Annotated in this window: 92 protein-coding genes and 2 tRNA genes (2 of these 94 running past the window's edge); 38 read left to right on the top strand and 56 right to left on the bottom strand. The window is 34.3% G+C overall.

All coding sequences use genetic code 11. The features are described 5' to 3' along the window. From FLP_RS22095 to FLP_RS22065, 7 genes are all read left to right on the top strand, one after another. Window positions 1–623: the final stretch of a DUF1254 domain-containing protein gene (locus tag FLP_RS22095; RefSeq protein ID WP_083195926.1), read on the top strand. 850 nt of this gene lie to the left of the window's left edge; the window shows 623 of its 1,473 coding nt (coding positions 851–1,473); its start codon lies off the left edge, out of view; the stop codon is at window positions 621–623. An 11-nt stretch (window positions 624–634) separates the two neighbouring features. Then, on the top strand, window positions 635–2,035 hold the full coding sequence (locus FLP_RS22090) for a DUF2252 domain-containing protein (RefSeq protein ID WP_065451660.1): 1,401 nt from the start codon (window positions 635–637) through the stop codon (window positions 2,033–2,035). A gap of 263 nt (window positions 2,036–2,298) precedes the next feature. Further along, entirely contained in the window at window positions 2,299–2,880 is a 582-nt protein-coding gene (locus FLP_RS22085; protein ID WP_065451659.1) for a DUF4136 domain-containing protein, read from the top strand. A gap of 134 nt (window positions 2,881–3,014) precedes the next feature. Further along, window positions 3,015–4,202 carry a helix-turn-helix domain-containing protein gene (locus FLP_RS22080; protein WP_065451658.1) on the top strand — a complete coding sequence of 396 codons (1,188 nt, stop codon included), beginning with the start codon at window positions 3,015–3,017 and terminating at the stop codon, window positions 4,200–4,202. A 56-nt stretch (window positions 4,203–4,258) separates the two neighbouring features. Continuing rightward, on the top strand, window positions 4,259–5,230 hold the full coding sequence (locus FLP_RS22075) for a SphA family protein (RefSeq protein WP_065451657.1): 972 nt from the start codon (window positions 4,259–4,261) through the stop codon (window positions 5,228–5,230). An 84-nt stretch (window positions 5,231–5,314) separates the two neighbouring features. Beyond that, window positions 5,315–6,499, top strand: a complete 1,185-nt coding sequence (locus FLP_RS22070) for a BamA/TamA family outer membrane protein (RefSeq protein ID WP_065451656.1) — start codon at window positions 5,315–5,317, stop codon at window positions 6,497–6,499. Between the two features lie 172 nt (window positions 6,500–6,671). Next, window positions 6,672–7,736 carry a glycoside hydrolase family 130 protein gene (locus FLP_RS22065; protein ID WP_065451655.1) on the top strand — a complete coding sequence of 355 codons (1,065 nt, stop codon included), beginning with the start codon at window positions 6,672–6,674 and terminating at the stop codon, window positions 7,734–7,736. 103 nt (window positions 7,737–7,839) lie between these two features. Here FLP_RS22065 and FLP_RS22060 read toward each other — a convergent pair whose 3' ends face one another. Continuing rightward, complete coding sequence (locus tag FLP_RS22060) at window positions 7,840–8,082, bottom strand: hypothetical protein (protein WP_123921695.1); 243 nt, start codon at window positions 8,080–8,082, stop codon at window positions 7,840–7,842. A 174-nt stretch (window positions 8,083–8,256) separates the two neighbouring features. Here FLP_RS22060 and FLP_RS22055 point away from each other — a divergent pair, with 174 nt between their 5' ends. The 3 genes from FLP_RS22055 to FLP_RS22045 all read left to right on the top strand — a co-directional run bounded on the left by FLP_RS22055 (window position 8,257) and on the right by FLP_RS22045 (window position 10,359). Next, window positions 8,257–9,453, top strand: a complete 1,197-nt coding sequence (locus FLP_RS22055; RefSeq protein WP_065451653.1) for a C1 family peptidase — start codon at window positions 8,257–8,259, stop codon at window positions 9,451–9,453. 199 nt (window positions 9,454–9,652) lie between these two features. Then, window positions 9,653–10,006 carry a hypothetical protein gene (locus FLP_RS22050; RefSeq protein WP_123921694.1) on the top strand — a complete coding sequence of 118 codons (354 nt, stop codon included), beginning with the start codon at window positions 9,653–9,655 and terminating at the stop codon, window positions 10,004–10,006. A 116-nt stretch (window positions 10,007–10,122) separates the two neighbouring features. Continuing rightward, window positions 10,123–10,359 (top strand): hypothetical protein, encoded by a 237-nt coding sequence (locus FLP_RS22045; RefSeq protein WP_065451651.1) that lies wholly within the window; start codon window positions 10,123–10,125, stop codon window positions 10,357–10,359. A gap of 170 nt (window positions 10,360–10,529) precedes the next feature. Here the strand turns inward: FLP_RS22045 and FLP_RS22040 are convergent. The 3 genes from FLP_RS22040 to rseP form a co-directional block, all read right to left on the bottom strand. Next, a tRNA-Asn gene (locus FLP_RS22040) sits at window positions 10,530–10,603 on the bottom strand. A gap of 38 nt (window positions 10,604–10,641) precedes the next feature. Continuing rightward, window positions 10,642–10,715, bottom strand: a tRNA-Asn gene (locus FLP_RS22035). Window positions 10,716–10,800: 85 nt separating this feature from the next. Then, on the bottom strand, window positions 10,801–12,141 hold the full coding sequence (rseP, locus tag FLP_RS22030; RefSeq protein ID WP_065451650.1) for an RIP metalloprotease RseP: 1,341 nt from the start codon (window positions 12,139–12,141) through the stop codon (window positions 10,801–10,803). Between the two features lie 200 nt (window positions 12,142–12,341). Here rseP and FLP_RS22025 point away from each other — a divergent pair, with 200 nt between their 5' ends. The 7 genes from FLP_RS22025 to hflX all read left to right on the top strand — a co-directional run bounded on the left by FLP_RS22025 (window position 12,342) and on the right by hflX (window position 23,054). Then, a complete protein-coding gene (locus tag FLP_RS22025; protein WP_065451649.1) occupies window positions 12,342–13,415 on the top strand; it encodes an NADH:flavin oxidoreductase/NADH oxidase in 1,074 nt (357 codons plus the stop codon). Between the two features lie 182 nt (window positions 13,416–13,597). Next, window positions 13,598–14,638, top strand: a complete 1,041-nt coding sequence (locus FLP_RS22020) for a Gfo/Idh/MocA family oxidoreductase (protein WP_065451648.1) — start codon at window positions 13,598–13,600, stop codon at window positions 14,636–14,638. Window positions 14,639–14,909: 271 nt separating this feature from the next. Next, window positions 14,910–16,130: an MFS transporter gene (locus tag FLP_RS22015; RefSeq protein WP_243397604.1), complete on the top strand. Its 1,221-nt coding sequence runs from the start codon at window positions 14,910–14,912 to the stop codon at window positions 16,128–16,130. Between the two features lie 292 nt (window positions 16,131–16,422). Further along, window positions 16,423–19,260 (top strand): carboxypeptidase-like regulatory domain-containing protein, encoded by a 2,838-nt coding sequence (locus FLP_RS22010; protein WP_065451647.1) that lies wholly within the window; start codon window positions 16,423–16,425, stop codon window positions 19,258–19,260. A 20-nt stretch (window positions 19,261–19,280) separates the two neighbouring features. Beyond that, entirely contained in the window at window positions 19,281–20,630 is a 1,350-nt protein-coding gene (locus FLP_RS22005) for a DUF5689 domain-containing protein (protein ID WP_065451646.1), read from the top strand. A gap of 138 nt (window positions 20,631–20,768) precedes the next feature. After that, window positions 20,769–21,635, top strand: a complete 867-nt coding sequence (locus tag FLP_RS22000; protein ID WP_065451645.1) for a hypothetical protein — start codon at window positions 20,769–20,771, stop codon at window positions 21,633–21,635. A gap of 186 nt (window positions 21,636–21,821) precedes the next feature. Next, window positions 21,822–23,054 (top strand): GTPase HflX, encoded by a 1,233-nt coding sequence (gene hflX / locus FLP_RS21995; protein ID WP_065451644.1) that lies wholly within the window; start codon window positions 21,822–21,824, stop codon window positions 23,052–23,054. A gap of 155 nt (window positions 23,055–23,209) precedes the next feature. Here hflX and FLP_RS21990 read toward each other — a convergent pair whose 3' ends face one another. The 6 genes from FLP_RS21990 to FLP_RS21965 all read right to left on the bottom strand — a co-directional run bounded on the left by FLP_RS21990 (window position 23,210) and on the right by FLP_RS21965 (window position 27,384). Then, window positions 23,210–24,160 carry a DUF3078 domain-containing protein gene (locus FLP_RS21990; protein ID WP_065449321.1) on the bottom strand — a complete coding sequence of 317 codons (951 nt, stop codon included), beginning with the start codon at window positions 24,158–24,160 and terminating at the stop codon, window positions 23,210–23,212. A 78-nt stretch (window positions 24,161–24,238) separates the two neighbouring features. Beyond that, window positions 24,239–24,748, bottom strand: coding sequence for a DUF2480 family protein (locus tag FLP_RS21985; protein WP_065449320.1), 510 nt, complete (start codon window positions 24,746–24,748; stop codon window positions 24,239–24,241). Between the two features lie 73 nt (window positions 24,749–24,821). Further along, the gene (locus FLP_RS21980; RefSeq protein ID WP_055097577.1) at window positions 24,822–25,145 is read right to left on the bottom strand and encodes an SUF system Fe-S cluster assembly protein; all 324 of its coding nucleotides are present in this window, start codon (window positions 25,143–25,145) and stop codon (window positions 24,822–24,824) included. A 163-nt stretch (window positions 25,146–25,308) separates the two neighbouring features. Beyond that, window positions 25,309–25,734, bottom strand: coding sequence for a SufE family protein (locus FLP_RS21975; RefSeq protein WP_065451643.1), 426 nt, complete (start codon window positions 25,732–25,734; stop codon window positions 25,309–25,311). A gap of 2 nt (window positions 25,735–25,736) precedes the next feature. Further along, window positions 25,737–26,090: a hypothetical protein gene (locus FLP_RS21970; RefSeq protein WP_243397603.1), complete on the bottom strand. Its 354-nt coding sequence runs from the start codon at window positions 26,088–26,090 to the stop codon at window positions 25,737–25,739. Window positions 26,091–26,169: 79 nt separating this feature from the next. Next, window positions 26,170–27,384: an aminotransferase class V-fold PLP-dependent enzyme gene (locus FLP_RS21965; protein ID WP_065451641.1), complete on the bottom strand. Its 1,215-nt coding sequence runs from the start codon at window positions 27,382–27,384 to the stop codon at window positions 26,170–26,172. A gap of 221 nt (window positions 27,385–27,605) precedes the next feature. On the opposite strand from FLP_RS21965, the gene FLP_RS21960 reads away from it, so the two are divergent. Then, entirely contained in the window at window positions 27,606–28,955 is a 1,350-nt protein-coding gene (locus FLP_RS21960) for a serine hydrolase domain-containing protein (protein WP_065451640.1), read from the top strand. Window positions 28,956–29,074: 119 nt separating this feature from the next. Here FLP_RS21960 and sufD read toward each other — a convergent pair whose 3' ends face one another. The 6 genes from sufD to FLP_RS21930 form a co-directional block, all read right to left on the bottom strand. Next, the gene (sufD, locus tag FLP_RS21955; RefSeq protein WP_065451639.1) at window positions 29,075–30,391 is read right to left on the bottom strand and encodes a Fe-S cluster assembly protein SufD; all 1,317 of its coding nucleotides are present in this window, start codon (window positions 30,389–30,391) and stop codon (window positions 29,075–29,077) included. Window positions 30,392–30,507: 116 nt separating this feature from the next. Continuing rightward, window positions 30,508–30,876: a four helix bundle protein gene (locus FLP_RS21950; RefSeq protein WP_065451638.1), complete on the bottom strand. Its 369-nt coding sequence runs from the start codon at window positions 30,874–30,876 to the stop codon at window positions 30,508–30,510. Between the two features lie 40 nt (window positions 30,877–30,916). Further along, entirely contained in the window at window positions 30,917–31,663 is a 747-nt protein-coding gene (gene sufC, locus FLP_RS21945; protein WP_065451637.1) for a Fe-S cluster assembly ATPase SufC, read from the bottom strand. A 13-nt stretch (window positions 31,664–31,676) separates the two neighbouring features. Next, window positions 31,677–32,165, bottom strand: coding sequence for a flavodoxin family protein (locus tag FLP_RS21940; protein WP_065451636.1), 489 nt, complete (start codon window positions 32,163–32,165; stop codon window positions 31,677–31,679). Window positions 32,166–32,172: 7 nt separating this feature from the next. Next, window positions 32,173–33,621: a Fe-S cluster assembly protein SufB gene (sufB, locus tag FLP_RS21935; RefSeq protein WP_065451635.1), complete on the bottom strand. Its 1,449-nt coding sequence runs from the start codon at window positions 33,619–33,621 to the stop codon at window positions 32,173–32,175. A gap of 68 nt (window positions 33,622–33,689) precedes the next feature. Continuing rightward, window positions 33,690–34,019 carry a HesB/IscA family protein gene (locus tag FLP_RS21930; protein WP_065451634.1) on the bottom strand — a complete coding sequence of 110 codons (330 nt, stop codon included), beginning with the start codon at window positions 34,017–34,019 and terminating at the stop codon, window positions 33,690–33,692. A 372-nt stretch (window positions 34,020–34,391) separates the two neighbouring features. On the opposite strand from FLP_RS21930, the gene FLP_RS21925 reads away from it, so the two are divergent. Next, complete coding sequence (locus FLP_RS21925; RefSeq protein WP_065451633.1) at window positions 34,392–35,318, top strand: hypothetical protein; 927 nt, start codon at window positions 34,392–34,394, stop codon at window positions 35,316–35,318. A 221-nt stretch (window positions 35,319–35,539) separates the two neighbouring features. Next, window positions 35,540–36,397: an MBL fold metallo-hydrolase gene (locus FLP_RS21920; protein WP_065451632.1), complete on the top strand. Its 858-nt coding sequence runs from the start codon at window positions 35,540–35,542 to the stop codon at window positions 36,395–36,397. 75 nt (window positions 36,398–36,472) lie between these two features. Here FLP_RS21920 and FLP_RS21915 read toward each other — a convergent pair whose 3' ends face one another. Next, window positions 36,473–39,979, bottom strand: a complete 3,507-nt coding sequence (locus tag FLP_RS21915; protein WP_065451631.1) for a T9SS type A sorting domain-containing protein — start codon at window positions 39,977–39,979, stop codon at window positions 36,473–36,475. 288 nt (window positions 39,980–40,267) lie between these two features. Here FLP_RS21915 and FLP_RS21910 point away from each other — a divergent pair, with 288 nt between their 5' ends. The 4 genes from FLP_RS21910 (at window position 40,268) to FLP_RS21895 (ending at window position 48,072) form a co-directional block, all read left to right on the top strand. Continuing rightward, window positions 40,268–41,902, top strand: coding sequence for a S8 family peptidase (locus FLP_RS21910; protein ID WP_065451630.1), 1,635 nt, complete (start codon window positions 40,268–40,270; stop codon window positions 41,900–41,902). A gap of 61 nt (window positions 41,903–41,963) precedes the next feature. Further along, window positions 41,964–43,844, top strand: a complete 1,881-nt coding sequence (locus tag FLP_RS21905) for a M1 family metallopeptidase (protein WP_065451629.1) — start codon at window positions 41,964–41,966, stop codon at window positions 43,842–43,844. Window positions 43,845–44,065: 221 nt separating this feature from the next. Continuing rightward, window positions 44,066–45,199: a S1 family peptidase gene (locus FLP_RS21900; protein ID WP_065451628.1), complete on the top strand. Its 1,134-nt coding sequence runs from the start codon at window positions 44,066–44,068 to the stop codon at window positions 45,197–45,199. Between the two features lie 68 nt (window positions 45,200–45,267). Then, window positions 45,268–48,072, top strand: a complete 2,805-nt coding sequence (locus FLP_RS21895) for a VIT domain-containing protein (protein ID WP_065451627.1) — start codon at window positions 45,268–45,270, stop codon at window positions 48,070–48,072. A gap of 107 nt (window positions 48,073–48,179) precedes the next feature. Here the strand turns inward: FLP_RS21895 and FLP_RS21890 are convergent, their stop codons facing one another. Beyond that, a complete protein-coding gene (locus FLP_RS21890) occupies window positions 48,180–49,118 on the bottom strand; it encodes an L-threonine 3-dehydrogenase (protein WP_065451626.1) in 939 nt (312 codons plus the stop codon). Between the two features lie 407 nt (window positions 49,119–49,525). On the opposite strand from FLP_RS21890, the gene FLP_RS21885 reads away from it, so the two are divergent. The 3 genes from FLP_RS21885 (at window position 49,526) to FLP_RS21875 (ending at window position 54,179) form a co-directional block, all read left to right on the top strand. Next, window positions 49,526–50,158, top strand: a complete 633-nt coding sequence (locus FLP_RS21885) for a hypothetical protein (protein ID WP_065451625.1) — start codon at window positions 49,526–49,528, stop codon at window positions 50,156–50,158. Next, on the top strand, window positions 50,151–53,516 hold the full coding sequence (mfd, locus tag FLP_RS21880; protein WP_065451624.1) for a transcription-repair coupling factor: 3,366 nt from the start codon (window positions 50,151–50,153) through the stop codon (window positions 53,514–53,516). The genes FLP_RS21885 and mfd overlap by 8 nt, the downstream gene beginning before the upstream one ends. Before the next feature lie 108 nt (window positions 53,517–53,624). Beyond that, complete coding sequence (locus FLP_RS21875) at window positions 53,625–54,179, top strand: DUF5683 domain-containing protein (RefSeq protein WP_065451623.1); 555 nt, start codon at window positions 53,625–53,627, stop codon at window positions 54,177–54,179. A gap of 174 nt (window positions 54,180–54,353) precedes the next feature. Here the strand turns inward: FLP_RS21875 and FLP_RS21870 are convergent, their stop codons facing one another. The 10 genes from FLP_RS21870 to FLP_RS21825 all read right to left on the bottom strand — a co-directional run bounded on the left by FLP_RS21870 (window position 54,354) and on the right by FLP_RS21825 (window position 68,804). Continuing rightward, complete coding sequence (locus FLP_RS21870; RefSeq protein ID WP_065451622.1) at window positions 54,354–56,534, bottom strand: glycoside hydrolase family 97 protein; 2,181 nt, start codon at window positions 56,532–56,534, stop codon at window positions 54,354–54,356. A gap of 46 nt (window positions 56,535–56,580) precedes the next feature. Next, on the bottom strand, window positions 56,581–57,966 hold the full coding sequence (locus tag FLP_RS21865; protein ID WP_065451621.1) for an alpha-amylase family glycosyl hydrolase: 1,386 nt from the start codon (window positions 57,964–57,966) through the stop codon (window positions 56,581–56,583). Window positions 57,967–58,072: 106 nt separating this feature from the next. Beyond that, window positions 58,073–59,152 carry a SusE domain-containing protein gene (locus FLP_RS21860; RefSeq protein WP_065452005.1) on the bottom strand — a complete coding sequence of 360 codons (1,080 nt, stop codon included), beginning with the start codon at window positions 59,150–59,152 and terminating at the stop codon, window positions 58,073–58,075. A gap of 13 nt (window positions 59,153–59,165) precedes the next feature. Continuing rightward, window positions 59,166–60,674, bottom strand: coding sequence for a RagB/SusD family nutrient uptake outer membrane protein (locus FLP_RS21855; protein ID WP_065451620.1), 1,509 nt, complete (start codon window positions 60,672–60,674; stop codon window positions 59,166–59,168). 8 nt (window positions 60,675–60,682) lie between these two features. Beyond that, window positions 60,683–63,895 (bottom strand): TonB-dependent receptor, encoded by a 3,213-nt coding sequence (locus FLP_RS21850; RefSeq protein WP_243397602.1) that lies wholly within the window; start codon window positions 63,893–63,895, stop codon window positions 60,683–60,685. Window positions 63,896–64,083: 188 nt separating this feature from the next. Further along, on the bottom strand, window positions 64,084–65,262 hold the full coding sequence (locus tag FLP_RS21845) for a FecR family protein (RefSeq protein ID WP_065451618.1): 1,179 nt from the start codon (window positions 65,260–65,262) through the stop codon (window positions 64,084–64,086). A 381-nt stretch (window positions 65,263–65,643) separates the two neighbouring features. Further along, window positions 65,644–66,207 (bottom strand): RNA polymerase sigma factor, encoded by a 564-nt coding sequence (locus FLP_RS21840; protein WP_065451617.1) that lies wholly within the window; start codon window positions 66,205–66,207, stop codon window positions 65,644–65,646. A gap of 390 nt (window positions 66,208–66,597) precedes the next feature. After that, on the bottom strand, window positions 66,598–67,254 hold the full coding sequence (locus tag FLP_RS21835) for a hypothetical protein (protein WP_008466087.1): 657 nt from the start codon (window positions 67,252–67,254) through the stop codon (window positions 66,598–66,600). A gap of 121 nt (window positions 67,255–67,375) precedes the next feature. Continuing rightward, window positions 67,376–67,747 (bottom strand): YraN family protein, encoded by a 372-nt coding sequence (locus FLP_RS21830; RefSeq protein ID WP_065451616.1) that lies wholly within the window; start codon window positions 67,745–67,747, stop codon window positions 67,376–67,378. Between the two features lie 157 nt (window positions 67,748–67,904). Beyond that, window positions 67,905–68,804, bottom strand: a complete 900-nt coding sequence (locus FLP_RS21825; protein WP_078006478.1) for a S66 peptidase family protein — start codon at window positions 68,802–68,804, stop codon at window positions 67,905–67,907. A 228-nt stretch (window positions 68,805–69,032) separates the two neighbouring features. On the opposite strand from FLP_RS21825, the gene FLP_RS21820 reads away from it, so the two are divergent. After that, a complete protein-coding gene (locus tag FLP_RS21820) occupies window positions 69,033–70,130 on the top strand; it encodes an endonuclease/exonuclease/phosphatase family protein (RefSeq protein ID WP_065451615.1) in 1,098 nt (365 codons plus the stop codon). Between the two features lie 117 nt (window positions 70,131–70,247). Further along, window positions 70,248–70,787, top strand: coding sequence for a 3-hydroxyanthranilate 3,4-dioxygenase (locus tag FLP_RS21815; RefSeq protein ID WP_065451614.1), 540 nt, complete (start codon window positions 70,248–70,250; stop codon window positions 70,785–70,787). A gap of 365 nt (window positions 70,788–71,152) precedes the next feature. On the opposite strand, the gene FLP_RS21810 is transcribed toward FLP_RS21815, so the two are convergent. After that, complete coding sequence (locus tag FLP_RS21810) at window positions 71,153–72,112, bottom strand: MBL fold metallo-hydrolase (RefSeq protein WP_065451613.1); 960 nt, start codon at window positions 72,110–72,112, stop codon at window positions 71,153–71,155. Window positions 72,113–72,293: 181 nt separating this feature from the next. Here FLP_RS21810 and amaB point away from each other — a divergent pair, with 181 nt between their 5' ends. Further along, on the top strand, window positions 72,294–73,847 hold the full coding sequence (gene amaB / locus FLP_RS21805) for an L-piperidine-6-carboxylate dehydrogenase (protein WP_065451612.1): 1,554 nt from the start codon (window positions 72,294–72,296) through the stop codon (window positions 73,845–73,847). 189 nt (window positions 73,848–74,036) lie between these two features. Here the strand turns inward: amaB and FLP_RS21800 are convergent, their stop codons facing one another. From FLP_RS21800 to aspS, 18 genes are all read right to left on the bottom strand, one after another. After that, entirely contained in the window at window positions 74,037–76,586 is a 2,550-nt protein-coding gene (locus tag FLP_RS21800) for a pectate lyase family protein (RefSeq protein WP_065451611.1), read from the bottom strand. Window positions 76,587–77,082: 496 nt separating this feature from the next. Next, a complete protein-coding gene (locus FLP_RS21795; protein ID WP_065451610.1) occupies window positions 77,083–77,856 on the bottom strand; it encodes a Bax inhibitor-1/YccA family protein in 774 nt (257 codons plus the stop codon). A 165-nt stretch (window positions 77,857–78,021) separates the two neighbouring features. Then, the gene (locus FLP_RS21790; RefSeq protein WP_065451609.1) at window positions 78,022–79,413 is read right to left on the bottom strand and encodes an NADH-quinone oxidoreductase subunit N; all 1,392 of its coding nucleotides are present in this window, start codon (window positions 79,411–79,413) and stop codon (window positions 78,022–78,024) included. Window positions 79,414–79,477: 64 nt separating this feature from the next. Continuing rightward, window positions 79,478–80,917, bottom strand: coding sequence for a complex I subunit 4 family protein (locus FLP_RS21785; protein ID WP_065451608.1), 1,440 nt, complete (start codon window positions 80,915–80,917; stop codon window positions 79,478–79,480). A 10-nt stretch (window positions 80,918–80,927) separates the two neighbouring features. Then, the gene (gene nuoL, locus FLP_RS21780; protein ID WP_065451607.1) at window positions 80,928–82,811 is read right to left on the bottom strand and encodes an NADH-quinone oxidoreductase subunit L; all 1,884 of its coding nucleotides are present in this window, start codon (window positions 82,809–82,811) and stop codon (window positions 80,928–80,930) included. Window positions 82,812–82,817: 6 nt separating this feature from the next. Further along, a complete protein-coding gene (gene nuoK / locus FLP_RS21775; RefSeq protein WP_017494599.1) occupies window positions 82,818–83,138 on the bottom strand; it encodes an NADH-quinone oxidoreductase subunit NuoK in 321 nt (106 codons plus the stop codon). Further along, window positions 83,138–83,677, bottom strand: coding sequence for an NADH-quinone oxidoreductase subunit J family protein (locus tag FLP_RS21770; RefSeq protein WP_065451606.1), 540 nt, complete (start codon window positions 83,675–83,677; stop codon window positions 83,138–83,140). Before FLP_RS21770 ends, nuoK begins: the two co-directional genes overlap by 1 nt. Continuing rightward, the gene (locus FLP_RS21765) at window positions 83,678–84,223 is read right to left on the bottom strand and encodes a NuoI/complex I 23 kDa subunit family protein (RefSeq protein WP_065451605.1); all 546 of its coding nucleotides are present in this window, start codon (window positions 84,221–84,223) and stop codon (window positions 83,678–83,680) included. It lies immediately after the preceding gene. 154 nt (window positions 84,224–84,377) lie between these two features. Then, window positions 84,378–85,433, bottom strand: coding sequence for an NADH-quinone oxidoreductase subunit NuoH (gene nuoH, locus FLP_RS21760; protein ID WP_065451604.1), 1,056 nt, complete (start codon window positions 85,431–85,433; stop codon window positions 84,378–84,380). A gap of 2 nt (window positions 85,434–85,435) precedes the next feature. Continuing rightward, on the bottom strand, window positions 85,436–86,467 hold the full coding sequence (locus FLP_RS21755; protein ID WP_065451603.1) for an NADH-quinone oxidoreductase subunit G: 1,032 nt from the start codon (window positions 86,465–86,467) through the stop codon (window positions 85,436–85,438). Window positions 86,468–86,550: 83 nt separating this feature from the next. Then, window positions 86,551–87,918 (bottom strand): NADH-quinone oxidoreductase subunit NuoF, encoded by a 1,368-nt coding sequence (nuoF, locus tag FLP_RS21750; protein WP_065451602.1) that lies wholly within the window; start codon window positions 87,916–87,918, stop codon window positions 86,551–86,553. Between the two features lies 1 nt (window position 87,919). Further along, the gene (locus tag FLP_RS21745) at window positions 87,920–88,450 is read right to left on the bottom strand and encodes a complex I 24 kDa subunit family protein (protein WP_065451601.1); all 531 of its coding nucleotides are present in this window, start codon (window positions 88,448–88,450) and stop codon (window positions 87,920–87,922) included. A 147-nt stretch (window positions 88,451–88,597) separates the two neighbouring features. Continuing rightward, window positions 88,598–89,836 carry an NADH-quinone oxidoreductase subunit D gene (locus tag FLP_RS21740; protein WP_065451600.1) on the bottom strand — a complete coding sequence of 413 codons (1,239 nt, stop codon included), beginning with the start codon at window positions 89,834–89,836 and terminating at the stop codon, window positions 88,598–88,600. Window positions 89,837–89,860: 24 nt separating this feature from the next. Further along, a complete protein-coding gene (locus tag FLP_RS21735) occupies window positions 89,861–90,382 on the bottom strand; it encodes an NADH-quinone oxidoreductase subunit C (RefSeq protein WP_065451599.1) in 522 nt (173 codons plus the stop codon). Window position 90,383: 1 nt separating this feature from the next. Then, entirely contained in the window at window positions 90,384–90,932 is a 549-nt protein-coding gene (locus FLP_RS21730) for an NADH-quinone oxidoreductase subunit B (RefSeq protein WP_065451598.1), read from the bottom strand. 157 nt (window positions 90,933–91,089) lie between these two features. Further along, window positions 91,090–91,455 (bottom strand): NADH-quinone oxidoreductase subunit A, encoded by a 366-nt coding sequence (locus FLP_RS21725; protein WP_065451597.1) that lies wholly within the window; start codon window positions 91,453–91,455, stop codon window positions 91,090–91,092. A gap of 242 nt (window positions 91,456–91,697) precedes the next feature. Next, entirely contained in the window at window positions 91,698–91,892 is a 195-nt protein-coding gene (locus tag FLP_RS21720) for a cold-shock protein (protein ID WP_007137066.1), read from the bottom strand. A gap of 383 nt (window positions 91,893–92,275) precedes the next feature. Beyond that, window positions 92,276–94,027: an aspartate--tRNA ligase gene (gene aspS / locus FLP_RS21715; RefSeq protein ID WP_065451596.1), complete on the bottom strand. Its 1,752-nt coding sequence runs from the start codon at window positions 94,025–94,027 to the stop codon at window positions 92,276–92,278. 157 nt (window positions 94,028–94,184) lie between these two features. Here aspS and FLP_RS21710 point away from each other — a divergent pair, with 157 nt between their 5' ends. Both FLP_RS21710 and FLP_RS21705 read left to right on the top strand, forming a co-directional pair. After that, window positions 94,185–95,177, top strand: a complete 993-nt coding sequence (locus tag FLP_RS21710; protein WP_065451595.1) for a TlpA family protein disulfide reductase — start codon at window positions 94,185–94,187, stop codon at window positions 95,175–95,177. A 210-nt stretch (window positions 95,178–95,387) separates the two neighbouring features. Then, a complete protein-coding gene (locus FLP_RS21705; protein WP_065451594.1) occupies window positions 95,388–95,735 on the top strand; it encodes a toxin-antitoxin system YwqK family antitoxin in 348 nt (115 codons plus the stop codon). Between the two features lie 232 nt (window positions 95,736–95,967). On the opposite strand, the gene FLP_RS21700 is transcribed toward FLP_RS21705, so the two are convergent. The 7 genes from FLP_RS21700 to FLP_RS21670 form a co-directional block, all read right to left on the bottom strand. After that, window positions 95,968–97,083, bottom strand: a complete 1,116-nt coding sequence (locus FLP_RS21700; protein WP_065451593.1) for a PepSY-associated TM helix domain-containing protein — start codon at window positions 97,081–97,083, stop codon at window positions 95,968–95,970. Window positions 97,084–97,147: 64 nt separating this feature from the next. Then, the gene (locus FLP_RS21695; protein ID WP_065451592.1) at window positions 97,148–98,698 is read right to left on the bottom strand and encodes a PepSY-associated TM helix domain-containing protein; all 1,551 of its coding nucleotides are present in this window, start codon (window positions 98,696–98,698) and stop codon (window positions 97,148–97,150) included. 3 nt (window positions 98,699–98,701) lie between these two features. Beyond that, window positions 98,702–99,004 carry a hypothetical protein gene (locus tag FLP_RS21690; RefSeq protein WP_065451591.1) on the bottom strand — a complete coding sequence of 101 codons (303 nt, stop codon included), beginning with the start codon at window positions 99,002–99,004 and terminating at the stop codon, window positions 98,702–98,704. An 18-nt stretch (window positions 99,005–99,022) separates the two neighbouring features. Next, entirely contained in the window at window positions 99,023–99,355 is a 333-nt protein-coding gene (locus FLP_RS21685) for a hypothetical protein (RefSeq protein WP_065451590.1), read from the bottom strand. Between the two features lie 62 nt (window positions 99,356–99,417). Then, window positions 99,418–101,901, bottom strand: coding sequence for a TonB-dependent receptor (locus FLP_RS21680; protein WP_065451589.1), 2,484 nt, complete (start codon window positions 101,899–101,901; stop codon window positions 99,418–99,420). Between the two features lie 215 nt (window positions 101,902–102,116). Further along, entirely contained in the window at window positions 102,117–103,382 is a 1,266-nt protein-coding gene (odhB, locus tag FLP_RS21675) for a 2-oxoglutarate dehydrogenase complex dihydrolipoyllysine-residue succinyltransferase (RefSeq protein WP_065451588.1), read from the bottom strand. 78 nt (window positions 103,383–103,460) lie between these two features. Continuing rightward, entirely contained in the window at window positions 103,461–106,235 is a 2,775-nt protein-coding gene (locus tag FLP_RS21670) for a 2-oxoglutarate dehydrogenase E1 component (protein ID WP_065451587.1), read from the bottom strand. Between the two features lie 116 nt (window positions 106,236–106,351). Between FLP_RS21670 and FLP_RS21665 the strand changes: the two genes are divergently transcribed. From FLP_RS21665 to FLP_RS21655, 3 genes are all read left to right on the top strand, one after another. Then, window positions 106,352–106,903: a hypothetical protein gene (locus FLP_RS21665; protein WP_065451586.1), complete on the top strand. Its 552-nt coding sequence runs from the start codon at window positions 106,352–106,354 to the stop codon at window positions 106,901–106,903. 64 nt (window positions 106,904–106,967) lie between these two features. After that, complete coding sequence (locus tag FLP_RS21660) at window positions 106,968–107,642, top strand: hypothetical protein (RefSeq protein WP_065451585.1); 675 nt, start codon at window positions 106,968–106,970, stop codon at window positions 107,640–107,642. A gap of 40 nt (window positions 107,643–107,682) precedes the next feature. Beyond that, window positions 107,683–108,279, top strand: a complete 597-nt coding sequence (locus FLP_RS21655; protein WP_065451584.1) for a hypothetical protein — start codon at window positions 107,683–107,685, stop codon at window positions 108,277–108,279. Here FLP_RS21655 and FLP_RS21650 read toward each other — a convergent pair. Further along, on the bottom strand, window positions 108,270–108,623 hold the full coding sequence (locus FLP_RS21650) for a hypothetical protein (RefSeq protein WP_065451583.1): 354 nt from the start codon (window positions 108,621–108,623) through the stop codon (window positions 108,270–108,272). The two genes, FLP_RS21655 and FLP_RS21650, sit on opposite strands and share 10 nt — an antisense overlap. A 40-nt stretch (window positions 108,624–108,663) precedes the next feature. Beyond that, complete coding sequence (locus tag FLP_RS21645) at window positions 108,664–109,689, bottom strand: LacI family DNA-binding transcriptional regulator (protein WP_065451582.1); 1,026 nt, start codon at window positions 109,687–109,689, stop codon at window positions 108,664–108,666. Between the two features lie 164 nt (window positions 109,690–109,853). Between FLP_RS21645 and FLP_RS21640 the strand changes: the two genes are divergently transcribed. The 3 genes from FLP_RS21640 to FLP_RS21630 form a co-directional block, all read left to right on the top strand. After that, a complete protein-coding gene (locus tag FLP_RS21640; RefSeq protein ID WP_065451581.1) occupies window positions 109,854–112,493 on the top strand; it encodes a TonB-dependent receptor in 2,640 nt (879 codons plus the stop codon). Window positions 112,494–112,774: 281 nt separating this feature from the next. After that, window positions 112,775–113,995, top strand: a complete 1,221-nt coding sequence (locus FLP_RS21635) for an MFS transporter (RefSeq protein ID WP_065451580.1) — start codon at window positions 112,775–112,777, stop codon at window positions 113,993–113,995. Then, window positions 113,985–115,343: the 5' portion of an alpha,alpha-trehalase gene (locus FLP_RS21630; RefSeq protein WP_065451579.1), read on the top strand. 507 nt of this gene lie beyond the right edge of the window; the window shows 1,359 of its 1,866 coding nt (coding positions 1–1,359); its start codon is at window positions 113,985–113,987; the stop codon falls past the right edge of the window. Before FLP_RS21635 ends, FLP_RS21630 begins: the two co-directional genes overlap by 11 nt.

The following is a 115,343-nucleotide window of genomic DNA, read 5'->3' as shown; positions in this document are numbered from 1 at the left end:
CGGATGAGCGTCAGAAGAAAATTTTAATTGCTGCTGCCGAAAAAGGACAGCAAATGGCAATGGCAAATTCATTCGAAAAACGTTTTAAAGACGTAAAACACTGGCCGGATAAAAAATGGGATTATGTAATGATTATCAAAGATCCGTCACAACATGCTGATAATTATGATGAATTTTTTGAAAGAACGTCCTATTTCTATGAAGCGGTAACGTATTCAAAAGCTATGATTACTAAAATTCCAAATGTGGGTCAGGCCTATTTAGGTTCTTATTTTGATAATACAGGAAACTGGCTCGATGGAGGGAAAAATTATACATTGAATGTGCCGGCAAACCCTCCGGCTGTAAATTTCTGGTCGATTACGATTTACGATGTGGCGACACGCTGTCTGATTGATAATCCTCAAAAAAATGCTGATTTATCTTCCCGTAAGGATTTAATAAAAAATGCTGATGGTTCTGTCGATTTGTATTTTGGACCAAAGGCACCAGCCGGAAAAGAGAAAAACTGGGTACAGACTTTACCAGGAAAACACTGGTTTACCTACATGCGTTTTTACGGACCAACTCAGGCTTATTTTGATAAAAGCTGGAAAATGGATGATATTAAGGAAGTGAAGTAATAATTATTCTAATGGCTGAAAAATTGGAAAATATCGAAATTTCATTTGATGCATTATCTTCAAAAGCAGAGCGTTACGATAAAGGTACGGCAATTAGAAAAGTCGTTCCACGTTCTTCTCATGAGAAGTATTCGCCTGCAGAAAACCGTGAAGATCCGGTAGAAATTTTAATTAAAACCAGCATTGGAAGAATAGAAAGTTTACTGCCCATTCGATACAGCAGAATGATGGAAAGTCCCTTTGCCTTTTTTAGAGGATCTGCTGCTATTATGGCTGCAGATTTAAGAACAACAGTAAATACTGGAATAGATTTACAGCTTTGCGGTGATTGCCATTTGATGAATTTTGGAGGTTTTGCAACCCCGGAACGTAAATTGGTCTTTGATATAAATGATTTTGATGAAACATTTCCGGGTCCGTGGGAATGGGATTTAAAAAGACTTGCAGCAAGTTTTGTAATTGCAGGACGATGGAGAAAATTTAGCAATAAAACCTGTAAAGAATTTGCATGGAATGTTGCCGATAGTTATAAGAGACATATGCTGGAATACAGTAAATTATCGGCACTTCAAATTTGGTACGCTGACATTGATCTGGCTGAACTTATTGACAGAAACGAAGATGAGGAACTGAAAGAATTTCAGCAAAAAAGACTAAAAAAAGCAGCAGAATATACTGCGCACGAAAAAGAATTTGCAAAAATGACGTATCAGGAAGGACCACGGGCCAGAATAAAAGACGACCCGCCTTTAATTTATCATCCATCAGGAGAAGAGGGAAAACGGATTTTGTTAGAAGCAGAAACCATTCATAATAAATATTTAGAAACATTGTCTGATGAAAAAAAAGTATTGCTTAGCAGGTATACTTTGCATGATTTGGCCATAAAAGTAGTAGGTGTGGGAAGTGTGGGAACACTTTGCGGTATTAGTTTATTAATGTCCGCCACTGGAGAACCTATTTTTTTACAATTTAAAGAAGCCAGAAAAAGTGTTTTAGAAGAAAATGTAAAAGCAAAAAGCAAATACACACATCAGGGCGAACGAATAGTGAGAGGACAAAAGTTGATGCAAGCGGCATCGGATCTGTTTTTAGGATGGACAAATAATACCGATAATAGTAAATTTTTCTATATCCGACAGCTTCGTGATGCAAAAGTAAAACCAGTACTTGAAATTATGAAAGCTAAAAACATGAGCGATTATGCCAAAGCTTGCGGATGGGCACTTGCAAGAGCACATGCCCGTACTGGAGATCCGTCGGTGCTGTCAGGTTATATAGGAAAAAGTGATGAATTTGCCAATGCCATTTCGAGATTCTCTATTTCCTATGCCAATCAAAACGAATTAGATTATAATAAAATGTTAGAAGCAATAAAAGAAGGAAAATTACCCATTTCGGCAGAAATCTAGCTTTATTAATAAAATAGAATATACGGGTAAGAGATTTTTGAGACAAAAATTATTGTGATAGAATAAGTAAGAATTTTAGTGATAGTACTATGCTAATTAAATAAAATAATTTATCTTTGAGTATGAACTAAGGTATTGGTTAGTAGTTGTTTGTGAAAAAATTAAGCAATTATTTAACATGACTTCCCCCATATTCAGGATTTAATCAAGATTTAAGAATTTTAGTTAAAAACGAATTTAATCATTAATTTAAATACCACAACATGAATATTAAAAGAAAGAATCTTCGTATAATCCCAATGTTACTTTTGGGTTTGTTTTACAGCTGTTCTCCATCTGTAAAAGTTACAACTGATTACGACCATGCCGCTAATTTTAGCGAATATAAAACGTTTGCATTTTATGATTTAAAAGCGCAGGAAGGTCAGATAAATCAATTAAATGTGGATCGTATTACAAAGGCGATCCGTTCAGAATTAATTAGCAAAGGCTTTACAGAAACCAGTGCTGATCCTGATTTAAAAGTAAATGCAGTTACCATCTTAAAAAATAAAACACAGGTTACTGCTAACTCAGATTTTTATGGCTATGGCGGAATGTACCGTCCTTACGGATATTGGGGCGGAGGAGCGATGATGGGTGGTGCCAATACAACATTTAATACTTACGATTATGTTGATGGTTCACTTATAATCGATATCGTGTCTTCAAAAACTCAAAAACTAATTTGGCAAGGAGTAGGTAATGCACAAATTGACAGCAAACCAGACAATCCTGACGAATTTGTTGCCAGTTCTATCAAAAAAATTCTGGAAGGTTTTCCTCCGGGATTAGCAAAAAAATAGTTTAAAACTTATTATTTAAGAATACTGTACTTATCTCCCCGGTGAGTACAGTGTTTTATAAGTTGAAGACTGCTTCTTTTTAAATTTATTTTAAAAAGAAAAAGGAATATTTCAAACAAATCAAGAGTTAGAGTATGGTAGATATTGTACTTTCGCTATTCTTTTTTATAGCGACAATAGTTGGTTTTGCAACTTCGTTTATGGTTCTTTTTTCAAAAAAAAACTATTCAAAAAGTTTTTTTCTGGGCCTGTTTTTGTTCAGTCTTGCAGTTGTCAGCGTTTATAACTTTTACTTATCGGTAACTGGTTTTAAAAACTTTCCTGATTTATTTATGATTGCAAAATCGTTTATTTTTCTGGTGGCTCCTTGCGCTTTTTTGTATGTAAGAAGTATATTGTTTTCAGGCAGATTATTTAAAAAATACGATTGGCTGCATTTTTTACCTTTTCTAATCTATTTTAGTTTAACCCTTTTGGTATGGTTAGGGAATTTTATCAATCTTCCTATACTTGATTATATTTCTGTGAAAATAAACAGTCCGTTTTCGACATTAAGTCTTACTGTTTGGCTCTTTTACGCTTTTTGCCAGACCATGATGATTTTGAATTATGATTTGAAAACATTTAAAGAAAATCATTTTAGCAGAATAAAAATTTTAAGATGGATAAGAGTATATAATTTGATGATATTGTTTATGTTTTCAGCTCTTTTTGTGCATTATTTTTTAATTGCACGAGTTGATAAGGTTGATTTTTCCTGTTACATATTAATATCCTCCGTTTTGGTTTTTACAGTAGGCTGGCTATATTTTAAACCACAATTTTTTTATGACTCGAATGAAACTATCGAGATTGCTGAAACAAGATCAAAACCCCTAAAAACCGCCGAAAGTAAAACTGCTTTACCACTGGTTAAAGAATTAACTGCCGAAAAAAAATTACTATACCTAAACAAACTAGAAAGCATTTTTGCATCAAAAGAACTCTTTTTGAAAAAAGATTTAGTAATTCGCGATATAGCTGATGAAACCGAAATATCAGTACATCACATTTCCAATTTAATCAATTCAGAATTTAATCTTCATTTTCAGGATTATGTCAACTTAAAAAGGATTGAGTATTTTAAAGAAAAAATTAATGATCCTGAATGGAAAGATCTATCACTCGAAGGTATGGCCTGGGGATCTGGTTTTAAATCCAGAACAACTTGTTTTAGAGCCTTTATAAAACATACCGGAAAATCACCTTCTGAATATTTTAAAATAATTAGAATTAATCCTGAGAAAACGAATGGTTACTATTTTAAAGAAGCTTCGAATTAAAAAGGGATAGTTTGTAAAAAGAAGCTTTGGAGTCTATTAATTTTTAAATATCAATTATGAAAACAAAATTTAATACCAAGAGACAAACCATAAAATCATTTTTTACAATACTACTTTTCTTTGTTTGTTTCCTTGGTCATAGTCAGCTTAAGGGAGGGCATATTCTTGGTGCAATGGGACTGCAGTCCGGAACACAAACTCCTGAAAATACGTTAAGTGTTTATGTACCGGGATATTTTTACAGTGCTTCATCTTTACGAAATGCCAATGGCGATAAAGCTATTGTAAATCCTGATATTAACATGTTTATTACAGGTGTTGGGGCATCCTATGTAAGTGATTTCAAAATTTTAGGTGCCAATTACGGAGCAACTGTTTTAGTTGCATTTGCATCCAATAGAATTCAGGGAAATACTTTAGACTCCAAAACTTCTATTGCTTTAACAGATACTTATATCGTACCGGTTCAATTGGGCTGGCACAATAAAAGGGCCGATTTTGTTTTTAGTTATCAAATCTACTTGCCAACAGGAAAATTTGATATGGGAGCTTCTGATAATAGCGGTTTAGGAATGTTTATGAATGAATTTTCAGCCGGAACCACTTTATTTTTTAATGATAAAAAAACGGTTCATTTTTCGGCTTTGGCCTCTTATGAAATAAATGGTAAAAAGAAAGATACCGATATTAAAACCGGAGATCTTTTAAGTATTGAAGGAGGTTTGGGAAAAACATTTTATATGATGAATCCTGAAAAAACAGCTCCTAAAGGAATCCTTAACGCAGGATTAATTTATTATTTGCAATACAAAGTGACAAACGATCAAATACCGGTTCCTGTATTTGGTACTATTGAAACAGATAAAGATCGTGTTGGCGGTATTGGAGCCGAGATAAACTATTTTCATATTGGCTCTAGTACCTCTGCCGGATTCCGTTGGATTGCTGAGGTCGAAGCCATAAATAGATTTCAGGGAAATACATTTTTTCTAACGCTTGCACATGTGTTTAGTTTAAAGAAAAAATAGTTGCAAGTAGCGTAATGTGACTGCTTTTTTTAATTGAAGAGTGTTTTTTTTTTTAATGAATTCGATAATCTTAAATTATTTTTAATGAGAAATAAATATTCAGATTCTACCAGGAAAAGCACGAAACTCTTTCAGAAAATTATTCTCGCAACACTTTTCTTTCTCTTATCATCCACTGCATTGCTAGGACAAAAAACTCATATTAGTGTAAAAGATTCTCTGGACGGAGCATTCGATTTAAGCGATTATATTATTTACGCACATGGTTTTATTGTTGTTCCCACATTAATTACAGAACCGGCTTTAGGCGGAATTGGGGGTGCAGTTGTACCTATTTTTCTAAAAAAACATGATCCCATAATTGATGAAAACGGAAAAAAACGCTTTATAGACCCCGATATTACGGGAGCGATGGGTATGTATACAGGTAATAAGAGCTGGGTTGCGGGCGCGTTTAGAGCCGGAAGTTTTATAAAATCAAAGATAATGTACCGTGTGGGAGCAGGTTATGGAAATGTAAACATGTCTTTTTATGAAAATTTGCCCAGCGGAAAAGATCAGGAAATTGATCTTAATTTTAAATCATTTGTTTTTTACGCACGAGTAATGAAACAGTTTCGAAATGCAAAATGGAGTGCGGGGCCACAATATCTTTTGTTAGACTCTAAAATTAATTTTCCGGATTTAAACAATCTTCCCTCATTTGCTAAATTAAATGATATAAAAAGTGTGGTAAGTCAATTAGGAGGAGCCATTCAGTTTGACGGACGGGATAATATTTTTACTCCGGATAAAGGAGTTCGATTACAGGCAGACTTTTTTTGGTCAGATAATACATTAGGCAGTGATTATGATGCCTGGCGGGTAAATTTATCAGCAATTGGATATTACCCCATAGCTAAAAAAATAATTGGAGGACTCAGGATCGAGGGCGAGCAGGCTTTTGGGAGTCCGCCTTTTTATCTTCGGCCAGGAATTAACTTAAGAGGCATTCCGGCGGCCAGGTACCAGGGTAAAACCAGTATCGTTACCGAAGGAGAGTTGAGGTGGGATGTATACAGAAGATGGAGCCTTATGGGTTATGGCGGTGTTGCAAGTGCTTTTAATGATTGGGATAAAGCTTTTTCTAAACCGGTAGTCTACAGTTACGGAACAGGTTTTAGATATTTACTGGCTCGAAAATTCAAACTCCGTATGGGAGTCGACGTTGCAAAAGGTAATGAAGACTGGGCTTATTACATCGTGTTTGGTAGCAATTGGTTACGATAATAATATTACAATTAGTTAGTTTATAGCTAAAGTCTCAATAGTTACTATCTATTGAGACTTTTTTTTTGTTTTTTTATGTAAAAATTTAAGCATGGCAGGTTTTTAAATAAAAATAGATCTTAAATAAAAAAATAGAGTTATCTTTTAGCTACAATAATCTAGAGACATAGATATGAAAGATATAGCAAAACGTTTTAAAGAAAATCCTTTACTATCGCCATCTGATCTACCTGCAAGCAGAGAAGGACTAGAAATTACCTGCCTTCTGAATCCCGGAGTATTTTGGTTTGAAAATAAAACATGGCTAATTGTACGAGTTGCAGAAAGACCACAACAAAAAGAAAACATGATTTCTTTTCCGATATTAACAGCAACAGGCACTATTGAAATAATTGAGATTGTAAAAGATCATCCTGATTTAATAGCAAGGGATGCCAGAGTAATTAATTATAACGGAGTCGATTACTTAACGACGTTATCGCATCTGAGATTATTGTGCAGCGAAGACGGACATCGGTTTTATGAGCCTGAAAATTATCCTCATCTTGTTGGTGAAGGAGCGCTGGAAACTTTTGGAATCGAGGATTGTCGTGTTGCTCTGATCGAAGGAACTTATTATTTAACCTTCACTTCGGTATCAGACAACGGCGTTGGAGTTGGTTTAAGAACCACCAAAGATTGGAAAAATTTTAAAAAACACGGCATGATATTACCGGCACACAATAAAGATTGTGCCATTTTTGAAGAAAAAATAAATGGAATTTTTTATGCTTTGCACCGTCCAAGCAGCGTAGATATTGGCGGTAATTATATCTGGTTAGCCTCATCTCCCGATGGTATTCATTGGGGAAATCACAAATGCATTATTAAAACCAGAAAAGGATTGTGGGATAGTAAAAGAGTTGGGGCAGGAGCTGCTCCTATAAAAACAGACAAAGGCTGGTTAGAAATTTATCATGGCGCCAATGAAAATCATCAATATTGTTTAGGAGCTTTTTTAATGGATCTCGAAGATCCTTCACAAATAATTGCAAGAACGCATGAGCCCATCATGGTGCCTACTACACATTATGAATTATGCGGATTCTTTGGCAATGTAGTATTTACAAATGGGCATATCGTTGAACCTGATGGCGATACTGTGACTGTTTATTACGGAGCTTCTGATGAATTTGTTTGTGGTGCACAATTTTCGATTAAAGATATTTTCTCACTTCTACAATCTAATGCTTTATAAAAAAGAAGCTGTTGATTGGATTATAATTCCAATCAGCAGCTTATAGTAAACATTACTAGCAAGTTTTTCAGGATGCTTATTACTTCCAGTAAGGTTTTATGATTTAGTTTGCTTTGCGGCTCAAAATCAATACTACAATAGTTCCAAGTACACAAAAAATAATGGCCTGTATGGAGCCTTCAGGACCAAATGCTCTACCGGTAATAAATTCCGGACCCTGGATTTTGGCTTCTAATAAACTATTTGTTTTTTTCGTTTCCGGAAGTGATCGCTCCAAAAATCCCTGATTGGGTAAAATTCCAGCAAAATGTAAAGCAAGTGGCATTTTATAAAAGTAAAAAAACATTCTTTTCGATTTAGTTAGAGTTTCTTTTCTGCATATTTTGTAAGAGATTATAGCTTAATGAAAATATTTTGTAATTATTAACGGTTGAAACTTAGCTTTTATGTATAAAATTTAATTGTTTTGTAACAAAAATAAATTGTAACAACTAATTTATTAAATCATTAAATAAATATTATGAATACATTTTCATTCAAATCAGTGCTTGCTGCTTCGGTTTTTTTTCTTGGAGCAACTGGCTGTTTTGCACAAGACATTTTAGTGAATTCACTAAAACTCAATGCAAGCGAAAAAAGTAAAGAAAACTTTAAATTCACCGACGTAATCAATTTAGGAACTACATCTGTAAAACTTCAGGGTTCATCAGGAACATGTTGGAGTTATTCTACTAACTCTTTCTTAGAGTCAGAAATGATTCGTTTAGGAAAACAACCAGTAGAATTGTCTCAGATTTACTCTGCAAGAAACGTTTATGTAGAAAAAGGAGTAAATTATGTACGCATGCACGGAGCAGTTACTTTAGGTGATGGTGGAGCTTTGCATGATGTAATAAATATGTATAAAAAATACGGAACCGTACCAAGAGAAGTTTACACAGGATTGAACTACGGAACTGATAAAAATAAATTTGGAGAAATGGCAGCGCTTATAGAAGGTGTTCTAGCGGCTGTGGTTAAAAACCCGAACGGCGAATTAACGCCAAACTGGAAAAAAGCTTACACTGCAGTTATCGATTCGTATTTAGGAACCGTGCCGGAAAACTTTACTTACAAAGGGAAAAACTATACGCCACAAACTTTTGCTAAAGAAGTAGTAGGAATTAATCCTGATGAGTATGTAGAAATTTCATCGTTTACAACCTCTCCGTATTACGAAAAAACAACCATGATGGTACCGGACAACTGGTCATTTGATCAGGTTTACAACGTAAAAGTAAACGACATGACAGATGTTATCGACAATGCTCTTAAAAAAGGTTACACAGTAGCATGGGCAACAGATGTAAGCGAGAAAAGCTTTAGCTGGAAAAATGGAGTAGCCTATGTACCAACAAAGAAATTTGACGATATGACTGCCGAAGAAAAAGCAGACATGTTCAACGGCCCAAAAGCGGAACCTGAAATCACACCTGAAATGCGTCAGGCTGCGTTTGACAATTACACCACAACAGACGACCACGGAATGCACATTATTGGTCTTACAAAAGATCAAACCGGAAAAGAATATTATATTGTAAAAAATTCATGGGGAGCAACAAACGACTACAAAGGATATTTGTTTGTAACTAAAAACTTTGTGAAATATAAAACAACTGCTTTGTTACTAAACAAAGGAGGAATACCTACTGAAATTGCGAAGAAGTTAGGGGTTTAAGAGTATAGCAAATTATCTAAATAAAAAGCAGCGTTACTGAAAAGTAACGCTGCTTTTTTATAATAATATGAGAATCCATATTATTAGTTACGTTTAAACGTTTTTTATGGCTGTTTATAGGTTTTATTAAATAAAGAAATAAAATAATAACTATCTTTATATCAGTGTTTTGTATTTATTTTAGGAATAATGCCAAACTATGATGAAAATTTATGAGGTACTTTTTGTAGCAATTTTATTAAATTTTTCTTTTAGCTGTTTTGGGCAAAGCAAAGACAATGCTTCTGCCATTACAGCAATCGAGAATGCAACCGTGCGTTCTGATAATTCCTCTAAAGAAAATCTGGTAATTGTAGGGTATTATGTAGAGGAAACCATTAATATGACTTTCGGAAAAAGAATTACCAAATACGAAGTTTCAAAACTCAATATGGTCAACACCTATGACCTCGGTCCTAATAATACCAGAGTAGTAACGCCAATATACAGAAAACCGAAAGTAAAACGCTTTGATGTTGCATTAAAGTCAAAAACTGTCGTTGATAGTCCGTAAAAATCGATCCGATTATAGTCGATGTAATCGCTCCCGCCGAAGCCCCAAAATATTTAACGATAGATGTAGTCGACACATATTCAAAAGTTTTGGACAAAGGATATAAATCCATAGATATGCTCACTAAAGTGGCAGACAGGGCTTATTTTGATGGTGATTTGGCTAAAGCAGCTAAATACTACGAAGAACTTTTTATTCTGAAAACAGATTTAGATGCCATGTATTATTATCGTTATGCAGAATCCTTAAAAGGTATCAACCAAATGGGCAAAGCAAATGAAGCAATGCTTTTATTTGAAAGTAAAAATATAGGCAATAATGTGTTGAAGCACAATAAATTGGTGAGGAACTAGAGATTAATTTTTGAAAAGAATTTATGACTACTGGTATTTAAATATAGCCAACGGTTTCAACCGTTGGAACGCAATACATCTCTTGATGCAATATTACTGTTGAATTTGGGGGTCAATACAAACATTATAAACAAAAAAAAGACTATCATTTGATAGTCTTTTTTTTTAAGCTCCCTCTCTTGGGCTCGAACCAAGGACCCTCTGATTAACAGTCAGATGCTCTAACCAACTGAGCTAAGAAGGAATCACCTTAAAGGTAAATATGTTTGCTAAAAAAAGTTGCTCCCCCTCTTGGGCTCGAACCAAGGACCCTCTGATTAACAGTCAGATGCTCTAACCAACTGAGCTAAGGAGGAAGTTGTTGCTCTTTTTAGCGAGTGCAAATATAGAGGATTTTTTAGTTTCTCAAAAATATTTTTGCACTTTTTTTAAAATATTTTACTACTTGACAATTGCCTTATAAATATCATTTCCGTTAGCGAACAAAAGTAGCGTTATAAGTAGAACGAAACCAACTATTTGAGCATTTTCAAGGAATTTGTCACTCGGTTTTCGGCCGCTAATTATTTCGTATAATAAAAACATCACATGACCACCATCAAGCGCCGGAATTGGCAATAAATTCATAACTCCAAGCATAATCGACAATAAAGCGGTAATCGACCAGAAAGTTTCCCAACTCCAGGTACTCGGAAAAATATTAAAAATCGCTGCAAAACCACCTACTTGTTTGTAAGCTTTTGTTTCAGGATTAAAAATCATTTTAAGTTGTTTTCCGTAGCCTACTAATTGATCTTTCCCTTTTGTTAGTCCAACCGGAATAGATTCAAAGAAACTGTAGTTTTTAGTGCTTACCTTATAGTAACCTAGTTTTGCCAAAGATTCGATATTTAAACCGCCAACATTAACACCTAATACACCAGCTTCAGAAACTTTAACGGTAACAGGTACTTGTTTTAGATCACGTAAAACAACAGCAGGAATTGTTTTTCCTTTATTTTTTTCTAAAATTGTTTTAACCTGATCAAAATATCTTGCATCTTGTCCGTTAAGACTAATAATTAAATCTTTTGGTTTTAAAGCAGTGTTTCCAGATTCTGGCGTAACAGCAGCAATAGCAAACGGAATTCTCATGTCTACAAGATGCGCTTTTTTCTGTTTAGAAAGCTGATCTACAAAATCAGTAGGCATTTTAACGGTTTGTTGTTGTCCGTTTCTTTCAATCAAAATTTCTTTAGCCATGATAATTTTCATGTTGATGTCGTTATCGAAATTTTCGATTTTTTGTCCATCAACAGCCAGAAATTTATCACCAGTTTTAAAACCAGCTTTTAGCATTGCAGGATTTTCCACTAAAACCCCGTCTTTTAAGTCAGAGTTAGCCACATAAATATCGCCATATGCAAACGCCATTCCTATATATATGATGAATGCCAGGATAAAGTTTACAGTAACTCCGCCCAACATAATAATCAAACGCTGCCAGGCTGGCTTAGAACGAAATTCCCACGGTTGAGGTGGCAAAGACATTTGTTCTTTGTCCATACTTTCGTCGATCATTCCGGAGATTTTTACATAACCTCCAAGTGGTAACCAACCAATTCCGTATTCGGTTTCGCCAATTTTCTTTTTTAACAGGGAATATTTAACATCAAAAAATAAGTAAAATTTTTCGACTCTTGTTTTAAATAATTTTGCAGGGATAAAATGCCCTAATTCGTGAAGAATAATAAGTAAAGATAAACTCAATAGAAATTGAGAGAGTTTGATAACTATATCCATTTTGTATTTTTAGTTCGTAATTTAACGCACAAAAGTAACGTTTCTATTTTAATTTGATAGTGCAATATAATACTTAAGGTTTTAAATGTTTGTTAATTAATAAACATTTAGATTTCTCCTTTTACGAAGAAGCTTTAACTTTACTTTTTTAAACACTATCATACTCAATAGGTAGCGCAAAACCCTTAAAAGTTACAAACATGGCTTCATTATTATTTTCTCCACTTACTATAAAAAAAATTACTTTAAAAAATAGAATTGTTATTTCGCCCATGTGCCAATATTCTTCTGTTGACGGGTTTGCAAATGATTGGCATTTGGTTCACTTAGGTAGCCGTGCCAGTGGCGGAGCAGCTTTAATTATTCAGGAGGCAACAGCAGTTTCTCCCGAAGCCAGAATTTCTCCATCTGATTTAGGAATCTGGAAAGATGAGCACATCGAAAAACTCAAAACAATCAACGAATTTATCGTGTCACAAAAAGGGATTCCGGGAATTCAGCTGGCGCATGCAGGACGAAAAGCAAGTGTTTCGGCTCCTTGGGAAGGTAATAAAAAATTAGATTTCGCTCAGGGCGGATGGCAAACGGTTGGCGCGAGTAACATTCCGTATCATGATGGCGAACCATTTCTTCCGGAAGCTTTAGATCAAAACGGAATCCAAAAAGTTATTTCAGATTTTAAGGCAGCGACAAAAAGAGCGGTTCAGGCGGGTTATCAGGTGATGGAACTTCACGGAGCACACGGCTATTTGTTGCATCAGTTTTTATCTCCGCTAACTAATGTACGAACCGATGAATACGGCGGAAGTTTTGAAAATAGAATTCGTTTTACTCTGGAAATTGTAGCAGCGGTTCAGTCAGAATGGCCTTCTGATTTGCCTTTATTCGTAAGGATTTCCGCCACAGATTGGGCAGAAGGCGGATGGAATCCGGAAGAATCTGTACAACTTTCGAAAATCTTAAAAGAAAAAGGAGTAGATTTAATAGATGTTTCATCAGGCGGATTGGTTTCACATCAAAAAATTGAATTAAAAGCGGGTTATCAGGTTCGGTTTGCAGAGAAAGTTAAAAAAGAAGCATCAATTTTAACCGGTGCCGTAGGTTTAATTACCGAAGCCAAACAAGCCGAAGAAATTCTGGAAAACAATCAGGCCGATTTAGTTTTATTCGCCAGAGAATCTCTTAGAAATCCGAATTTACCTTTAGATTTTGCCAAAGAATTACACGACGATATTCAATGGCCAAAACAATACGAACGCGCTAAAATTAAATAATTTTTTTGCCACAGATTTCACAGATTAAAATGATTTAAAAAAATGTCGCCACGAATTACACTAATTTGCACAAATGATATTAATTCAAACTGCGAAAAAAATTAGCGAAAATTGGTGTAATTAGTGGCGAAAGAAAAATCATTTTAATCTGTGAAATCTGTGGCAAAACTAAACTAGACAAAATGCAAAAAATAAAAACAGCACTATTATCATACGGAATGTCAGGGAAAGTTTTTCATGCACCGTTTTTAGATATTCACCCCGGATTTGAACTTTTAGGATCTTGGGAAAGAAGCAAAAAACTCATTCAGGAAGATTATCCAAGTGTAAAAAGTTATCCAACAATTGATGATTTACTAGCAGATGATGTAGATTTGGTAATTGTAAACACGCCAGTTGGCACTCATTATGATTATGCTAAAAAAGTTCTTTTGGCAGGAAAACATGCTGTTGTCGAAAAAGCATTTACTACAACCGTGGCAGAGGCAGAAGAATTAGCCTCAATTGCAAAAGAAAAAGGATTAAAATTAGCTGTTTTCCAGAACAGAAGATGGGACAGCGATTTTAAAACCGTTCAAAAAGTAATCAAAGAAGGAACTTTAGGAGATTTGGTCGAAGCCGAATTTCACTTTGACAGATACAATCCTTTATTGAGTGCAAAAGCACATAAAGAAACTGTAAACGATGGCGCCGGAATCCTGAAAGATTTAGGTCCGCATTTAATCGACCAGGCCGTTTGTTTGTTTGGTTCACCAAAGTCAGTTTTTGGAGATATTCGTTTTACAAGAGAAAACTCTTTGGTAGATGACTGGATCGATTTATTGTTGATTTATGAAGATTTCAGAGTGCGTTTAAAAGCCAGTTTTTTTGTTCGCGAAGCCAATCCGGCATATACCATTCACGGAAAAAAAGGTTCGTTTTTAAAACCTCGCGGTGATGTCCAGGAAGATGAATTAAAACTGGGTAAAAAACCAAACCTGGAAACTTGGGGAACAGAATCAGAAACCCTGCAAGGACTTTTACATACCGAAATTGACGGAAAAGAAATACGTGAAAAAATCCCAACGCTTCAGGGAAATTATTTTTCGTTTTTTGATGGAGTTTATGAATCAATTGCGAATAATAAAACAGAACCTGTTACAGCACAAGATGGGGTAAAAGTGATGCAAATTATAGAAGCTGCAATCGCAAGTAATGCACAACAAAAAGTAATTGATTTGTAGATAAATTAGCCCACGGGTTTTACGGATGAAACGGATTAACGCAGATTTATTCTAATTATATCTTTAAATAATACCTTCAAGACGCACAACTGTGCGTCTTTTTTATGCGTAGGAATAGAAAATCTTAGCCCCTTAGTTTCTCAGAACCTTAGTCCCTTAAAAAATAAATTTATAAACATATAACGTTATAAATTTAGGAACTAGTAGGGTTTTATAGTCTATAAAGTGGCTTTTTAGTACTTTTATGCTAGAAATCCAAAAATACATTACTTTGATCAGTTTCAATCCATTATCGCTATTCCAAACAAAAGGAAAAATCAAGAAAGTTTATAGAGAAGCAAAAGTCTCTTACTTAAACCGAATTCGTTTTGCTGTGGGAATGTTTTATTTTGGTATGGGATTAAGTTTTGCAACCTGGGCGAGTAGAATTCCGGACATTAAAACCGCACTACATTTAACCGAAGGCGATTTGGGTTCGATTCTTTTTGCCTTGCCAATGGGGCAATTGATTATAATGCCTTTTTCAGGTAAAATGGTAACCAAGTTTGGGAGTCATCGTATTCTTATTTTCTCTTTAATAATGTATGTTTTATGTCTGGCTAATTTAGGATTGGCAACATCAGCGTTGCAATTATCGTTAGGATTATTTCTATTTGGAGTTTTTGGAAATTTAGCCAACATTGCCGTAAATACTCAAGGCGTTTATACCGAGGTGCTTTTCAAAAAAACAATCATGTCCTCTTTTCACGGTATGTGGAGTTTTGCCGGCTTTACAGGAGCTTTGGTTGGTCTGGGAATGTTGACTTTAAAACTAACACCATTTCATCATTTTTTAGTTGTGGGCGCAATTGTACTTTTAATGGTCGCTTTCAATTTTAAATTTTTGGTCAAAGCCAAAGAAAAAATAAAAAACAAAACATCCGAAAAGAAAAAACTATTTGTAAAACCCGACAGCTCTTTGCTTTGGCTTGGCGTCATTGGTTTTTGCAGTATGGCGAGCGAAGGGGTAATGTTCGATTGGAGCGGAGTCTACTTTAAAGATATTGTACAAGCTCCCGGACCTTTAGTAATTTTAGGCTATACATCCTTCATGATCATGATGGCCAGCGGACGATTTTTAGGCGATGGGCTTATCAATAAATTTGGACGTGAACGCGTGATGCAAATTAGCGGCGTTATGATTTCTGTCGGACTTTTTACGGCAGTTTTTCTCCCTTATATTATTCCTTGTACCATTGCTTTTATGCTTGTTGGTTTAGGAGTCGCTACCATTGTGCCTACTGTTTATAGTATGGCAGGAAAAAATCCTACGGTTCCTCCCGGAGAAGCTTTAACAATTGTTTCAAGTGTAAGTTTCTTAGGTTTCTTAATGGGGCCTCCGGTTATTGGTCATATTGCGGAAGCTTTTGGACTTCAGTTTTCCTTTGCCTTTATCGGAATCTTTGGCGTTTTGATCGCCTTTATGGTTTCTAAAATTAGAACTACTGAATAGAAAAAATCTCTGCAAAGTGGCGAAGTCGCAAAATTTTTATTTTAAAATTTTCATAATTTAAGCATGTAGAACTGCAATTTTGAAAATAATTGAAATAGACATTACTGCAAAAATTTGTAAGAAATTACTTTGTTGTTGTTTTTTGTTTATATTTGAGGTTGAAAATTAAGTTTCGTATTCAACGAAAGTCTTTTCCAAAAACCAATTTTATCTTTTGACGTAAGGATTGAAAGTTTTGAGAATCAAAACGATTCAATCTGAAAACTATTTATCAAAGTAAATTGGGTTTTTCATGGGAAAGAAATACATGTTGTTTTTTATTTTATTGTCTTTTGGAGTTGCTTTTGCACAACAAGAAACTACTTTCTCGGGAATAGTAATCGATGCAAAAACGCAAAATCCTCTTGAAAGTGTTGTGGTAAGTATTCAAAATTCTTCGATCACACAGCTTACCAATACAAACGGAACATTCGAATTGCATTCTGCTATAAAAGGAGAGCAATTATTGCTGCTGAGAAGTCAGGGATATAAAGATTTACTTTTAAAAATAAATTCAAATCCGGAACAAACAGTCAATCTCGGAATATTACAATTAGAAGACAATTTTTCAGATGATGTTCCTGCAACGTTAATCACATTATTAGACAGTGATCTTTCAGATGATAATAGTTCATCAGAAATGACTTCAGGACTTTTACAGTCGTCAAAAGATGCTTTTATGCAAGCTTCAGCTTTCAATTGGGGTCAGGCCCGATTTAGAATTCGGGGTCTGGACAGCGAAAACGGAACTATGATGCTCAATGGTATGGTTATGAATAAAATTTATGACGGAAGGCCGCAATGGAGCAACTGGGGAGGTTTGAATGATGTACTACGAAATCAGGAATTTTCTGTTGGAGCCGCAGCTTCGAACTTTACATTTGGAGGAATACTGGGTACGCAACAAATATCGACCCGCGCTTCGACTTACAGAAAAGGGGCAAGGCTTACTTTTTCAGGAAGTAATACCACTTATAACTGGCGTGCCAATGGTACTTATGCTTCCGGAATGAATTCTTCGGGTTGGGCTTATGTAGTATCAGCCGGAAAACGTATTGGTAATGAAGGTTATTTTGAAGGAACAAATTTTGATGCTGAGTCGTTTTTTATAAGTATAGAGAAAAAGTTAAGCAACAAACATTCGCTGAATTTTACAGGTTTTTACACGCCAAATTCCAGAGGGAAAAATTCAGCAAATACCAATGAAGTGGTTGAATTAACCAACGAAAAATACAATTCGTATTGGGGTTTTCAGGATGGTGAAAAACGAAATGCAAGGATAAAAAAAGTCGAAGAACCCTTATTGATGCTCAACCATTATTATAAAATAAATGAAAAAGCAAACCTCAATTCGAGTGTAATGTATCAATTTGGAAAAGTAGGAAACAGCACGATTGATTATCAAAATGCAAATAGTCCTGATCCTGTTTATTATCGAAAATTACCCAGCTATTATACTTCACTTTACGGAAAAGATATCGGAGAATTTTCAGGAGCGTTTACTCCTGATTATGAAAATGCGGAACTCAATAAAAAACTATTTCTAGAGAATTCACAAATCAATTGGGATGAAATGTATTACGCCAATCAAAAGCCAATATTAAATTCAGATGGAAAAATTACAGGTTATCAGCCTTCACAAAGTCATTTTGTTGTATATGAAGACCGAACAGATGATAAAACGTTTGCTGCCAATTCGAATTTAAATATCCAAATTACCGAAAATAGTTTTTTTGATGGAGGAATAACTTTTCGAAATTTAAAATCTTATCAATTTCAATATCTTTTAGATTTGCTCGGAGGTGAATATTTTGAAGATATCGATGCATTTTACAGCGGAGATCAGTCACAATCAGATTTACAGCATCCAAATCGTCAGGTAAAAAAAGGAGATACTTACGGTTACAATTTTAATCTTCTCGCTACGACAATTGATGCTTTTACGCAGTTTAAGTTTAGTTATAATAAGATCGATTTTTATCTGGGGCAATCGTATTCAGTTTCAAATTATCAAAGAGAAGGTCTTTATCAAAACGGAATTTACCCTACAACTTCTTTGGGTAAAAGTGTAAAAGTGAATTTTGAAAACTTCGGCTTTAAAGGCGGATTCACTTATAAAATCTCTGGAAAACAATGGTTTTTTTTTAACGGAATGCATCTTACCAGAGCGCCATCACTTCGAAATACTTTTGCCAATTCACGCCTGAATAATTCAGTTGTTGACGGCATCGAAAATGAAAATATAAGCAGTGCAGAAGCCAATTATGTTTTCCGTTCGCCCAAACTTAAAATTCGAACAACCGTTTATTATACTTTGATAAAAAATACCGCAAAAACTTCTTTTTTTTATGCCGAAGGTATTTTTGACAGAGGAGCAAGTTATAACAATACAGATGCATTTGTAAGCCAGACTTTAACGCATCTCGACAAGAAAAACATTGGAGCAGAGCTGAGTTTCGAATATCAAATTTCATCAACACTAAAAAGTACATTATCAGTTGCGTATGGTAACTATACTTATAATAGTAATCCAAATGTTTCCATAACAAACGATGCAAATGCAGCAAAGGGAGATACCCAAACTACTTTTGATTTTGGCCAATCATATCTCAAAAACTATAAACAACCGGGTATGCCGCAACAAGCTTACTCTGTTGGGTTAGAATATCGGGACCCAAAATATTGGTGGTTGGGAGCCAACATCAATTATATGACCGAAAGTTATATTGATGTTTCGCCAATTGCCAGAACAGCCCGTTTTTATAAAAATCCAATAAGCGGTTTGGTTTTTCCTGAAGCCACCGAAGAACGTGCAACTGCTTTGCTAAAACAAGAAAAATTCGATCCAATTTCGTTACTAAATGTTAGTGGAGGTAAATCCTGGCGTATTTCCGGTAAATATGTTGGTCTTTTTGCAAGTATAAATAATGTTCTTGATGCGACTTATAAAACAGGTGGTTTTGAGCAGGCGAGGAATGCTAATTTCAGAGCATTAAATCAGGATGTTTCAAGCGGAACGCCATCATTTGGACCTAAATATTATTATGGATACGGAAGAACTTATTTCGTAAATCTAACTATTAGTTTATAAATTCTAAAAACACATTCAAAATGAAAAATAGATATTTAATCCCTTTTTTAGCGTTTTCAATTTCCTTTTTTTATGGTTGTAATAATGAAGTTGAAATTCCAAAGCTAGAATGTACACAGCCTGATTTAGCAGTTAATCAATCGGTTCTAAAAGTTAAGGATCTTTCAGGTTCAGTTCCAAAACAATATAATTACAATGATATCATTGAGGCTTATGTAGTATCGAGTGATGAAGGAGGCAATTTTTTTAAAGCCATTTCTTTTCAAACATTAGCAACAGATAAAGGGCCTGCAATTGGATTTAGCATACCTGTTGATGTTTCGAACACATACATTGATTTTCGCATTGGAAATAAAGTGTATGTAAAACTTAAAAACCAGTTTACAGATTTATATTTTGGAGGAATGCGAATTGGAAGTCTGTACGTCAGTAATGCTGGCGATCCCACTATTGGCAGGGTTTCACAAAATGATTATAAAAATGTTCTGAATGCTTCCTGCACAGTAATTGATGAAAGCCAACTGGTTCAGTCAATTTCTATTGAAGAAGCACTAAATGATGATAAACTCAATACTTTGGTTGAGCTAAAAGATGTGCAATTTACTGAAGAAGCAATTGGTCGCCATTATTTTGAAGAATCCAATAATGTAGGAGGTTCAACCAATTGGAATTTACGGGATAAAACAGGTAATCAGATTATTTTCAGAACAAGCAGTTACGCCAGTTTTGCAGATCATGTCGTGCCCGAAGGAAGCGGAAAAGTGAAAGGAATATTGACAAAATTTGGATCGGATTATCAATTAATGATCAGGTCAGAAAAAGATTTAGTAATGAATGGAAAAAGAACTGTTCCGTTTTTTGCAGAAGATTTTCAATCGGTAAAAAACAATGTAAATTTTACACTGCCGGGTTGGAGCAATATTGTTGAAAAAGCTTCAAAAATATGGAAAAGTATGTTGTATGCCGGAAATGGGTATGCAGAATTTAACACCACCAGTACAACCGCTGCAGAGAATGTTGCCTGGTTGGTCACTCCCAAAATAAACATGACGGGGTATAAAAATGCCGTATTATCTTTTAGAAGTGCCCAACACGATCTTAAAGTCGATTCACCCTTAAATGCATTAGAAGTTTATATCTCCACTAATTTTGACGGATCAAGTGTCACAAAGGCAAAATGGACAAAATTAGAAGCAAATTTACCTTCGTTGTCAACGCCAACAAGACAATTTATAAGTTCCGGCGGAATAGATTTATCTGCTTATTCAGGAAATATTCATATTGCGTTTCGATATGTAGGTTCAGGAAAGGATAAAACATTGAATGGCGCTTTTATGGTTGATGATGTTAAAATTTTTGGAGAAAAATAAGATGCTCAATTTTAAAAACTGAAATTAAAGTGCTGATTTTTAAATGATAATTTAATTGTGTGTTGTTTTTAAGTTTTAAACTGTTAAAATTTAATTGAATTTTGTATTTTGGTCATCCCAAATCAATACAAATACTACATGAAAACCTACTTTATCGCCATCATGATGATGGTTTTTCCATGCTTGTTGCACAGTCAGGATCAAAATGCCCCTGTTAGATTAAAGCAAATCAATATTGTAAAAACAAATTACCAAAATTCTAAAGACGGTGAAATTGTCAACAAAACAGTTGTTTTTAAAGACGGAAAAATAGAAACTATCACCACTTCAGATGTTGTTCAGCACTTTTTTTACAATACAAAAGGATTGCTTGATAAGACTGTAAAAGATAAGATTGGAAGCGAATGGAAAGAAGTCGTAAACTACTCTTACGATGCGGATAATAATATTACAAAATTCGTTAAAAAATACCAGGAAGGTAATGACTATATTACCAAAACAGTAACTTTTGGCTACGAAGGAGCACGAGTAAAAGTAATTACCAAAAAGAGTACGAATCACCAGAATGTTGTTGATGATAACGAATATATCGTAGAAAACGGTATTATTGTACGACGTACTACAAGAGACAGAAACAAGGCTATTATTGGTAAAATTGAATATGTTTACGTAAATGATAATGTTGTAAAACACAAAGGATTGGTAGGCGATAAAATTTCTAAAACCTATACTTTTGATGATAAAAAATCGGTAGATCAATTAATTGTTCAGAGCTTGTTTGGTGACAATTATAAAGTAATTGTACCCATGATTTCGTATCATGAAGAAGAGTTTAGTTTTGAAGCAATATCGTATAATAACGAAATGAACTTTAGTCCGTCATCTACCGTTTTAGTGGGTGTGAGCAGAAAATACAAATACAATAAACTAAACTTTCCAATCTCTTGTTCGCAGATTGAAGAAAACGGAATTGTAAAAACAGAAAAAACTTTTATTTACGAATAAAACGTACTTCTTTAAAAAAAGGCCATTTAAAAATTAAGTTTTGCTAAGATTAAATTCTTAGAATTCTGAATTTTTAAATGGTTTGCTTTTTTATAGAAACACTAATTTCTCAAATAGAACTTAAAAACGGAATTCTATAAGCATTAGTACCTTACAAATCATTAAATTTGCACCTTATTCAAAGCTATGTTAGAAAAAGAAATTATAAATTTTGAGAAAACTGCCATTGTTGGTATCGTGACTCAAAATCAAAGTGAAGAAAAACTTAACGAATATCTCGATGAATTGGAGTTTTTGACCTTTACCGCAGGAGGTGAAGTTATTAAACGCTTTTCTCAAAAAATGGAACGTCCCAATCCTAAGACTTTTGTTGGAACAGGGAAAATTGAAGAAATCAATCTTTTTGTAAAAGAAAACGACATATCGACTTTAATTTTTGATGATGAATTATCGCCATCTCAACAAAAAAATATCTCTAAAATTATAGATTGTAAAATCTTAGACAGAACCCACCTTATTCTTGATATTTTTGCTCAAAGAGCCGAAACTTCGTATGCAAGAACGCAGGTAGAACTGGCGCAATGTCAGTATTTATTGCCTAGACTTTCTGGTATGTGGACACACCTTGAGCGTCAAAAAGGAGGAATTGGAATGCGTGGACCCGGAGAAACCGAGATTGAAACAGACAGACGTATTGTTCGTGATCGTATTGCTCTTTTAAAAGACAAAATAAAAACGATCGATAAACAAATGGGTGTTCAACGCAGTAACCGTGGTGCAATGGTTCGTGTGGCTCTCGTAGGATATACCAATGTTGGGAAGTCGACATTGATGAATGCAGTAGGTAAAAGTGATGTTTTTGTTGAGAATAAATTATTTGCAACTCTTGATACAACAGTTCGAAAAGTAGTGATTAAAAACTTACCTTTTCTATTGTCAGACACAGTAGGTTTTATCAGAAAGCTGCCGACTCAATTGGTAGATTCTTTTAAGAGTACACTGGATGAGGTTCGCGAGGCAGATTTGTTATTGCACATTGTAGACATTTCACATCCTGATTTTGAAGATCATATTGCATCCGTAAATCAGACTTTGCAGGATATTAAAGCAAATGAAAAACCGGTTATTATGGTTTTTAATAAAATTGATGCCTACAAACACTTGACAATCGATGAGGATGATTTAATGACTGAAAAAACGCCAAGACATTACACACTTGAAGAGTGGAAAAGTACCTGGATGCATCGTTTAGGCGAAGATAATGCACTGTTTATTTCGGCAACCAATAAAGAAAATTTTGAAGAATTTAGAGAAAGAGTTTACGAAGCTGTAAGACAAATTCATATTACGAGATTTCCATATAATAAATTCTTGTATCCGGATTATAAAGATGCAATCGAGAAGGAAGAAGAAGAATAAAATTTTTACCGCAAAGAGCGCAAAGGTTTTTTTACAAAGCTTATTTATAAATGTAAGGTTCGCAAAGCTGGATGTTGATTTAGCTTTGCGAACTTTGCAATTTTATGATAATGTAATATAAAAATCTTTGCGCTCTTTGCGGTAAAATTTACAGATTAGAATCCGAAATTAACTCCTAAACCAAATACTTCTCTGGTTTGAAAACCCTGAAAAGCATTATCATCATAAATGGCCTGGAAGGATAAATTAGCAGATAAAAATTTGTTTACTTTCATGATAATATTCAGAGAGTAATTGATATCTACATTTTGTGGATCTTCTAAATAATTAGAATATAAATTCAAAGTATTCTCTGCAGTTACATTGGTCATGATCGCCAATTTGTAATAAACCGATGCATAGAAACCTAATTCGTAACGCATGGTTTTATTAGCATCTACACCAAAATAATCACCACTTACATAAGGTAATCCCGTTGCTCTGTCGATTCCTGCAGTATAAGCGCCATCTACGAATGTAAATTTCGAGGTTAAAGGCGCAAAGTTAATTTTTAGATTATCATCCTTTGTCCAGTAAATACCCGGACCTGTAGTAAGATAACCAGGAGACATAAATTGGGTATTTTCTGTTCTAATCTCCTTTCCGTTCTCATCCTTGCCATATAAGTAACCGGTTGTAAACTGAGTTCTGAAATTCACGAAATAAGAGTAATACCATTCACCAAAAGCTCTTTTTCCAAGGATTGAGTTGAATTCAAGACGGTCATCAGTCTTTTTTTCGTAGTCGGCATTTTTAGTTTGTAAAAGTCCGTAAGAAGCTAAAACTTTATTATCCCACGTAAGATCGTCCTTTTTGTAATTGAAATCATAGTTGATTCCCAAGGTTCCTGAAAAGCTATCTTCACCTCCTGCAATCCAGTTATTAAAGCTCGATTGATTTAGCAAAAGAGAAACTGTTCCTTTTGCTTTCCAGCCTTCTCCCTCGATAGTATCATTAATTTTCTTTACTGCTTTTTCAGTGTTTTGGATTAATTCTTTTTCAGAATTTTGGGCTTGAACAAAAGTTAAGTTCGCTAAAATAAAAAGTAATAATGTTAGCTTTCTCATGGTATATAGTTTAAATGTATAAGAACAAATATACTAAAAAACCGTTAAAAGCTTTGGGATTATCGACCGTAAAGAAAGTTATTTCTTAGATTCTTTGTATAAAGGTACTGCTGAGCAAGCTTCGCCATACATAATACTTCTTGCAAAAGGTTGCAGGTAAGTTGCGGCTAAAATATACGCGCGAGTTGGAACCGGTTTTTTCGAACAGCCTTTTACAATAACAGGTTTGTTTTTGTAGTCAGAATAATCAAGTTTGCTTAGAATCTCTTCATATAAGCTTGCATCTAAATCTTCGATAGTTCCGTTGACTACTTTTTTAGCATAAGGCGCTAATTGAATCGCTACCAGAATAGACGACCAGGCAGGAACAATAGCATCTGTACTGCAGTTTATAGCCACATATTGATCTTGATATTGCGACCAATCGTGATTTTTTAAGTGCTCTCTAAAGTCTTTTTCTTTCAATAAAAATCCTTCTAAAAGCCATTGCGAAATGTCAATTTGCACACGCGCTCCTTTTGGATAATAATCCTCAAGATCAAAAACTTCTAAGGCACTATTGGCAACTTTATTGATAATTTCTTCCATATGAAAAAGTTAGTTTCAAGTTTCAGGTTTCAAGTTGTTGAAACCTGAAACCTTAAACTTGAAACAAATTTTATTAAAGCATTCCTAATTCTAATTTTGCTTCTTCGCTCATTAAATCTTTACTCCATGGCGGATCGAAAGTAATTTCAACATCAACATCTTTAATGTTTTCGATTGTTTTTACTTTTTCTTCTACTTCTCTTGGTAAACTTTCCGCAACCGGACAGTTAGGTGATGTTAATGTCATCAGGATTTTTACTTCGTAATCTGTATTTACCATTACGTCATAAATTAATCCTAACTCATATATGTCTACAGGAATCTCAGGATCGTAAATGCTTTTTAAAACCTTTACAATTGATTCTCCTAATTCGTTTGTGTCTATTTCTTGTTCCATTTTCTTTGTTTTTATTTTTTTTCCACCATGTAAGTGATGTAAGTTCATTTAAACAGCAAGTGTTTTTTTTATACCATTAAGATATTAAGAAAATTAAGCTTCTACTTCTTTATGAAACTTAATAACTTAATGGTTCATATTAAAAACATTATGTTTAAAAATTTTAATTTCTATTTTTAGAATCAAAAGCCAAAGCGTACATTTTGATGTTTTTAATCATCGAAACCAATCCGTTTGCGCGAGTGGCAGATAAATGCTCTTTTAAACCAATTTCGTCAATAAACTGAGTATCTGCATTTATAATGTCTTCTGCTTTTTGATTCGAAAACGCACGAATTAAAATGGCGATAATTCCTTTGGTTAAAATCGCGTCACTATCAGCAGTAAAAACAATTTTATCGTCTTTTTGTTCTCCTTGCAGCCAAACTTTCGATTGACAGCCTTTGATTAAATTCTCTTCTGTTTTGTATTCTTCTTGAATCAAAGGAAGACTTTTTCCTAATTCGATGATGTATTCGTAGCGTTGCATCCAATCGTCGAACATCGAGAATTCATCTATTATTTCGTTTTGTATTTCTTTTATTGTCATAATTATTCTTTCGTGAAACCTACGAGCAAATTTACCAATTTTTCTATTTCCTTAGGAGGATAGCCATTGTCAAAACCTGGCGTTTCGTAGATCTTCTGATTCTGAACTATTTTTAAATTTCCAATCGCGGCACCATCATAAAAACGTTTTTCAGTAGGTCCTTTTAATGTTGGAATACTTTCTAAATTAATTTTCGAAAATTCCGCTACAATCTCTTTCCATTGAGCGTCACTTAAGTTAGTTACTACTGGCTGCGTATTTTTACCATTGGTAACCGAAACTGTTTTATTTTGAACAATTACCAATTTATACAGGCCTCTTGAAACAGCCGAATATTCCATTTGTGTTGATGTCATATCGCTCGTTTTTTGGCTAGAGCAGCTTGTTCCGATGAAAATCGTTAAAAGCAATAAAGATAGTATTCTCATAATTTTTTTAGCTTAACATGGTTTTTGCTTTCTTCACCGCTTCAACCATTGCATCAATTTCTTCTATTGTATTGTAGAAAGAAAACGAAGCACGGATTGTTCCGGGAATGCAGAAAAAGTTCATGATGGGTTGTGCACAATGATGTCCGGTTCTAACTGCAATTCCTAATTTGTCGATAATTGAACCAATATCGTAAGGATGAATTCCATCTATATTAAACGAAACTACAGAAGCTTTATTTTTTCCGGTTCCGTAAATTTTTAGACCTTCTATTTCTAAAAGACGCTTTGTAGCATGTTCTAGCAATTTTTCTTCTTGTTTTTGAATGTTATGGAAACCAATGTTGTTTAAATAATCAACAGCAGTTCCTAAAACAATTCCGCCGGCAATATTTGGAGTTCCGGCTTCAAATTTATGAGGAAGATCAGCATAAGTCGTTTTCTCAAAAGTAACTTCTTTGATCATTTCTCCGCCACCCTGATAAGGAGGCAATTTGTTTAACCATTCTTCTTTTCCGTATAAAATTCCAGTTCCGGTCGGACCGCACATTTTATGTCCCGAAAAGGCATAAAAATCACAATCTAAATCCTGAACATCCGGTTTTAAATGCGGAACAGCCTGCGCACCATCGATCAAAACTGCAGCGCCAACAGCGTGTGCTTTTTCGATCATATATTTTATAGGATTGATGATTCCTAATGCGTTCGAAATATGATTTACAGTTACAACTTTAGTTTTTTCTGAAAGTAAAGCCTCAAAAGCTTCCATAATCAACTCACCGTCTTCATTCATTGGAATAACTCTAAGAGTTGCTCCGGTTTTCTCACACAACATTTGCCAAGGCACAATATTACTATGATGCTCTAAAGAGGAAACAATTACTTCATCGCCTGGTTTTAAAATTGAAGCAAAACCATTCGTTACTAAATTGATTCCGAATGTTGTTCCTGAGGTAAAAAGTACTTCGTGAGACAACTTAGCATTGATATGATGTTGGATTTTTACTCTTGAAATTTCGTAAGCATCAGTCGCCAATTGACTTAGTGTGTGAACACCACGGTGAATGTTGGCATTTATTTCCTGATAATAGGTCGCAATCGCATCGATCACAATTTGTGGTTTCTGTGAGGTTGCCCCGTTATCGAAATATACTAATGGTTTTCCGTTTACTTTTTCCGAAAGTATCGGAAAATCAGCTCTTATTTTTTGGATATCTAGCATGTCTTATTTAGAAAAATTCTATTTACAAAAGTACTAAAACTAAATTGGTTTATCCATCAAAACTATAATTTCCTTTTATGGCACTATCAATCGAAGTCTTGAATGTTGATTCTGTAAAATTAAGTTGCGTTTTGTAAATTATGTGAATTCAAAATGTAAATTAGATGCTAAAATCGTGACTATAAATTATTTATATTGCAGTAAAAATATCTTTTGTGAATATGAAAAAAATCCTCAGGTTACTGGCACTTGTTTTTCTGATTGTACTTTTTTATTTTGGATTTACTACTTATCCAAAGCTTGAATTAATCTCTGGCTTTTCGGCCAAAAGTATTGCTTCGGGACATTTTTTAGATCATCGGTCGAAAGAATTAATCGAAAAAAGTGATAATGATATTCCTTTAATGGAATTGGCATCAAATACAATTGATGAAGCCGGAAAATTTGCAACATCTTCTGTTTATGGTTTAAAAGAAAGAAAGGCGATTTATCGTGAAGGTTTAGGAGCAACTTTAATTGATGATGATTATGATATTTCGAAACCTTATCTGCTTCCTAAACGAACTAAATTAGTCAATAATTTGCCTTTTCCTTACGGTAATAATGAACCAAAAGATACGCTATTTTCGAATGTAGATTATTCGAAATTAAAAAAAATGGTTGACGATTCTTTCGATAAAAATGGAGGAAAAGCAAAAAGAACACGCGCCGTTGTAGTTTTGTATAAAGACAAATTGATAGCCGAACAATACGATAAGGACTTTAATAAAGACAGTAAAATTTTAGGCTGGTCGATGACAAAAAGTATTACCAATTCGGCTTTTGGAGTTTTAGCCAAACAAGGTAAAATAGATATTTACAAACCTGCACCAATTGCAGAATGGCAAAATGACGAACGTAAAATTATCACTATAAACGATTTGCTGCATATGAATTCCGGTTTAGAATGGGAAGAGAATTACAGCAAAATTTGTGATGCGACAATAATGCTTTTTCAATCTGGAGATATGGCCAAAGTACAGCGCGAAAAACCGGCTCAGTTTAAACCCAATACCCATTGGAATTATTCGTCAGGAACAACCAATTTATTGTCCGGAATTTTGAAAAGTCAGTTTAAAACACAACAGGAATATCTTGATTTTTGGTACAGTGCCGTAATCGATAAAATAGGAATGAATTCGATGATTGTGGAACAAGATATGGCAGGAACATTTGTTGGCTCATCTTATGCCTGGGCAACGGCCAGAGATTGGTCGAAATTTGGATTATTATATCTTCATAAAGGAAACTGGAACGGCGAACAAATCCTTGATGAAAGCTGGGTTAAATACACCGCGACACCAACAAATACTTCTGAAGGAAAATATGGAGCGCAGTTTTGGCTAAACGCTGGAGGAAAATTCCCGGATGTGCCTCGTGATATGTTTTATTGCAGCGGATATCAGGGACAAATGGTGGCAATTATTCCTTCACTAGATATGGTAATCGTGAGAATGGGTTTGAAAGAAGACGATCAGGGATTTGATTTTAATGGTTTTTTGAAAGATGTGATTTCTGCAGTAAAAAAATAAAATTTAACCGCAAAGAGCGCAAAGTATAAAACCGCAAAGTTCGCAAAGCTTATATAAAAACTTTGCGAACCTTGCGTAAACCTTAGCTCCCGATAGCTATCGGGATTGCGGTTAAGTTTTTACAAATCAAATCCTAAATTCACACCTAATTTCACGGCAATGATTTTAGTAATTCTTTGTTTCAATTCCGGTATTTTAATGCTTTCAATAACGGCATTTGAAAATGCGTACATCAATAAAGCTTTTGCTTCTTTTTTAGGAATACCACGTGATTGCATGTAGAACATAGCCGTTTCATCTAATTGTCCAATAGTACAACCGTGAGAACATTTTACGTCATCAGCAAAAATTTCTAATTGCGGTTTTGCATTGATAGTTGCTTTGTCACTCAATAAAATGTTGTTGCTTTTTTGGAAAGCATTTGTTTTTTGAGCTTCTCTTTCTACCAATATTTTTCCGTTGAAAACTCCTGTTGAACGATCAGAAAAAATTCCTTTATAATCCTGGAAACTTTCGCAATTTGGTTGTGAATGTTTTACTAAAGTATAATGATCAACGTGTTGTTTATCGTTAAGAATCGTGATTCCGTTAAGCGTACTTGTCAATCTTTCACCAAAGTGATAAAAATTCAAATTGTTACGCGTTAAATTTCCTCCAAACGAAAAAGTATGTACATAAGCGTGACTTTCCTGCTGTTGCGAAACATAAGTGTTATCAACTAAATTCGCCTCGCTATTATCGTTTTGAATTTTGTAATAGTCAACAATCGCACGTTTTTGAGCAAAAATCTCTGTAACCGAATTGGTTAAAACCGGATTTTCATTCAAACTCTGGTGACGTTCGATAATTTGAACATGCGAATTTTCACCCACAATAACCAAATTTCTTGGCTGAACCAATAAAGCAGCTTCGTTTCCTGTTGAGAAATACATGATCTCGATAGGTTTGTCAGCGACTTTCTTTTGTGGAATATTAATGAAGGCTCCTTCGCTTGCAAAAGCAGTATTCAACGAAGTCAAGCTTTCGTCTTTACTTGCAATTTGGTTGAAATATTTGTCTATAACCATTTTATATTTTGGTTTAGTCAAAGCCGATGACATCAGGCAAACATCAATTCCGTCATGCGTCGTAGAAGACAAATGCGAACTAAAAACGCCATCAATAAACACTAATTTATAAGTGTCGATTTCGTGTAAAAAGTATTTTTTTACCTGATTAAATTCGATTGCATTTTCCTGCTTAGGAAAAACCGTAAAGTCATTTTTTAAGATGGCGTTTAGGGATGTATATTTCCAAGCTTCTTCTTTTTTGGTTGGGAAACCTTTATTTTCGAAGTTTTTTAAGGCATTTGTGCGAATGTCATGCAAATCTGAATGTACATCGACACGCTCTTCAAAAGCCATAAAAGACGATACTAATTTTTCTTTTAAATCCATTTTGTTTATTAGTCTTAAAGTCGAAAGTCGAAAGTCAAAAGACTTTGGATTGTCGACTATTTTTGTGAAAAAATCATAAACTAAGTTGAGTCTAAACAGACTTGCAACTTTTGACTTTATGACTTTTGACTCAAATATTTAATGAAACCGCTTAATAATTTCGATATTTCAGTTACCGAATCTAAAAGCATTTCAAATTCTTCTTTTATAATATATTCTAAATCAAAAGCTAAATATAGTTGAGATCTAACTTCTCCTGCAGATGCTTTGGCTACGTATAAAAAATAAACAAACTCTTTATCTGTATTTCTTTCAAAACCTTCTGCTATATTTGATGATATAGAAAGTGATGCACGTCTTATTTGTCTAACGAAATCAAAGTCTTTTTTGAAATTAGAATTTTCAGTAACTAAATATATTTTCTTATTGAAGATCCTGGATTTCTGCCATGAATTTATTTCTTCAAAAGATCTAAATTTACTCATGCTCTACTTTTGACTTTATGACTTTAGACTTTCAGACTGACTAGTTCTCCGCTTTAATCCAGTCGTATCCTTTTTCTTCCAATTCGTAAGCCAATTCTTTTCCGCCTGATTTTACGATTCTTCCGTTGTAAAGAACGTGAACGAAATCCGGAACGATATAATCTAGCAAACGTTGGTAGTGTGTGATTACGATAATTGCGTTTTTCTCGCTTTTCAATTTGTTAACTCCGTTAGCCACAATTCTTAAAGCATCGATATCAAGACCAGAATCTGTTTCGTCAAGGATAGCTAATTTTGGCTCTAACATGGCCATTTGAAAAATCTCGTTTCTTTTTTTCTCTCCTCCAGAAAAACCTTCGTTTAAAGAACGAGATAAAAATTTACGATCGATTTCTAATAATTCAGATTTCTCACGAATAACTTTCAGCATTTCGTTCGCAGGCATTTCGGCTTGACCGTTTGCTTTACGAGTTTCGTTGATGGCAGTTTTCATAAAGTTAGTTACACTAACTCCAGGAATTTCTACAGGATATTGAAACGAAAGGAAAACGCCTTTGTGTGCTCTTTCTTCAGGGGCAAGATCAGCAAGATCTTCTCCGTCAAGGAAAACCTGTCCGTCAGTAACTTCGTAGTTTTCGTTTCCTGCAATAACTGCAGAAAGTGTACTTTTTCCAGAACCGTTTGGTCCCATGATAGCGTGTACTTCGCCAGCTTTAACTTCTATATTAATTCCCTTAAGGATTTCTTTATCACCAATTCCGGCGTGAAGGTTTTTTATTGATAACATTGTTTTTTTATTTTTATATAAATGTCAATTCTATTTTTGTTGTTTGGTTTAGGATGTTGGCATTAAAATGCGCGTGTCCTAAATATTCCATGCCTAAATAATCGGCTGATTTTTTGAACGGAATGTAAAAACTTTCTTCGATTTCATTATCGTGTGAATTTGATATCACGCCAATTTTCTTTCCTCTTAGTTTTCGTCCGGTTTCTTTCTCAATTCTGATTAAATCCGAAATGCGATCAAAGAAAACCTTCATGATTCCACTCATATTGTACCAATATATGGGAGTTGCAAAAATTAAAGTGTCGTAATTTTCGATAATACCTTTTATTAGAGGCAAAAAATCATCTTCTCTGTTTTTGCTTTCGTAATCATAATAGGAAATGTTAAAATCACTCAAATTAATTACCTCTATTCCGTGTTCTTTAGAAATCTCGTCTACAATTTTTGTTGTATTTCCGTTTTTTCTGGATGAACCTAAAATAATGACTTTCTTTCCTTCCATCTTGCAATTAACCTACAGATCCTTCTAAAGAAATCTCTAATAATTTTTGAGCTTCAACAGCAAATTCCATTGGTAATTTGTTCAATACATCTTTACTGAAACCGTTTACAATTAAGGCAATCGCTTTTTCAGTTGGGATACCTCTTTGGTTGCAATAAAAAACCTGATCTTCTCCAATTTTACTTGTAGTTGCTTCGTGCTCGATTTTAGCCGATGGATTTTTACTTTCAATATAAGGGAAAGTATGCGCTCCACAATTGTTACCCATTAATAAGGAATCACATTGCGAAAAGTTTCTTGCATTCTCAGCTCTAGGGCTAATTTGCACTAATCCACGGTAACTATTTTGTGATTTACCAGCCGAAATACCTTTAGAAATAATAGTCGATTTAGTATTTTTACCTAAATGGATCATTTTAGTTCCGGTATCTGCCTGTTGGTAATTATTGGTAACGGCAATCGAATAAAATTCTCCTACCGAATTGTCTCCTTTAAGTACACAAGAAGGATATTTCCAGGTTACAGCAGAACCTGTTTCAACTTGTGTCCATGAAATTTTAGCGTTTGTTTCGCATAGACCTCTTTTTGTTACGAAGTTATAAACTCCACCTTTTCCTTCTTTGTTTCCAGGAAACCAGTTTTGAACAGTAGAATATTTAATTTCAGCATCATCCAAAGCGATTAATTCAACCACAGCAGCGTGCAATTGATTTTCGTCACGACTTGGAGCAGTACAACCTTCAAGGTAGGATACGTAACTTCCCGCATCTGCAATAACAAGTGTTCTTTCGAATTGTCCTGTTCCTGCCTGATTGATTCTGAAATAAGTTGAAAGTTCCATTGGGCAACGAACGCCTTTTGGAATATAACAGAAACTTCCGTCAGAGAAAACCGCTGAGTTTAATGCTGCGTAGAAGTTGTCTTTTTGAGGTACAACTGTTCCTAAATATTTACGAACTAATTCTGGATGTTCTTTGATAGCTTCAGAAATAGGACAGAAAATAATTCCTTTTTCTCCTAATGTTTTCTTGAAAGTAGTAGCCACAGAAACAGAATCGACCACAATATCCATAGCGACATTGTTCATCATTTTTTGTTCGTCTACAGAGATTCCTAACTTTTTGTACATTTCTAAAAGTTCCGGATCTACATCATCCAAAGTTTTGTTTGGATCTACTTGTTTTGGAGCTGAATAATAAGAAATCGCCTGAAAGTCTGGTTTTACATAATGAACATTTGCCCATTCCGGTTCAATCATTTCTTTCCAGGCACGAAAAGCCTCGATGCGCCATTCGGTCATCCATTCCGGCTCTTCTTTTTTAAGAGAAATAGCTCTTACGATATCTTCGTTTAAGCCAATAGGAAACGTCTCCGATTCTATATCGGTATAAAATCCGTATTCGTATTCTTTCGTTTCGAGTTCGATTTTTAAATCGTCTTCTGTGTATTTTGACATTTTTTAGTTTTTTAAAACGCTTAAAATAAATTTTTTAACCGTTTAAATTTTTGCTTTTAGACTTTAATTTATAGTGAAAAAGATTCTCCGCAACCACAAGTTCTGCTTGCATTTGGATTGTTAAACACAAAACCTTTTCCGTTTAATCCGCCTGAAAATTCAAGAATTGTTCCGGCTAAATATAGAAATGATTTTTTTTCAACTGCAATCGTTATGTCGTTGTCTACAAATATTTTATCGTCGTCGCCTTTGGCTTTGTCAAATTTTAAATCATAAGACAAACCAGAGCATCCGCCACTTTTCACGCCTACTCTTACATAGTCGTGTGCAGCATCAAAACCATCATCTTTCATCAAGTCGATGATTTTCTTTTTGGCTGTATCAGAAACTTTTATCATTGTTTATGGTATTTATTTTTTGCTTTCATTTAAATCTGCATTTCAAAATCGTAATTAATTGATTACATTTTAAAGTGCTGTCTTTCAATGTTGAAATAAAATTATCTGCAAAGATACGACTTAAAAACCTTTTTCCATAACGCTTCACATTATTATAACAAATGTTAAAATAGATATTAGTTATATTGCTAAATCAAATATCATTGTTAATGTGGTTTATTTGTTTATAAGCATTTTTTATCGAAAATTTAAAAAGCTGCCAATTTCATAAGATTTACTTGTCAATAGTTACTACTAAGTGTTAAAAAAGCGTATTTATACGCATTACAGACATTTTTTTATTGTTACTTTTGCGAAAAATTGGGAAGAATTATGAAAAAACAATACATAAATAAGTGGATTAAAGCACTTTTGGCAGTATTTTTTGTTTTTGGAATAGGTGCTGCAGTCTTTATTTTTAGTGAAGAATTACATGATACTGATAAGAAAATCAAGAAGATAGCAACAGATCAGAAATTTAGTGAATCAAGTTCTGAGTCACTTTCTCAAAAAAATATTTTAGATTCTTTAAGTACTTTAAAACTAGCTTATGATGTAGCTATTTTAGAGAAAACTTCTTTGTCTCAACAATTAGAACTTGAAAAAAGAAACATCGAAAACCTGATGGAAATTATAAAAGCTTCTAAAAATCCTTCTGCTGAGCAAATTCAGGTATATCGAAAACAGCTTTCAGACATGAAAATCGCATTAGAATCTAAAGTGATTGAAATTAAAAAATTAAAATCTCAGAATAAAAATTTACTTAGCGAAATAGAAAGTCAGAATGTCGTCATGTACAAACAAAAGACAGAGAATGACACTTTGGTTTCTAAACAAAAAAAATTAGAATCGACCTTAAAAGATGCTTCGAAGCTGGTGACAAATAATTTTAGTGTAATAGCGCTTAAGGAAAAAAAATCGGGACAAGAACTGGAGACACAGAAAGCAAAAAATACTAAAAAGCTAAAAGTAAGTTTTTCTGTTAATGGGAATGCTGTTGCAAAAACAGGAAAAAAAGTTTTTTATATTCAGGTTTTAGATCAGAAAAATAAGGTTCTGGGTGAAAATAAATTAATTGAATTTGGAAATGATAAAGCTCTGGTTTATAGTTTTATTGTGGCCGTAGATTTTCAGGGAAAAGCGGCAAATGTTTACGGGATTTTAAATGCTGATGAAAGTGCATTTAAAAAAGGAACTTATTTTGTCAACTTCTTCGACAAACAGGAAATAATGGGAAGTACTTCGATTACGCTTGAATAATCACTGACTTTTAGCCCACTGATTTTACTGATCTAACAGATTGACACAGATTTTTTTATTTGTGCCAAGGTTTGAAAATTTGATTAAACTAAAAAAATCTGCGTAAATCCGTAAAATCAGTGGACAATCTTTATATATACAAAAAAATATTATTTAAAGAATGCTTAGTATAAAGAGATTGGATTTCCTAGCTTTGTTTTTAATACTAGAAATTTTTTCTCATGAAACTTTACCCAATAGAATCCGGAAATTTTAAGTTAGATGGCGGCGCCATGTTTGGTGTTGTACCAAAAACAATCTGGAACAAAACCAATCCCGCAGATGCCAATAATTTAATTGATATTGCGGCGCGTTGTTTACTGATCGAAGATAGAAACCGACTGATTTTAATTGATACAGGAATGGGCGATAAACAATCTGAGAAGTTTTTTGGTTATTATTCGCTTTGGGGATCTCATTCGATAGATAAATCATTAGCGAAATATGGTTTTAGCCGAGATGATATTACGGATGTTTTTATGACGCATTTGCATTTTGACCATTGTGGAGGAAGCGTTCAGTGGAATTCGGATAAAACATTTTATGAACCGGCTTTTAAAAATGCTAAATTTTGGACGAACGAAAATCATTGGAATTGGGCAACAAAACCCAACGCCCGCGAAAAAGCATCATTTTTAGCGGAGAATATTTTACCCATGCAGGAAAGCGGACAATTGAATTTTATAAAACGTCCTGAATCTGATTTTGGCTTTTCGGAAGAAATGAATTTAGGAATTTATTACGTCGACGGTCATACTGAAAAACAAATGATTCCGCACATTCAATATAATGATAAAACCATTGTTTTTTGTGCCGATTTACTGGCGACAGCCGGACATATTCCGTTGCCCTATGTTATGGGGTACGACACAAGACCTTTATTGACAATGCCGGAAAAATCGAAATTTTTGAATGCGGCAGCGGATAATAATTATTATTTGTTCTTAGAACATGACGCACACAATCAAATTATAACAGTTGAACATACGGAGAAAGGTGTTCGATTGAAAGAGGTTTTTACCTGCGAGGAGATTCTTTAAAACGAACTTTAAAACATAAAAAATCCCGTTTTCAGAATTTTGAAAACGGGATTTTTTAGTTTAACTACATATGATTTATTCTACAATCACTTTTTTAGCCGAAGCTGCGTCTTGATTGATTAAGTATATATAATAAATTCCCTTTGGCAAGCCAGATAAATTAATCGTGTTATCGGTATTACTTGGATTTAATGTAAATGATTTTACAAGCTGTCCCAAAGTGTTATAAACGGTTGCTTTTTCTAATGACACATTATTTATGGTTACTTCCCCTTTTGTTGGATTGGGATATACTACCGCTTTGTCGAAAACAGATTCTTCAATGCCTAAATTTTCACAAGTACTGGAATAGGTAGAGGTAGGTTCTTTTATATTACTCCATTTTGCGTTGGAAAATTCTACATTATCAACCTGAATACAGGAAAGTTTTTTATTGTTTAAAAAACTGCAAGCATCTATTATAGAACTTGTTTTATTTTTAGTACCTGACGAAGGGAGTATAAAATTCTCGTTATTTCCGTTTTGTAAATTCAAAGACGTTAAAGGGTTGAATTCAAGGAAAACAAGTTCTAAAAGTGGATTGTGAGATAAATCTAAAGTTGTTAAAAGATTATTACCAAGATTTAACCTTTTTAAAAGTGGATTCTTACTAAGATCTATGGTTGTTAATTTTGCATCATTAAAATATAACATTTCCAATTTTGGATTCGAAGAAACATCTAAAGCTGAAATTGTGGTATAAATACAATTCAATTGTAAAAGATTAGGTTGATTTGAGACATTTAATATTGTCAAATTATTTTGTCCGCACCAAAGAGATTCAATCTGTGTATTTGATGAAATGTCCAGATTGCTTAATAAATTATTATCGCAGGTTAAGTAATGAAGATCTTTGTTTTGTGATAAATCTATTGTTGAAATCTGATTCTTACTGAACGTTAAGCTAAATAATTCAGTATTTGCAGTAATATTTAGACTTGATAGTGTGTTATCATGTAGATCTAAACCTCTTAATACTTTATTATGCTCTAAATTTATATTTCTTATTGTGTTGTATTTACAATCTAAATAAAGTAAAGCTTGAAAGTCTTCAATCCCAGTAAGGTCACTTATGTTAGAACTTTGTAAGTTTAAAGAAATAACCTGACTAATACTAGCACTTTTAACTTTACCATTTTTTCCATCTTTGTCAATTTCTAAGGCGATTAATTTGTCTTCAAAATTAGAGTCTGGAATTAAGGTATATCTCACACAGTCTACATTGTAGTTTGCAGTGGCATCTTTTAGAGTTGCCCAATTTGCCTCAGAATAATTTACGTCATCAACCTGAATACAAGTTAAGTTGGGGTTATTAGTAAAGTTAGAAGTAAGAGTTAGATTACTGTTGTTTCCGTTTTTTAAATCTAAACCTATTAAGTTATTATTACTACAATTTACAAGTCTTAAAGTTTTGTTTTGTGAAAGATCTAAAGTTGATAAAAGATTTTCGGAACAATTTAAATTGCTTAAACTTATAAAACCTTTAATTCCGGTCAAGTCTTTTATATTGCTTAAAGAAACGTCTAATGAAGTAATTGTTGAAATACTGGTATTTAAAACAGATCCGTTTTTGCCATCAGTATCAATATTCATTGCAATTAATTTTTCTTCAAAAGCTGGATCGGGTATTATTGTAACTTGAGAACAATCAATAGTAGAATAAGATGCAGAAGGATCTTTAAAGCTTTCCCAATTTTTATTAGAAAAAAGCGCATCATCAACTAAAATACAAGTAAGTTGTGGGTTCTTTGTAAAATCAATGTTGTATAAATTTAATACTGCTTTACTATTATTTCCATTTCTTAAATTTATACTTGTAAGAAGTTTATTTTCGGAACATAATATAGAGGTTAAGAGAGTGTTTTTAGAAAGATCTAAACTTGTTAGTTGATTTGAAGGACACCATAATGTTGATAATTTTTTATTATTTGAAACATCAATATTTGTTAGTCTGTTTGAATTACAAGCCAAAAGGATTAACTCATTATTTTGAGAAAGATTTAGACTTGCGATTTCGTTATAAGAGAGTGATAAATATTGTAAATTGGTATTTTTTGAAGTGTTTAAAGCTATTAATTTATTGTAGCCAACATTTAGATTGGTTAAAGCTAAGTTTTTAGAGATGTCAATATTTGTTATTTTATTCGACATGCAGCTTAAATTTGTCAAAGACTCAAAGTCCTCAATTCCTGTTAAATCAGTAATGTTACTGTTGTAAAGGTCTAAACTTGTTATTGAAGAGATTTTAGAAGTCATTATTTTTCCGTCGGGAGTTCCAGAATCTATTCCTAATGAGATTAATTTAGTTTCAAAATTGATATCGGGAATCAAAGTATACAAAGTGCAATCAATATTGTACTTAGCTGTAGCATCTTTAATAGTTAACCAGTTCGCATTAGAATAATCAACATCATCTACTTCAATACAGGTTAGATTTGGGTTGTTGATGAAATTTGAATACGTAAGATCTAAATTTATGTTGTTTCCATTTTTTAAATTCAAATAAGTTAATTGATTGTTCTCGCAAGCCAATTCGGTTATTTTTGGATTTTTAGAAATATCAACACTTTTTATTTGGTTATTTAAACAATCAAACAGATATAATTCTGGATTGAGTGAAACATCAATTGCAGTTAGATTATTATAGTGGCACATCAGTTGCTCAAGAAGTACATTTTTGGATACATCTAAACTTGTAATTTGATTTTCATGACAAACTAAACTGGTTAATAAAGTATTTGCCTTAGTATCCAAAGTCGTTAGTTGATTATAACCAACATCTAGATATGATAGTTTGGTGTTCTTAGATAAATTGATATTTGTTAATTGGTTTTTACGAACATATAAATCTGTCAAAGATGTAAAGTCTTCAATCCCCGTTAAGTCAGATATTGAGCTATTATTTAAAGATAAAATTGTTAATTCTGAGACATTTTTAGTCAGGACCTTTCCGTCAGTATCTCCCAAATCAATTCCTAAAGCGATTAATTTCTTTTCAAAATTAAGATCAGGAATTAATGTGTATTGCACAGCTGTCTCTGTAGGATCTATAACAACAACATCGTCAATTAAAACATCAAAAGTCTCCTCATCAAAACTGAAAACTGAAATAGATAGTTCATATGAAAGATCTAAATCTGGAGTGAAAGTAGTTTCTCTTTGAGTCCAGTTATTATTTATTGCAAAAGTGCTGCTTGATAATGTAGTTCCGCTACCATTTTGGAATATCTTTAAAGCAATTGGGTGCAAGCCGCTATAATTATTGTTAACATACTTATACTTAAATTTCACAGTATAAGTTACTCCGGCTTTTAATAGAACCTGAGAAGTAACTTTGGGAGCTAAAGTTTTATCTGTTAAAGATAATTTTGCACTATATTGCCCTTCGGCTTTATCTGTACTTGATGAAACTGAATTTGTAACTATCCAGTTTTTAGGTGCATTACTAACCCAATTTTCAAAATCTCCATTTGGGACTAAGTTGGTTTGCGCATGAATAGAAAAATTTGCTAGTAATAGCAAGAAGAGTAGTTTTGTTTTCATAGATGGGATTTATAGTTAGGTCGCGCAAGTTTACAAAATACAATTGGCATTACCTTACGGGAAAACGTAAAAGCAGGTGGTTTTTTATATGCGGAAAAAGTTTAAAGATAATTTAAAAGCTTTTTTGATAATCAAAATAGAGATGGATCTTTAATTAATGTTTTTACAACCGTTTTAGAGTTTCTTAAATGTTAAGTCAAAAATCATAACACAGTGTTAATCGTTAGTTTTATGTAACAAAAAATCATAATTTAGGCCCATATTTTAACTTTTATTAAAAATAGATACATGAGTCCTATAAAAATAAATACTTTATCTGCCTTTGCATTGCTTGTATTTGCAGGTTGTAACACTACTTTACAAGCACAAGCTTCTGCTTCGAAAGAGTTGATTACTGCTCCTTTAGCAGTTATTAAAAAAGCACCTCTTAGCGAAAACGAATTAAAAAGATGGAGTCATCTTGATTTAATCAAAGATTCGATTCCGGGAATGAGTGTTGACAGGGCTTACGCCGAATTATTACAAGGGAAAAAAGGCGTGAAAGTAATTGTAGGGATCGTAGATTCTGGTGTAGATATCGAGCACCCTGATTTGCAGGGAATGATCTGGACTAATCCTAAAGAGATTCCGGGTAACGGAATTGATGATGATAAAAATGGTTTTATTGATGATGTTCACGGGTGGAATTTTCTTGGAGATGCCGTTCACGAAAATCTTGAATTGACACGTATTGTCAAAAAGGGAGATGATGGATCAGCACAATACAAAGCAGCTTTAGCACAATACGAAGAAAAATCTAAAAAAGTTTTAGAAGACAAAGAACAAGTAGACTTTTTAATCGATGTGCATAATACAATCAAAAAAGAGTTAAATAAAACAGATTATAAATTAGAAGATCTAAGCAAAGTTACTTCGACTGACCCAAAAGTAGCGAGAAGTAAAATGGTGATGACTCAAATTTTGACCAATGCAGGACCAACTTTTAATCCTGAAGCAGAATTAGAAGATTATAGAGAATCAGTTTACGATCAGTTCAATTATAATTTGAATAAAGAGTACGACGGAAGAAAAATCGTAGGTGATAATCCGGAAGACATCAAAGACAATCATTACGGAAATAATGTTGTTTTTGGCCCAGATAAAGAAAAAGCATTGCACGGAACTCACGTTGCCGGAATTATTGCACAAATTCGTGGTAATGATTTAGGCGGAGACGGAGTTGCAAACAATGTAGAGATATTGACAGTGAGAGCAGTTCCTGACGGAGATGAGTACGATAAAGATATCGCTTTGGCAATTCGTTATGCAGTTGATAACGGAGCAAAAGTAATCAACGGAAGTTTCGGAAAAAGTTTTTCTCCGCACAAAAAATGGGTTTACGATGCTATAAAATATGCAGCTAAAAAAGATGTTTTAATTGTACATGCAGCAGGAAATGACGGATACAATATCGATAAAACAGAAAACATTAACTACCCAAATGACTCTGAAGATAACGTAAAAGAATTTACAAATAACGTAATCACAATTGGCGCAATCAATAAAGCATACGGAGAAAATGTTGTAGCTCCGTTCTCAAACTTCGGAAAAATAAATGTTGATGTTTTTGCTCCGGGCGAAGAAATTTATGCAACTGTTCCTAATAATAAATACAAATATTTGCAAGGAACTTCGATGGCGTCTCCAAATGCGGCAGGAGTTGCAGCATTGATTCGTTCCTATTATCCAAAACTAAAAGCAGTTCAGGTAAAACAAATTTTAATAGATTCAGGAGTAGCACTTCCATCAATGGTGATTTTAGGTGAAAATCCAAATCCCAACGAAAAACCGGTAGCAGTTTCTTCTGCAGAATCATCAAAATCTGCTAAAATGGTAAATGCCTATAATGCTTTGTTGATGGCAGAAAAAATGTCAAAGAAATAAAAAACACAAAATAGTAACCTGATGGAAGAGTGGCAACTCTTCCATTTTTATTGAAAAAATGATGCGAAAAATAATACTACTTTCCTTTTTAAGTTTGGGTTTAAACTCAGCATTTGCACAAAATGCTCCATATTGGCAACAGCATGCTGATTACAAAATGGAGGTTGCCATGGATGTAAAAAACTATCAGTACAAAGGGAAACAAGAATTAGTGTATACCAATAATTCTCCTGATACTTTAAAAAAAGTATTTTATCATTTATTTCCAAATGCATTTCAGCCGGGAAGTGAAATGGATGCACGTTTGCATTTTATAAAAGATCCTGACGGAAGAATGGTAACCAAAATAAAAGGTGCCGACGGAAAGGAAACAAAGCAAAGCCGAATTGAAACTTTAAAACCAAACGAAATAGGGTTTCTAAAAATCAGCAACTTAAAACAAGATGGTGTAACGGCTCAAACCAGAGTTTCAGGAACAATCCTGGAAGTAACTTTGGCGAAACCAATTTTACCTAATTCGAAAACTACTTTTACCTTAGATTTCGACGGACAAGTTCCTGTACAAGTTCGTCGTTCAGGACGTAATAATTCTGAAGGAGTAGCACTTTCAATGTCACAATGGTATCCTAAATTAGCCGAATTTGATTTTGAAGGCTGGCATGCAGATCCATACATTGCGAGAGAATTTCACGGTGTTTGGGGTAATTTCGATGTAAAAATTACAATCGATAAAGATTATACCATTGGAGGTTCAGGATATCTGCAAGACAAAAACACCATTGGTCACGGGTATGAAGATGCTGGTGTAACGGTTGTATATCCAAAGAAAGCAAAAACATTAACATGGCATTTTATCGCACCAAATGTTCACGATTTTACATGGGCAGCAGACAAAGAATATACGCATGATATCGTAAAAGGACCAAACGATGTCGATTTGCATTTCTTCTATAAAAACAACCCGAAAACGACCGAAAATTGGAAACAATTAGAACCGTTAATGGTAAAAGTAATGGAGTATTACAATCAAAGAGTTGGAGCATATCCGTACAAACAATACTCGTTTATTCAGGGTGGAGATGGCGGAATGGAGTACGCAATGTGTACTTTGATGTTAGGAAACGGAACGCTTCAGGGAATTCTGGGAACTGCAACACATGAATTAGGACATTCATGGTTTCAGCATATTTTGGCTTCAAACGAGTCAAAACACCCATGGATGGATGAAGGTTTTACCACTTATATCGAAGATGGTGCTTTGAATGAATTAAAAGGAGATAAAAAAGAAGTAAATCCGTTTAAAGGAAATTACGCCGCTTATTATCAATTGGTAAATTCCGGAAAAGAACAGCCACAAGGAACTCATGGAGATCGTTACGACGAAAACAGGCCTTACAGTATTTCGGCTTATATAAAAGGAAGCATCTTTTTATCACAATTAGAATATGTAATTGGGAAAGAGAATGTAGATGCGACTTTGAAAAGATATTTTAACGATTTCAAATTCAAACATCCAACGCCAAACGATATCAAGAGAACTGCAGAAAGAGTTTCGGGAGCAGAGTTAGACTGGTATTTAATAGATTGGACTGAGACATTAAATACAATAGATTACGGTATCAAAGACGTTGCAGATAATGCAGGAAAAACGACTGTAAGTTTAGAAAGAATTGGAAGAATGCCAATGCCAATAGACCTAACGGTTGAATATACTGACGGCACTTCTGAAAGTTTCTACATTCCGTTAAGAATGATGAATTTCATTAAACCAAATCCAAATACGAAAGTAAAAAGAACAGTTTTAGAAGATTGGGCCTGGGCGCAACAAAACTATAGCTTTACAATAGACAAAAACAAAACAGCGATCAAAAAAATCACTATAGATCCAAGCGGATTAATGGCGGATGTGAAACCTGCCAATAATGTTTTTGAAGTGAAGTAAAGAATTTAAATTTCAATTAAGATAAAATCCAAAGCTGTTATGGCTTTGGATTTTTTTTGTTTTAAAAAGTTATCAAAAATAGTGTCAATGCTAAATATGATGATATTTACTATTAAAATTCAATAATTAAATTACTATCTTCGAGCCGTTAAAAAAGCAAATGTTAATGATTTTGTGAATTGACATCTAGAACCAAACTAATAAAACTTACCTATTTACAAATGAAAATTAGAAAAATCGGACCCAACAATGATTTGCATGAAATTAATAATAAAAAGAGAAAACCTTATAAAATTATCTTCTTTGCTATAATCATTCTTTCAACAGCAGCTTTTTTTGGCTTTAAATATTTAAAAAAGCCACCTGTTGCTATTTGTTTAGATTCAGATACAAAAGTTTATAACGAATACAAAGACGCTGTTGTACTGATAAAACACAGTTATGGTTATTTTGCAAAAATTAAAGGAAAAGAAATTCAGCTTATTAATCAAGATGTAAAAGAAGAAACAGTTTTTGGAACAGGTTTTTTCGTAGACCGAGAGGGTAAAATAATGACCAACAGCCATGTTTTGCAACCATGGAATTCATCAAATGAAGAGCAGGAAAAAGCAAATACCACTATAAGAAATTTAAAATTAAAGATTGCCTCAATTCTTACCACCGATGTTTCAGAAGACGAGTATCAAAGTTTTATTGAAAGAAACTGGAAAATTGCATCTGCTTATGACGAAAGTGAAGGCGATTATGAAGGTGAAGGTGAAGAAACAAGTGAAGAGCCAGCGGGTGAAGAATTTGTCAGTTCGAATGATACAGAAACAGATACAGCCACAACAGATATTGCAGCTGCTATTCCTGTTAAAGAATATGTATCGAGGGAAGATATTGAAGTATATGTAAAAACTGTAAATATTGCGGTGGCACTTCATGACTCAGATGACCAATGGCTTAGTTGCGAGATCGAAAAAGTTTCAGAAGATACCAATATTGATTTAGGTATTGTACGACTAATAGATTATACAACTCCCCAAAGTGTTGCAAATATCATCAATCTTGACAATGCGGTTAAGGATGATGCCTCTTTAAATCCCGGACAAAAAGCAATAATGGTGGGCTATCCTTTGGGAATGGATTTGGCAAAGACAGATTCAGGTATAAAAGTGCAGCTTTATGACGGTAAAATAAGTAAAGAATCCGACGGGAATAAAATTCAGTACAGTATCACTTCTACGCATGGTGCCAGTGGTGCACCGGTATTTAACGAGTGCGGTCAGTTGATCGCAGTCAATTTTAGCGGAGTAGATGAGGTACAGGGTTTTAATTTTGGAATTGTCGCTAAGCATATTAGTACGTTTTAATTATAACCACTTAAAAACTTATTGTTTTTTCTCCTTTATAATCAAACAAAAAAACCAATTTTTTTAATATGAATAAAGTTTTTACCATCTGTGCAATAATGTTTTATAGTGCAGTTTTTTCTCAAATTCCAACTCTGGATGTAGAAAATCAGAAAAAAAATTCAGTAATCCTGCAAGAAGTAAAAATTGAAACCAAAATTTTAGGGAATCTTGCATCAACTACTGCAACTTATGTATTTTACAATCCTGGTGACAGAATTTTAGAAGGAAATTTTACACTTCCGTTACCGGAAGGAGTAAGTATAAGCGGCTATGCGTTAGATATCAACGGAAGTTTAAGAGATGCAGTTCCTGTTCCGAAAGAACGCGCTAAAGAGGTATTTGAAAGTATTGAAAAAAGAAATATAGATCCCGGTATTATTGAAAAAGTAGCGGGAAATAATTTTAGAACCAGAATTTATCCAATTACGGCCAGAGGTACCAGATTCATTAGGATTACATACCATCAGGAACTGAAAAATTTCGACAGCGATTATCAGTATTTTTTAAGTTTTGCCAATGCAGTCAATATTCCAAAATTTAATTTGAAAGTATTGGTGAATGAAAGTCTGGCAACTCCTAAGATTACGGAAAATCCAGATGGAAGTTTTGCTTTTCAAAAACAAGGCAATCAATGGGTTGCTGAGATTAATAAAACGAATTTTACACCAAATGAAAATCTTAAAATAACTATTCCAAAAGTAAACGAATCAAATGTATTGCTTCAAAAAACTTCCGGTGATAAATTTTATTTTGCAGCGAATGTTTCGACTGATTTCCCTGTAAAGGAAAAATCAAAATCTCATAAGATTGCCATTATTTGGGACAATTCATTTAGCGGATCAAAGAGAAATCGTCAAAAAGAGTTTGACTTTCTAAATGCTTATTTTTTAGAGAACAAAGATGTTTCGGTATCTTTTGTCCTTTTAAGTAATGTTCTGGAAAAAACAGAAGAATTTACTGTTTCGGGTGGAAACTGGAGTGCCTTAAAAAATAGAATTGTTGATTTAAAATATGATGGTGGAACCGACTTTGGTGCACTAAAAGAGATTTCAGGAATAGAAGAATATCTTCTATTTTCTGATGGAATTTCAAATTTTGGAGATTTGACTTTAAAATTCAAAAAACCTGTAAATAGTATTGTAAGCACGCCTACTTCTGATTTTAACCTTCTAAAACTTTTAGCATCACAATCAGGTGGAAACTTTATCAACTTGAATGAATTAGATACTCAGTCTGCTCTAAAAACATACAATAAACAGCCTGTTATATTTTTAGGATTTAAAGAAAGTGCTGCTATTCAGGAATTATTTCCAAATGTGGGAACGGTAGTAAATCAACCGGTGAATATATTTGGAATTTCATCTCCAAATTTGGGCAAGCTAACTGCTCTTTTTTCTGTAGGAAATAAAAAATTTGAAGTGCCCGTAGATTTCAATACTGCCGTGCAAGTAACTAATTGGCCAATTGCGCAATTTTGGGCACAAAGAAAAATTAATGATCTTGAACTAAATTCAACTCAAAACCGTGATGAAATCAGAAATTTGAGCGAACAGTTTGGCGTAGTAAGTAAAAACACCAGCCTTATTGTATTGGATGACGTAAATGACTATGTGCGTTACGGAATTAAACCACCTCAGGAATTATTATCTGAATACAACAAAATTGTTTCAAGAAACAAAAAAGAAATTTTAGAGAAAAGAAAAAACCTTCTGTCCAAATCTTTTGACATAACGCGTGAACTGGTAGCCTGGTGGAATACCGAATTTAAACCTGTCGAAAAAAAGCAGTATCCTAAGATTTCTAATCAGTCGCAAAAAATGTCAGGACAAGAAAGTATTGCTAGCGACAATGCTGTATATTCTGCAGAAAGTAACTCCGTTGCCGATAAAACAAAATCTACAGGTAAAATAACTTTGGTAGAAGTAGAAAGCAACGAAGAGTATATGAAAGATTTTCAGAATTTACAGTCTTCTGAATTAATCTACCAAAAATACCTTGAAAATCGTCCTAAATATGAAAAGCTGGTAACGTATTATTTTGATGTATCTAAATTGCTGTTCAAAAAAGGAGACAAAGCGCTTTCTCTAAAGGTTTTAAGTACGTTAGCAGAGCTTGATCTGGAAAATGAGGAATTATACAAAACGATATCTTATCTATTGAAACAGAGAGGTAATTATGAAAAAGAATTATGGATTACCCAGAAAATTCTGGAATGGAGACCTTTCGATTCTCAAAGCCACAGAGATTATGCATTGGCCCTGATTGATAATAAAAAACCTCAGGAAGCCCTGAATGTCTATAAATCGATGCTTTATCAGGAATATACAGATGAAATTTCAGTAAGAGACAACGGTATAGAAGAGATTTTGATTATGGAAATTAATAATATTCTGAGCCAGAATAAAAATGTTGATGCAAGCAAAGTTGATGATCGTCTAAAAGCAAATCTACCGGTAGACATTCGAGTTGTAATTAACTGGAATAAAGACAATACAGATATAGATCTTTGGGTTACAGATCCAAGAGGAGAAGATTGTTCCTATTCGCATAAATCTACAGAAATTGGAGGAAGATTAAGTAATGATTTCACTCAGGGTTTTGGTCCTGAACAGTTTTTACTAAAAAAAGCAATCAAAGGGAAATATAAAATTAAGACCAATTTTTTTGGAGAGAGACAGAATATACTTTCCGGACCAACAACAGTAATGGCAGAAGTATATTTGTACTATTCTGATGGAAGACAAGAACGTAAAATTGCTGTTTTCCAAAGTCAGAAAGAAAATAAACGCGAAAACGACAGCAAAATTCTGATTGGAGAATTTGAATTTTAGAAAAAAGTACAAACAAAAAAATACCGAAGGTTAATTAACGCTTCGGTATTTTTTTTGTTTAAAATTTTCTGCTCGACAAAAAGTTTTTTATGTAAGCTAAGATTCGTTTATCTTAAATGCTCCAACATATCTTTTGTCATCGATTCAAGATCAAAGGTATGATTCCAGCCCCAGTCTTCTCTTGCAGATGAATCATCGATACTTGCCGGCCAGCTGTCCGCAATTTTCTGACGGAAATCAGGCTCATAAGTAATCGTAAATTCAGGAATATGTTTTTTAATTTCAGCAGCAATTTCAGTAGGAGTAAAACTCATTGCAGCCAAATTATAAGATGAATGTATTTTGATATCTTCAGCAGGAGCTTTCATGATATTGATAGTAGCTTCAATTGCATCATCCATATACATCATCGGCATTTTTGTTTCAGAGGATAAAAAGCATTCGTATTTTTTATCGGCAATAGCCTTATAGAAAATATCAACTGCATAATCTGTAGTTCCGCCACCCGGAGGTGTAGACCAGCTAATTAAACCAGGATAACGGATGCTTCGAACATCAACACCATAAATGTTATGGTAATATTCGCACCACCTTTCACCCGCTTGTTTGCTGATTCCGTAAACCGTCGAAGGTTCCATTATTGTGTATTGAGGCGTATTTTCTTTTGGAGTTGTAGGTCCAAAAACGGCAATACTTGATGGCCAGAAAATCTTTTTTATTTTTTTTGCTTTCGCTAAATTCAAAACGTGAAATAACGAATTCATATTCAAATCCCAGGCAAACGCAGGATTTTTTTCGGCTGTAGCCGATAAAAGTGCCGCCATCAAATAAATATCGGTAATTTGATGCACTTCGACAAGATGTTCGATTTGGTTAAAATCTAAAGCATTGACCACTTCAAACGGACCCGAATTAACAACGTCAGTATTTAATTTTCGAATATCAGACGCAATTACATTGTCTGTACCGTATAATTTGCGCAGTTTTTGAGTCAGTTCTGTCCCAATCTGACCGCAAGCGCCAATGATCAATATTTTTGGATTCATTTGTAATGTTTTTTTAGATGTACAAATATAACGTTTTCGCAAATATTTTTACTTTTCATTACAACAAATTATAAATTTAACAATGATGAAGATGCTTTTTTGGATTATTCTCCGTTGAGGTGTTTAATTATTTTTACCGCAAAGCACGCAAAAGGTTTCTACCGCAAAGAGCGCAAAGATTTTTTATCTTACAGTAAGTTTAGAAAGCACAAGTTCGCAAAGCTTTGCGTTGAACCAGCTTTGCGAACTTGTGCTTTTATAAAACGACTTAAATTATAAAACTTTGCGCTCTTTGCGGTTAAATTTTCCAGCCAAAAAAACAACCATGATTTATAGAATCTTTAGCAAAAAACAGCATTCGTAATTGTAAATTTACTTTGTAACTTTGTAGCTTAATGTTTTACCAAATGAAATATAAAATATCTCTTTTTCTGCTTTTTGTTTTTGTATTGAATTCATGCCAAAATGAAGACGAAAAACGTCGTGCTGAAAATGAAAAAGAAGCTAAAAAAAAGGAAGTTATTTTTAATAATATCAATAAAGGATGGGTATTTATTGACGAGCCGATCAATGAAATTTCAGAACAAAAAGTAAGTTCATGGAATGAATGGCGCGAATTTTTAAAAGAAATTGGTGATAAGCCCAGAAAAACAATCGGAGCTTTCCAGAAAAAGTCAAGGGCGATTTCAAAAAAAGCGATGGCATTAAATAGCAATATTCCCGCAGAATTTAATGTACCTGCCATAAAAAGCCGAATTTCTATTTTGATCACCAAAATCAAAATGATGGATTTATTTATTCATTTAAATCAGATTCCGGCTGATAAAGTGACTTTTTTAGTGGGAGACATCAATAAAGAATTAGTGTCTTTACAAAGACAAATGGATAATATTTTTGTAAAAAGTAAAATTCCGAAAGAGCAGGGAGAAGAAGATTTCCTTAAAATGTTAGATACGACACGTGCGATTCCGAACTCTAGTACAGTTCCAGTTCCGGTTCAGGCACAAAATTTAGATAAAAAATTACAGAGAGTTGAGTAAAAACGCCTTATATACAATGTATGATAATCTGCCAAAAAATCAGCAGATTGCCACACAATTATTAGAACAAAATCAGATAAAAATGCATCTTAACGGATTGTTAGGATCTGCAGTTTCATTTGTTTTACGCGCTGTTTTCAAAAAAACCGAGTTGCCTTTTTTAGTTATTTTAGACAATAAAGAAGAAGCTGCTTATTATTTGAACGATCTAGAACAAATGATCGGTGAGCAGGATGTATTGTTTTATCCAGCTTCATTTCGTCGTCCGTATCAAATTGATGAAACAGACAATGCGAATGTTTTGCTTCGCGCTGAGGTTTTAAACCGAATTAATTCTCGCAAAAAACCAGCCATAATTGTTACGTATCCGGAAGCGCTTTTTGAGAAAGTAGTGACGCGCCAGCAATTAGATAAAAACACGTTGAAAGTCGCTTTGAACGATAAAATTTCGATCGATTTTATCAACGAAGTTTTGTTCGAATACGAATTCAAAAGAGTTGATTTTATTACAGAACCGGGAGAATTCTCTGTTCGTGGAGGAATCGTCGATGTCTTTTCTTTTTCAAACGATCATCCGTACAGAATTGAATTCTTCGGAAATGAAGTCGACAGCATCAGAAGCTTTGATGTAGAAACCCAATTATCGGTAGAAACCCATAAAAAAATCACGATTATTCCGAATGTTGAAAATAAGATCTTTCAGGAAAACCGTGAAAGTTTCTTGGATTATATTTCAGAAAAAACCGTTCTTTTTATTCAAAATACCGACGGACTTTTTAGTCAGTTAGACAAACAATTCGCAAGAGCCGAAGAAGCTTTTGGGAAACTTTCGGGCGAAATAAAACACGCTACGCCTGAACAATTATTTTTAAATCAAAGTTCGTTTATCAAACGCGCTTTGGATTTTTCGATAGTAGAATTGGCTTCAAAGTCAATTTTTAAAACCACTAAAAATTTTGAATTTCATTTTCAGCCACAGCCTTCTTTCAACAAACAATTTGATTTGCTGCTAAATAATCTGAGCGACAATCATTTTAACGGCTATAAAAATTATTTGTTTTGTTCGAATGAAACGCAGGCAAAACGTTTTCATGATATTTTTGAAACCTTAGACGAAGCCAATTCAGAGAATATTCGCAAGCAATATCACACTATTGTATTGCCTTTGTACCAGGGTTTTATTGACGAAGAAAATCAAATTACAGCGTATACAGATCATCAGATTTTTGAACGTTATCATAAATTCAACATCAAAAACGGCTATTCTAAAAAGCAGAATATTACGTTGAAGGAATTGACCGCACTTTCGGTTGGTGATTATGTAACGCATATCGACCATGGAATTGGTAAGTTTGGCGGTTTGCAGAAAATTCAGGTGGAAGGCAAAACGCAGGAAGCCATAAAACTGGTTTATGCTGATAATGATATCGTTTATGTGAGCATTCACTCGCTGCATAAAATCTCAAAATACAACGGAAAAGACGGAACGCCTCCAAAAATATACAAATTAGGATCGAACGCCTGGAAAATTTTAAAACAAAAAACCAAAGCGCGCGTTAAACATATTGCTTTCAATTTGATTCAGTTGTATGCAAAACGCCGTTTAGAAAAAGGTTTTCAGTTTGCACCTGACAGTTATCTGCAAAACGAATTAGAAAGTTCGTTTATTTATGAAGATACGCCAGATCAAACCAAATCAACGCAAGAAGTAAAAGCCGACATGGAAAGCGACCGCCCAATGGATCGTTTGGTTTGTGGCGATGTTGGTTTCGGTAAAACCGAGGTTGCCATTCGTGCTGCTTTTAAAGCGGTTGACAATAGCAAACAAGTCGCGATTTTAGTGCCTACCACGATTTTAGCGTACCAGCATTACAGAACTTTTACAGAACGATTGAAAGATATGCCGGTTTCAATTGGTTATTTAAACCGATTCAGAACAGCAAAACAAAAAACACAAACCTTAAAAGATTTAGCCGAAGGAAAACTGGATATCGTCATCGGAACACATCAATTAGTAAACAAAAATGTGGTTTTTAAAGACCTTGGTTTATTGATTGTCGATGAGGAACAAAAATTCGGTGTAAACGTAAAAGACAAATTAAAAACGATCGCTGCAAATGTTGATACACTAACATTGACGGCAACGCCAATTCCGAGAACACTTCAGTTTTCGTTAATGGCCGCGCGCGATTTATCAGTAATTACAACACCTCCGCCAAACCGTTATCCAATTGAAACCAATGTTGTTGGATTTAATGAAGAAATAATTCGTGACGCCATTTCATATGAAATTCAGCGAAACGGACAAGTTTTCTTTATCAATAACCGAATCGAAAACATAAAAGAAGTGGCCGGAATGATTCAGCGTTTGGTACCAAATGCCAGAGTTGGAATTGGCCACGGACAAATGGAAGGAGCCAAACTTGAGGAATTAATGTTAGGCTTCATGAACGGCGATTTTGATGTTTTGGTGGCAACCACGATTATCGAAAGTGGTTTGGATGTACCAAATGCCAACACGATTTTCATCAATAATGCCAATAATTTCGGATTGTCAGATCTGCATCAAATGCGTGGTCGAGTAGGGCGAAGCAACAAAAAAGCATTCTGTTATTTCATCTGTCCGCCGTATTCTTCTATGACTGAAGATGCCAGAAAACGTATTCAGGCTTTGGAACAATTTAGCGAACTCGGAAGCGGTTTCAACATCGCCATGAAGGATCTTGAAATTCGTGGTGCCGGAGATTTATTAGGTGGCGAACAAAGCGGTTTCATCAACGAAATTGGTTTTGATACGTACCAAAAAATAATGAACGAAGCCATCGAAGAATTAAAAGAAAATGAATTCAAAGATTTATATCCTGAAGAGAACGATATTGAAACGAAGGAATATGTAAAAGATTTACAAATTGATACCGATTTTGAGTTGTTATTTTCGGACGAATACATCAATAATGTTACCGAACGTCTGAGTTTATACAACGAGTTGGGTTCTGTAAAAAATGAAGCCGAACTGGTTATTTTTCAAAACAAATTAATTGACCGTTTCGGCCCAATGCCTCCTCGCGCCAATGCCTTGATGAATAGCATTCGTATCAAATGGATTGCAACCAATATCGGAATCGAGAAACTAGTGATGAAGAAAGGAAAAATGATTGGCTATTTTGTTTCAGATCAGCAATCTGATTATTATCAGTCTTCTAAGTTCAGAAAGGTGCTGCAATTTGTACAAAAATATAGTAACCTTTGCACAATGAAAGAAAAACAAACGCCAAATGGTTTGCGACTTTTGTTAACTTTCGAGAATGTAAAATCTACTAAACGGGCTTTGGAATTGATGGAAATGTTGGGCGAGTAATTGTTGAAATTTGTGGCGAAAAAATCTTAAGTTTTATTTATCTTTTATTTAAGAAAAATCTTAGAACTAAAAGTTTTCTTTGATCAAAATTTTCAAAGGAACTTTTATATGCACTATCAATTAATTTTACTGTTTTTATTTTTGGGATTAGCTTCACTCTCAGCTCAGGAAAAGAGCAAAATAATTATAAAGGATACTTTAAAAACAGAAACGATTGATCCGCTTCGCCCTGAAAAAGCAGCTTTTTATTCGGCTATTTTGCCTGGTTTAGGTCAGATTTATAATAAAAAGTATTGGAAAGTCCCTTTGGTTTACGGAGCAATTGGCACTAGTACTTATTTTTATATAGATAGTAATAAAAATTATAATCTTTACAGAGACGAATATAAAAACAGGCTTGCAGGAAATCCAAGTGATTCAGAATATTTGGCTGGTTTAAGTGAGAGTCAATTGCTTGTCGCTCAAAAACAATTTCAAAGAAACAGAGATTTATCTGCTCTATTTTTAGTTGGGTTTTATGTTTTGAATATTATTGATGCTAACATTGATGCTGCTTTATCACAATTTAATGTAAGTGAGAAACTGGTCTTTATGCCAGCAATTAATAGAAATACTATTACATCAAAAAATGATTTTGGTGTTGCTTTAAATTATTCATTTTAAAAAAGGCTGCCACGAATTTTCCGAATTTTCACAAATTTTTATATGAAGCAAACCGAATTTAATTCGTGTAGATTTGTGCCAAAAAATAATAAAAATGCCGGATGAAATTTTTCATCCGGCATTTACTTTTAAAAATTAATTCGTGCTAATTCGTGCAATTCGTGGCGAAAAAAATTATATCTTTTTCAGTCCCTTTAATTCTGATGCATTTCCTTCCTTAACACTAATAGCAACACCTCCGCCCGGAGCTAAATATTGTTTTAAAATTGTTTTTGAGGTTACAACAACTTTAGTGACAGTATATTTCTGTGGATTTTTATCCCAGTTGGCTTCTTTAGCATCTGCATAAATTGTTGCGATGAATTTTTTGCCGGCAGGTAAATAATCAAATGTGATGTTGGCAGTTCTTGCATTTTCGTCTGTGATTCCTCCCACAAACCATGCGTCTTTTCCTTTAGCTTTACGGGCGATTGTGATGTAATCTCCAGGTTCAGCTTCCAGAATATAACTGTTATCCCAATCGACAGCAACATCTTTAATGAACTGAAAAGCATCTGGAAAACGCTCGTAATTCCCCGGAATATCAGCCGCCATTTGCAACGGGCTGTACATTGTAACATAATACGCCAATTGTTTTACCAAAGTGGTATTGACACGCTGCGTACTTCCTGTTCCGTAATACGAAAGATCAGTTTGGAAAATCCCCGGAGTAAAATCCATTGGGCCTCCCATCAATCTTGTAAATGGTAAAATCGTAGTATGATCTGGATTCAATCCTCCCATTGATTCAAACTCCGTTCCTCTGGCTGATTCTTGTGCAATCCAGTTTGGGAAAGTTCGGTGCAAACCTGTTGGACGAACTGCTTCATGACTGTTAATCATGATTTTATAATCGGCGGCACGTTTGGCTACATTGATGTAATGATTCACCATCCATTGCCCGTCATGGTGTTCGCCACGCGGAATAATTTTACCTACATATCCTGTTTTTACTGCGTCGTAACCGTTGTCATTCATAAACTGAAAAGCACGATCTAAACGACGCTCATAATTTGTTGCAGATCCTGAAGTTTCGTGGTGCATGATTATTTTAACTCCTTTTGAAGCCGCATATTCATGAACTGCCTTAACATCAAAATCAGGGTAAGCAGTAACGTAATCAAAAACTTCTTCTTTCCAGTTTCCAATCCAGTCTTCCCATCCAATGTTCCAGCCTTCGATCAAAATTGCATCGAAACCATTTTTAGAAGCAAAATCAATATATTCTTTTGCACGTTCTGTTGTAGCTCCGTGTTTTCCATTCGGCGTAAGCTTCGTAAAATCATCAGTCAATTTTACATTATTTTCTTTTCCGAAAGCCCAGGTACTTTTTCCGGCAACGAAATATTCCCACCAAATTCCGATGTATTTTACCGGTTTGATCCAGGAAACATCTTTGTAACTTGTCGGTTCGTTAAGATTCAGAATTAATTTTGAAGCCAAGATTTCAGTTGCTTTATCGCTAACAACAATAGTTCTCCAAGGCGATTGGGCATCTGTCTGCATATAACCTTTTGCACCCACTGCATCTGGCGCCAAATGACTGCGCATTTTGTTGTTTGCAGCATCAACTTCAAGATACATCGCCGGATAATTGATTAAACCTGCTTCGTGAATGTTGATGTACAAACCGTTATCAGATTTCATCATAGATGGCGTTTGAACAGCAAGTTCTTTAATTGGCCATTGCGAATTGATTTCGATCGTCGCTTTTTTCATTAACGAAGGAATCTCAGAAATTTTTGATGTTGTATAAGCGTATTCGTTGGTGTCATAATCTCCCGGAATCCAGAAAATTTTATGATTTCCGGCCAAATTAAATTCAGAACGTTCTTCTTTAATCACAAAATAACTCAGGTCATTTTGCTTTGGAAATTCATATCTAAAACCTAATCCTTCGTTGAATAAACGGAAACGAATGCGGATGTATCTGTTGTTGTTTTTTGCTTGCGCTAAAGTGACAACCAATTCGTTATAATGATTGCGAATCGTTTTTTCTTCTCCTAAAACCGGATTCCAATTTTCATCAACAGAAGATTGTGCTGTATTGGTAACAGTAAAACCATCCATAAAAGACGGCAGATTTTGAAGTTCTAAACCCAAAGAACTTGCTTTTATAACTGCTTTTTGTTTGTATGATAATTGATAAGACGGGATTCCGCCTTCTTTTAATTCAAATTTTAAGGAAAGATTTTTGTCTGGTGAATTGATTTCCTGTGCGTGAATCCATAAGGAATTTACACAGACAAAAAGTAAAAGCGCTAGTTTTTTGCTCAAACGAATTTGAAGCGGCATTTTGTGGGATTGAAAATTCATTGTTATTTAGTTTTTTGCAAATCTAATTTATAAAGTTGCTTAGGTACTAATTTTTTAATACTAAATATTGAAAAGGTTGTAGCGTTAATTCTGCACCAACGGTTACGGAAGTTTCGGTAAAAGCATCTTTCCATGTTCCTTTTAATGCAGGGGCAACCAAATAGTTAACCGTTGAATTGGTCAAATTAGAAAGTACCAGAACTTTTTCGGTTTCATTTACCATAGTAAAAGCACTAACAGCATCACTACTGTAACCAGTGTAAGTTCCTTTTTTTAGGGCATTGCTTGTGCTTCTGAAAGCAATTATTTTCTTGTATTCTGCTAACATTGCAGCGTCTGCTGTTGTCCAGTCGATAGGAGTTTTTGCAAAATAATTGAGTCTTTTGTCGTATCCAATTTCCTGTCCGTTATAAATCATGGGAACAGATTTCATATAGGCCGCTACAACAAAAGTGGCTACAGATCCTTTTTTACCGCCAAAAAGTTCCAAAGGCGTTCCTTCTGAAAGATTAACGTCGTGATTGCTGGTGTATCTTACAATTCTGTTTTCAGGGTTGTAATTGTTTGCGTATTCAGTTGCATTAGAATCCTGAAGGGTGGTGGCAGGTTTACTTTCTTTGAAAACTTTTTCTAAAGTGCTAAAGAAATTGAACCCAAAAGTATAATCAAAACCGGATGCAAAGTGCGTCACTTTTGTACCTTCAGCTAACATTAATATCTTTTGATTTTTTTTAATACTTCTCAATTTAGTAATTGCATCAGCCCAAAAAGTCTGCGGTACAAAATCTGCATAATCACATCTGAAACCATCAATGTTTGCATTATAAACCCAGTAAGACATGGCATCAATCATAGCGTCTTTCATTTCAGTGTTATTGAAATCTAATTGTGCAACATCATTATAATTTGTTCCAGGCGGAATGATGATTTCGCCTTTATCGTTTTTTTGATACCAATTGGGATGTTGTGTAATCCAGGCATTGTCCCACGCTGTATGATTGGCAACCCAGTCTAAAATTACAGCCATATTTTTTTTGTGCGCTTCTTCAACCAAGACCTGAAGATCTTGTAAGGTACCAAAATCTGGATTTATGGCTTTATAATCTTGTACGGCATATGGCGAACCTAGTGCTCCGGTAGCTTTTACTTTTCCTACCGGATAAACAGGCATTAAATAAATGACATTTGCGCCCAATTCCTGAATTTCAGCCAGTCTGTCCTGAACGCCTTTTAAGGTTCCAGCCTGACTAAAAGCACGAATGTTGACCTGATAGATGATTGCATCTTCTTTCTTTGGCATTTTGTCAAATGAAACTCCATATTGTGTATAAGGCGAAGGGGCAGTAGGAGTGGAATTGTCATCAGAAGAGCTGCACGAAATAAATGCTAAAGCAAGTACTAAGGCATAGACGATGTTTATATTTGATTTCATATTTTTTTTAATTTGATTAAATAAGTCAGCGTTAAGATAGCCTGCCTTTCGCTCAAAAAAGGCAGGTATCACTCAAACTAATCTAGCTTATTTTAATAATGTTAGATTATTTTTTAACGATAGTACAAGTAGCAGTTGCAGGGTAACCTGAAGATGCCGGGTCTACTTCGTTTATTGTAAATGTTACTTCATATGTGCCTGCTTCTCCAATGGTGTAGGCGCCCTGGTCATCACGATTAATAGTGTTAGTGGCTGGATCCTTTGGTCCGTAATTAACAGCCCAATCGTCATTTAGTCTAAACTTTAAGGCACCCGCAACTAAATTAGCAGTAACCTTCCAAGTTTTAGTTTGATGATCATAGTTCATAGGAGTACTTTTATCCCATCCTCCAGATTGAGCCGTACCAACAATTCCCCATGAATAAGGAGCAAAACTCCATTTTAGCGTATTTAAATTGACTTTGATTTGATAAGAACCTGAACCCGGAAGTGCAAAATCTGTATCACTCATGTTTTTTAAATCTGCATTAGTATCTCCGGCTCCATAAAATTGCGCCCAGTTTCTTGCGGTATTCAACTTAAATCCCGGACCTTCACCAACAGGAACAGTCATATATCCCTGATACACTCCTTTTTGAATTGCTGTTAGCGCAGCTGCAGTTTCTATAGCCCAGCCCTGATAACTTCCCGGCATATAAATTTCGCCAAAAACAACACTTTTTTCGTATGGTGTAACGGTTAATGTGATAGGATTTGAAAAGATTTTTCGATCCATCGCAGCTTCTACTCTGACTGCCAGTTTTCCGGCAACATCTGGTTGGAGACCAAGATCTATAGCTATTTTATTTAAGTCTACACCAATGAATGATTTGCTTAAAACATCTTGTCCAACCTCAATTCTTTTAGCTTTTTGCCAGGCATTAGCGCCGCTTGTATCAGCAATTAAATCAAATTGTATTGCATAAGTAACAGGTGCTTCAACAGGAAACGTTACCTCTGGCCAGGAAACAAGCAGAGCAGTATCATCAGCATTATCTTCTTTGAGAGTTAATGTTGTTGACGAAACTTCAATCGCAGAAGGAAAGCTTACTGCCTTTAATGTCGTTAATTGTCCTTCAGTTTCACATGAAGCAGCTAAAAAAAGCAAACTGCCTAATACGAATAATTTATTTATATATTTTTTCATAATAGTTTTGTTTTTAGTAACCCGGATTTTGTTTAAGTCCACGATTGGCATCTAAAGCTGATGTTGGAATTGGGAACAATTTTCTGTAAGCAGGAGAAGCTGGTCTGAATTCGTTTGCCAATAAAAATTTGTCAAATCGAATCATGTCTTGCCTTCTATGACCTTCCCAGTTTAATTCGAATCCTCTTTCGTTATAAATATCTTCAAGAGTTGGGTTTGAAGCCAAAGCATTTAAACCTGCACGCTGTCTGATGGCATCTACAAAAGGTTTTGCAGCGCCAGAATTTCCTAAACGGACATTACATTCAGCCATCATTAAAAGTACATCGGCATATCTGAAAATAGGAAAATCATTTGATGCTCCGCCACCAGTTCTTGGTGTTGCCGGATAGAATTTAACGTTACGAACTCCTGCCTGCGGATCAGCACCAGGGTTGTCTAAAGAAGCCACCTCAAGTGTATAATTAAATCCTCCCGGTTGCTCGCCAAATAAAAATTGTTTTCTTCGAATATCATTTACATCATATTTCAGAAAGAAATCTTTAGGAACTATTGTACCGTTCCAACCGCTAAATCCGAATAAAGCCTGAGCGTGCGGACCGTATAAACTACGTACCGCATATATATTACGTGAGACTACATCAATAGTGGCAGAAATAGGTAAAATAGTTTCATCTTCGGGAAGGACATCTGCAAATAGTTCATAATATTTATTACCTAATGGAGAAGAAGCATTTGAAGCAGCTGAATGAAGGGCAAAGCCACCTTCGCTCACTTTGTTACAGGCTGCTATACATTCGTTCCATTTTGCCTCTCCGGTATAAACCTGCGCATTCAGATACACTTTTGCTAATAAAGTATAACCAGCCCATTTATTGAATCTTCCGTAATAATTTCCGGCTTTTGTACCGGAAAGCAATTCAACGTTCTCTGTTAATTCTTTTACAATAAAAGCAAAAACTTCCTTACGGCTTGATTGTGGAATTTTGTCTACAGTAACATTATTATCAGTAAAAAACGGAACATCTCCAAAATCATCAATCAACAAATAATAAAAGAAAGCACGTAATACTTTTGCTTCGGCAATTTTTGAAGCATCAGCATTTGATTTTTCTAATAAACTAACCGCTAAATTGGCATTGAAAATTGATTTGTACAACCACTTCCATGAATTTTCGATAATGAAATCCGTTGGGAGCCATTCGTGTTTGTGTAAACGGGCAAAATCCTGCTGCCAGTCCCCCGTATTTCTATGCGGAATCACTTGTTCGTCAGATGACATACAGTTCATATCATACCAGCCATTATCGGCTCCAGCATAACCTACACCAGATGCACCTTCTCTTACGAAGTCACCAGGAATTTGGGCATATACACTTGCAAGTGCAATGTCTGCTCCGGCAGGAGTTCCGTAAAATTCGTCGGCCGGATATTTATCGTACACATTTTCGTTAATATCTGTACAGCTAAAAAGTGCTAAGAAACATACGCTTCCTGCGACTACTATATTTTTAAATTTCATTTCTTTTACTATTTAAATTTTACAGTCAAACCAAATGCAACACTTCTGGTACGAGGATAGATTCCTCTATCACCACCAAAGTTATCTGCAGGGTTTCCACTACCACTAATATTCAATTCCGGGTCAAGACCTGTGTAATCAGTAATCAGTAATAAATTGTTTCCTGTGAGAGAAAGACGAATTGAGTCTACATATTTATCAGCAAAGCGAAAAGTATATCCTGCTGTAACGTTTTCCAGACGAACAAATGAGCCATCTTCTAACCATAAATCAGATGCATATGGTGTAGTATAAATTCCTTCATCAAGCGCGCTTTCCAGCACATTTGATTTACCTAAATTTTCTAATCTGCTTAAATTAGAGCGTAATCCGTTGTAAATTTTATTTCCTCCTGAACCTCTTACTAACATAGAAGCATCGAAGTCTTTGTATCGATACGAAGGATTAAAGGCAAAGGTATAAGTTGGCAGAGCAGAGCCGGCATAATAGCGATCCGGACTTTTTACACCCTGGTCAATAATACCGTTTCCATCACGATCCAATACGGTCTCGACATTGTTTTCGTTTTTACCGGTATGTTCTAAAATGTAAAAGGCGCCGACTGGTTTTCCCTGAACTAAGTAAGAGTTGGCCGCACCCCAGCCTACATAATCAGTGTTTAAAGGAACACCGTTGATGCTTCCTGTTAAATTCAATACTTCGTTTTTCATAAACGATACATTTCCGGCTAATGTAAGAGTGCTTTTTTCTGTCTTTATAACGTCATAGGCGAGAGCAACTTCTAGACCTTTGTTTGAAATACTCCCTACGTTTGCCTTAATTTGATTGTAAGGATAAGGTGGTTGAGGTACTGTATAATCAAACAATAAATCATCTGTTTTAGAGTCGTAAACATCTACACTACCTCTTAATCTATTTTCTAAAAGAGCAAAATCAAGTCCGATATTAGTTTGTTTTTTGGTTTCCCATTTCAAATCAGCATTTGCATTTTGAATAATATTGAAGTTGGTAATTTGAGAGCCTCCAAAATAGGTGTTTCCTGCACTGCCGACTAATGATAATGAAGTCTGCGGGTAAAGCCCCTGCTGATTTCCGGTTTCACCGTATCCAACACGTAATTTCAATTCATTAAACAAATTTTGATTGGTCATAAAGGACTCTTTGTTGATTTGCCACGCAACAGAAACGGACGGGAAATTTGCCCATTTATTGTTTACACCAAATACAGATGAACCATCTCGTCTGATACTTGCCGTAAGTAAATAACGGTCTAATAAAGAGTAGTTTAATCTTCCTAAAAAAGAAACTAAACTTCTGTCATTTTTATAAGATGTTATGTCTCCTGCCTGTACTTTAGACATATCCCCAAACTGAAGCGCATTGTAAGTAGTCTGATCATTAATGAACCCTCTCGCACGGGCAAAGTTACCCTGATATGCCTGGTTTTGCCATTCGTATAAAGCCAAAGCATTAAAACTATGGATTCCGAAAGTCTTTTTGTACGTAAGGCTTAAATTGGTTAGTTTTTCGTTTTGTCTGTTATTTTCAATATTAGCAAAACCTTTCTGGTCGATTGCACCAGCATCTGTTGACTCTACTGGTATAAAAAATCCAGCTGTTCTATTTGTTTTTCTCCAGCTTCCAAACCAGTTCGCCGTAAATCCTTTACCGAGTTCTAAATCGGCTTTTAAACTTCCAAATAAATTGTCATTTTGATTTTCATTGACTACAGTTTGTGCTGCTGCATAAGGATTTAAATATTGAAATACAGTTGGATCTGTATAATAAGTTCCGTCAGTATTAAAAACCGGATCTGTTGGTCGGGATAATAATGAATTTGTTATCAGGTTAGATCTGTAAGCAATACTTCCAATATCCCCAATACTATTGGTAATATTGTTAACTCCGGTATTTAAATTAAAGGTCAGCTTTAATTTGTCATTAAGAGCTAATTGGGTTGCCTGAATTCGGCCAATGTATTTTTGATTGCTTGAATTAATTACAACTCCATCCTGCAAAATAGCAGTTATAGAAGCTCTGTAATTGAATTTATCTGTACCGCCGCCAAATGATAATGTATGCGTTTGTGTAATACCGGTTTGCGTCAAAAGACCATACCAATCTGTATTGGATCCGTGGTTTGCAGAGGCAGGAACACCAATACTTTTAGCAGTTTCCCACCATTGGTTGGCATCCAGCATGTCTAATTTTTTTGGAATAAAATCGATAGAGGTGGAACCTACATATTCCATCGTTGTTTTACCGGCTTTATTTTTTTTAGTTGTGACAATGATAACTCCTGGAGCTCCTCTTGATCCATAAACAGCTGTAGCCGAAGCATCTTTTAAAACATCTATAGTTTCAATTTCAGTAGGCGGAACCTGATTTAATAAATCCATATTCCCCTGAATTCCATCTACAACAACTAAAGGATCATTTCCTCCAATTAAGGAAGAGATACCACGAATACGAACACTAGGTCCTGCACCTGGCTCGCTACCCGTTTGCGTGATATTTACACCGGCAGCTTTTCCTGAAATTAATTGTAATGGATTTACAATTGCACCCTGATTCATGTCTTTTGCTGCAATTGAAGAAACGGCTCCTGTAACATCTTTTCGGGCTGTAGAACCGTATCCAACTACAACAATTTCCTGTAAGTCAGTAGCATCCGGAATAAGCTGTATGTTGATCACACTTTGATTAGCAGTTACTCTTTTCTCTTTGTATCCAACAAAACTCACGATAATTACAGCAGAAGTGCTTTCAACAGTAATTTTATATTTTCCGTCAAAATCGGTAACCATACCATTTTTTGTTCCTTCTTCGAGAACAGAAGCTCCTGGTAGAGGCAGACCGTTTTCATCAGTAATAATACCGGAAACAGTTTGTTTTTGATAATTAATGGTTTCCGTCTTAAGCGCCGGCTTTTTTAAGATAATTTGAGTGTCTCTAACTTTAAATTCAGTTGGAGTTCCCTTAAAAAGCTTATCTAAGACAGTATTTATAGGCTGATCTTTTACAGAAATAGAAATGATACGATCTAAATCGATATCATTCAGTTTGTAAATAAATCTGAAATCTGTTTTTTGTTCGATGGTCTCAATAACCTTTTCGATTGTTGAATTGTTTAATTCAAGAGTAACTTTTGTTTTTTGGGCATAAGTATTCCCTCTAATATTAAACATGGCGACCAAAATAAGTAGTGTAGTTAGTTTCAATTTTAGGTCATTTTGGAACACTCGGTATAGAAACCCAGTATTCTTTGATTTTTTTTTCATAATTTTGTTAATTGATTGTAGTTAATTCGTTATATTCAATCACTTAGTTAATCGGAAATTGTTCGCAGCTCTTTCCGATTTTTTTATTTTAGTATTTTCTCATCCTGTTTTTTCATTGGTTTTAGTGGTTATTTAATTAGTATTTGATTGTTTTTTATGGTGTAATGAATGCCATGAATATCATTAAAATAGCTCATCACATTTTCGATAGATTCTTCTTTAAAACTTGCATTGAATTTCTCATTCGACAGTTTTTCATTTTTATTTACAATAGTTACATTGTAGCGTCTTTCTAATTTGGTTATGATGTTTTTGAAAGTCATATTCCTAAAAGTCAGTCCGCCATTGATCCATGAAGTAAAAATGTCAGTGATAACAGGTTTTGTAAAAATCAGGTTACTTTGTTTGTTGAAACTTCCTTTAAATCCTGGTTTTAAAACCGTATTTTTATTAGCATCAAATTCTTCGTTTACATTATACATTCCAACTGAACCTTCTACCAAAACAACATCTGTTGCAACATCTTCCGGATAATTGGAGACATTAAAATGTGTTCCTAACACACGCACATTCAAATTATCTGCATTTACAATGAAAGGATGTTTTTTGTCTTTGGCGACATCAAAAAAAGCTTCTCCTTCTAAAAACACCTGTCTGTTTTCACCAGCAATAAATTTTACAGGATATTTTAAAGTGGTACCTGAGTTCAAATGAACAATCGTTCCGTCAGACAATTGCAATTGAAACCTTTTTCCATACGGAATTTTAATGGTGTTGTAAGCGATTTTTTCTAAATCAGAATTATTGTCGTAAATGATTTTATCTCCATCCTGATTTCCTACTATATTGCCGTCGGCATCTCGAACTTCAACTTTATTATTTTCAGAGATAATCTGGATATTTCCATTTTCTAACTGCAAAACAATATCAGTACTTTTAAAATCAAATTTTGATTCAGCTTTAGTAGTAAATGCTCCTTTTTGATAGGCAAGACCAATTCCTAATAAAACAACTACTGAGGCAGCAATCGAAATGTATTTTCTGAAATTTGATTTTTTAGGATGTAATTCAATTGTAGTTTCATTTTCTTTTGATGCAGATAAAATGTTCATGAAAATGTCATCAGCAGTTTGCTGATTCATTTTTGGCATTTCGTCCAAAAGATTTTGAATATCCTCTACAGTTGGAAAATCTTCTGTAAGTTGGTTTTTTTTGTAATAGGCAATTACTTCATTTGTTTCCTCAGGGGTACATTGGTTTAAAACAAACTTTTGTAAAAGACGTTGCATTTCAGAATTTGAATTCATTAAGAATTATTTTTAGGTCCGGGTTTTATATAATACAGTTGAAAGGAAGTGGAGTACTACTCAAACGTTATAAATTTTTAAATTTTAACATTCTAATGGAAGGGAAAAACTTGTGAAGTATTGATTTTGTTGAGGTTTTTGATTGAAGAATATTTTTAGTTTTTTGGAGAAATCGCGTATAGAAGTAGCGAACTGTATGATTTAACCGCAAGGTTCGCAATGTGTTTTACGCAAGGCTCGCAAAGTTTTCAAAATATGAAAGCTTCAAAATGAATATATTGCTTTGCGAACCTTGCGTAGATCCTCGCGCTCGTTGCGGTTAAGCACAAAAAAAAATCACCCGGAAAGAGTGATTTTAATGGTTAAATGTGGTTTTTTGGTTTAGATAATTTCGTCATGAACTTGAAAAAAGACCCGCATCGATTCTAATGCTTTACTCATTTGGTTCCTGACTGTATTGATTGAGATGCCGAGTTCCTGACTGATTTCTTCGTAACTCATGCCTTTTTTTCTTGACATCTTAAAAATTTTCTTTCGTTTTGGAGGCAATTGCTCCATGGCTTCTTTTCGGAGCTTCTTGCAATCAGCTTCGCGAATCGAATAATCACCATAATCATGAGATTTCTGACTTTCATAAAAAATGGCTTCTTTAAGTAATGCATCATTTGCTGCTTTATTCAAAGAATTAAAAGCCTGATTTCTGGCAATTGTAAAAATATAGGCTTTAAAAGATTGTTCCGGATTTAAGTTTTCGCGATGTTGCCAAACTTTCATAAAAACATCCTGAACATTCTCTTCCGCAGCTTCTTTAGATTTTAAAAGGCTAATACTATAACCATAAATATCCTGATGGTATAAATCAAAAAGCTGACGAAATGCTTTTTCGTTGCCATTTTTGAGTTCACTCACCAATAATTTGTCGCTATGGTTCTTCGCTTCTAACATTAATTTAATTAGTCCTTATTTAAATCTAATTATATTATGATACTATCAAAATTGATACTCTAATTTGCTGATGGGTTAGCAAATATATAAAAATATTATTCGCAACAATTTTTATTAAAAAAAACTTAATTCTATTTTTTTTAATAAAAATTATGCTGAATACCAGTAAAGTCAATGGTAACGCGCTTTTTATCAGTTCAATATGTTTTTGACTTATATTTTTAAAATTAATTATTCAGATCAATATTTATTGCGAATATTCTTATTTGTATCTGTAGATAATGATGATTTCATAATTAAAGTGCAAAAAAAATCCTTTTACCTTTCTGAGGAAGAAAGATAAAAGGATAGTATAACGAATCGTACTGATTTTGTGATTTAAAAAATTTATTAGTTTTTCAGGTCTTTAATTACTTTAAAAGCAACATCAACCTGGTCTTCTCCCACTAAAATGGTGAATTCATTTGAAGTCGAAATTACTTCATTAATAATAATTCCTTCCCATGCCAAACGTTGAAAAATGAAGTAGTAAATACCAGGAACAACAATGTTTTCTTTCGGTAATTTTACTGTTATCGAAGCGAGATTATCTAATTTCTGAATTAGTTTTTCGCGCATAAAATGTTTTTCAACCAAATGATTTACACTGCTGCTAACCACAATATTGGTCTCGTTTACACCACGAGATGAGGTGTAAAAAATATCAGATAAAGCATTAATATCAGAAATTAAATCAGCTTGTTTGTTTAAAACCGTTTCAGAAGCTGCAAAAGTGTAATCCGTCAATTCAGAGCGAACCGTAATTTCACCAATATTCTTAATTACTTTATTGATTTTATGGTTCAGTTTAAAATCTAATTCTTCCGTGAGTCGTTTCAACGACATTACAACAGCACCTTGTTTCACCTCTTTGCCAAATTCACTTTCTAATTCGGTCATAATGTTCCGTGAAAGCGACGTCAGGTTGATGATTCCAAGCGATAGCGCATTTAATAAAAAAGGTTTTGTTTTGATGTAATTTTCGACGATTGAAGAAACGGTTTTCATAATTTTTTTTCTTTTTTTTTTGTAACTTAATTGTGTGGTTTAGTTAATAGGGGATGTTATAAATTCCTGCAAATATAAATAAAAAAACAATTTGTTACAAATATAACAATAAAAAATTATGTTAAAAATGATAAAAAGCATCTGTAAGATGTTCAATTGCAAATGTTTCGCCATTTTTATGGATGGCTATGATGTCAAATCTTATATTTAAATCATCACAAAAATCCTTTTCCCTATCGTTTATGTAGGCATTTACTGCTTTTATCAGAAGTTGAATCTTTTTTGGTTTCACAAAATCTTGTGGAGCACCAAAATCTAAACTCGATCTTGTTTTTACTTCGACGATGGCTAAAATAGATTCTTTTTGTGCTATAATATCAATTTCGGCTTTTTGAAAAGTCCAATTTCGATCTAAAATTTTATACCCTTCTTTCCGAAGAAATTCTACGGCCAGTTCTTCCCCTTTTTTTCCAAGTTCATTGTGTTCAGCCACTTTTAAGTTATGAGTTTTGAGTTAATAGTTATGAGTTTGTTTTGCACGCAAAGACGCAAAGTCGCAAAGAATTAAATAAAACTTTGCGACTTTGCGTCTTTACGAGATTTTTATGTGGTATTTGGATTCTTCTTAATTAGAAGAAAACGAGAAATTATTATTTTTGAAAAGAAACGGTACTACCGGTTTCATTAACATCAATCGAAATTGTATTTCCCATAATAAGCGCTCTGTTGTCCTGAATATGGCCGGCCGGGAAATTGAAGATAACGGGAATATTATATTTTTTGGTTACATCATCAATAATTTCGACTGCATTTTTCCCCCATGGCACTTCGTTGTCTTTCATTTTGGTCATTCCGCCAACGATGATTCCTTTTAGGTTTTCAATGCATCCATTACGCCTTAAATTGATCATCATGCGATCGATATGATATAAATATTCATCTAAATCCTCGATAAATAAAATTTTATCCTTGCAGTCAATAGCCGATGGTGATCCTAACAAACTATATAAGATAGACAAGTTACCGCCTACCAATTCTCCGGTTGCTTTACCAAAACGGTTCATTTTATCCGGAGCGACAGTATAAGATAGCGGTTCGCCAAACAAACTCGCTTTCATTGAGCTAATGGCAGCCGGAGTTGCACGCGGAATCGTAACGGGCATAATACCATGAATAGATTTATAACCCATTGTATTTAAATGATTGTGCAAAACCGTTACGTCGCTAAAACCAATAACCCATTTTGGGTGTTGTTTAAATTTAGTAAAATCTAAAAGATCAATCATTCTCACGGTTCCATATCCGCCGCGAACACACCAAATTGCTTTGATATTGGGATTGTCCAACTGATGTTGGAAATCTGCAGCACGTTGTTCATCAGTTCCCGCCAATTGATTAAAATCGAGTCCAATTGAGGTTCCCACAACCGCTTCTAATCCCCAGCTTTTTAATAAATCTATGGTAGGTTTTAAGTTATCGTCGATATTTTTTCTGGCAGTTGCTAAAATGGCTACGGTATCTCCTTTTTGTAAATAAGGTGGTGTGATCATGTTTTGTTGTGATTGACAAGTGAATGAATGCAAAGTAAAAATAAGGAATATGAATTTACAACAGGCAAAGTGCTTCTTTAAGTATTGGTTTGGGCTCATGTTCATGGTTTCTTTTCTACTTCAGTATTAATGATAAACAAATATAGAAATTTTAAAAAATAAAATAATTAGAAAAATCTTACAAATAGATTAATTTGCCTAAATTGAACTTTTTAAAATACTAAGTTCATGAAGATTTTTAGATTTCAGGTATATATTATTGCGCTGTTTTTTCTTTCGGTTTCACAGGCACAGTCAAAAAAGTATACCATTCATACCGTGGCATTTTATAATTTCGAAAATCTTTTCGACACGATAAATGATCCTGCAACCCATGATGACGAATGGACACCAAACGGAGCACAACACTGGACCAGAGAAAAGTACGAACAGAAACTAAAAAATCTTTCCAGAGTTTTGTCAGCAATAGGAACACCCGAAAATCCTAATGCACCAACAATAATTGGCGGTTCTGAAATCGAAAATCGAGGTGTTCTCGAAGACTTAATCAAGGAACCCAAATTACAGCATCTCGACTACGGAATCATTCACTTTGATTCTCCGGACAAACGTGGAATCGATGTTGCATTACTCTATCAAAAAAAATATTTCAGGCCCACTTCTTATTCGAATATTCCTTTATATATCTATAAAAATAATACCATTGCAGACGAAAAGAAAGAAGAAACAGATGATGAAATCGAAATAAAGACAGCCAACAACAACCGGATTTTTACAAGAGATCAGCTTTTGATAACTGGTTTTCTTGAAGGCGAGGAAATCCATATTATTGTCAATCACTGGCCATCGAGATCGGGCGGAGAAAAGAAAAGCAGTCCGTTTCGCGAAGCAGCAGGAAATTTAAACAGAAAAATTATCGATTCTTTACAACAAATAAATCCCAATGCAAAAGTCATAACAATGGGTGATTTAAACGACGGCCCGTTTAACCGAAGTGTAAAAATAGCTTTAGGGGCAAAGGCTAAAAAAAATGAAGTTCCCGAATTTGGTACATTTAATCCGTTTGAAGAACTGGCAAATAAAGGCATGGGAACGATCGCTTTTAGAGATTCATGGGACATTTTCGACCAGATTATCATTACAGAATCCCTTATAAAATCTGATTTTTCGACCTTTAAATTTTGGAAAGCCGGTATTTTTAGCAAACCCTTTCTTATTACGACTTCCGGACAATACAAGGGATATCCCTTACGACATAGTTTGACCGAGGTTGGTTTTAGCGATCATTTCCCCGTTTATATTTATTTGATAAAAGAGATGAAATAGTCGTACTTATAGTTTTCAGTCGCAGTCTCAGTTTTCAGAATTTTGCGACTGAAAACTGAGACTGCGACTGGAAACTTTTCCTTAACTTAGCTTCATAGAAACTCAGTATCAGTAAATATGTCAATAGCAAAACCTTTCAACCTTACTAAATGGATTGACGAAAACCGTCATTTACTTAAACCGCCAGTAGGGAATAAAAATCTCTATGTTGATTCCGGCGATTATATTGTAATGATTGTAGCGGGGCCAAATGCCCGAAAAGATTACCATTATAACGAAACCGAGGAGCTTTTTTACCAACTCGAAGGAAGCATAAAAGTCGTAATTCAGGAAGATGGCGAACGTAAGGAAATGGAATTAAATGCCGGAGATATGTATCTTCATCCAGCTAAAGTTCCACATTCTCCAGTTCGTTCAGAAGGTTCTATTGGCTTAGTAATCGAACGCAAACGTGCCGGAAAAGGATATACTGACGGATTGCTTTGGCATTGCGATAATTGCAATCATAAACTCTACGAAGTATTTTTTGAATTGCATAATATCGAAAAAGATTTCCTGCCACATTTCGAACATTTCTATAATTCTGAAGAGTTAAGAACCTGCGAAAATTGCGGAACCGTAATGGAATCTGATCCTAGATTTGTCGCGAAGAAATAAACATATCCTAACAGGTTTTTAAAACCTGTTAGGTATTATAATATTAGCAATTAGCAATTAAAGTCTTTGAAATTTTAGTTTTTAGGAGCTATTTCCCGCTATCCGTTTCAATCTTTTCCTGGCTAAAGAAGCCAGAAAAAGGATTTCCACTTCTATCGGGGCTAGGGCATTAGTTTTCAAAATGAAGTTTAAGATTTGACAGTTATTCTAGCTATCTCTTAAAGCGCGTAAAACTTTGTCAAAGTTTTAAACTTTGGCAAAGGTGGCAGACATCATGTAAAGTGCCAATCTTTGGCGAGTAACTTGCGGAGATTCTTCGTTCCTCAGAATGACAAAAATGAGAATATAATATGTGACTTAAAAAACTACAACTCAAACTTTTTTCCTTGTTCCGGATAAATAATTTTCAATCCAAGATCGTTTTGCTTTTGCAATTGTGCTTTCAGTTTGATGATATTTTTAGTTGGTGGTTTCAAATGTGTCACGATAATATTAAAACCTTTCAAAGTTCCTTTTCCTGATAAATCTTCTAAAGTGTGAAGTTCTTTCATTAAATAATTTGGCGTTAAATGTCCAAACAAAAACTGATCCGGTTGTTCATTAGGGAACGAAACTTCGATAAAAATTCCTTTCAGTTGTTTACTTTTTATAAGAGGCGCAATTGCTGTCCAAAGTGATTTCAGTTTATCGCTTTTTTCTACAGCATCCGGTCCCGTATCTCCTAAATAAAGCACATAAGATTCTCCGTTTTTAATCAAAAAAGCAGTACTCTCAAACGGATTTACATGACTTAACGGAAATGCTTTTGCAGTCATCGTAGTATTGGTAATTGGAGTTTCTTCTCCAATATTTAAAGTTTGAAAATGATATTTTTTTAACGGAGTTCCCGGACCTTTATCACCAAAATTGGCCCAGGTTTCATCATTAAAATAATGATTTTCCATCATTTCCATACATTTTTCAGTTGCGTAAACCGTTTTTGAAGAATCGGCAGGGGAGTTGATAATCAATCCTGAAACGTGATCTAAATGTGCGTGAGAAATAAAATATCCTTTAATATACTTTCGTAAAACTTCACTTGTCGAAACTTTAAATACTTTATTTTCGATCGCTTTTTCGATTCCGGCATTTATAGTTCCGGCATCGAGAGCAATAAAATCATTCGTATTTATTGGTGCTACTAAATATGCCGAAAGATTTTTTTCGTCGATTCCGCCTTTTATTCCTAGCGGAACAACCTGAAAAGCAGGTTTTTGTTCTTTTTGAGAAAATGCATTTGCAGAAATTAAAACCAAACAAATCAAAAGACGATTGAAAACAGACATATTTAAATAATTTTGTTGCTGCAAAGTTCCTGAATTAAGACGAATAAATTGTAGCATATTTCTTTATTTGAGTTTTATTAATCCTAAATTTACTTGATTTTAACAATTTGCTTCGGTTGAAATTCAACTCGAAATAATATCTTTACATGAAAATATAACAATTTTAACTAAAAAAGTTACAATGACAACAATAGCATCGCAATTTGGAATGAATGAGGCTCTGGAAAAATTGGGCATCAAATTGATTAATGAAGGAACATCAACAGGAATAGAAAACTTTTCTTCAGGAGAAATTCTAGACAGTTTTTCACCAGTTGACGGGAAACTAATTGCTTCGGTAAAAATGTCATCACCTGAGGATTACGAAAAAGTAATGCAATCAGCGACAGCAGCTTTTAAAACTTTCCGTTTGATTCCTGCGCCACAACGTGGAGAAATTGTTCGTCAGTTTGGGCAAAAGTTGCGTGAAAATAAAGATGCGCTTGGTAAACTGGTTTCTTACGAAATGGGGAAATCATTGCAAGAGGGTTATGGAGAAGTTCAGGAAATGATCGACATCTGTGATTTTGCAGTTGGTTTATCACGTCAATTGCACGGATTAACGATGCATTCAGAAAGACCAGGACATCGCATGTACGAACAATATCATTCATTAGGAATAGTTGGAATTATTTCGGCATTCAACTTTCCGGTGGCAGTTTGGTCGTGGAACACTGCTTTAGCGTGGATTTCGGGAGATGTTTGCGTTTGGAAACCTTCTGAAAAAACACCACTTTGCGGAATTGCATGTCAAAACATTATTGCTCAGGTTATTAAGGAAAATAATCTTCCTGAGGGAATTTCTTGTTTGATAAATGGTGATTATAAAATAGGAGAATTAATGACGGCTGATACTCGTATTCCGTTAGTTTCTGCAACTGGTTCTACTAGAATGGGAAAAATCGTTGCACAAGCTGTTGCGGGACGTTTAGGTAAATCATTATTAGAACTTGGAGGAAATAATGCGATCATTGTTACTCCTGATGCTGACATCAAAATGACTGTTATTGGTGCTGTTTTTGGTGCAGTAGGAACTGCCGGACAACGCTGTACATCTACGCGCCGCTTGATCATTCACGAAAGTATTTATGATAAAGTAAAAGATGCTTTGGTAGCAGCTTACAAACAATTACGAATAGGGAATCCGCTTGATGAAAACAATCACGTTGGACCACTAATTGATACTCACGCGGTCGAAATGTATGCTGTAGCTTTAAACAAAGTTGTTGCCGAAGGAGGGAAAATTTTGGTTGAAGGCGGAGTACTTTCCGGTGAAGGTTATGAAAGTGGCTGTTATGTAAAACCGGCAATTGCCGAAGCTCAAAATTCATACGCCATCGTACAACACGAAACATTTGCTCCGGTTTTATATTTAATTAAATATTCTGGAGATGTTGATAATGCTATCGAGATTCAGAATGGAGTAGGACAAGGGTTATCATCAGCAATTATGACCAACAATTTACGTGAAGCCGAAAGATTTTTATCTGTTGTAGGCTCTGATTGCGGAATTGCAAACGTCAACATCGGAACTTCAGGTGCTGAAATTGGTGGTGCTTTTGGAGGAGAAAAAGAAACAGGAGGCGGACGTGAATCCGGATCTGATGCCTGGAAAATTTATATGCGCCGTCAAACCAATACCATCAATTATACAACGAGTTTACCTTTGGCACAAGGAATCAAATTTGATTTGTAATTGTAAATAAATTCAATATAAAACCGTTAATTTCAAATAAATTAAATTGGCGGTTTTTTATTTGGGTTAATTTATTTTACTATTTTTTGAGTGAAAAAATTTCTGCAGGTTGAGTTAAATTATAAAGCAAAAGTAAAGGCTTCCGATTTTTTGGAAGCCTTTACTTTTGCTTAATAGTTTTGAATGAAATTATTTTTTAATTATTTTTTTCGAAAAAGTACCTGTTTCGGTTGTTATCCTTACAATATAATTTCCTGCCGCAAGCTTGCTTACATCAATAGATTGTGTTTCCTTTTCAGTAGTTTTGAGTAACATTCCTAACAGATTGTAAATTTCCACTTTTTGAACATTTTCTGATACGATATGCAATTGATTTGCTACAGGGTTAGGATATACTGTGAAATTTGAAATCCCGAAGTCCTGATTTAAACCTAATGTAGCATAAGTCGTTTTAATATAGAATAAATTTGCTGCATCTTTTTTTGCAATAGTGTGATTTCCGGCGGCAATAGGCACATTTATAATTCCGTTTGTTGCAGTATAGTTAGTTCCGTCAATTTTGGCAGTACCGGCAGCTTCAGCAAATAGTAGTATTAGTGTACTTGGCTGAGTTGTGGTATAAGTAATTGCGGTCGCAGTTTCCATTTTAAGGCATTGCGTTAATGTTTGTCCATTATAAGTAACGGTTCCTTTATTGGTTGCAAGGTTTCCTGTTATGGTATAAAAATCACTTGTTTTTCCTGATAAAGTAAAATCGTGTATTTCGTCACCGGCAATTGGCGCAACCGCTCCTTCAAGATTTATTGTTCCTGATAATTTTGCAGGAGTTCCTCCTGTACCACTTGTGGTAATAGTAAAAGAAATAGTGGCTGTTGGTGTGCCGCTTATCGTTATCGTTTTGTTTGTATCATCCTTTACGAAAGTTATTCCGGATGCAGGTAATCCTTTTATTGAAACGTCTGTTGCGTCACCTCCCCACACAAAAATCATTGGTTCAATAGCTGTTTCTGATGTAACCGTTTGATTAATGTCACTGTCTGTTGTTAAGCTCTGAGAACTTTCAACAACAGGAATTTCGCCTTGAATAGCAATCATAGTACTTGCGTAATTAGTAAGTGCTGCTTTAAGAGCCGGAATTACAAGTGCTGATTTATCATCGACAGCATTATTAAATGTCCATTTTAAATCTCCACCGGAAACCCTGCCCGCATATTGCATAACCTTAGTTTTGGCTATTGATGGAGCGTCGATAATTTGATTTTTTATGTAAAACGATGCATCATTATCGAAATTATTATAAGTATTTGCACCTAAAAATGATTTTACGCTTGCAGGAATCTGGTCTTCGCGATTGGTTACAACGTAGGCATCGAAATCAGTGGTAGAATTTATTTTTCCTGCAATGTTATACAATGGGTTGGTGTCTCCATAAGCTACAAATCGCATTTTATTTGTAGCGATATCGGCATCAAAGGTATTATTAAATGCTTTGATACTACCGCCAGCTTCACCGGAGAAAGTTCCTACTGTTTTTGCATTGTTTTTCTGAGCCGATTCATCCCAGGCATCCGTGCCCTGCATCGAGATCATCATTGGATTTTTAGTATTTCTAAAATAATTGCCTTCTACAAATAAAGACGATCCCATAGTCGACCCGGCACCATATTTAGAATTACCATCATAATAATTATTGTAGATGTGGGCTGAATAAAAGCGAACACGAGGATGGCGCGAGTCAGAGTGATCGAACCAGTTATGATGATATGTAATATACAAGCCGGTTGTAGTCCCTTCGCTTAAACCTAAAAGACTTGCTTTTCCGCTATCCCAAAAGTGATTGTAAGCTAATGTAATATAAGTGGAATTTTTATTGTCTAATGCTCCGTCGCCTTTTATTTGGTCAGCGTCACTTCCGGCATCTCCATAAAATAAATCATTATTATGTACCCAAATATGGTCATTATCTTGTTGCATTCCGATATTATCACCAGCAGTGCTATTGCAATTCATGAAGCCGAGATTACTAACCTCAATATTCGAAGCCGACTTAAGTCTTATTCCCATTCCGTTTACAACAGCATCATCTCCAACTCCTTCTATGGTAAGATAGCTGTTGGCATTATTTGCATTTTCTATCGTAATATCACCGCCTTCCATTATAGTCATGTCGGTAATGTTTCCAATTAAACGAATAATAAAAGGACGTGTGTCTTTTCCTTTTTTGATACCGTAAAGAATATTTTGTAAACCAACACATGGATTAGCGCTGGCTCCTGTAATATTCATCGAAATAGTATTTTTTGTATTTTGACTAATATAAAGAATTACTGCGTTGTTTTTTGGTGTGCCGTCTGCTTTATATCCTCCCGGAATACGACCACCGTGAAAAGCAAAACCTGATCGATCATGGGATGATACTGTTAAATTTTGTGTCGAAGATCCCGATCCTTCTACTGTTGCTGTAACTGGTTTAATGGTTATAGTATAATTTCCTGCAGCAAGTCCCGGAATATCGGCGCGAAAATACGTTCCATAATCACGGATTAATTCGTTGTCTATTTTTTTATTGGTTTGACCGCCTCCGGTGTAGTAAACATTATAAGTGTCTGCTCCGGAAAGTGGCATCCATTTTACATAAGCTGATTCCAGCCAACCTGATGATTCATTAATTGTTATTTGCTGTGACCATGTTTGTATGGTAGCGAATAAAAATAGTAGATAAAGTAATCCTCTTTTCATGTTGTTTAGTTTTAAAGTTAGTCAAAGCGTGGTTTTTGTGGATTTTATATCTTTAAAATGAATGCAGTAAAATGTAATCGATTACACAAAAATAAGTATTATTTTTAAATTATTAGTATTTATTCTCTAAAAAATATATAATATAAAAAACTGATCTGTTTTTTACCGAATATGTAATAAATTGCACAGATTGTAATTTATTACATGTGTAAAATCAATAGCTATTTTAGAGATTTTATGGGATTTTCTTACTGCTATTTAGATGATGGAGTTTGATTCTAAATTTATATTAAAGCAGTATTTTTTTGAAAAAGTAAAAGACTTCCTGCCATTCATATTACAAAATGATTAATAAGTTTAGTCAAAAAAAGATGCAAAAGGCTGGATATAAAATAGCCTTTTAAAGAAGTAATCGATCCAGTTCTAATTAAAAAAGAGGTATAAAAAAAGCCTTTTTGAGAAATCAAAAAGGCTTTGTATGTATATGAGTAAAGAATTAATCTTTACTTGATAATTTCGATAATAATCTTAAGAATTCGATGTATAACCAAACTAAAGTAATCATTAATCCCATAGCTCCGTACCATTCCATAAATTTTGGCATTCTTTCCTGAACTCCTTTTTCAATTTGATCAAAGTCTAAAAATAAGTTCAAAGCGGCAATAATGATAACAAAAACACTAATTCCAATGCTCATCATTCCATTTCCGTAATGAACAGGAGTAAAATTAAAAATCAACGAAGCGATCCATGAAATCAAATAATAGGTTGCAATTGCTAAAGTTGCAGCAATAACTACTGATTTAAATTGCTCCGTAACTTTTACAATTTTAAATTTATATAATCCCAGGCAAACTAAAAAAGTTACAAGCGTTGCACTAACCGCATTTATTACGATTCCCGGATATTTAGCTTCAAAAATAGCAGAAATTCCTCCAATAAATAAACCTTCAAATAAGGCATAACCCGGAGCCAAATATGGAGAAAGGTGAGGTTTGAATACTGAAACTAAAACCAAAATAAATCCTATTATTGCTCCGCCAATTGCAGGTAATAAAGCGTTCATTCCGTTAAATGCCATCCACCATGTTACCATTGCAGATCCGCATAATATTAAAAATAAAATAGCTGTTTTATTGATAGTACCTGACAAAGTCATTTCCTGATTGTAATCAATAATTTGAGCTTGGTGTACTTCTTCAGCTTTTGAAACAGCATTTGATGAAAAACGCTTGTTGCTTAAAAATGGATTTTTTGAGTTGAAGTTCATATTTCTAATACATTTAAATGAACCCAAATATATGGAGTTTTTTTGAAGCCCGTATTGTTTAAGTTAAATTTTTAACATGAATTTCTCTTCTGAAATAGAATGTCCCTGAAATAAAAAATCCATTCGTTATTGCGAATGGATTTCTTTATATTTTGATTGAAAATTTTAGTTCAATAAATCTAAAACTAATGATGGAAACAAACCTAAAACTATATTTAAAGTGATTGAAATTACAGCAACGGCATAAATAAGGAAAGGTTTTCCTGTACGTTCCTGGTTTGGTTCTTTAGAATACATGGCTAATATTAATTTGAAATAATAACCAACACTAATAATAGAGTTGATAACAGCAACAATTACTAAAGCAATATATCCGGCCTCAATAGTTTGATTGAATAAAAACAATTTAGCGAAGAATCCTGAGAAAATAGGAATACCGGCCATAGATAATAATGAACCTGTAAGGATTGCCGCTAACAATGGATTTGTTTTTCCTAAACCGTGAAAATTCGTAATGTCTTCATTGTCCTGATTTTTACATACATATAATATTACGCTAAAAGCAGCAATTCCGGCCAATGCATAAGCAGCAGTATAATATAATAAAACACCTGCTGATGTGGCAACGGTTAATAAAGTCATCAACATAAAACCTGCATGCGAAATTCCTGAGAATGCCAACATACGTTTTACATTTACCTGACGTAATGCCATTATATTACCAACAGTCATAGAAGCAATTGAAATGATCACTACGATAGTTTCAAATGTTCCTAAAAGATCCTGATTGTCTAAAGAAGGAACAAAATTTAATGCCGAAACCAATTTATAAAGAGTTGCAATCGCTACTACTTTTGCCAAAGTACTCATTAATGCAGTAGTTAAAGCAGGAGATCCCTCGTAAACATCCGGAGCCCAGAAATGAAAAGGAACTGCAGCAACTTTAAACAACATACCAATAATCATCAAAATCATTCCAATTGGAAACCAGATTGGCAATTCGGCAGATAGAGAACTTTCATGAATTTCAGCAACATCAAAAGTTCCCATTGCTCCGTAAATCAGGCAAATTCCGAATAAGATAATTCCTGATGCAAAAGATCCCATCAAAAAGTATTTCATACCTGCTTCGTTACTTTTTAGATTTAATCTTTCGCTTGCTGCCAGTACATAAAGCGCAATTGATAAAATTTCGATGCCTAAGAAAAACATAGCTAAGTTTCCAAAAGAAACCATAGCAACTCCTCCGGCTAATAAAAAGATTTTTATAGCCACAAAATCAGAGATTTTTGTTGGATGATTTTCGTAAAAGTTATGACTTAATGCTACTAAGAAAATAGTCAGAATAATAAATAAAGATGAAAACGTAGTAGAGAACTTGCTCACCGCAATCATATTACTATAGTAACTTGCTGTTGATCCAAATTCGTAATAGTTAATGGCCAAAACACCCAACAAACCAATAATGGTGATAGGAACTATGGCTTTTCTTAAATTAAGAATTTCAAACAATAGGCAGAAAATACCCAATCCTGTTATAGCTATTAATGTATTCATTTTTGTTTTTTTGATTTAGGAAATCTCAAACTAATGATGCCCTAATTTATTTTTATTTAAAATATTAATTTTTATTGATAACGTTTAGAATTGTTTCTAAACTTGGTGTAATCAAGTCTGTAATTGGTTTTGGATAAAATCCGAATAATATTAAAACCGCAATAATTACTACGAATGAAATTCCTTCATTAACAGAAACATCCGCAAAAGTTTTAGAATTCGTTTCTCCTAACATTACATTTTGAAACATTTTAAGCATATAATAAGCTCCTAAAATAATAGTTGTTCCGCCTAAAACAGCAAACCAAATATTAATTTGAGAAAGACTATACAAAACAGTAAACTCTCCAACGAAATTAAAAGTTCCTGGTAAAGCTACAGAAGCCAATACCAAAATTAAAAACATAGAAGTAAATTTTGGAGATTGAGTACGAATACCGCCTAATTCACCAATTTCTCTGGTTTGGAATCTTCTAAAGATAACTTCACCGGCAAAGAACAATCCTACTACAACAAAACCGTGAGCAATCATTTGTAAAACAGCTCCGCGTAAACCATCAATGGTTAATGTGTAAGTTCCTGCAGCAATTAATCCAACGTGTGCAAGAGAAGAATAAGCCAACAATTTCTTTAAATCTCTTTGTCTTAAAGCTACGATCGATCCGTAAATTACTCCGGCAATTCCTAAAGCAATAAAGATATTCATGTATTCTTTTGCAGCCAATGGTGCAATTGGCAATTGCCAACGAATAACACTGTATAATCCCATTTTTAGCATGATACCAGATAAAAGCATTGTTCCAACAGTTGGCGCTTTTTGGTAAACGTTTGCCTGCCATGTATGGAAAGGAATAATTGGAATTTTAATCGCATACGCTAAAAAGAAAGCTAAGAAAATCCAAAGTTGTTCACTAGCCGATAGATTTAATTTGTATAAATCTTCGATCAAGAAAGTTCCTGCTTTTTGATATAAATAAATGAAAGCAATTAACATGAACAATGAACCTGCAAGTGTGTAAATAAAGAATTTAACTACTGCTTTTCTACGTTCTTCAGCATCACCATTACCCCAAATAAGAGCAATAAAGTAAATAGGAATAAGTGCTAATTCCCAAAAGATATAATATAAAAGACCATCTGCTGCAAGGAAAGTTCCTGTCATAGCAAAAGCCATAAATAAAATTAAAGCATAAAAACCTTTTGCATTTTTATATTCATTCCCAAAAGAAGAGAATATAATAATTGGCGTCAAAGCAACAGTCAGTAAAAGCATTGCAATTCCTAATCCATCGGCATTTAAAGCAAATGAAATATTAGGTTTAGTAATCCAGGTGTTGATTAAACTGATATTTTCGCCTGCATAAAAATGATTTAGCAATACAATTGAACAACCTAAAGCCGCCAAACTAAAGAACAAAGCTACTTTAGATGCTAGTTTGTCGCCAGCAAAATAAGTGACAAATGCACCAATTAGAAGAATAATTAATATAAGAGAAACGTTCATAGTTGTAAAATTATTTAGCTAAAAATATATAGGAAACAATGGCGCAAAGCCCCAAAACAAAGGCAAAAAGATATAATCCGATACTTCCGTTTTGTAATTTTTTGCCTTGAAAAGCTAATTCGTTAGTTACTTTTCCTAATCCAAAAACAAGAGCAGATAAACCAGTCTCTATATAGTCTCTGAAAAATCTTGATAATCCGTTAATAGAGCGAACAAATACGGCATCGTAAGCTTCGTCTACATAATATTTGTTGTATAAAACTTTGGTTAAACCTGTAATGTTTTCATCGGCTTCCGGAACATTATCTTGTTTGAAGTATTTAATGTATGCAATTAAAATACCTAACAATCCGCCTAAAACAGCAACTCCCATCAAAGTGTATTCTGTTGTACCTAAATGATGTTCTTCTCCTGCCACTTTCGTGAAAAGCGGAGCCAGATATTCATTCAGCCAGCTATTTCCTGGTAAACTGATTAATCCTCCAAAAGTTGCCAAAATAGCTAAAATGATAAGCGGAATAGTAATTAATGAACCACTTTCATGTAAATGATGTTTTTGTTCTTCAGTTCCTCTAAATTCTTTGAAGAAAGTTAAGAACATCAATCTGAACATATAGAAAGCTGTCATGATTGAAGCTATCGATCCTATAACGTATAATGGAATACTTTTGTGGAAAGCAGTCAGTAAAATTTCATCTTTAGAAAAGAATCCTGAGAAAAATGGAACTCCTGAGATTGCCAATGAAGAAATCAACATCGTCCAGAAAGTGATAGGCATTGCTTTACGCAAACCACCCATCTTACGCATATCCTGTTCTCCGTGTAAACCGTGAATAACAGAACCTGATCCTAAGAACAAACAAGCCTTGAAGAAAGCATGAGTAATTACATGAAAAACAGCTACTTCATAAGCACCAAATCCTAAAGCTAAAAACATTAATCCTAATTGAGAAACGGTGGAGTAGGCCAATACTTTTTTAATATCTGTCTGTACTAAACCAATTGTTGCTGCCACTAATGAAGTCACAGCTCCAATAATTGCAATTACAGTCTGAACGTCTGGTGCTAAATCAAAAACAAAGTTTAATCTCGTTACCATGAAGATACCTGCAGTAACCATTGTCGCCGCGTGAATCAATGCAGAAACCGGAGTTGGTCCAGCCATCGCGTCAGGTAACCAAGTGTATAACGGAATCTGTGCAGATTTACCACAAGCTCCAATAAACAAACATAAAGTTGCTAGTGAAAGCAAGGGTAAGTTTAGGTTTGTTGCTCCAGCGATTGCCGTTTTCAAAGTTGCATAATCTAAAGTTGAGAACATAGAGCCTAAAATGAACATTCCAATTAAAAGACCTAAATCTCCAATTCTGTTCATGATGAACGCTTTTTTTGCAGCATCATTGTAATCCTGGTTTTTATGCCAAAATCCAATTAATAGGTAAGAACAAAGTCCAACACCTTCCCATCCGATGAAAAGTACTAATAAGTTGCTTCCAATTACAAGTGTAATCATAAAGAAAATGAACAAATTCAAGTAAGAGAAGAATTTGTGCAAGTTCTCGTCATCATGCATGTAACTGATAGAGTATAAGTGAATCAAAGATCCAATTCCCGTTACAAAAAGTAACCAAAGAACAGATAATTGATCTAATAAAAACCCAAGATTGATTTTTAAGTTGCTAATTTGAATCCAATCAAATAAAGTCACTTCAATTGCTTTTCCGGTTGAAGTTATTTGATTAAAAAGTAAAAGAGAAACTATAAAAGAAATTACCACGGCAATAGTTCCGATTGCACCAGAAACTGTTTTCCCTAAGTTTTTGCCAAAGAAAACGTTGATTAAAAATCCTAAAAAAGGAGATAAAACTAAAAGTAAAGCTAAATTGGTATCCATTTTTATTTATCCTTTTAAATTTTTTAAATTATCGATACTAATCGAACCTAAATTTCTAAAGATCGAAACTAAAATAGCCAATCCAACTGCAACTTCTGCTGCAGCAACTGCCATCGAGAAGAATACAAAGACTTGTCCTTGTGCGTCTTGATGATAAGTTGAAAAAGCAACAAATAAAAGGTTAACAGCATTCAACATGATTTCGATAGACATGAAAACGATAATAGCATTTCGTCTGTACAATACACCAAAAATACCAATACAGAAAAGTACAACACTTAAAAAGATGTAGTTTTCAATACCTATTTGATTTAATATATTACCCATTATTTATTTAATTTTTCTTTTTTAGACAATAATACAGTTCCAATCATGGCTACTAAAAGCAAGACCGAAGCGAATTCAAACGGAACCATATATTCGTTCAGTAATATTTTACCCAATACTTTGATCGATTGAAAATCTTCACCAGTTGAATCGTATTCACCAACAATTGGTTTAGAGTTAATGAAAATGGCAATCAATACAACGCAAATCAAACAAAAAGAAACAATTGCACCTAAACGTGTAATTCTGGGTCTGTGTACTTGATGGCGTTCGTTAAGATTCATCAACATGATCGTAAACAGGAACAAAATCATAATTGCTCCGGAATATACTATAAGATGTACTATAGCTAAAAATTGAGCATTCAATAGTAAATAATGACCAGCAATTGAGAAAAAACAAATCACTAAATAAATAGCACTATGAATTGGGTTTCTGCTAAAAATGGTCAAAAAAGCGGTAATCACCGTAATAAACGCTAAGAAACAAAATATAATTTGTACAGTTGTCGCGTGTGCAAAATCAGGAATATGTATCATTTAGTTAGCATTATTAAGTTGAGCATTTTTGATCGCCACATCAAGAGGCATCACTAGTCTGTCTTTTCCAAAAATGAAATCTTCTCTTTCGTAGCTAGCAGGAACTAATACTTTTGAAGTCGTCAAATAGATTGCATCTTTCGGGCAAGCTTCTTCGCATAAACCACAGAAAATGCAACGCAACATATTGATTTCATATATCGAAGCATATTTTTCTTCTCTGTACAAATGTTTTTCATCTGCTTTACGTTCTGCAGCTTTCATCGTGATTGCTTCAGCAGGACATGATAAAGCACATAATCCACAAGCGGTACAGTTTTCACGACCTTGTTCATCACGTTTTAACTGGTGCTGACCACGATAAACCGGACTCATTTCACGCACTTGTTCAGGATAGTGAATTGTCACTTTTTTTCTGAATAAGTGTTTAAGTGTGATATATAATCCTTTCACAATCGCCACAAGATACAATCGTTCCCAAAAAGTCATCTCTTTATTCGAGACCATCTTTTTTCTACCCGATAATGATATAGTTTCTATTGACATTTTTTAATGTATGATTTACGATTTACTATTTGTGTTTAAACAAATCAAATCTGTTTTATTTTTATTTGAAGCTAATCCTGCTATCCGCTATATCTTTTGGCCGCTGCGGCGGATAAAAAGATGCTGCTTCTATCAAGGCTTGGCATTACGGTTCTTAGAATCCTAAAGCTGCTGCGATATCGTGTCTTAAAATAACAGCTCCGGTAATCATGATATTAATGATTGAAAGCGGAATTAAAATTCTCCAGCCTAAATTCATTAATTGGTCATATCTAAATCTTGGAATTGTCCAACGTACCCACATATAGAAAAATATGAAGAAACATAATTTTGCAAACAATGCTGCAATTCCTAATAGATTAGCAATATTTACTCCAGCATGTTCTACCATCCAGCTCATTCCAGGATAATTATATCCTCCAAAGAATAAAACAGAAATAATAGTAGCTGAGATAAACATACTTGCATATTCAGCAAATAAATAGAATCCCATTTTCATGGATGAATATTCTGTATGGTAACCACCAATCAACTCAGATTCACATTCTGCTAAATCGAAAGGAGTTCTGTTAGTTTCAGCAAAAGAACAAATAAGGAAAATCAAGAAAGATAAAGGCTGGTAAAATACGTTCCAGTTCATTTCTTGTTGTTGAAGAGAGATTTCTCTTAAACTTAAAGTCCCGGTCATCATCAACAAAGCAATCATTGATAATCCCATTGCAACTTCATAAGAAACCATTTGCGAAGCTGCACGAACAGCTCCCATCAAAGAGAATTTATTATTAGAAGCCCATCCACCAATCATGATGCCATAAACTCCAATAGAAAGTACTCCAAAAATGTATAAAATACCAATATTAATATCGGTTGCCTGCAATAGAACATCGCGACCAAAAATATGTAATTTATCTCCCCAGGGAATTACTGCACTTGTCATTAAAGCTGTACTCATGGCAATTGCCGGTCCTACAACGAATAAAAACTTGTTAGGTGTATTTGGGAAAAATTCTTCTTTTGAGAATAATTTCATACCATCTGCGAGAGGTTGTAATAATCCTCCCCATCCGGCACGGTTTGGTCCTACACGATCCTGAAGATAAGCTGCAACTTTACGTTCAGCCCAGGTAGAATACATTGCCATGATCATTGTTATAGCGAAAACCACAACAATCACAACACTTTTTTCTATAATAAATGTACCATCTACCATCGTTATGAATTTTTGTTGTTAGTATTTAATGGAATTTCAGCCATACTAATTTTTTTACGGTCTTCATCTCTACCCATAAGGATAGTTTTTTCAGTATCGATTTCTACTTTCTCTAATTTTTGAGTGTAGTTATTTTGGTTGATAACAGAATCTTTTTCAAATTCTCTTGGTCCTTCGATAACCCAGTCATTTACATTTTTGTGTTCAAAACGACAAGAGTTACAAATGAATTCTTCAACTTCATGATACTCGTCTTTACGACCTGTAACACGTTGAATTTCTCCTCCAAACATCCAAACGGTAGTTTTTCCACAACATCCAGGAGTTGTACACTCTCTGTGTGCATTGTATGGTTTGTTAAACCAAACTCTTGATTTAAAACGGAAAGTTTTGTCTGTTAAAGCTCCAACCGGACAAACGTCAATCATGTTTCCAGAAAACTCGTTGTCGATTGCTTTGGAAATTCCAGTTGAAATATTAGCATGATCACCACGATCTAATACTCCGTGAACTCTATTGTCTGTCAATTGATCTGCAACTTGTACACATCTTTGGCATAAAATACAACGGTTCATATGCAGTTGAATATTTGGACCAATATCTTCTGGTTCAAATGTTCTTTTTTCTTCAATAAAACGTGATTTCGGATTACCGTGCTCAAAACTTAAGTTTTGAAGATCACATTCTCCGGCCTGATCACAAATAGGACAATCTAACGGATGGTTGATCAATAAAAATTCTGTTACAGATTTACGGGCTTCCGTAACTCTGGCAGATGATTTACTGTTTACTTCCATCCCGTCCATACATCCTGTTACACAAGATGCCATTAATTTTGGCATTGGTCTTGGGTCAGCTTCACTACCTTTAGAAACTTCAACTAAACAACAACGGCATTTTCCGCCACTGCCTTTTAATTTTGAGTAATAGCACATGGCTGGCGGTACCAAATCTCCACCAATCATACGTGCAGCCTGCAGGATCGTTGTTCCTGGCTCTACGTCTATACTTTGACCGTCTATGGTTACTTTCATCTCTTGCTTTTGTTTTTTTAGTTTCAGGTTTCACGTTTCAGGTTTTAACTTGAAACAAAAAAACTTGAAACTTTAAACTATTTTTAAACTGTTTGTTTGCCTACTAAATGTTTCACTTGCGAGAAAGGTTCAGCAACAAAGTGATCTCTGTTTTTTATTTTTTCCGGGAAACGAACATGATATTCGAATTCATCTCTAAAGTGACGAATCGCTGCTGCTACTGGCCAAGAAGCTGCATCACCTAGGGGACAAATTGTGTTTCCTTCAATTTTACTTTGAATGCTCCACAATAATTCGATATCTTCTTCACGGCCCTGACCGTTTTCGATTCTCCATAAGATTTTTTCTAACCATCCAGTTCCTTCACGACAAGGTGTACATTGTCCGCAAGATTCGTGGTGGTAAAAACGTGCAAAATTCCAAGTGTTTCTTACTACACAAGCAGTGTCATTATACACGATAAATCCTCCTGAACCTAACATAGATCCGGTAGCAAAACCACCATCACTTAAAGATTCGTAAGACATTAATCGGTCTTCGCCATTTGCTGTTTTAAAAATTAATTCAGCTGGTAAAATTGGCACTGAAGATCCTCCCGGTACAAATGCTTTCAAAGGTCTGCTAGAAGACATTCCGCCTAGGTATTCGTCAGAATTCATAAATTCGTCAACACTTAATCCTAATTCAATTTCGTAAACTCCTGGATTTTTAATGTGTCCGGAAGCAGAGATTAATTTAGTTCCGGTTGAACGTCCAATTCCTATTTTAGCATAATCATCACCAGAGTTGTTGATGATCCATGGCACGGTAGCAATAGTTTCAACATTGTTTACTACTGTTGGGTTTGCCCAAAGTCCTGAAACTGCTGGGAAAGGTGGTTTGATACGAGGATTTCCTCTTTTACCTTCCAGTGACTCGATAAGTGCAGTTTCTTCTCCGCAAATATAAGCTCCGGCTCCACAGTGAACGTATAACTCTAAATCGTAACCTGTACCTAATATATTTTTTCCTAACCAACCGGCAGCTTTAGCTTCAGCGATGGCTCTTTCTAGTATTTTGTAAACCCACATATATTCTCCACGAATGTAGATATACGAAAGGTTAGCTCCTAAAGCAAAACTCGAGGTAATCATTCCTTCGATCAATAAGTGAGGAATATATTCCATCAAATAACGATCTTTAAAAGTACCCGGTTCAGACTCGTCGGCGTTGCAAACTAAATGTCTTGGTTTGCCTGATTTTTTATCAATAAAACTCCATTTCATTCCGGCAGGGAAACCTGCACCACCACGACCACGAAGACCTGATTTTTTTACTTCTTCAGTAACTTCATCCGGTGTAAGGGTTTTTAGTGCTTTTTCTACAGATGCATAACCACCATTTTGGCGATATACTTCGTAGGTTTTAATTCCTGGAATATTGATTTTATCTAATAATATTTTTTGTGACATCTTATTTATCGTGTAATATTATTTTATCATCTTTACAATCAGCGATTAACTGATCAATCTTATCTTCTGTCAATTTTTCTTTGTAGAAATCGCCTAATTGTAACATTGGAGCATATCCGCAGGCACCTAAACATTCTACACCGGCAATGGTAAACATTCCGTCCGGAGTTGTTTCTCCCATTTTAATGCCTAATTTTTCAGAAGTATAATCCATTAAATTTTCGGCACCGTTTAAACAACAACAAGAAGTCTGGCAAAACTCAAACATGTATTTTCCAATTGGCTTTTGGTTGAACATGGTATAAAAAGTAACCACTTCATAAACCTCAATTGGTTTTATCTGAAGAATTTCGGCAACTTTATCTTGCAATTCAGTACTAAGCCAGTTGTTGTGTGCATCTTGTACTTCATGCAAAACAGGCAATAGAGCTGATTTTTGTTTGCCTTCAGGATAATGACTGATTAATTCATTGATACGGGTGATCAATGCTTCGGTCATATTTATTTCTTGTTTGTAATGTTTACGTTCCATTTTTATTTTAGATTTTAGATTTTAGATTTTAGATTTTTTCAATCTTTGTCCTTAATCCATATTCTGCAATCTCTTTTATTTTAGATTTTAGATTTCTTATTTTAGATTTTTCAATCTATATTCTAAAATCTAAAATCAACAATTTTTTTACGCGTCTAATTCTCCGGCAATAACATTTAAGCTTGATAAAATAACAATTGCATCAGAAAGTAAAGCGCCTTTTATCATTTCAGGATATGCCTGGTAATAAATAAAACAAGGTCTTCTGAAATGTAATCTGTATGGAGTTCTGCTTCCGTCAGTAACTAAATAGAATCCTAATTCTCCATTTCCTCCTTCAACAGGGTGATAAATTTCTGCCACTGGTACAGGAACTTCTCCCATTACGATCTTAAAGTGATAAATTAAAGATTCCATAGAAGTGTAAACATCTTCTTTTGGAGGAAGGTAGTAATCAGGAACTTCTGCATGATATTCGTTTCCGGCTGGCATCTTATCCAAAGCCTGACGAATAATGCTTAAACTTTCCCAAACTTCTGCGTTACGAACACAAAAACGATCATATGTATCACCTGATTTTCCAACAGGAACTACAAAATCGAAATCTTCGTAAGAGGAGTAAGGTTGTGCAACGCGAACGTCGTAATCAACTCCGGCAGCACGTAAGTTTGGACCTGTAAATCCGTAAGCCATTGCTTGCTCTGCTGAGATTGCACCTACGTCTACGGTTCTGTCAAGGAAAATTCTGTTTCTTTCAAATAAGTTTACAAACTCTTGCCAAGCGACAGGAAATTCTTCTAAGAATGCATCTAGTTTGCGGAAAGCTTCTGGTGACCAGTCTCTTTCGAAACCACCAATTCTTCCCATATTTGTTGTTAAACGAGCGCCACAAATTTCTTCGTAGATCTCGTAAACTTTTTCTCTAAATTGAAAAACATATAAGAAACCAGTATAAGCACCAGTATCAACACCTAAGATTGAATTACAAATTAAGTGATCTGTAATACGAGCCAATTCCATTACGATAACTCGTAAATATTGGGCACGTTTAGGAACTTCAATATTTAGTAATTTCTCCAAAGTCATCCACCATCCCATATTATTGATAGGAGAGGAGCAATAGTTCATACGGTCTGTAAGAGGCGTAATTTGATAAAAAGGACGATTTTCGGCGATTTTCTCAAAAGCTCTGTGTATGTAACCAATGGTTGGTTCAGCTTCCAGAATTCTCTCACCGTCCATCAACAGGATATTTTGAAAAATACCATGGGTGGCTGGGTGTGTTGGGCCTAAATTAAGTACCGAAAGCTCGCTTCCGTCTTCGTTTAGTTTATCCTTAACTATTTTAGCATAACGATGCTCTGGTGGTAATAATAGTTCTGACATTTTATAATGTTGAATTATTTATTTTTAGCAATTTGTTGTTGTTCTTCCAAAGAATCTGTCATCTTTATCAGTTCTTCCGCTGTCTTCCATTGGGAATTCTTTTCGCATTGGGAAAGACACCATTTCATCCATATTCAAAATACGTTTCAGTTGCGGGTGCCCAATAAAGTTTACGCCGAAAAAGTCGTATGTTTCTCTTTCCATCCAGTTTGAACTTAAGAAAATATTTGAAATGGTTTTAATTTCTGGTTTTTCACCGTTTAAGAATACTTTAATTCTAATTCGTTTGTTTTCGTACCAGTTATGTAAATGATATACTATGGCAAACTGACGATCTGTTTCGTTGTCCGGATAGTGAACTCCGCATAAATCAGTTAAAAAGTGAAAACGAAGGTCAGCATCGTTTTTCAGGAAAAGAATCAAAGCTGTGATTTTGTCAGCTGAAGCTTCTAATGTAAAAACATCTCTTTCCTCGTGAAAGTTAAAAACACTTGAATCAAATGTTTCAGTAAGTTTATCTTGTATCAGGGTATTTTCTAAGGCCATCTTATGAAATATTATATGAAGCTAATAATTCTTGGTATTCCGGTGAGCTTCTGCGTCTAACAGATTCGCTTTTTACCAGTTCCTGAAGTCTCATTACTCCATCAACAATTTGTTCTGGTCTTGGCGGGCATCCCGGAACATAAACGTCAACAGGAATTACTTTGTCGATTCCTTGTAAAACAGAATAAGTATCAAAGATTCCTCCTGATGAAGCACAAGCTCCAACAGCAATTACCCAGCGTGGTTCAGACATTTGTTCGTATACCTGTCTTAAAATAGGGGCCATTTTTTTAGAAATAGTTCCCATAACAAGCAACATATCAGCCTGACGAGGAGAAAAACTCACACGCTCAGAACCAAATCGCGCTAAATCGTAATGTGAAGCCATTGTAGCCATAAATTCGATACCACAGCATGAAGTTGCAAAAGGCAATGGCCATAATGAATTGGCTCTCGCTAAACCTACAACATCGTTAAGTTTTGTAGCGAAGAAACCTTCTCCTACAACCCCTTCTGGTGGTGCAACCATATTTACATTTGAATTGCTCATTTTATTTTAGATTTTAGATTTCTGATTTTAGATTTTGGAAACCTTGAAAATCGAAATCAATATTTTTAAAATCAATTATATTTTGAGAAATTTATTTTTCAAATCTAAAATTCTAAATAATTAAATCTAAAATCTATAATCTGAAATCTAAAATTTCTTATTCCCAGTCTAATGCTTTTTTCTTGATGATGTAGAAAAAGCCAACTAAAAGAAGTGACATGAACACGATCATCTTTAACATTCCTTCTACTCCTAATTCTTTAAAGTTTACTGCCCAAGGATAAAGGAAAATTACCTCTACGTCAAACAATACAAACAAAATGGCTACCAGGAAGTATTTTACTGAAAAAGGAATACGCGCGTTACCCACAGATTCAACACCGCACTCAAAGTTTTTATCTTTGGTTTCAGAACTTCTTTTTGGTCCTAATTTTCCGGAAATAATGATTGTTCCTACCACAAAACCAACAGCTAAAATGAACTGCATTAAAATAGGAATGTAATTGTATTGATCAGATTGCATAATCTTAGGTTTTTTACTTAAAGAATAAGCCACAAAGATAACTTTCAACTCTGTAAATCACAAGCTAAAAAAGGATTTAAGTGAGTTGTAAAAGGGGTATTATTTGTAATTTTTATTCATTATAAATAATAGTAAGGTTTTTTAAGACTTTTTTAAGATTTGAGCAAAAAAAAACGTCTCGAATTAAATCGAAACGTTTTTAAACCATTCAGAGGCAAAAAAAATAAATTGCTATATTTTTCTTAGATTACTGCTACTTTAGCAGCAACTTTCCCTTTTCTTCCTTCTTCTTCTTCGTAGCTTACACGGTCACCTTCGCGTAATTCTTCCGCGTTAATTCCTGAAGCGTGAACGAAGATATCTTTTCCTGTTTCTTCGTCTGTAATGAATCCATAACCTTTAGATTCATTGAAAAATTTTACTGTACCTGTACGCATTGTAATTGTAATAATAATTTATAATGTAGCAAATGTAATATATAAATTCATACAAAAGACAATAAGGTGTTAATTTTTTGTAAAAATTATTGATTCACAGTGTTTTCGCTATTTATTTTGCATCAATTTTGATATGGAAGTAATTTATTTAAGAATCATTAATTGTAAGAATAAAAGTTAAAAAAGTAGCTTATATTTTACAAAAAATTATTATATTATGCACAAGTCAACTCTTAAAAGTGTGTTTTTGTGGAGGATACTTGAGTTTACTGATGCTCTTCTTTAAAAACGTTACTAATTTTGGGTTTTTATAAACAATAAAAAAATAAAAAATGGCAGCTATAAATTTAGCTGCCAGATATAATTTTTAGAGTTCTGAGAATTTATACTGCATCAATTTTAATGTGCAACTCTTTCAATTGAGCATCATCGATTGCTGCAGGTGCATCGATCATAACATCACGTCCGGAATTGTTTTTTGGAAATGCAATGAAATCCCTAATGGTTTCCTGACCTCCTAAAATAGCAACAAGTCTGTCTAAACCAAATGCTAAACCTCCGTGTGGCGGTGCTCCAAATTGAAAAGCATCCATTAAGAAACCAAATTGTGCTTTTGCTTCTTCTTCTGTAAATCCTAAATATTTGAACATTAATTGTTGAGTCGCTTTATCGTGAATACGAATCGATCCTCCACCAATTTCATTTCCGTTTAATACCATATCATAAGCATTAGCACGAACTTTTCCAGGTTCGGTTTCTAACAAGGCCATATCTTCTGGTTTTGGAGATGTAAACGGGTGGTGCATGGCGTGATAACGTCCGCTTTCTTCGTCAAGTTCTAATAATGGGAAATCTACAACCCATAACGGAGCAAATTCTTCCGGTTTACGCAAACCTAAACGAGTGGCCAATTCCATACGAAGTGCCGAAAGTTGAGCACGTGTTTTATTTGCCGGTCCTGAAAGTACAAAAATCATATCGCCAGGTTTTGCTCCTGTAATTTTTGCCCATTGTCCTAAATCGTCCTGATCGTAGAATTTATCTACAGATGATTTAAAAGTTCCGTCGTCATTGCATTTTGCATATACCATTCCTGATGCTCCAACTTGTGGACGCTTAACCCAGTCAATCAATCCGTCGATTTCTTTACGAGTGTAATTTCCGGCTCCCGGAACAGCAATACCAACTATTAATTCTGCAGCATTAAATACAGGGAAGTCTTTATGTTGTGCAAATTCGTTTAACTCACCAAACTCCATTCCAAAACGAATGTCCGGTTTGTCATTTCCGTATGTTTTCATGGCATAGTCGTAGGTAATTCTTGGGAATTTATCTACTTCAATACCTTTAATTTCTTTTAATAAATGTCTTGTCAATCCTTCAAAAACATTCAAAATATCTTCTTGTTCCACAAATGCCATTTCGCAATCGATTTGTGTAAACTCAGGCTGACGGTCTGCACGTAAATCTTCATCACGGAAGCATTTTACGATTTGGAAATATTTATCCATTCCGCCCACCATCAATAACTGTTTGAAGGTTTGTGGCGATTGTGGTAAAGCATAAAACTGACCTTCGTTCATACGGCTTGGTACAACGAAATCTCTTGCTCCCTCAGGAGTAGATTTAATTAAATAAGGCGTTTCAACTTCGCAAAAATCTAAATCAGATAAATATTTACGAACTTCCATCGCTACTTTATGACGGAATAACAAACTGTTTTTTACAGGATTTCTTCGGATGTCTAAGTAACGGTATTTCATTCTGATATCTTCTCCACCATCAGTTTCGTCTTCAATTGTAAATGGAGGCGTAAGTGCTGCATTTAAAATTGTTAATTCAGTAACTAAAATTTCGATTTCACCAGTCGGAATATTTTTGTTTTTAGCTTCACGCTCAATCACAGTTCCTTTTACCTGAATTACAAATTCACGACCAAGAGTTTTTGCCAATTCAAAAACAGTTTTATCAGTACGACTTTCGTCGAAAATAAGTTGTGTAATTCCGTAACGGTCGCGTAAATCAACCCAATTCATAAATCCTTTATCGCGTGATTTTTGAACCCAACCCGCTAGTGTAACTTCCGTATTAATATTTGAGGCGTTCAATTCGCCACAATTATGACTTCTATACATGATCAAAATTTTAGACTGCAAAAGTAAACACAAAATTCAAATTAATGTAGTAAAGTGATCACTAGATGCTCAATAATTTGAAATATTTTGTTAATTCTTAAATTTGAGAGCTGTAATTTCTTTAGATTTGAATCACTAAAAACAAACTTTAATGTATATGAACAAACTTTTTGTTACTGGTCTGTTGATTTTTAGCGCTTTGAATGTTATAGGTCAAACCAAAAATCAAATTAAATTTACGGCTAAAATTACCAATAGAAATAGCGATACTTTAGTAATTAAAGGAAGGGATAACTTTAAACAAGTAATCCCAATTAATAAAAAAGAGGTTTTTGCAGCCAATTTTGATGCTCCAAAAGGGTTTTATATGTTTTCTGACGGGACAGAATCTTCTAATTTATACCTAAAACCAAATTCTGAAGTAAACCTGACAATGAATGCTAAAGAATTCGACGAAACAATTGTATATAAAGGTAAGGGTGTAGATGAAAGTAATTTTATGGCACAACAAGCTTTAAGGAATGAAAAATTTGAAGAAGCTTTTTCAAAAGAACCAGCTGAGTTTGCGCTGTTATTTGAGGCTAAGAAAAAGGCAGACATAGAAAGTTTGGCAAAAGGATCTTATGATCCGGAATTTATTACTGCGATGAAAAGTAATTTTGAGCATTTTAACCAATACTCTGTTGAGAATTACGAAAGGGTAGCCAAAGCAAATAAACTTAACGGAAAACCTTCTCCTGAATTTGATTATGATAATCATAAAGGAGGAAAGACAAAACTTTCTGACCTTAAAGGAAAATATGTATACATTGATCTTTGGGCAACATGGTGTGCGCCTTGTAGAGCAGAAATTCCATACTTGCAAAAAATAGAGGAAAAGTATCATGGAAAAAATATTGAATTCGTGAGTATTTCGATTGATAAATTGAAAGACAATGAAAAATGGAAAAAGTTTGTAACCGATAAAAATTTGGGCGGAATTCAATTATTTGCAGATAAAGACTGGGAATCTGAATTTGTAACGAGTTATGGTGTAACCGGAATTCCGAGATTTATTATTGTTGATCCAAAAGGAAATGTTTTAAGTGCAGATGCTGACAGACCTTCCTCTCCAGATCTTCAAACGAAATTAGACGCATTATTGAAGTAATTTATTTACCAAATTTATAACGTTGTAGTAAATTTGTGTTTTTTATAAAAACCCAGTAAAACCAGTGCTTAAGCGCTGGTTTTTTTGTTTTAGTTAAATTTCCAATGTTAAGCTTTTAGTCAATGTTACCAAATTGTTAAGTAAAAGTTTTTTTAATGTAAACAATTAATTATATTTGATAACGATTTGATAACATTAAAACCTCAAGATATGAAAAAGTGTGTAATTTTAGTTGCAATATTGTTCTCTGGAATTTTAGTTGCACAAGAGATAAAACCTGAATTAGAAGCTGTTGGAAACAAAGTAAAAGCTACTTACTACCATGAAAATGGTCAAGTACAACAAGAAGGCTTTTTTAAAGATGGAAAATTAGATGGTGTTTGGGTATCTTATGATGAAAAAGGAAATAAAGTTGCCGTAGGAGAGTACACAGACGGATTGAAAACTGGAAAATGGATTTTCTTTAATGAAAAAAACCTTTGCGAGGTTGCTTACGAAAACAGCAAAATCGCTTCAGTTAAGAATTTACAAAAAAATGCTCTAGCAAATAGAAATTAATACAATTTCGAATAATTTAGAAAACCGCTTTAATTAGCGGTTTTTTTTTTTGGATCAGTAAATATTGTGTTTGGCTAATCATTTTAACCGCAAAGAGCGCAAAGTTTTTATATTATCGTTATGATAACAAACGCAAAGTTCGCAAAGCATTATAATTATAGCTTTGCGAACTTTGCGTTTATATAGAATCCTATAAATAAAAAAACTTTGCGCTCTTTGTGGTTAAATTTTTTTAGGCCTTAATTTTTTTACAGGATTTATTTTTTCTTCCGTACCAAATTACAAAACCAGTTACGGTCAAAGCTGCCGCAATTAAACTAATTATAAAAGCAATAATTTTTCCCGGCAGATCTAAAATTTGTCCGGTATGAATTCCGTAATTCATTTCTACAACCTGTAAACCCAAACTCTTTTTGTCGAAAGTCTGGCTTTGCATTAATTCTCCGTGGTAAGGATGAAAATAATAATTGCTTTGGTGATCGTATCTTAAAGCATGCGGATAAGCACCTGTATTTATTATATCGCCTTTCTTTTGCGGTAGCATAACGTAAAACATTTCAGCTTCAGGATTTTTTTTCATGGTTTGATAAAGAGCCCGATCTATTGCTGCCGAAGTATTGTATTCAAACTTTGTTGTGTCAATTATGGGTGCTTTTGTTTCTAATGCTTTATCTCCGCCAAAGTTGAAGGTTTTGTAAATACCATCTCCCACCCATTCGTAAGTAAAAGTTAAACCTGTAATCGCAATAATAGCGGCAATAATCGCAATATAAAATCCAGTTGTATTGTGCCAGTCATAATTTACACGACGCCATTTTGCAGACCATTTTATAGTGAAACTTCGTTTGATATCGCTTCGGCGTTTTGGCCACCACTGGATAATTCCCGAAATTAATAAAAGAATAAAAATAATTGTTGCACCGCCAATAATATGTTTCCCAATATAATCCGGCAAAAGCAAATACAAATGAATGTACTCAACAATAATAAAAAAATCAGTCGCCGGATCTTCGGTTTTTAAATATTTTCCTGTGTACGGATTAAAGTAGAGATATCTATTTTCAGCGTCAGAATAAGTATAAACTATTGCAGATCGGTTTTTGCCGTAATAGGAAACCATGCTTGCTTTGTACTGTGGAAGAATTTCTTTTGCTTTTTCCTGTAAAACCGATGGAAGTATAAAAGGCTGGTTTTGAGGTTCAACCAATCGCCATTCTTTTCGCGTAATGTCTTTTATTTCGTCATGAAAACAAAAAATGCAACCCGTAATACTGATGATAAAAACAATAAGCCCGGAAATTAATCCGAGCCATTTATGTAGAAAACGTATTTGTTTCTTAAAACCCATTTTTTTGAATAAAGCGTAAAAGTATATGCTAAATCAATAGAGGGCAAATTATTTAAGCTAATTTTTAAGAAGCTACTTTTTTTGGTTTTAAATGATACGCGACGTAAAGTGTTAGCGAAGCCAAAATAATCCAGAAAACATCAATAAAGAAAACCTGAATCTGATTGTGCATAAACGAGTTCCAAAACCAGTTTCCAGATACGATTCCGTTTGTAATTGGAATTAGAAATCCTAAAATACTGCCCGAAATTAAACAGAATTTATTGGTAAAGGCATCATTCTGTTTAAGAATAAAAAAGATTGCTAGAATTAACCATCCTCCAAAATAAACCAGAAATAGATTGTTTTGGCTTAACGGATAAAATATTTTAGTAACAATAAACGCAAGTGCGGTAATAGGATACATGCTCAGACAGATTGCCAAATAAATACGAACAACGGCCGCATTGAAACGTCTTTTCTTTTCAGGTAAATTATTTTTTTGTCTGGCAACTAACCAAATCATTACGCCCGAAATGATGACAAAACAAGTAATAATACCCAAAACGAAGCTTACGATTCTTAAAGCGTAACCGCCATAGTCTCCAAAATGTATTTTATACAAAACATTTTTTACAACATCAAGATAGTTGTTTTGCGTAACAGGATTCTTTCTGGCAATTTCTTTTGCATCAGCAATTCTGTAAATCACTTTTCCTATTCCTGTAAATTTTTTGTGACTTGGCATTTCTCCTTCAACAACTACATGCATATTGGCATCACCATAGTTCTGAATAACAACACGGGTAATCTCAAAATCCTTCCAATTGCTTTTGGCTTTTGCTACTAAACCATCAATATTAAATGGTGTAGCTAATTTTTTGTTTTCAAATTTATATTCGGGATCACTGTATTCCAGTTCTTTATATAATTTATCCTGATCTCCTTTGTATAATGTCATTACAGCAGGAGCAACAATCAAAAGTTTAATCATAAAAAATGCCCCTGTCACAGCATAAACAAACTGAAAAGGCAGGCCAATCATTCCTAAAGCGGTATGAGCATCTGTCCATAATGTTTTTAATTTTTCCTTTGGACGGAAAATATAAAAGTTCGAAACGATTTTTTTCCAATGCAATAAAACACCGGTTATGATTGCAAATAAGAAAAATAAAGCAATAAAGCCGGAAAGATAATATCCCACCGGATATGGAATTTGAGCCAGGAAATGTAATCGGTAAAGAAATTCACCTAATGAATAAGATTGTTCGTAAGTGAATGTTTTAAAAGTTTTGGTGTCAAGATAAAAAAAGCTTCCCTCTTTTTGTTTGGCTGGAGCCAAAGTATCTTTGGTGCCCTCCATATAAACGGCAACTCTTCTTTCGTTACTGTTTTTAGAAATCGTAATGTTTCTGCCGTGTAAAACGTATTCTTTATCTAATTTATTTAAAGCGGTATTATAGTCTAACTGAATTTCCTTTGTAATTGCAGTAGATTCATTTCTTTCCCAATTGTTGATTTCATCCCTGAAAAAAGAAAAAGATCCTGCGAAAAAAATCACAAAGAGCACTACACTAATAACAATTCCGCTAACAGTATGCGTGTGAAAATAGATGTTATAATTACGATTGTTCATAGTTTATTTTGCTATCGGATTGTAAGTTTGACCAAGATAAATGAAGAGTGAAAAAACCAGGGTAAGGAGTAGGTAAATACCCCAAATTTTCAATCCGCTTTTTGCCAGGAAAGCAATTATCATAAGCGCTACCCAAAGAATGAATCCGCTAAATGCCATTGTTATAAGGATATTAGCACGGTTGAACCAGGATGCTAAAGCCAAATGAAAACTGACTGAAACAAAATAGCCGCCAATTATAGCAGCTGTAATTTTGGCAAATCGTTGCCACTTAGATTGGGTTAGATATTTTGGATTTGCTGGCATATTTTGGTTAGAAATAAGTTAGTTGTAATAAAATTCTATTAAAGCGACAATTACAAATAAAGCAATAATAGCGAATGGGCTAATTTTTTTTAATGGAGTCAGAATAATAATCAAACTTCCAATGGTCATTAGCTGAATAAAAAACATTAAAGTTCCGCAGCAAAGTGATTGTGTGAACAACCAAAGAGCGTACGCTAATAAAAGAAGTCCTAAACCCATATATTTGGTTGGCTTAGGATTACTTTTCATCCATTTCTCAAAACCTAAGTCATAAGATAAAGTAGCTCTTTTTGAGGTGTAATAAAGAGTGTAAAAAGCTAAAAAAACGATGAGACTTGCTATTGTTATCATAATTTTATAGAATTTAAAAACACCTTTTTCTTCTGGAAAAAGGTGTTTTTGTTATTTGTTTTTTAGAATCTGTAAGAGAAACTTGCCACTACGCTTCTTGCATCTCTTGGACTCACTGTAGACCATCCGCTATAAATATCTTCGTTTGCGATATTGTTAACTTTAAGAGTTAAAGTGTATTTTTCTGTTCCGTAGAAAATAGAAGAATTCATAACAGTATATTCTGGAATTGTAAATACTCCGGCAACTGTTCTGTTCATGATTTTATTATCACTTGCATAATTACCTCCGAAACCTAAACCAAAACCTTTTAAGTCTCCCTGAAGAAATTTATAGCTTGCCCAAAGGTTTGCTAAGTTTTGTGGTCCTGCACTTTCAGGTCTGTGATTCACGAAATCATCAAGTCCCGCTGTTAAGATGGCATCGTTATAACTATATCCAAAAACGATGTTTAAACCATCAACCGGATTGGTTACTATTTCTGCTTCAAAACCTTTATTTCTTTGAGCGCCATTCTCATAACTGATTGTAGTTGTTGCGCCATAATCTGTATAAACCATATCTTTTACTTTCGTGTCATAATAGCTAAAAGTGGCATATAATTTATCTTTGAATACGTTTAATTTGGTACCAAATTCAATTTGAGTTGCATGTTCAGGACCAAAAGTTCTTGGTTGTCTGCTTCCGTCAGCTAATATATTAGTAACTGGAGATGGGTTTACAAAACCATCCATATAGTTGGCAAAAATCGAAACTTTGTCGATAATTGGCTGGTATACAATACCAAATTTTGGAGAAAAAGTAGTTTGATTAAAGTCATCATCTTTTGTCGTTACTTCGCCTGAATTTATAAAACGATCGATACGTAAACTAGCCATTACAGAAAGGGCAGGAGTGAAATTAATAACATCTGATACGTAAGCACTAAAAACTTCTTGTTTTTGTTTGCTGTTGCTTACACCCTTGCCTGATAAAACCGCATCTGCATGTGATTGGGATAAAATACCATTATCTCCGTCTAAAATATATTGAGAAGGATCAGTGATTGCAAATACATTTTCGTTTACTGTTTTTAAGTCATCTCTACCAACATATACGTAGCTTTCGTAATATGCGTAATCTGTTCCGTTATCAACTTGCATTCTGTTGAAATAATCTAAACCGGCAACAATCCTGTTTCTTAGATTTCCTATTTTAAAATCTCCAATAAAATTTTGTTGAATGTCAGTTGTTAGTGTTTTTGAATTATTATTTGTAAATGATCGTCCAAAAACAATTCCGTTAGTAATATTTTGAAAATTACTTGTTATGTCATATAAGTAATTATAGTAACCCTGAGATTTTGTAGAGCTTCTTGCAAAAGCAGTTTGTGAAGTCCATTGGTCTGAAATTTTATAATTCATCTGACCCTGAAGGCTATATGACGGTGTTTTTATTACAAGATCATTACTTGTATAAGAACGTTTGTTGTCGTAACCCAATTCTTCGATGTTGTGAGCTCTTAAAGGAGTTCCTCTGTCTAAGAATAACATGGTTGGATTTGTCATTTCGCTGCTCAAAAACTCAGTATTAATAAGGAATGATAATCTGTCATTTACCTGATAAGATAACGACGGCGCAACAAATAGCGATTTTTTAAAACCAGCATCCTGAAAACTGTCCTCATTATGATAAGCTGCATTTACACGAAAATTTACTTTGTGTTCGTCGTCCAAAGGAGTATTAATATCTGCAGTAACTCTGTTTAAACCATAACTTCCGGAAGTATAGCTAACTTCTCCGCCAAAATGATCGTAAGGTTTTTTAGTTGTAATATTGATTAATCCTCCATAAGAAATTAAGCTGCTTCCAAACAATGTTCCTGATGGTCCTTTTATAACTTCGATTTTGTCAATGTTAGCAGGATCTAAACTTCCGTTTGATAATCCGGGTAATCCGTTGATCATGGTTGGCTGAACAGCAAATCCTCTTAACGAAAAATATCCTGCACCATCTCCTGTACGACCAGTAGAGCCCCAAAGCTGTGTTAATCCAGATGAGTTTTTTAATGCGTCATCTAAATTAGTAACGACCTGCTCTTTTAATAATTCGCTTGTAATGGTAGTATAAACTTGTGGGTTTTCAAGATTTTTAAGGGGTAGTCTTGATACTTGTTGTGTTTCTTTACGGGCTAATGGATTTTTTTTAGTACCTCCGTTAATTACAATTTCGTCTAATTGTTCAGAGTTTGAACTAATGGTGAAGTCTTCAACTATTTCGTCACCAGCATTAAGAGAAATGCTTTTTTCTTTTGATGAATATCCAACGGCAGAAACTTTGATTACGTAACTTCCCGGTTTAAGGTTTTTAATTTCGTAAAAACCATTGCTGTCAGTATTGGTTCCTATTTTAGTTCCTTTTAATGTAACCGAAACATTGTCTGCAGTCTGATTATTAGTTAAACTAATTTGACCTTTTACAGAAGCTTTTTCTTGCGCTGAGATACTTGTAGCAGCAATTAGAAAAAAACAAAGGCTCAAAAGAGAAATTGTAAATTTATATTTCATTTTATTTAGAATTGATTTTAATAGCGCAAATTTAGTTGTTGATTATCAACTACACAAGCTATTCTTATTTATTCTAAATAAAATATTTTTTAAAGGGTAAAATTTACGTTTATTTAAAAAATTAACATCTTAAGCAAATCTTAAGCAAGTTTTGCATAAAAAAACCTGTTCAAGCTAATGAACAGGTCTTTTGTTATTGTGAAAATTACTTACAATTACAATTCTAAAGCACGTTTAGCATCGCCATTCATCAATAATTCTAATGGGTTTTCTAATGCTTCTTTTACAGCCACTAAGAAACCAACTGACTCACGTCCGTCAATAATTCTGTGGTCATAAGAAAGAGCAACGTACATCATTGGGTGAATTTCAACTTTCCCGTTTACAGCAATCGGACGCTCAATAATGTTGTGCATTCCTAAAATTCCTGATTGAGGAGGGTTGATAATTGGAGTACTTAACATACTTCCAAAAACACCACCATTTGTAATAGTGAAAGTTCCGCCAGTCATATCGTCAACAGTAATTTGACCGTCACGGGCTCTTAAAGCTAATCTTTTGATTTCAGCTTCAATTCCGCGGAAACTTAAGTTTTCAGCATTACGAACAACAGGAACCATTAAACCTTTTGGTCCTGAAACTGCGATAGAGATATCAGCAAAATCGTAAGCTACTTTATAATCACCATCCATCATAGAGTTTACGTCTGGATATAATTGTAAAGCTCTTGTAACTGCTTTTGTAAAGAAAGACATGAAACCTAAACCAAGACCACCATGTTTTGCTTTGAAAGCATCTTTATATTCGTTACGAATCAAGTTGATTGGCGTCATGTTAACTTCATTAAAAGTAGTTAACATTGCTGTTTCGTTTTTCGCAGCAACTAATCTCTCAGCTACTTTACGACGCAACATTGATAATTTTGTACGCTCAGATCCACGGTTTCCTCCAGTTGGAGTTCCCATAGAAGGTACTGCATTTACAGCATCTTCTTTAGTGATTCTTCCGTCTTTACCAGTTCCTGAAATAGTTGCCGGTGCTATGTTTTTTTCGTCTAATATTTTTCTTGCTGCCGGAGATGGAGTTCCTGTAGCATAAGTTGTTGGTGCTGCTGCTGGAGCAGGTACTGCTTTAGGTGCCTCAGCTTTTACTTCTGCTTTTGGAGCTTCAGCTTTTGGAGCTTCAGCTTTCGGTGCTTCAGTTTTTGGAGCTTCAGCTGCCGGAGCATCTCCTGAAGGTTTTGCTGCACTTGTATCAATTAAACAAACTACAGCTCCTACAGCTACTGCATCACCTTCTTCTGCTTTTAGCGTAATTGTTCCGCTTGCTTCAGCCGGTAATTCTAGAGTTGCTTTGTCTGAATCAACTTCAGCGATAGCTTGATCTTTTTCTACATAATCTCCGTCTTTTACTAACCAAGTTGCAATTTCAACTTCTTTTATTGATTCCCCTGGTGATGGGACTTTCATTTCTAAAATCATCTTTGTTTTTGTTTAAGGTTTTTATGGTTTCACGTTTCATGTAGTTAAACTTGAAACTCGAAACTTGAAACATTTTTTTTATCTGAATAAATCTTTATCGAATACCATTCTAATCGCATCTGCATGACGACGTTTTGCACGTGTGTAGCTTCCTGATGCCGGAGCAGCGTAAGCTTTTAGTGAAGCTAATCTCCATTTTACAAGATCAAAGTTCATTAACATAAAGCTGTAAGCTCCCATGTTTTTAGGTTCTTCCTGAGCCCAAACATAATCGTCAGCATTTGGATATTGTGCGATGATTTCTTTAAGTTGTGCAACCGGGAAAGGGAATAATTGCTCAATACGAACAACTGCAACGTCATTTCTTCCGTTGTTTTCTCTTTCAGCAACGATGTCATAGTAGAATTTACCAGTAACAAAAACCAATGTTTTTACTGCTTTTTTATCTACTGTATTGTCATCAATTGTTTCCTGGAAACTTCCTGTGGCTAATTCTTCAGCTGTAGAAACACATCTTGGATCACGTAATAAACTTTTTGGAGAAAAAACTACCAAAGGTTTACGGAAATTTGTTTTCATTTGTCTTCTTAGCAAGTGGAAGAAGTTGGCTGGCGTTGTACAATCTGCCACATACATATTTTGTCTTGCACAAAGTTGTAGGTAACGTTCCATTCTTGCAGAAGAGTGTTCAGCACCTTGTCCTTCATATCCGTGAGGCAATAATAAAACAATACCGTTTTGGTTGTTCCATTTATCTTCACCACATGAAATGTACTGGTCAATCATGATTTGAGCACCATTAGAGAAATCTCCAAATTGAGCTTCCCAAATAGTCAAAGCGTTTGGATTAGCTAATGCATATCCATAATCAAAACCAAGAACACCATATTCAGATAAAAGAGAATTGAATACGCCGAATTTTCCTTTTTTATTTTCAATACTATCCAGTAAGATTACTTCTTCTTCAGAATCTTCTACTTTTACAACAGCGTGACGGTGAGAGAATGTACCACGCTCTACGTCCTGACCTGAAATACGAATATCGAATCCTTCTGTCAAAAGTGAGCCGTAAGCCAATGCTTCTGCAGTCCCCCAATCAATAGTATTATTATCGTATACGGTTTTTCTGTCCGTAACAATTTTAGTTATTTTACTGATGAATTTTTTGTCCGCTGGTAATGTTGAAATTGTATTGATGATAGAATCCAATCCTTTTTTATCAAAAGTAGTGTCAACTTTTTCAAGCATTTGTGTGTCTGTTACCTGAACAAATCCATCCCATTCGTTTTTCATGAATGGCGTTATAATAGTCAAATCTTTTTTACGGGAAGCTTGTAAATTCTCCTCCATAGTAGATTTGTATTCTTTTTCTAAAGCGTTTACATAAGATGCATCGATTACGCCGTCTGACAATAATTTTTCAGCATAAATATCTCTTGGATTTTTATGTTTTGCGATGATTTTATATAATACAGGTTGTGTAAAACGAGGCTCATCACCTTCGTTATGACCGTATTTTCTATATCCTAATAAGTCAATAAATACGTCACGTCCAAATTGCATTCTGTAATCTAATGCAAAAGATACTGCGTGTACAACAGCTTCAGCATCATCAGCATTTACGTGTAATACTGGTGAAAGTGTTACTTTAGCAACATCTGTACAATAAGTAGACGAACGTGCATCTAAATAGTTAGTAGTAAAACCAACCTGATTGTTGATTACGATATGAATTGTTCCTCCGGTTTTGTAACCGTCAAGCAATGCCATTTGAATGATTTCGTATAAAATACCCTGACCTGCGATTGCAGCATCTCCGTGAACGGCAATTGGCAATACTTTTGAGAAATCGTTTGGAAAATATTTATCTTGTTTTGCTCTTGTAATTCCTTCAATTACAGCTCCAACCGTTTCTAAGTGAGAAGGGTTTGGTGCTAAATTGATATTGATGTTTTTTCCTGTTCTTGTTTTTTTGTCGGCAGTAAGACCTAAATGGTATTTTACATCACCATCAAAATATTCCTGATCGTAATCTTTACCGTCAAACTCACCAAAAATATCCTGAGTAGATTTTCCGAAGATGTTTGCCAAAACGTTCAAACGGCCACGGTGAGCCATTCCCATTACGAATTGTTCAACACCTTTTTCAGCAGCCTGTTCGATCAAAGCATCCAAAGCAGGAATGATAGATTCTCCACCTTCTAATGAAAATCGTTTTTGACCTACATATTTAGTGTGCAGGAAGTTCTCGAAAGAAACTGCCTGGTTTAATTTGTTTAAGATAGTTTTCTTTTCTTCAGAAGAGAAATTAGGCTGGTTAACATTTACAGCCAGTTTATCCTGAATCCATTTTACAACTCCAGGATTTCTGATATACATATATTCAATACCAATATGTTGGCAGTAAATAGATTTAAGACGCGTAACAATGTCTTGCAAAGTAGAAGGACCTACTCCGATAGCTTGTCCAGCATCAAAAACTGTAGAAAGATCAGCAGTTGTTAATCCGAAATTTTCGATGTCTAATGTTGGAGAAGATGTTCTGCGATCACGAACCGGATTTGTTTTTGTAAACAAGTGTCCGCGTGTGCGATAAGCATCGATTAACTTTAGTACATTGAATTCTTTTTGTAGTTTGTCAGAAACTAAACTGCAATCCTGATTGTCGCTAGTCACATATTCAACAATTCGTTGAACTGGATTTTCGTCATTATAAGTCGTTTGTCCAAAGTCGAAACCTTGAAAAAAACTTCTCCAGCTTGGCTCAACGCTATCTGGGTTTACTAAATACTGATCATATAATTGTGCGAAAAACTCTGTATGCGCTGCATTTAAAAATGAAAACCTATCCATAATATGAGTGAATATACTTTTTGTTAAATAGAAAGGCAAAAGTACAACAATCGCATTTATTTAAATCTTTTTTTTACGTACTTTTACGTAAAAATTTGTTAAAAATAGACTCAACTATGAATAATAATCAAATTTCAATCGTTTTCAAACCTTTTTTTGTGATTTTGGCAGTCCTATTTTCTAGTTATGCAATTTCGCAGCAAAAGTACGTTATTGACAATAGTAATCATTTTTGGGACAAAGTTCAGTTTGGTGGAGGACTTGGTTTAGGAATAGGTTCAGGCTATACTGATATTTCAGTAATGCCAAGCGCTATTTATAATGTAAACGAAATTGTAGCGGTTGGTGTTGGTTTACAATTTGGTTATTTATCTTCTAAAAGTTATTACAACTCTTTTGTGTATGGCGGAAGTCTGGTTGGTCTTGTAAATCCTATTCCGGAGATTCAATTATCAGCAGAGTTAGAGCAGGTGAGAGTAAATACAGATTATAATTCAACCCCTTACAGACCAAGTTATTCTGATAATTATTGGAATACTGCTTTATATCTTGGTGCAGGTTACAGAACCGGAAGTGTTACGGTTGGTGCACGTTATGATGTTTTGTATGATCCTGATAGAAGTCTTTATGGATCAGGGTTTATGCCTTTTGTGAGAGTTTACTTTTAGAGTTGCTAAGGTTCTGAGATGCTAAGTTTCTAAGGTTTCGAATGGATAAAAGAAAATATAAGTTATGAATGATAAGATCTGTTATACTTCTAATGAGCTTTTAGAAATATTCAAAGAACAGCATAGACTTTCAGGCCAATTTGATTTTATGGTTGATGGAACTTTTGTTTTAACAAAGTATACATTAATACGCGAATGGCGTGAAGTTCAGGATTTATTACCTTGGAATGAATTATCTAAATTTTTAAATCAAGAATTTAGAATTGATGTGCCAATAAAAATATGGGATACAATCTTCAATCCGGATGACAAAAAAACTTTAGGTGATCTTTGTGATTTTTTATCAACTCTAGCTGAAAAAGAAATTGTCAAACCAATCAAAATTTTGGGTTCAGAATGTTTAACATTCTCTGTTTTTCAAACCTTAAAGCGAAATTTAAAAATTAAAGGTGTAGATGTTGTAAGTTTAAAGCCGTCAACAAGAATCGAAGATTTTTTGGCTATTAATGATAATTTTTCTCCTCTATTAGAAGAAGTAACATTAACAGGGGTGAAAGTTTTCGATAAATTCGATGTAAAAGTAGAAAGAGAAAGATGTTTAGATCATTTGTTAGACAGAATATTTCCAAACTGGAAATATGAAAGTACTATTACTACTGGAGATATTGAAACATTTCGAGACTTGGTTAATAAAATAGTTCAAAATAAAAAACTAGGAACAGATATTGTCAAAATTTAATATTTCAAATTGAAGACATTAAGTTTTAAATCCAAAAAAAGTGAGAAAATATATTTTTGTACTTATTGTTATTATAATTTCGAGTTGTAAAAATTCTAATAAAGTAAAAGTTGCATCCAAAAAGGCTGTAAAGAAAGAATTAAGACCTTTTTTTGATTCGGATAAAATAGATCATTATTATTTAGATTTTTCTAAACGGGAGTTTGAACATTCATCCAATGATAATACTGCACAGACAGAAAAGAAAGAAGAATTCTCTGGTATTTTTTACGAGCATTATCCTGATAGTATTCCGAAGAAAGATTTTGAAAAACTTTTGTTGAAATACGAATACAAAAAATCAAATTTGTCAATCAAGCAAGAAAAAAAGATTGAAAATGTTTTTAGCGAAAAAGATTCATTGCAAACCACTTTTGCCGCCTGCATTGCAGAATATCGTGATATTTTTATTTTTAAGAATAAAGAAAAGACAATAGGAATAGCAAAAATTTGTTTTAAATGTGGCCGCTACCAAATTATAGGAAGTAAATTAGACACTAATGGATTTGGACTTTGGTCTGAATTGGATAAATTAAAAAAAATCGTAAGACCTGAAAGTTATAGTATTTTGTTGACTAACAAACTTTTTTACTTGTAATAATTGCGAAACCAAACCTTCTGCCATTCCCTTTTCAATACCAAAAAAGAAACTTGTTCAGCCAGAATAACCAAATCAGAACCATCCAATTTTTTAATTTCTTCTTCAGAAACATCAATAATATAAAGCAGGTTTAAGTATTCAGCAAATTTGTACTGAATCATTCGGTAGATTTTTTCGTGAAGCTGAATTTTTAATTCTTCAGGAGAAATACTCAGCGGGAAATCAATACCTTCATTGGCCAAATTAAAGTCTTTATTGATTTGCTCAACAAGGCTTAGATATAGGTTTTCTTTTTCGGCATCAGCCAATAAAAAATCGGTATTTTCAGGAATCGGAAACATTGATGCTTTTTAAGATTGAGGCAAAGTTAAAACTAAAAAATCATTTAACTGTCGATTCTCGCTCAATGATTCTTGTAGGAAGTTCAATAATTTGATGCGTTACCGGACGATGTTCTTTTATATCTACAATTTCATCAATTAAAAGCGAAACCGCCTGATGTCCCATTTCAAATCCGGGCTGATCAATTGTGGTTAATTTAGGTGAAATAACGGTACTCATAAACCAATTGCTAAATCCAAAAACCGCAACTTGTTCCGGCGTTTTTATTCCGGCTTCATTAAAGTATTTAATAATCCCGATGGCAACCAAATCAGTAATGGCAAAAATGGCATCGATATCCGGATTTTCGGTCATTATTTTTTGGGCATTTTCATAGCCGTCTTCAAAATCGGTATTGTTATCACAGACATAAACCAGTTTCGAATCGTATTCAATTCCGTGTGCTTCAAGTGCTCTTTTGTATCCTAAAAAGCGATCGATCGAGTTTTGCGGAACATATGAACCCCTAAAATGTGCAATTTTTTTATACCCTTTATTAATAAGGTAAGAAACGGCATCAAAAGCCGCTTTGGCATCATTAATAACCACTTTAGAACAATCTACTCTTTTGGCGATTTTATCAAATAGAACAACCGGAGTATTTTTTCGGATGGCTTCATTAATATGAGTGAAATCATCTGTTTCGTTAGAGAGTGACATTAAAACCCCGTCAACCCGTTTTTGAATCAATAAAGCAAGTTGCTTTTTCTCCAGTTCATATTTTTCGTTTGATTGTAATATAATGACCAGATATCCTCTTTTTTCAGCTTCTTCCAGAATACCATTTAATACACTCGAAAAAAAGTGATGCACGGTAGCCGGAATAATAACGCCAATGGTTTTGGTTTCATTGGTTCTAAGATTCACCGCAACAGAATTGGGGATGTAGTTCATCGTTTCGGCCATTTCGATAACCCTGGCACGAGTAGACTTACTAATATCTGTATATCCTTTTAACGCTTTTGAAACCGTTGTAACCGAAATTCCGAGTGCCGAGGCTATATCTATTAATTTAGTGTCATTCATGAAATAAAAGTACTAAAAATAAAACGGATTGATAAAAAATTAACTTCCGAAAACGTTTTAGGTCATTTCGAAAACGTTTTCGATTTTTAATTCGCAAATTCCTTTATGATTTGTAGTTAAGTTTGACAGTGATAACCATAATTACTAACTAACCGAACGAAAAAATGAAAAAACTACACCAATATTCAGGCACATTACTTTTGATGTTTTGCCTGTTTTTTTTATCTAATAATCTGTTTGCTCAAAATCAAAATACAATTTCAGGAAAAGTACTTGATGACAGCGGAGTAACGATTCCAGGCGCAAACGTAACTATTAAGGAAACGGGAAAAAGCACTGTTACCGATGAAAATGGAGGCTATTTATTCTCGAATATCGAAGCAGGAACGTATACCGTTATTGCCACTAATGTAGGTTACAAAACTTTCGAGAAAAAAATTGCCATAAAACAAGGAGAATCCCTAGAAGTAAATTTATTGCTTGAAGGAGAATCTCAAAGTTTAAAAGAGGTTGTCGTTACCGGATCTTCAACGCCAAGATCTAAGTTGGAGTCGAGTGTCGCCATTACTACAATGGGAGCCAAAGCAATCGAAGACAGAGCGCCTTCAAGTACAGCGGCTTTATTGCAAACTATTCCCGGATTTGTAGTTGAAGCCTCTGGAGGAGAAATAGGAAATAACCTTTTTGCAAGAGGAATTCCGTCAGCGGGAGCTTATGAATATGTACAAATTCAGGAAGATGGTTTACCCGTTTTTGAAGATGGAGCACTGCAATTTGCCAACGCCGATACTTTTTACAGATTAGACGAAACTGTAAGCAAAATGGAAGCAGTTCGTGGAGGTTCTGCCTCAATTTTTGCCACCAATGCTCCGGGTGGAATCATCAACTTTATTTCAAAAACGGGACAAAATGAGTTTCAGGGAAGAGCAAAGTTTACAACTTCAGATTACGGAATGTTTAGAACTGACCTTAATTTATCTGGTGCTTTAATTCAGGATAAATTGTTCTTTAATATTGGAGGTTTTTACAGAGCTGATAATGGCGTAAGAAATACAGGTTTTACAGCTAATAAAGGCGGACAAATAAAAGGAAACATCACCTATAAATTTGATGACGATGATTATTTAAGAATTAACTTCAAACATCTTGATGACAGAAACACATTCTATTTGCCAATTCCATTAAAAAGCAATAACGGAAAAGTAGAAGGAATTCCTGGATTTAACCCGAATTACGGAACATTAACTTCAGTAAATTTGAGCCGCTTAAACGTACCTCAATATGGCGGAGGAACTTTTAGCGCAGATTTAGAAGATGGTTCTCATCCTATAATTAATTCTATTGGAGCCGAATTCAAAAAGAAGATATCAGATAAAGTGACGTTCAAAAACTCATTCAAAAACACCAATATCGATTTAAATTACAATGCGATTTTCCCAAATGGCGGTCCCTGGACACAAGATGCTTATGCTACAAGTGTTCAAAATACAACCGCTAGTAATCTAACGTATTCTTATGTAGACAACGGACAAACACTTGATCCAAACGCTTTAATTATGAGAGCTGACCTTTGGCATATCGAAAAAAAGATGAACAATTTTGCGAATAATTTCTCTTTTAATTTTGATTTAGATCCGGTAAAACTAACTGCAGGTTACTACTATTCAAATTGGAAATCGAATCAATACTGGAACTGGAATTCTTATTTGGTAGGTGTTTCAGACAATCCCAGATTATTAAATGTAAAAGACAATACAAGTGGAGTAGATCATACCTGGAACGGTGTAGAAAGAATCACCTGGCTAGAAAGAGATGCGCAAACCAAAGGAGTTTTGAATGATATTTATGCTGATGCCGAAATTAAAGCAACAGATAATTTGACCTTCAATGCTGGTTTAAGATACAACAAAGACAAATATTCAGGTTACAGAGACAACGCCAGATTTGGTGCTGAAAACTTAGGGATTTTAGACAACAATACGGCCGATGATGCAGTAACAACGGTAAAAGGAAATCCGTACACGTATTGGAGATATGATGTAAGCGAATGGTCTTACACAGCTGCAGGAAACTACAAATTCAATGACAATATGGCTTCGTACGTTCGTTACAGCCACGGTTTTAGATCGCCAATCGAAGAATCTTTTTATGATAATGCTGCCGATTTAAGCAAATTGGAGAATACAGAAGTGAATCAGTTTGAATTAGGTTATAAATATTCTAATTCCTTCTTTAATGTGAATGCGAATTTGTTTCACATGAACTTAAAAAATGTTGCTTTTACTGATATTTTATCTGATGGAAGTTCTGAGAATAAATTTGCTGACGTAAACAATATAGGTCTTGAAGTAGAAACTAATGTGAGATATAATATTGTAAAACTGAATTTTACATTTACGGTTCAAAAACCGGAATATGATAATTTTACAGGTACAAATGCTGACGGTTCTACTTTTGATTTCAACGGAAATACAGCACGAAGAATTCCTAAATTTTTCTGTAACCTAAGACCGGAAGTCGACATTACAAAAGATTTTACAGCATATGTTCAGTTTTCTTATTACGATAAAAAATTCACTAATCAGGATAACAGACAGGTTTTACCAGCTTATAAAGAAGTAGGAGCAGGTTTAAATTACACCTATAATAATCTTCGTTTTGCAGTTGATGCTTCAAATTTATTTAACGAAATTGGTTTGACAGAAGGAGATCCAAGACAAACAACATCTGCAGCAAGCGATGTGTTTATGGCAAGACCTATTTTAGGGCGCGCCTTTAGATTTTCGGTAGCGATTAATTTCTAGATTTAACCTGTTGGGTTTAATAATTTTTAACACATAGAAACATAGAATTATTGAAATGAAAAAAAGCGTTTCACTTGCATTAATACACATAGCTATGTGTGAGAAACGAGTTTCTTTTTGATTTACTTTTTTTAAACACATAAAATCTATGTTTCTATGTGTTTATTTAAATTTTTAGCCATCACGCCCAACAGGTTAAATAATATATATACGGTATCGTAGAGGCGCACAGCAGTGCGTCTCCGCACCGTAACCACAAAGCAAAGACAAACAAATAAAAAATGAAAAACATAGGAATTAAAATCTCACTTTACCTCAATTATTTTGTCTTCGCCATTTTATTAAACAGCGTTGGCATTGTGATTTTAAAATCGCAGAAAAATTACGGAGTAGATGAAGTTCAGGCGAGTATTTTAGAAGCTTTTAAAGACATGCCAATTGCCATTGTTTCTTTTTTTATAGCGTCTTTTTTACCCAGAATAGGCTATCGAAAATCGATGCTTATAGGTTTGGGTTTGGTTACTGTGGCTTGTATTTCTATGTATTTTGGAAATTCATTTGATAACGCTAAAATTCTTTTTGCAACCGTTGGAGTTTCCTTTGCTTTGATCAAAGTTTCGGTTTATTCGCTAATCGGAACTGTAACCGAAACCAAAAAAGAACACAACGCCTTAATGAGCAGTATCGAAGGTTTTTTTATGGTGGGAATTGCATTGGCTTATTTCTTATTTCCAGCTTTTAATAATGAAAATGATCCTAATTCCTGGCTGAATGTTTATTGGTTTTTGGCAGGATTATCATTGCTTTCGTTCCTGTTTTTATTCTTTGTAAAATTTGAAGAAAGTGAAGTTTCGGCAGGAGCAAATCTCAAAGACGATTTCATGCAAATGTTCAAATTAATGGCAAAATTGCTTACCGTTATTTTTGTAATTAGTGTCTTTTTGTTTGTCATGATCGAACAGGGAATTTTGTCGTGGTTGCCTACATTTAATACAAAAGTACTTCATCTGCCAGAAAATATCAGCATTATGATGGCGAGTATTTTGGCCATTTCATTAGCAATAGGAAGATTGATTGCAGGCATTATAACCAAAAAAGTAAATTGGATTTGGGTTTTGAGTTTTTGTATTATTTCAGCGATGTTGCTGGTGATTTTTGTACTTCCAAAAACAGTAGGCTTAGAAGTAAAAAATATCAATACACTTTCAGATATACCTTTAATTGGTTTTGCTTTTCCATTAATCGGATTATTCATTGCGCCCATTTATCCATTATTAAATTCGATTGTATTAAGTGCTTTGCCTAAAAATCTGCAAAGCTCAATGACTGGATTAATTGTAATTTTTTCTGCTCTTGGCGGCACATTAGGCTCCAGAATAACGGGTTGGCTGTTTAAAAATGAAGGACCGGAAAACGCATTTTATTTTACTTTAATTCCAATGTCTTTATTATTAATATCCTTTTTTATTCTTAAAAAAATAACTGCAAAAGATGAAATTTAGATTACATATAACCCAAACCATCGAAAAATTATTGGCTCAGGAAGATACTGATGGCGATAAAAAGATAACCATTGATGATAATGGTCCAAAAAAGTTTTTGCTGCATGATGAAAACGGAAATTCTGCTCTGATTGAAGGAACTTATCAGCTTTCGAATTTATTGCAGGAACTGGCTTTGGCCAAAAAAAACAATACCGAATTTGCCGAAATCAATTTAGATGAAATCACAGAAGATCCTGTAAAACGAATTTCGGGAAAAATAAAAAATCTGTACTGGAAAGGACTTACCAGAACGATTGATGCTGATGGTGTAAAGAAAATTCTGGAAGACAATAAGATCGAAAATGAATTAGCGTATTTGTATGTGCCTTTTGGCGACGAAATAGTTTTTGATTATTTCAAGAAATTAGAAGCTGTCACTCCAAAATTGAAAGTAGTGCAGATGCCTAAAAACATTTCGCCAGAATATGTTTTATCACTCAATAAACAACCCGGAATTCTGGCATTGGCACTTCAAATCAAAAACAACGAAGTATCAGGAGTCCCATTTGTTGTTCCTGGCGGAAGATTCAACGAAATGTACGGTTGGGACAGTTATTTTATTGCCAAAGGACTTTTGATCGACGATAAAATTGAGCTTGCTTTAGGTATTGCGGAGAATTTTAAATATCAAATTGATCATTACGGAAAAATTCTGAATGCTAATAGAAGTTATTATTTAACCCGAACCCAACCGCCACTTTATACATCGTTGATTATAGATGTTTTGGAAAAGTCGAATCCGGATATTTTTTGGATTGAAAGACATTTAAAAACCGCCATAAAAGAATATCAAACGGTTTGGATGGAAGAAGGAAAACGACTTACCGCAAACGGATTGAATCGCTATAAAGCAGAAGGAATCGGACTTCCTTTTGAAGTTGAAGAAGGACATTTTGATGATATTCTGGAACAATATGCACCCAAATATAATTTGTCAACACGCGAATTCGAAAAGAAATATCTCGATAGAGAAGTGGTAGACGAAGAGCTTGATAAGTATTTTATTCACGATCGAAGCATGCGCGAAAGTGGTCATGACACAACAAACAGATTGGTCGGAATTTGTGCTAATTTGAATACGGTTGCGATCAATAGTTTGCTCTATAAATACGAAACCGATATTGCTTTTTTAATCAAAAAATATTTTAAAAACGAATTTCAATATTTTGAAGACAAATCTTTTTCAAGTGAATATTGGCTTGCGAAAGCTGCTTCGAGAAAAGAAAAGATCAATACAATGTGTTGGAATCCCGAAAACGGAATCTACTTCGATTATAATTTTGTAACTGAGGAACAACATTTCTTT

This window comes from Flavobacterium piscis, assembly GCF_001686925.1.
Lineage (GTDB): Bacteria > Bacteroidota > Bacteroidia > Flavobacteriales > Flavobacteriaceae > Flavobacterium > Flavobacterium piscis.
Note: the sequence above shows the minus strand (reverse complement) of the source record. Positions and strands in the feature narration are given on the sequence as shown.

Bases quoted from the DNA above. Each gene is read 5' to 3' on its own strand.
- FLP_RS22005 (WP_065451646.1), top strand. From the start codon at position 19,281: ATGAAAAATAGATATTTAATCCCTTTTTTAGCGTTTTCAATTTCCTTT.
- FLP_RS21920 (WP_065451632.1), top strand. From the start codon at position 35,540: ATGAAACTTTACCCAATAGAATCCGGAAATTTTAAGTTAGATGGCGGC.
- amaB (WP_065451612.1), top strand. From the start codon at position 72,294: ATGACAACAATAGCATCGCAATTTGGAATGAATGAGGCTCTGGAAAAA.
- FLP_RS21660 (WP_065451585.1), top strand. From the start codon at position 106,968: ATGAATGATAAGATCTGTTATACTTCTAATGAGCTTTTAGAAATATTC.
- FLP_RS21930 (WP_065451634.1), bottom strand. From the start codon at position 34,019: ATGATAAAAGTTTCTGATACAGCCAAAAAGAAAATCATCGACTTGATG.
- FLP_RS21870 (WP_065451622.1), bottom strand. From the start codon at position 56,534: ATGAATTTTCAATCCCACAAAATGCCGCTTCAAATTCGTTTGAGCAAA.
- FLP_RS21885 (WP_065451625.1), top strand. From the start codon at position 49,526: ATGAAATATAAAATATCTCTTTTTCTGCTTTTTGTTTTTGTATTGAAT.
- FLP_RS21790 (WP_065451609.1), bottom strand. From the start codon at position 79,413: ATGAATACATTAATAGCTATAACAGGATTGGGTATTTTCTGCCTATTG.
- FLP_RS21635 (WP_065451580.1), top strand. From the start codon at position 112,775: ATGAAAAACATAGGAATTAAAATCTCACTTTACCTCAATTATTTTGTC.
- nuoF (WP_065451602.1), bottom strand. From the start codon at position 87,918: ATGTCACAAAAAATATTATTAGATAAAATCAATATTCCAGGAATTAAA.
- FLP_RS21665 (WP_065451586.1), top strand. From the start codon at position 106,352: ATGAATAATAATCAAATTTCAATCGTTTTCAAACCTTTTTTTGTGATT.
- FLP_RS22075 (WP_065451657.1), top strand. From the start codon at position 4,259: ATGAAAACAAAATTTAATACCAAGAGACAAACCATAAAATCATTTTTT.
- FLP_RS22085 (WP_065451659.1), top strand. From the start codon at position 2,299: ATGAATATTAAAAGAAAGAATCTTCGTATAATCCCAATGTTACTTTTG.
- FLP_RS22010 (WP_065451647.1), top strand. From the start codon at position 16,423: ATGGGAAAGAAATACATGTTGTTTTTTATTTTATTGTCTTTTGGAGTT.
- FLP_RS21890 (WP_065451626.1), bottom strand. From the start codon at position 49,118: ATGAATCCAAAAATATTGATCATTGGCGCTTGCGGTCAGATTGGGACA.
- FLP_RS22080 (WP_065451658.1), top strand. From the start codon at position 3,015: ATGGTAGATATTGTACTTTCGCTATTCTTTTTTATAGCGACAATAGTT.
- FLP_RS22045 (WP_065451651.1), top strand. From the start codon at position 10,123: ATGCTCACTAAAGTGGCAGACAGGGCTTATTTTGATGGTGATTTGGCT.
- FLP_RS21960 (WP_065451640.1), top strand. From the start codon at position 27,606: ATGAAAAAAATCCTCAGGTTACTGGCACTTGTTTTTCTGATTGTACTT.
- FLP_RS22050 (WP_123921694.1), top strand. From the start codon at position 9,653: ATGATGAAAATTTATGAGGTACTTTTTGTAGCAATTTTATTAAATTTT.
- FLP_RS21795 (WP_065451610.1), bottom strand. From the start codon at position 77,856: ATGAACTTCAACTCAAAAAATCCATTTTTAAGCAACAAGCGTTTTTCA.
- FLP_RS21975 (WP_065451643.1), bottom strand. From the start codon at position 25,734: ATGACAATAAAAGAAATACAAAACGAAATAATAGATGAATTCTCGATG.
- FLP_RS21875 (WP_065451623.1), top strand. From the start codon at position 53,625: ATGCACTATCAATTAATTTTACTGTTTTTATTTTTGGGATTAGCTTCA.
- sufC (WP_065451637.1), bottom strand. From the start codon at position 31,663: ATGTTATCAATAAAAAACCTTCACGCCGGAATTGGTGATAAAGAAATC.
- FLP_RS21745 (WP_065451601.1), bottom strand. From the start codon at position 88,450: ATGGAACGTAAACATTACAAACAAGAAATAAATATGACCGAAGCATTG.
- FLP_RS21680 (WP_065451589.1), bottom strand. From the start codon at position 101,901: ATGAAATATAAATTTACAATTTCTCTTTTGAGCCTTTGTTTTTTTCTA.
- hflX (WP_065451644.1), top strand. From the start codon at position 21,822: ATGTTAGAAAAAGAAATTATAAATTTTGAGAAAACTGCCATTGTTGGT.
- FLP_RS21825 (WP_078006478.1), bottom strand. From the start codon at position 68,804: ATGATCACACCACCTTATTTACAAAAAGGAGATACCGTAGCCATTTTA.
- FLP_RS21770 (WP_065451606.1), bottom strand. From the start codon at position 83,677: ATGATACATATTCCTGATTTTGCACACGCGACAACTGTACAAATTATA.
- FLP_RS21865 (WP_065451621.1), bottom strand. From the start codon at position 57,966: ATGAAATCAAATATAAACATCGTCTATGCCTTAGTACTTGCTTTAGCA.
- FLP_RS22090 (WP_065451660.1), top strand. From the start codon at position 635: ATGGCTGAAAAATTGGAAAATATCGAAATTTCATTTGATGCATTATCT.
- sufB (WP_065451635.1), bottom strand. From the start codon at position 33,621: ATGTCAAAATACACAGAAGACGATTTAAAAATCGAACTCGAAACGAAA.
- FLP_RS21900 (WP_065451628.1), top strand. From the start codon at position 44,066: ATGAAAATTAGAAAAATCGGACCCAACAATGATTTGCATGAAATTAAT.
- FLP_RS21710 (WP_065451595.1), top strand. From the start codon at position 94,185: ATGAACAAACTTTTTGTTACTGGTCTGTTGATTTTTAGCGCTTTGAAT.
- rseP (WP_065451650.1), bottom strand. From the start codon at position 12,141: ATGGATATAGTTATCAAACTCTCTCAATTTCTATTGAGTTTATCTTTA.
- FLP_RS21735 (WP_065451599.1), bottom strand. From the start codon at position 90,382: ATGGCCTTAGAAAATACCCTGATACAAGATAAACTTACTGAAACATTT.
- FLP_RS21695 (WP_065451592.1), bottom strand. From the start codon at position 98,698: ATGAACAATCGTAATTATAACATCTATTTTCACACGCATACTGTTAGC.
- FLP_RS21835 (WP_008466087.1), bottom strand. From the start codon at position 67,254: ATGAAAACCGTTTCTTCAATCGTCGAAAATTACATCAAAACAAAACCT.
- FLP_RS21800 (WP_065451611.1), bottom strand. From the start codon at position 76,586: ATGAAAAGAGGATTACTTTATCTACTATTTTTATTCGCTACCATACAA.
- FLP_RS21860 (WP_065452005.1), bottom strand. From the start codon at position 59,152: ATGAAAAAATATATAAATAAATTATTCGTATTAGGCAGTTTGCTTTTT.
- FLP_RS21650 (WP_065451583.1), bottom strand. From the start codon at position 108,623: ATGTTTCCGATTCCTGAAAATACCGATTTTTTATTGGCTGATGCCGAA.
- FLP_RS21810 (WP_065451613.1), bottom strand. From the start codon at position 72,112: ATGTCTGTTTTCAATCGTCTTTTGATTTGTTTGGTTTTAATTTCTGCA.
- FLP_RS21895 (WP_065451627.1), top strand. From the start codon at position 45,268: ATGAATAAAGTTTTTACCATCTGTGCAATAATGTTTTATAGTGCAGTT.
- FLP_RS21725 (WP_065451597.1), bottom strand. From the start codon at position 91,455: ATGCAATCTGATCAATACAATTACATTCCTATTTTAATGCAGTTCATT.
- FLP_RS21700 (WP_065451593.1), bottom strand. From the start codon at position 97,083: ATGGGTTTTAAGAAACAAATACGTTTTCTACATAAATGGCTCGGATTA.
- FLP_RS21670 (WP_065451587.1), bottom strand. From the start codon at position 106,235: ATGGATAGGTTTTCATTTTTAAATGCAGCGCATACAGAGTTTTTCGCA.
- FLP_RS21915 (WP_065451631.1), bottom strand. From the start codon at position 39,979: ATGAAAACAAAACTACTCTTCTTGCTATTACTAGCAAATTTTTCTATT.
- FLP_RS21755 (WP_065451603.1), bottom strand. From the start codon at position 86,467: ATGAAAGTAACCATAGACGGTCAAAGTATAGACGTAGAGCCAGGAACA.
- FLP_RS21925 (WP_065451633.1), top strand. From the start codon at position 34,392: ATGAAAAAACAATACATAAATAAGTGGATTAAAGCACTTTTGGCAGTA.
- FLP_RS21940 (WP_065451636.1), bottom strand. From the start codon at position 32,165: ATGGAAGGAAAGAAAGTCATTATTTTAGGTTCATCCAGAAAAAACGGA.
- FLP_RS21910 (WP_065451630.1), top strand. From the start codon at position 40,268: ATGAGTCCTATAAAAATAAATACTTTATCTGCCTTTGCATTGCTTGTA.
- FLP_RS22055 (WP_065451653.1), top strand. From the start codon at position 8,257: ATGAATACATTTTCATTCAAATCAGTGCTTGCTGCTTCGGTTTTTTTT.
- sufD (WP_065451639.1), bottom strand. From the start codon at position 30,391: ATGGATTTAAAAGAAAAATTAGTATCGTCTTTTATGGCTTTTGAAGAG.
- nuoL (WP_065451607.1), bottom strand. From the start codon at position 82,811: ATGGATACCAATTTAGCTTTACTTTTAGTTTTATCTCCTTTTTTAGGA.
- FLP_RS21720 (WP_007137066.1), bottom strand. From the start codon at position 91,892: ATGCGTACAGGTACAGTAAAATTTTTCAATGAATCTAAAGGTTATGGA.
- FLP_RS21685 (WP_065451590.1), bottom strand. From the start codon at position 99,355: ATGATAACAATAGCAAGTCTCATCGTTTTTTTAGCTTTTTACACTCTT.
- FLP_RS21705 (WP_065451594.1), top strand. From the start codon at position 95,388: ATGAAAAAGTGTGTAATTTTAGTTGCAATATTGTTCTCTGGAATTTTA.
- FLP_RS21950 (WP_065451638.1), bottom strand. From the start codon at position 30,876: ATGAGTAAATTTAGATCTTTTGAAGAAATAAATTCATGGCAGAAATCC.
- FLP_RS22065 (WP_065451655.1), top strand. From the start codon at position 6,672: ATGAAAGATATAGCAAAACGTTTTAAAGAAAATCCTTTACTATCGCCA.
- FLP_RS22020 (WP_065451648.1), top strand. From the start codon at position 13,598: ATGCAAAAAATAAAAACAGCACTATTATCATACGGAATGTCAGGGAAA.
- FLP_RS22070 (WP_065451656.1), top strand. From the start codon at position 5,315: ATGAGAAATAAATATTCAGATTCTACCAGGAAAAGCACGAAACTCTTT.
- aspS (WP_065451596.1), bottom strand. From the start codon at position 94,027: ATGTATAGAAGTCATAATTGTGGCGAATTGAACGCCTCAAATATTAAT.
- FLP_RS21645 (WP_065451582.1), bottom strand. From the start codon at position 109,689: ATGAATGACACTAAATTAATAGATATAGCCTCGGCACTCGGAATTTCG.
- nuoH (WP_065451604.1), bottom strand. From the start codon at position 85,433: ATGGTAGATGGTACATTTATTATAGAAAAAAGTGTTGTGATTGTTGTG.
- FLP_RS21765 (WP_065451605.1), bottom strand. From the start codon at position 84,223: ATGTCAATAGAAACTATATCATTATCGGGTAGAAAAAAGATGGTCTCG.
- FLP_RS21845 (WP_065451618.1), bottom strand. From the start codon at position 65,262: ATGAATTCAAATTCTGAAATGCAACGTCTTTTACAAAAGTTTGTTTTA.
- FLP_RS21740 (WP_065451600.1), bottom strand. From the start codon at position 89,836: ATGTCAGAACTATTATTACCACCAGAGCATCGTTATGCTAAAATAGTT.
- nuoK (WP_017494599.1), bottom strand. From the start codon at position 83,138: ATGGGTAATATATTAAATCAAATAGGTATTGAAAACTACATCTTTTTA.
- odhB (WP_065451588.1), bottom strand. From the start codon at position 103,382: ATGATTTTAGAAATGAAAGTCCCATCACCAGGGGAATCAATAAAAGAA.
- FLP_RS22025 (WP_065451649.1), top strand. From the start codon at position 12,342: ATGGCTTCATTATTATTTTCTCCACTTACTATAAAAAAAATTACTTTA.
- FLP_RS22000 (WP_065451645.1), top strand. From the start codon at position 20,769: ATGAAAACCTACTTTATCGCCATCATGATGATGGTTTTTCCATGCTTG.
- FLP_RS21985 (WP_065449320.1), bottom strand. From the start codon at position 24,748: ATGGAAGAAATTATCAATAAAGTTGCCAATAGTGCCTTAGAAGTTTTT.
- FLP_RS21990 (WP_065449321.1), bottom strand. From the start codon at position 24,160: ATGAGAAAGCTAACATTATTACTTTTTATTTTAGCGAACTTAACTTTT.
- FLP_RS21690 (WP_065451591.1), bottom strand. From the start codon at position 99,004: ATGCCAGCAAATCCAAAATATCTAACCCAATCTAAGTGGCAACGATTT.
- FLP_RS21970 (WP_243397603.1), bottom strand. From the start codon at position 26,090: ATGACATCAACACAAATGGAATATTCGGCTGTTTCAAGAGGCCTGTAT.
- FLP_RS21785 (WP_065451608.1), bottom strand. From the start codon at position 80,917: ATGAACGTTTCTCTTATATTAATTATTCTTCTAATTGGTGCATTTGTC.
- FLP_RS21820 (WP_065451615.1), top strand. From the start codon at position 69,033: ATGAAGATTTTTAGATTTCAGGTATATATTATTGCGCTGTTTTTTCTT.
- FLP_RS21965 (WP_065451641.1), bottom strand. From the start codon at position 27,384: ATGCTAGATATCCAAAAAATAAGAGCTGATTTTCCGATACTTTCGGAA.
- FLP_RS21980 (WP_055097577.1), bottom strand. From the start codon at position 25,145: ATGGAACAAGAAATAGACACAAACGAATTAGGAGAATCAATTGTAAAG.
- FLP_RS21840 (WP_065451617.1), bottom strand. From the start codon at position 66,207: ATGTTAGAAGCGAAGAACCATAGCGACAAATTATTGGTGAGTGAACTC.
- FLP_RS21730 (WP_065451598.1), bottom strand. From the start codon at position 90,932: ATGAGCAATTCAAATGTAAATATGGTTGCACCACCAGAAGGGGTTGTA.
- FLP_RS21640 (WP_065451581.1), top strand. From the start codon at position 109,854: ATGAAAAAACTACACCAATATTCAGGCACATTACTTTTGATGTTTTGC.
- FLP_RS21905 (WP_065451629.1), top strand. From the start codon at position 41,964: ATGCGAAAAATAATACTACTTTCCTTTTTAAGTTTGGGTTTAAACTCA.
- FLP_RS21855 (WP_065451620.1), bottom strand. From the start codon at position 60,674: ATGAAATTTAAAAATATAGTAGTCGCAGGAAGCGTATGTTTCTTAGCA.
- FLP_RS21815 (WP_065451614.1), top strand. From the start codon at position 70,248: ATGTCAATAGCAAAACCTTTCAACCTTACTAAATGGATTGACGAAAAC.
- FLP_RS22060 (WP_123921695.1), bottom strand. From the start codon at position 8,082: ATGTTTTTTTACTTTTATAAAATGCCACTTGCTTTACATTTTGCTGGA.